This window comes from Hymenobacter lapidiphilus (assembly GCF_013377885.1).
Lineage (GTDB): Bacteria > Bacteroidota > Bacteroidia > Cytophagales > Hymenobacteraceae > Hymenobacter > Hymenobacter lapidiphilus.
The window spans coordinates 1-115,343 of the sequence record NZ_JABKAU010000003.1; the positions used below are offsets into that span (position 1 = coordinate 1).

The 115,343-nt window shown below is 60.5% G+C and carries 94 protein-coding genes and 1 other RNA gene (1 of these 95 running past the window's edge); 44 read left to right on the forward strand and 51 right to left on the reverse strand.

The features are described 5' to 3' along the window. Positions 1 to 108: 108 nt before the first annotated feature. Positions 109 to 303 carry a hypothetical protein gene (locus HW554_RS02140; protein ID WP_176906707.1) on the reverse strand — a complete coding sequence of 65 codons (195 nt, stop codon included), beginning with the start codon at positions 301 to 303 and terminating at the stop codon, positions 109 to 111. Positions 304 to 522: 219 nt separating this feature from the next. Here HW554_RS02140 and hutH point away from each other — a divergent pair, with 219 nt between their 5' ends. From hutH to HW554_RS02160, 4 genes are all read left to right on the forward strand, one after another. Next, positions 523 to 2,022, forward strand: a complete 1,500-nt coding sequence (gene hutH / locus HW554_RS02145) for a histidine ammonia-lyase (protein ID WP_176906708.1) — start codon at positions 523 to 525, stop codon at positions 2,020 to 2,022. A gap of 138 nt (positions 2,023 to 2,160) precedes the next feature. Next, positions 2,161 to 4,077 (forward strand): T9SS type B sorting domain-containing protein, encoded by a 1,917-nt coding sequence (locus tag HW554_RS02150; protein WP_176906709.1) that lies wholly within the window; start codon positions 2,161 to 2,163, stop codon positions 4,075 to 4,077. A 147-nt stretch (positions 4,078 to 4,224) separates the two neighbouring features. Beyond that, a complete protein-coding gene (locus HW554_RS02155; RefSeq protein ID WP_176906710.1) occupies positions 4,225 to 4,560 on the forward strand; it encodes a YbaB/EbfC family nucleoid-associated protein in 336 nt (111 codons plus the stop codon). A 41-nt stretch (positions 4,561 to 4,601) separates the two neighbouring features. Continuing rightward, on the forward strand, positions 4,602 to 5,735 hold the full coding sequence (locus tag HW554_RS02160) for a glycosyltransferase family 2 protein (protein ID WP_262889869.1): 1,134 nt from the start codon (positions 4,602 to 4,604) through the stop codon (positions 5,733 to 5,735). A gap of 144 nt (positions 5,736 to 5,879) precedes the next feature. Here the strand turns inward: HW554_RS02160 and HW554_RS02165 are convergent, their stop codons facing one another. Further along, the gene (locus HW554_RS02165) at positions 5,880 to 6,098 is read right to left on the reverse strand and encodes a PspC domain-containing protein (protein ID WP_176900624.1); all 219 of its coding nucleotides are present in this window, start codon (positions 6,096 to 6,098) and stop codon (positions 5,880 to 5,882) included. A 162-nt stretch (positions 6,099 to 6,260) separates the two neighbouring features. On the opposite strand from HW554_RS02165, the gene HW554_RS02170 reads away from it, so the two are divergent. The 3 genes from HW554_RS02170 (at position 6,261) to HW554_RS02180 (ending at position 10,011) form a co-directional block, all read left to right on the forward strand. After that, a complete protein-coding gene (locus tag HW554_RS02170) occupies positions 6,261 to 8,078 on the forward strand; it encodes a tetratricopeptide repeat protein (protein WP_176906711.1) in 1,818 nt (605 codons plus the stop codon). A 210-nt stretch (positions 8,079 to 8,288) separates the two neighbouring features. Further along, a complete protein-coding gene (locus HW554_RS02175; protein ID WP_176906712.1) occupies positions 8,289 to 9,272 on the forward strand; it encodes a pyruvate dehydrogenase complex E1 component subunit beta in 984 nt (327 codons plus the stop codon). Between the two features lie 184 nt (positions 9,273 to 9,456). After that, positions 9,457 to 10,011, forward strand: a complete 555-nt coding sequence (locus HW554_RS02180; RefSeq protein ID WP_176906713.1) for a DinB family protein — start codon at positions 9,457 to 9,459, stop codon at positions 10,009 to 10,011. 124 nt (positions 10,012 to 10,135) lie between these two features. Here HW554_RS02180 and HW554_RS02185 read toward each other — a convergent pair whose 3' ends face one another. Further along, complete coding sequence (locus HW554_RS02185) at positions 10,136 to 10,564, reverse strand: acyl-CoA thioesterase (protein WP_176906714.1); 429 nt, start codon at positions 10,562 to 10,564, stop codon at positions 10,136 to 10,138. A gap of 229 nt (positions 10,565 to 10,793) precedes the next feature. Then, complete coding sequence (locus HW554_RS02190; protein ID WP_246285064.1) at positions 10,794 to 11,510, reverse strand: class I SAM-dependent methyltransferase; 717 nt, start codon at positions 11,508 to 11,510, stop codon at positions 10,794 to 10,796. A gap of 151 nt (positions 11,511 to 11,661) precedes the next feature. On the opposite strand from HW554_RS02190, the gene HW554_RS02195 reads away from it, so the two are divergent. Together HW554_RS02195 and HW554_RS02200 are read left to right on the forward strand one after the other, a co-directional pair. Beyond that, entirely contained in the window at positions 11,662 to 11,832 is a 171-nt protein-coding gene (locus tag HW554_RS02195) for a DUF2256 domain-containing protein (RefSeq protein ID WP_176906716.1), read from the forward strand. A gap of 70 nt (positions 11,833 to 11,902) precedes the next feature. Beyond that, positions 11,903 to 12,280, forward strand: coding sequence for a hypothetical protein (locus HW554_RS02200; RefSeq protein WP_176906717.1), 378 nt, complete (start codon positions 11,903 to 11,905; stop codon positions 12,278 to 12,280). A 437-nt stretch (positions 12,281 to 12,717) separates the two neighbouring features. Here HW554_RS02200 and HW554_RS02205 read toward each other — a convergent pair whose 3' ends face one another. Beyond that, positions 12,718 to 14,604, reverse strand: coding sequence for a CHRD domain-containing protein (locus tag HW554_RS02205; protein ID WP_176906718.1), 1,887 nt, complete (start codon positions 14,602 to 14,604; stop codon positions 12,718 to 12,720). A gap of 217 nt (positions 14,605 to 14,821) precedes the next feature. Between HW554_RS02205 and HW554_RS02210 the strand changes: the two genes are divergently transcribed. Next, the gene (locus HW554_RS02210; RefSeq protein ID WP_176906719.1) at positions 14,822 to 15,298 is read left to right on the forward strand and encodes a nucleoside deaminase; all 477 of its coding nucleotides are present in this window, start codon (positions 14,822 to 14,824) and stop codon (positions 15,296 to 15,298) included. A gap of 62 nt (positions 15,299 to 15,360) precedes the next feature. After that, entirely contained in the window at positions 15,361 to 18,630 is a 3,270-nt protein-coding gene (locus tag HW554_RS02215) for an AsmA-like C-terminal region-containing protein (protein ID WP_176906720.1), read from the forward strand. A 160-nt stretch (positions 18,631 to 18,790) separates the two neighbouring features. On the opposite strand, the gene HW554_RS02220 is transcribed toward HW554_RS02215, so the two are convergent. From HW554_RS02220 to HW554_RS02255, 9 genes are all read right to left on the reverse strand, one after another. Next, on the reverse strand, positions 18,791 to 20,938 hold the full coding sequence (locus tag HW554_RS02220) for a tetratricopeptide repeat-containing sensor histidine kinase (protein WP_176906721.1): 2,148 nt from the start codon (positions 20,936 to 20,938) through the stop codon (positions 18,791 to 18,793). Positions 20,939 to 21,051: 113 nt separating this feature from the next. After that, entirely contained in the window at positions 21,052 to 21,834 is a 783-nt protein-coding gene (locus HW554_RS20515) for a hypothetical protein (protein WP_317170814.1), read from the reverse strand. Positions 21,835 to 21,849: 15 nt separating this feature from the next. Then, positions 21,850 to 22,482, reverse strand: a complete 633-nt coding sequence (dgt, locus tag HW554_RS20520; protein ID WP_246285065.1) for a dGTP triphosphohydrolase — start codon at positions 22,480 to 22,482, stop codon at positions 21,850 to 21,852. Between the two features lie 121 nt (positions 22,483 to 22,603). Next, positions 22,604 to 23,281 carry a DUF1361 domain-containing protein gene (locus tag HW554_RS02230; RefSeq protein ID WP_176906722.1) on the reverse strand — a complete coding sequence of 226 codons (678 nt, stop codon included), beginning with the start codon at positions 23,279 to 23,281 and terminating at the stop codon, positions 22,604 to 22,606. 176 nt (positions 23,282 to 23,457) lie between these two features. Then, the gene (locus tag HW554_RS02235; protein ID WP_176906723.1) at positions 23,458 to 24,942 is read right to left on the reverse strand and encodes a TolC family protein; all 1,485 of its coding nucleotides are present in this window, start codon (positions 24,940 to 24,942) and stop codon (positions 23,458 to 23,460) included. 101 nt (positions 24,943 to 25,043) lie between these two features. Then, positions 25,044 to 26,447 (reverse strand): HlyD family secretion protein, encoded by a 1,404-nt coding sequence (locus tag HW554_RS02240; protein ID WP_176906724.1) that lies wholly within the window; start codon positions 26,445 to 26,447, stop codon positions 25,044 to 25,046. Positions 26,448 to 26,686: 239 nt separating this feature from the next. Then, on the reverse strand, positions 26,687 to 28,375 hold the full coding sequence (locus HW554_RS02245; RefSeq protein WP_176906725.1) for a peptidase domain-containing ABC transporter: 1,689 nt from the start codon (positions 28,373 to 28,375) through the stop codon (positions 26,687 to 26,689). 91 nt (positions 28,376 to 28,466) lie between these two features. Beyond that, positions 28,467 to 29,141 carry a TetR/AcrR family transcriptional regulator gene (locus HW554_RS02250; protein ID WP_176906726.1) on the reverse strand — a complete coding sequence of 225 codons (675 nt, stop codon included), beginning with the start codon at positions 29,139 to 29,141 and terminating at the stop codon, positions 28,467 to 28,469. A 338-nt stretch (positions 29,142 to 29,479) separates the two neighbouring features. After that, positions 29,480 to 30,967, reverse strand: a complete 1,488-nt coding sequence (locus tag HW554_RS02255) for an NADP-dependent isocitrate dehydrogenase (protein WP_176906727.1) — start codon at positions 30,965 to 30,967, stop codon at positions 29,480 to 29,482. A 279-nt stretch (positions 30,968 to 31,246) separates the two neighbouring features. Between HW554_RS02255 and HW554_RS02260 the strand changes: the two genes are divergently transcribed. The 9 genes from HW554_RS02260 to HW554_RS02300 all read left to right on the forward strand — a co-directional run bounded on the left by HW554_RS02260 (position 31,247) and on the right by HW554_RS02300 (position 39,818). After that, positions 31,247 to 32,281 (forward strand): prohibitin family protein, encoded by a 1,035-nt coding sequence (locus tag HW554_RS02260; RefSeq protein WP_246285067.1) that lies wholly within the window; start codon positions 31,247 to 31,249, stop codon positions 32,279 to 32,281. Between the two features lie 79 nt (positions 32,282 to 32,360). Beyond that, on the forward strand, positions 32,361 to 32,867 hold the full coding sequence (locus HW554_RS02265; RefSeq protein ID WP_176906728.1) for a hypothetical protein: 507 nt from the start codon (positions 32,361 to 32,363) through the stop codon (positions 32,865 to 32,867). A gap of 158 nt (positions 32,868 to 33,025) precedes the next feature. Then, positions 33,026 to 33,592, forward strand: a complete 567-nt coding sequence (locus HW554_RS02270; RefSeq protein WP_176906729.1) for a hypothetical protein — start codon at positions 33,026 to 33,028, stop codon at positions 33,590 to 33,592. Positions 33,593 to 33,640: 48 nt separating this feature from the next. Next, positions 33,641 to 33,955 carry a hypothetical protein gene (locus HW554_RS02275; protein ID WP_176906730.1) on the forward strand — a complete coding sequence of 105 codons (315 nt, stop codon included), beginning with the start codon at positions 33,641 to 33,643 and terminating at the stop codon, positions 33,953 to 33,955. A gap of 685 nt (positions 33,956 to 34,640) precedes the next feature. Further along, positions 34,641 to 35,915: an ABC transporter substrate-binding protein gene (locus HW554_RS02280; RefSeq protein WP_394354308.1), complete on the forward strand. Its 1,275-nt coding sequence runs from the start codon at positions 34,641 to 34,643 to the stop codon at positions 35,913 to 35,915. Between the two features lie 102 nt (positions 35,916 to 36,017). Beyond that, the gene (gene hemL / locus HW554_RS02285) at positions 36,018 to 37,361 is read left to right on the forward strand and encodes a glutamate-1-semialdehyde 2,1-aminomutase (RefSeq protein ID WP_176906732.1); all 1,344 of its coding nucleotides are present in this window, start codon (positions 36,018 to 36,020) and stop codon (positions 37,359 to 37,361) included. Positions 37,362 to 37,544: 183 nt separating this feature from the next. Beyond that, positions 37,545 to 38,435 (forward strand): hypothetical protein, encoded by an 891-nt coding sequence (locus HW554_RS02290; RefSeq protein ID WP_176906733.1) that lies wholly within the window; start codon positions 37,545 to 37,547, stop codon positions 38,433 to 38,435. A 121-nt stretch (positions 38,436 to 38,556) separates the two neighbouring features. Next, positions 38,557 to 39,093, forward strand: a complete 537-nt coding sequence (gene dcd, locus HW554_RS02295; protein ID WP_176906734.1) for a dCTP deaminase — start codon at positions 38,557 to 38,559, stop codon at positions 39,091 to 39,093. Between the two features lie 218 nt (positions 39,094 to 39,311). Further along, on the forward strand, positions 39,312 to 39,818 hold the full coding sequence (locus HW554_RS02300; RefSeq protein WP_176906735.1) for a hypothetical protein: 507 nt from the start codon (positions 39,312 to 39,314) through the stop codon (positions 39,816 to 39,818). 105 nt (positions 39,819 to 39,923) lie between these two features. Here the strand turns inward: HW554_RS02300 and gldC are convergent, their stop codons facing one another. From gldC to HW554_RS02335, 7 genes are all read right to left on the reverse strand, one after another. Beyond that, complete coding sequence (gene gldC, locus HW554_RS02305; protein WP_176906736.1) at positions 39,924 to 40,262, reverse strand: gliding motility protein GldC; 339 nt, start codon at positions 40,260 to 40,262, stop codon at positions 39,924 to 39,926. 165 nt (positions 40,263 to 40,427) lie between these two features. After that, the gene (dnaN, locus tag HW554_RS02310; protein WP_176906737.1) at positions 40,428 to 41,552 is read right to left on the reverse strand and encodes a DNA polymerase III subunit beta; all 1,125 of its coding nucleotides are present in this window, start codon (positions 41,550 to 41,552) and stop codon (positions 40,428 to 40,430) included. A 147-nt stretch (positions 41,553 to 41,699) separates the two neighbouring features. After that, positions 41,700 to 41,987 (reverse strand): hypothetical protein, encoded by a 288-nt coding sequence (locus HW554_RS02315; RefSeq protein WP_176906738.1) that lies wholly within the window; start codon positions 41,985 to 41,987, stop codon positions 41,700 to 41,702. A gap of 171 nt (positions 41,988 to 42,158) precedes the next feature. Beyond that, positions 42,159 to 43,910, reverse strand: a complete 1,752-nt coding sequence (gldG, locus tag HW554_RS02320) for a gliding motility-associated ABC transporter substrate-binding protein GldG (RefSeq protein ID WP_317170815.1) — start codon at positions 43,908 to 43,910, stop codon at positions 42,159 to 42,161. Positions 43,911 to 44,017: 107 nt separating this feature from the next. Beyond that, positions 44,018 to 44,743 (reverse strand): gliding motility-associated ABC transporter permease subunit GldF, encoded by a 726-nt coding sequence (gene gldF / locus HW554_RS02325; RefSeq protein ID WP_176906739.1) that lies wholly within the window; start codon positions 44,741 to 44,743, stop codon positions 44,018 to 44,020. 125 nt (positions 44,744 to 44,868) lie between these two features. After that, entirely contained in the window at positions 44,869 to 45,798 is a 930-nt protein-coding gene (gene gldA, locus HW554_RS02330) for a gliding motility-associated ABC transporter ATP-binding subunit GldA (RefSeq protein WP_176906740.1), read from the reverse strand. Between the two features lie 180 nt (positions 45,799 to 45,978). Further along, positions 45,979 to 46,674 (reverse strand): SDR family oxidoreductase, encoded by a 696-nt coding sequence (locus HW554_RS02335; protein ID WP_176906741.1) that lies wholly within the window; start codon positions 46,672 to 46,674, stop codon positions 45,979 to 45,981. A gap of 37 nt (positions 46,675 to 46,711) precedes the next feature. Here HW554_RS02335 and HW554_RS02340 point away from each other — a divergent pair, with 37 nt between their 5' ends. Both HW554_RS02340 and HW554_RS02345 read left to right on the forward strand, forming a co-directional pair. Further along, positions 46,712 to 47,470: a GIN domain-containing protein gene (locus HW554_RS02340; protein WP_176906742.1), complete on the forward strand. Its 759-nt coding sequence runs from the start codon at positions 46,712 to 46,714 to the stop codon at positions 47,468 to 47,470. A gap of 16 nt (positions 47,471 to 47,486) precedes the next feature. Beyond that, positions 47,487 to 47,927 (forward strand): hypothetical protein, encoded by a 441-nt coding sequence (locus tag HW554_RS02345; protein ID WP_176906743.1) that lies wholly within the window; start codon positions 47,487 to 47,489, stop codon positions 47,925 to 47,927. Here HW554_RS02345 and HW554_RS02350 read toward each other — a convergent pair. Further along, positions 47,922 to 48,632 carry an SDR family oxidoreductase gene (locus tag HW554_RS02350; RefSeq protein ID WP_176906744.1) on the reverse strand — a complete coding sequence of 237 codons (711 nt, stop codon included), beginning with the start codon at positions 48,630 to 48,632 and terminating at the stop codon, positions 47,922 to 47,924. The genes HW554_RS02345 and HW554_RS02350 overlap by 6 nt on opposite strands. 117 nt (positions 48,633 to 48,749) lie before the next feature. Here HW554_RS02350 and HW554_RS02355 point away from each other — a divergent pair, with 117 nt between their 5' ends. Next, positions 48,750 to 49,481 carry an MlaE family ABC transporter permease gene (locus HW554_RS02355; RefSeq protein ID WP_176906745.1) on the forward strand — a complete coding sequence of 244 codons (732 nt, stop codon included), beginning with the start codon at positions 48,750 to 48,752 and terminating at the stop codon, positions 49,479 to 49,481. A 107-nt stretch (positions 49,482 to 49,588) separates the two neighbouring features. Continuing rightward, positions 49,589 to 50,374 (forward strand): ABC transporter ATP-binding protein, encoded by a 786-nt coding sequence (locus HW554_RS02360; RefSeq protein WP_176906746.1) that lies wholly within the window; start codon positions 49,589 to 49,591, stop codon positions 50,372 to 50,374. 177 nt (positions 50,375 to 50,551) lie between these two features. On the opposite strand, the gene HW554_RS02365 is transcribed toward HW554_RS02360, so the two are convergent. The 4 genes from HW554_RS02365 to HW554_RS02380 all read right to left on the reverse strand — a co-directional run bounded on the left by HW554_RS02365 (position 50,552) and on the right by HW554_RS02380 (position 53,793). Then, entirely contained in the window at positions 50,552 to 51,100 is a 549-nt protein-coding gene (locus tag HW554_RS02365) for a YfiT family bacillithiol transferase (protein ID WP_176906747.1), read from the reverse strand. 120 nt (positions 51,101 to 51,220) lie between these two features. Next, positions 51,221 to 51,850, reverse strand: coding sequence for a bifunctional nuclease family protein (locus HW554_RS02370; protein ID WP_176906748.1), 630 nt, complete (start codon positions 51,848 to 51,850; stop codon positions 51,221 to 51,223). Between the two features lie 113 nt (positions 51,851 to 51,963). Then, positions 51,964 to 52,941 carry an electron transfer flavoprotein subunit alpha/FixB family protein gene (locus HW554_RS02375; RefSeq protein ID WP_176906749.1) on the reverse strand — a complete coding sequence of 326 codons (978 nt, stop codon included), beginning with the start codon at positions 52,939 to 52,941 and terminating at the stop codon, positions 51,964 to 51,966. A gap of 111 nt (positions 52,942 to 53,052) precedes the next feature. Beyond that, positions 53,053 to 53,793, reverse strand: coding sequence for an electron transfer flavoprotein subunit beta/FixA family protein (locus HW554_RS02380; RefSeq protein WP_116940892.1), 741 nt, complete (start codon positions 53,791 to 53,793; stop codon positions 53,053 to 53,055). Between the two features lie 72 nt (positions 53,794 to 53,865). Between HW554_RS02380 and HW554_RS02385 the strand changes: the two genes are divergently transcribed. Continuing rightward, complete coding sequence (locus HW554_RS02385) at positions 53,866 to 54,207, forward strand: tetratricopeptide repeat protein (protein WP_116940893.1); 342 nt, start codon at positions 53,866 to 53,868, stop codon at positions 54,205 to 54,207. A gap of 59 nt (positions 54,208 to 54,266) precedes the next feature. On the opposite strand, the gene HW554_RS02390 is transcribed toward HW554_RS02385, so the two are convergent. Then, the gene (locus HW554_RS02390) at positions 54,267 to 55,139 is read right to left on the reverse strand and encodes an alpha/beta hydrolase (protein WP_176906750.1); all 873 of its coding nucleotides are present in this window, start codon (positions 55,137 to 55,139) and stop codon (positions 54,267 to 54,269) included. A 62-nt stretch (positions 55,140 to 55,201) separates the two neighbouring features. On the opposite strand from HW554_RS02390, the gene HW554_RS02395 reads away from it, so the two are divergent. The 3 genes from HW554_RS02395 (at position 55,202) to HW554_RS02405 (ending at position 59,773) form a co-directional block, all read left to right on the forward strand. Then, positions 55,202 to 56,107 (forward strand): DUF5996 family protein, encoded by a 906-nt coding sequence (locus HW554_RS02395; RefSeq protein ID WP_176906751.1) that lies wholly within the window; start codon positions 55,202 to 55,204, stop codon positions 56,105 to 56,107. Positions 56,108 to 56,244: 137 nt separating this feature from the next. Beyond that, on the forward strand, positions 56,245 to 58,716 hold the full coding sequence (locus HW554_RS02400) for a M1 family metallopeptidase (protein WP_176906752.1): 2,472 nt from the start codon (positions 56,245 to 56,247) through the stop codon (positions 58,714 to 58,716). Between the two features lie 193 nt (positions 58,717 to 58,909). Continuing rightward, the gene (locus HW554_RS02405) at positions 58,910 to 59,773 is read left to right on the forward strand and encodes a transporter (protein WP_176906753.1); all 864 of its coding nucleotides are present in this window, start codon (positions 58,910 to 58,912) and stop codon (positions 59,771 to 59,773) included. A gap of 28 nt (positions 59,774 to 59,801) precedes the next feature. On the opposite strand, the gene HW554_RS02410 is transcribed toward HW554_RS02405, so the two are convergent. The 4 genes from HW554_RS02410 to HW554_RS02425 form a co-directional block, all read right to left on the reverse strand. Next, positions 59,802 to 61,142, reverse strand: a complete 1,341-nt coding sequence (locus HW554_RS02410) for a M20/M25/M40 family metallo-hydrolase (protein WP_176906754.1) — start codon at positions 61,140 to 61,142, stop codon at positions 59,802 to 59,804. A 102-nt stretch (positions 61,143 to 61,244) separates the two neighbouring features. Further along, complete coding sequence (locus tag HW554_RS02415) at positions 61,245 to 61,949, reverse strand: hypothetical protein (protein ID WP_176906755.1); 705 nt, start codon at positions 61,947 to 61,949, stop codon at positions 61,245 to 61,247. Between the two features lie 83 nt (positions 61,950 to 62,032). Next, positions 62,033 to 65,482 (reverse strand): pyruvate carboxylase, encoded by a 3,450-nt coding sequence (locus HW554_RS02420; RefSeq protein WP_176906756.1) that lies wholly within the window; start codon positions 65,480 to 65,482, stop codon positions 62,033 to 62,035. Positions 65,483 to 65,653: 171 nt separating this feature from the next. Beyond that, positions 65,654 to 66,826 (reverse strand): OmpA family protein, encoded by a 1,173-nt coding sequence (locus HW554_RS02425; protein ID WP_176906757.1) that lies wholly within the window; start codon positions 66,824 to 66,826, stop codon positions 65,654 to 65,656. Between the two features lie 214 nt (positions 66,827 to 67,040). On the opposite strand from HW554_RS02425, the gene HW554_RS02430 reads away from it, so the two are divergent. From HW554_RS02430 to HW554_RS02450, 5 genes are all read left to right on the forward strand, one after another. Further along, entirely contained in the window at positions 67,041 to 67,754 is a 714-nt protein-coding gene (locus tag HW554_RS02430) for an SDR family NAD(P)-dependent oxidoreductase (protein WP_176906758.1), read from the forward strand. A gap of 35 nt (positions 67,755 to 67,789) precedes the next feature. After that, positions 67,790 to 69,109, forward strand: coding sequence for a cryptochrome/photolyase family protein (locus HW554_RS02435; protein WP_176906759.1), 1,320 nt, complete (start codon positions 67,790 to 67,792; stop codon positions 69,107 to 69,109). Positions 69,110 to 69,246: 137 nt separating this feature from the next. Then, positions 69,247 to 69,921 carry a TetR/AcrR family transcriptional regulator gene (locus HW554_RS02440; RefSeq protein WP_176906760.1) on the forward strand — a complete coding sequence of 225 codons (675 nt, stop codon included), beginning with the start codon at positions 69,247 to 69,249 and terminating at the stop codon, positions 69,919 to 69,921. 133 nt (positions 69,922 to 70,054) lie between these two features. Further along, on the forward strand, positions 70,055 to 71,371 hold the full coding sequence (locus HW554_RS02445) for an ABC1 kinase family protein (RefSeq protein WP_176906761.1): 1,317 nt from the start codon (positions 70,055 to 70,057) through the stop codon (positions 71,369 to 71,371). A 176-nt stretch (positions 71,372 to 71,547) separates the two neighbouring features. After that, positions 71,548 to 72,342 (forward strand): dienelactone hydrolase family protein, encoded by a 795-nt coding sequence (locus tag HW554_RS02450; protein WP_246285068.1) that lies wholly within the window; start codon positions 71,548 to 71,550, stop codon positions 72,340 to 72,342. A gap of 208 nt (positions 72,343 to 72,550) precedes the next feature. On the opposite strand, the gene phhA is transcribed toward HW554_RS02450, so the two are convergent. From phhA to HW554_RS02520, 14 genes are all read right to left on the reverse strand, one after another. Then, positions 72,551 to 73,300 carry a phenylalanine 4-monooxygenase gene (gene phhA, locus HW554_RS02455; RefSeq protein ID WP_176906762.1) on the reverse strand — a complete coding sequence of 250 codons (750 nt, stop codon included), beginning with the start codon at positions 73,298 to 73,300 and terminating at the stop codon, positions 72,551 to 72,553. Positions 73,301 to 73,559: 259 nt separating this feature from the next. Further along, positions 73,560 to 74,297, reverse strand: coding sequence for a phenylalanine 4-monooxygenase (locus HW554_RS02460; protein ID WP_246285069.1), 738 nt, complete (start codon positions 74,295 to 74,297; stop codon positions 73,560 to 73,562). A gap of 477 nt (positions 74,298 to 74,774) precedes the next feature. Continuing rightward, positions 74,775 to 75,164 (reverse strand): hypothetical protein, encoded by a 390-nt coding sequence (locus HW554_RS02465; RefSeq protein WP_176906764.1) that lies wholly within the window; start codon positions 75,162 to 75,164, stop codon positions 74,775 to 74,777. Between the two features lie 159 nt (positions 75,165 to 75,323). Beyond that, positions 75,324 to 76,664 carry a helix-turn-helix domain-containing protein gene (locus HW554_RS02470; protein WP_176906765.1) on the reverse strand — a complete coding sequence of 447 codons (1,341 nt, stop codon included), beginning with the start codon at positions 76,662 to 76,664 and terminating at the stop codon, positions 75,324 to 75,326. 124 nt (positions 76,665 to 76,788) lie between these two features. Further along, complete coding sequence (gene aroF / locus HW554_RS02475; RefSeq protein WP_176906766.1) at positions 76,789 to 77,802, reverse strand: 3-deoxy-7-phosphoheptulonate synthase; 1,014 nt, start codon at positions 77,800 to 77,802, stop codon at positions 76,789 to 76,791. Between the two features lie 153 nt (positions 77,803 to 77,955). Continuing rightward, positions 77,956 to 78,732, reverse strand: a complete 777-nt coding sequence (gene trpA, locus HW554_RS02480; protein WP_176906767.1) for a tryptophan synthase subunit alpha — start codon at positions 78,730 to 78,732, stop codon at positions 77,956 to 77,958. A 109-nt stretch (positions 78,733 to 78,841) separates the two neighbouring features. Then, positions 78,842 to 80,038, reverse strand: coding sequence for a tryptophan synthase subunit beta (gene trpB, locus HW554_RS02485; protein ID WP_176906768.1), 1,197 nt, complete (start codon positions 80,036 to 80,038; stop codon positions 78,842 to 78,844). 84 nt (positions 80,039 to 80,122) lie between these two features. Beyond that, a complete protein-coding gene (locus tag HW554_RS02490; protein WP_176906769.1) occupies positions 80,123 to 81,031 on the reverse strand; it encodes an ABC transporter substrate-binding protein in 909 nt (302 codons plus the stop codon). A 6-nt stretch (positions 81,032 to 81,037) separates the two neighbouring features. Further along, positions 81,038 to 81,745, reverse strand: coding sequence for a phosphoribosylanthranilate isomerase (locus tag HW554_RS02495; protein ID WP_246285070.1), 708 nt, complete (start codon positions 81,743 to 81,745; stop codon positions 81,038 to 81,040). Positions 81,746 to 81,815: 70 nt separating this feature from the next. Then, positions 81,816 to 82,601, reverse strand: coding sequence for an indole-3-glycerol phosphate synthase TrpC (gene trpC / locus HW554_RS02500; protein WP_176906770.1), 786 nt, complete (start codon positions 82,599 to 82,601; stop codon positions 81,816 to 81,818). Between the two features lie 104 nt (positions 82,602 to 82,705). After that, the gene (trpD, locus tag HW554_RS02505) at positions 82,706 to 83,695 is read right to left on the reverse strand and encodes an anthranilate phosphoribosyltransferase (protein WP_176906771.1); all 990 of its coding nucleotides are present in this window, start codon (positions 83,693 to 83,695) and stop codon (positions 82,706 to 82,708) included. A 207-nt stretch (positions 83,696 to 83,902) separates the two neighbouring features. Further along, the gene (locus HW554_RS02510) at positions 83,903 to 84,472 is read right to left on the reverse strand and encodes an anthranilate synthase component II (RefSeq protein WP_176906772.1); all 570 of its coding nucleotides are present in this window, start codon (positions 84,470 to 84,472) and stop codon (positions 83,903 to 83,905) included. A gap of 99 nt (positions 84,473 to 84,571) precedes the next feature. Further along, positions 84,572 to 85,987, reverse strand: coding sequence for an anthranilate synthase component I family protein (locus HW554_RS02515; RefSeq protein WP_176906773.1), 1,416 nt, complete (start codon positions 85,985 to 85,987; stop codon positions 84,572 to 84,574). A gap of 453 nt (positions 85,988 to 86,440) precedes the next feature. Beyond that, positions 86,441 to 87,844 (reverse strand): alpha/beta hydrolase-fold protein, encoded by a 1,404-nt coding sequence (locus tag HW554_RS02520; protein WP_176906774.1) that lies wholly within the window; start codon positions 87,842 to 87,844, stop codon positions 86,441 to 86,443. 987 nt (positions 87,845 to 88,831) lie between these two features. On the opposite strand from HW554_RS02520, the gene HW554_RS02525 reads away from it, so the two are divergent. The 3 genes from HW554_RS02525 (at position 88,832) to HW554_RS02535 (ending at position 94,439) form a co-directional block, all read left to right on the forward strand. Then, positions 88,832 to 91,852, forward strand: a complete 3,021-nt coding sequence (locus tag HW554_RS02525; RefSeq protein ID WP_176906775.1) for a SusC/RagA family TonB-linked outer membrane protein — start codon at positions 88,832 to 88,834, stop codon at positions 91,850 to 91,852. A 12-nt stretch (positions 91,853 to 91,864) separates the two neighbouring features. Then, positions 91,865 to 93,523 (forward strand): RagB/SusD family nutrient uptake outer membrane protein, encoded by a 1,659-nt coding sequence (locus tag HW554_RS02530; protein ID WP_176906776.1) that lies wholly within the window; start codon positions 91,865 to 91,867, stop codon positions 93,521 to 93,523. An 85-nt stretch (positions 93,524 to 93,608) separates the two neighbouring features. Continuing rightward, complete coding sequence (locus HW554_RS02535) at positions 93,609 to 94,439, forward strand: SusE domain-containing protein (RefSeq protein ID WP_176906777.1); 831 nt, start codon at positions 93,609 to 93,611, stop codon at positions 94,437 to 94,439. Between the two features lie 408 nt (positions 94,440 to 94,847). Here HW554_RS02535 and HW554_RS02540 read toward each other — a convergent pair whose 3' ends face one another. Beyond that, positions 94,848 to 96,080 carry a T9SS type A sorting domain-containing protein gene (locus HW554_RS02540; protein ID WP_176906778.1) on the reverse strand — a complete coding sequence of 411 codons (1,233 nt, stop codon included), beginning with the start codon at positions 96,078 to 96,080 and terminating at the stop codon, positions 94,848 to 94,850. A gap of 355 nt (positions 96,081 to 96,435) precedes the next feature. Here HW554_RS02540 and HW554_RS02545 point away from each other — a divergent pair, with 355 nt between their 5' ends. After that, on the forward strand, positions 96,436 to 97,287 hold the full coding sequence (locus HW554_RS02545; RefSeq protein WP_176906779.1) for an N-acetylglucosamine kinase: 852 nt from the start codon (positions 96,436 to 96,438) through the stop codon (positions 97,285 to 97,287). 206 nt (positions 97,288 to 97,493) lie between these two features. On the opposite strand, the gene HW554_RS02550 is transcribed toward HW554_RS02545, so the two are convergent. Then, positions 97,494 to 100,385: an alpha-amylase family glycosyl hydrolase gene (locus tag HW554_RS02550; RefSeq protein WP_246285071.1), complete on the reverse strand. Its 2,892-nt coding sequence runs from the start codon at positions 100,383 to 100,385 to the stop codon at positions 97,494 to 97,496. Between the two features lie 180 nt (positions 100,386 to 100,565). On the opposite strand from HW554_RS02550, the gene HW554_RS02555 reads away from it, so the two are divergent. The 3 genes from HW554_RS02555 (at position 100,566) to HW554_RS02565 (ending at position 104,909) form a co-directional block, all read left to right on the forward strand. After that, positions 100,566 to 101,552 (forward strand): YfiM family protein, encoded by a 987-nt coding sequence (locus tag HW554_RS02555; protein WP_246285072.1) that lies wholly within the window; start codon positions 100,566 to 100,568, stop codon positions 101,550 to 101,552. A 136-nt stretch (positions 101,553 to 101,688) separates the two neighbouring features. Then, entirely contained in the window at positions 101,689 to 102,876 is a 1,188-nt protein-coding gene (locus HW554_RS02560; RefSeq protein WP_176906780.1) for a Smr/MutS family protein, read from the forward strand. Positions 102,877 to 103,037: 161 nt separating this feature from the next. Beyond that, positions 103,038 to 104,909 carry a M1 family metallopeptidase gene (locus HW554_RS02565; RefSeq protein WP_176906781.1) on the forward strand — a complete coding sequence of 624 codons (1,872 nt, stop codon included), beginning with the start codon at positions 103,038 to 103,040 and terminating at the stop codon, positions 104,907 to 104,909. A 96-nt stretch (positions 104,910 to 105,005) separates the two neighbouring features. Here HW554_RS02565 and HW554_RS02570 read toward each other — a convergent pair whose 3' ends face one another. Next, on the reverse strand, positions 105,006 to 106,229 hold the full coding sequence (locus tag HW554_RS02570; RefSeq protein WP_246285073.1) for a S8 family serine peptidase: 1,224 nt from the start codon (positions 106,227 to 106,229) through the stop codon (positions 105,006 to 105,008). A gap of 425 nt (positions 106,230 to 106,654) precedes the next feature. On the opposite strand from HW554_RS02570, the gene rnpB reads away from it, so the two are divergent. Together rnpB and HW554_RS02580 are read left to right on the forward strand one after the other, a co-directional pair. Further along, an RNA gene (rnpB, locus tag HW554_RS02575) (RNase P RNA component class A) lies at positions 106,655 to 107,144 on the forward strand. 297 nt (positions 107,145 to 107,441) lie between these two features. Next, positions 107,442 to 108,620, forward strand: a complete 1,179-nt coding sequence (locus tag HW554_RS02580; protein WP_176906782.1) for a sigma-54-dependent transcriptional regulator — start codon at positions 107,442 to 107,444, stop codon at positions 108,618 to 108,620. A 157-nt stretch (positions 108,621 to 108,777) separates the two neighbouring features. On the opposite strand, the gene HW554_RS02585 is transcribed toward HW554_RS02580, so the two are convergent. Then, complete coding sequence (locus HW554_RS02585) at positions 108,778 to 110,397, reverse strand: hypothetical protein (RefSeq protein ID WP_176906783.1); 1,620 nt, start codon at positions 110,395 to 110,397, stop codon at positions 108,778 to 108,780. Between the two features lie 40 nt (positions 110,398 to 110,437). Next, positions 110,438 to 111,448, reverse strand: a complete 1,011-nt coding sequence (locus tag HW554_RS02590; protein WP_176906784.1) for an acyl-CoA synthetase family protein — start codon at positions 111,446 to 111,448, stop codon at positions 110,438 to 110,440. Between the two features lie 105 nt (positions 111,449 to 111,553). Between HW554_RS02590 and HW554_RS02595 the strand changes: the two genes are divergently transcribed. After that, positions 111,554 to 112,159 (forward strand): hypothetical protein, encoded by a 606-nt coding sequence (locus HW554_RS02595; protein ID WP_176906785.1) that lies wholly within the window; start codon positions 111,554 to 111,556, stop codon positions 112,157 to 112,159. Positions 112,160 to 112,246: 87 nt separating this feature from the next. Here the strand turns inward: HW554_RS02595 and HW554_RS02600 are convergent, their stop codons facing one another. Further along, positions 112,247 to 114,670 carry a thiamine pyrophosphate-dependent enzyme gene (locus HW554_RS02600; RefSeq protein WP_246285074.1) on the reverse strand — a complete coding sequence of 808 codons (2,424 nt, stop codon included), beginning with the start codon at positions 114,668 to 114,670 and terminating at the stop codon, positions 112,247 to 112,249. Positions 114,671 to 114,879: 209 nt separating this feature from the next. On the opposite strand from HW554_RS02600, the gene HW554_RS02605 reads away from it, so the two are divergent. Next, a protein-coding gene (locus tag HW554_RS02605; RefSeq protein ID WP_176906786.1) for a DUF1573 domain-containing protein crosses the window boundary here: on the forward strand, positions 114,880 to 115,343 show its 5' portion. Its footprint extends 310 nt past the window's final position; the window shows 464 of its 774 coding nt (coding positions 1–464); it begins with the start codon at positions 114,880 to 114,882; its stop codon lies beyond the right edge, outside the window.

The window sequence follows — 115,343 nt, forward strand, 5'->3', positions numbered from 1 at the left end:
GCTGGCCCCCGCCCGCCGTTGAACGGAATCGTTGAAACGGTGCGGACGGCGGGCGGGGACAAGCCCCGCCCCTACACCGACCTCCTATTGGTAGGCGACCACCGAAACCTACATCTGTACGTTGAGGGCCTGCCGGACTTCGGGCCAGCTTAGCTCGCCGTCTACGTAGCGACTGTAGAGCTGCTTGGCGTAGGGCGTGGCCTTGGTTCGTAGGCTGGGAATAGCATCCTGCAGGCGCATCAGCACGGTGCGGCGCTGGGAGGGCGTCTGAGCGCCGGGTCCAAACTTCGGGTTGTATTCCATGTCGTAATGAAATAAAAGTCAGGGCGATACCTCAAATATCAGAAAATTGCTTTTTTGAAGCAAGCGCGATAAATACGGATTTCACCTGAGCATGGACCCGTATTTACCCCCGCCGGGCAGTCCTCTACTCAGCATAGCTGGCGGCGCAAATAATGGATCAGAATGGGCCACGCGGGCACATTCAGTACTTTTAGCATTCCCGCCCTCCTTCCCCACCCCATGGCCGCCGACTACGAGCTTACCCCCTCCGCTTCCCTCGATTTATCGACCCTTGATGAGCTACTGCGCAGCCGGGCCCGGGTGGTGCTCAGTGCCGAAGCCCGCCAGCGCCTCGAAGCCGGCCACCGCTACCTGTACCAGCGCCTGGAGCGCGACCCCGATACGGCCGTGTACGGCATCAATACCGGCTTCGGGGCGCTGTGCGGGCAGGCCATTCCGGCCGAGCAGCGCCAGCAGCTGCAGAAGAATCTGCTGATGTCGCACGCCTGCGGCACGGGGGCCGAGGTGCCGGCCGAGCTGGTGCGGCTGATGCTGCTGCTGAAAGCCCAGAGCCTGTGCTACGGCCACAGCGGCGTGCAGATGGCCACCGTGCAGCGCCTACTCGATTTCTACAACCGCGGCATGCTGCCGGTGGTGTACGAGCAGGGCAGCCTGGGCGCCAGCGGCGACCTGGCCCCGCTGGCCCACCTCTGCCTGCCGTTGCTGGCCTTGGGCGAAGTCAACTACGAAGGCTACCGCCTGACCGCCGCCGATGCGCTGAGCCTGTTCAGCTGGGAGCCCATTGTGTTGGGCGCCAAAGAAGGGCTGGCCCTGCTCAACGGCACCCAATTTATGCTGGCCTACGCCGTACACGGGCTGCTGCGGGCCCGCCGGCTGGCCACCGCCGCCGACGTTATCGGGGCCCTCTCGCTGGAGGGGTTTGATGGGCTGTGCGAGCCATTTGATGAGCGCCTGCACCGCCTGCGCCCCCACCCCGGGCAGCTGCTGGTGGCTCAGCGGCTGCGGGCGCTGCTGGCCGGCAGCGAGCTGCAGCAGCAAACCAAAACCGCCGTTCAGGACCCTTATTCATTGCGCTGCATGCCGCAGGTACACGGTGCCTCCCGCGATGCGCTGGCGTACGTAACCCGCACCACCGAAATCGAGTGCAACGCTGTAACCGATAACCCAACCATCTTCCCCGAAGACGACGCTATTCTGAGCGGGGGCAATTTCCACGGCCAGCCGCTGGCTTTGGGGCTGGATATGCTGGCTATTGCTGTGGCTGAGCTGGGCAGCATCTCGCAGCAGCGCACCGCCCAGCTCATTAGTGGGCAGCGGGGGCTGCCGCCGTTTCTGGTGGCCGAGCCGGGCCTCAACTCGGGCCTGATGATTCCGCAGTACGCTGCTGCCGGCCTCGTCAGCCAGAACAAGCAGCTTTGCACGCCCGCTTCGGTGGATAGCCTGGTGAGCAGCAACGGCCAGGAAGACCATGTGAGCATGGGGGCCAACGCCGCCACCAAGGCCCTGCGCGTGGTTGTCAATGTCGAGCAGCTGCTGGGCATCGAGCTACTGAATGCGGCCCAGGCCCTGGAGTTCCGCCGCCCCAGCCGCAGCTCGGCGCCGCTGGAGGCGCTGGTAGCCGCATTCCGCGAAAAAGTACCCTTCGTATCCCACGACCGGATTCTGCACCCCGACCTGGCCGCCGCCGCCGACTTCGTGCGCACGTACGCCTGGGAGTAGGCCGCGACGGAACCCAATGGCTTGAGTGGCTGGAGCGGGGGCTGCGCTTCCGCTTACATTTCGCTTTCTTCGTGCATAGATTACGGCCCGCGTGGCGTTAGGCTTATCATGATGAAAACCGCACTCCTGCTTTGGGTTTTGCTCCTGGCCGACTTATTCGGCAGCACGGCGGCGCATGCTCAGGCGCCGTGCGTGTCGCAAACCGATGCCGGAGCCAAGTTCGATGCTTACGATGCCGCTACTGGCCAACTCATCACCAAGTTTCTATGCGTAGGCCGCCCGGTACGGTTACGTGACCGGAGCGGCAAAAACCTGGACCCGGCCCAAATCTACTACCGGACAGGTTCTACCATTATTTGCAGCAGCTTCACCGACACCACCACCACATTTATTCCCACAGAACCGGGGGCATTGGTCATCACCCAGAACACCCAAGGGGGGGCAGGCGGTAACACACAAGGCATCATTTTCGCCAAACCCTACGAAGTACTGGCAACGCCCCAGCCAGCTTTCGAGTTCAGCGTCTGCTCGCCGGGACTGGTGCAGGTAACGGTTACCGACACCAAGTACCCCGACTATTTCGTGCAGGTAGGTATGGGGCCGCGGGTTCCGGCTCTGCGCGGTGCGGCCGTAAGCTATCCGGTAGGCAGCACCAATACGGTTACGGTATCGGGCCGCAACCCTACAGCCGGGCTATGCGAGGGCACCAGCACCAAGCCCTTTACACCGCTTCCCGCCCCCAAAGCACCGGTACTACGCCGCCTTACGCTGCCCGCCCCCGGCACCGTGCAACTGGAGTTCGAGGTTTTGCAACCCGAGTACCGCTACCAGCTGCAGGTGGCCGATGCCACCGCGACGGGAGGCTACCGAAACCTGGCGGCCGTAACGGCCGCCAGCCCCTTTACGCTGCCCGCCGCCCCGCTGCCGGGTTGCTACCGGCTGCTGCTGCAGGACCAGTGCCAGCCACCGGTTTTCAGTTTGGCTTCCAACGAAATCTGCTCGGTGCAGCTAACCGGCGCGGCTACCAACGGCCGCAACCAACTCAGCTGGACCCGCAGCGGCACCTACACGCTCACCCGCACCGAAGGAAGCACCAGCGTGGTACTGCCGCTACCGCCCGGCGCCACCGGCTACGACGATGCGGCCGTGAGCTGCGGCACCACCTACCGCTACCAGCTTAGCCTGAGCAGCGGGCCGGCCATATCGGTTTCCAACGAAATCAGCCTCACCGCCCTTTCCACCACGCCACCGGCCCGGCCGCGCCTATGGGCCGGCTTCAACCTGCGCAACCAGGTAGAGTTGCGGGCCGAGGTGCCGGGCGTAGCCGCCGGCGGCCAGCTTAGTTACCAGCGCAACGGCGCGCCGCTGGCCACTACGCCCGCCCGCCGCCTGCTCGATTCGCTGGTTACGCCCGATCCGGTTGTGCCGCTGTGCTACGCCGTCGAGTTTCAGGATGCGTGCGGCAACCGCGCCCCTACTGGTTCCAGCGTATGCGTAGTGCAGCTGAAGGCCGAAGTCGCCAGCCCCAACAGCCCCGAAATCCGCCTGACCTGGTCGGCCCTGACGGCCACGGGGCCAGACCCGGCCGCGCCGGTGAGCTACCAGGTGCTGGGGCTGGCATCCGACAACTCGTTGGTTTCCAGCGTAGCGGTAGGCAACAGCCTTACGTACTTCGATTTACAGCCCGACCCCAACCGGCAAACCGTGCGCTACCGCATCGAGGCCCGTGGCGCCGGACTGACGGAGCCCTCCTACTCCAACGTGGCCGAAGTAGCGCGCCCGGTGAAGCTGGTGCTGCCCACCGCCTTCACGCCCAACGGCGACGGCCTCAACGACGTGCTGGAGCTCAAGGGCCGCTTCCTCGACAACTTCCGCTTCACCATCATTGACCGCAACGGCCAGACTGTGTTCCAGACCACCGACCGCACCCGCAACTGGGACGGTCGCATAAAGGGGGCCGCGCCGGTGCCCGGGGCCTACGTCTGGCAGTTCGAAGCCCTCGACCAGCAGGGCCGGGCCGTGAAGCAGTACGGCACCGTCACGATTCTGCGCTGATGCAGCGCGAACCGTCCGCTTTGCGTATCGGTGAACGGAACCATGGCACAGTCGGCAACCAGCCTGTTCAACGACTCGCGAAGCGGGAGCTTCACGCTACGACGTATCTTTGCGCTACTATTTTTCACCTTTTGAGACGACGCGACTATGTTTGATATGGCCGGAATGATGGGCAAGATGAAGGACCTGCAGGAGAAGATGAAGCAGGCCCAGGAGCAGCTGCAGTACCTAACGGCCACGGCCGAATCGGGTGGAGGTTTGGTGAAGGCCACGGCCAACGGCCAGCGCCGCCTGCTCAAGCTCGAAATTGATGACAGCCTGCTCCAGCCCCAGGACCGCGACATGCTGGCTGACCTGGTAGTGGCCGCCGTGAACAAAGTAATGGACGAGGCCGCCGCCAAAGCCCAGGAAGAGCTCAAAAAGACCACTGCCGGCCTCATTCCCAACATTCCCGGCATGGACCTGAGCGGTTTCGGAATGTAGGTTTTTAAGCTATTAGCAATTAGCTGATAGCTGTTGGCTTTTTGAAAAACAGCGTTCTGCAAATCTTACCTGACCCGCTTGCTGATTCAGCATCATCTGCTGAAAGCTCCACCACCGCTACTCCAGACACGTCGTGCGCCGATGTAGCGGTAGTCATTCTCAACTGGAACGGCCGCGACTTTCTGCGCCAGTTTCTGCCCGGGGTAATGGCGCACTCGGCCGGAGCCGCCGTATTCGTGGCCGACAATGCCTCCACCGACGACTCGGTGGCGTTGCTCAGGGCCCAGTTTCCAACGGTGCGGGTACTGGAAAACGGCGGTAATCTGGGGTTCTGCGAGGGCTACAACCACGCCCTGGCCCAACTCGGGCCCGCATTCCGGTACTACGTGCTGCTGAACTCCGATGTGGAGGTAACGCCCGGCTGGCTCGCGCCCCAACGCGAGCTGCTGGAGGCCAACCCGCGCATTGCCGCCTGCCAGCCCAAAATCAGGCAGTACAGCACCGATCCGGCCGCGCGCCAACTGTTCGAGTACGCTGGGGCCGGCGGGGGCTACCTCGATTCGCTGGGTTACCCCTTCTGCCGCGGCCGCCTCTTCGACACGCTCGAAACCGACATCGGCCAGTACGACGACGCCCGGCCAGTGGCCTGGGCCACGGGGGCCTGCCTGCTGGTGCGGGCCGAAGCCTGGCACGCGCTGGGTGGACTCGAACCGGCCTTTTTTGCCCACATGGAGGAAATCGACTTCTGCTGGCGGCTGCAGAATGCTGGCTGGCAGGTATGGTACCAGGGCGGCAGCACGGTGTTCCACGTCGGCGGCGGCACGCTGCACAAGTCCAACCCGCGCAAAACCTACCTCAACTTCCGCAACGGTCTGGCGCTGGTGTACCTCAACACCCATCCCGCCGAGTTGCCCGCCGTGCTCATCAGCCGCGTGGCCCTCGATTGGGTAGCGGCCCTGCGCCTGCTGCTGCAGGGCCAAACGGCCGACTTTTGGGCCGTGCTTCGGGCGCACGGGCACTTTGTGGGCCGCCTGGGCTACTGGAACATTCGGCGGCGGCAGTTTCCGCCCCGCCTGCGCCTGCACGAGCGCGCCGGCACCTACACCGGCAGCCTCGTATGGGCCTATTTCGCGCGGGGTAAGCGGGTGTTCGAGAAACTGGGAGTCAGGAGCTAGGAGTTAAAATTCTGCCTGTCATCCTAAGCAAAGCGAAAGACGTTATCAGGCGTAAACGGCCGCAAAAAGGGCCTGTTCTGGCGTAATAAGGTCCTTCGCTTTGCTCAGGATGACAGGCAGAATTCTACCTCCTAGATCATCAAGCTACAAATCCCAGACGGTGCTGCGCTGCTGGCGCATGGCGTGGCGCACGTTACGCCAGAAGGCCAGGGCGAAGTAGAGTACGATGGGCGAGCCGAACGTGAAGAACGAGGCGTACACGAACGAAAGCCGCACGCTGCTGCTGGAAAACCCAACCCGGTCGCCGATGGCCTTGCAAACGCCGAAGCTCTGCTTTTCGATGAAGTCGGTTATTCGATGCATAAGGGTAATTTTAGCGGCGCAGTAAGTATTGGCTGGAGTAATATACGATGATTCCGCCCCGGTGTCAAGCACTTACGCAAGAAGCCCGCGGCAAGATACGTCTATCGGCTACCTTTCGTCGTTTGAGTTTAAAATTTTCCTGACCCTACGGAGTCGTTGCCTATGCCCCATCTTCCGCGCCTTCTGTCTGGCGCCAGCGGCCTGCTGCTGGCCGCCGGCCTGCTACCTGCCTGCTCGCCCCTGCCCAAAGTGCTGAAAGCCGCCCAAACCGGCCAGTCGATTACCGTAGCGCCCGCCGTGCTGGAAAGCAACGGCCAGCAGGTGCGCTTCGAAGTAACGGCCAAGGTGCCCGCCGCCCACCTGCGTAAGGGCGCGGCCTATAATGTAGCCCTGAGCTACCGCTATCAGAACGGCCTGCGCGAAGACACCGTGGGCCGGCTCACGTTCCTGTCGGGCGAGTTTGTGTATGATGAGCAGCAGAAGAATATGCTCGTCATCCGGCGCGAGTTCACCTTCCCCTACGCTCCCCAAAAGAGCCCCGGCCAGCTGCTGGCCCGCCCCGATGCCCGCCTGACTAAACCCAACGGCGCGCGCCTGAAAGGCCCGGAAATAGTGCTGGCCCGCGGCATCCTCACCACCAGCCAGCTGGTAGTGCGCCAGGATTCGCTGCTGACGCTGCTGCCCGAGACTGTAAGTAACGACCGCAGCGGCACGCGGGTGCTGCCGTTTTACTTCGACGCCGGCAAGGCCGAAATACGCAACTTCCTGGGTACCAATGTAGCGGCTCTCGAAGATTTCATTGAGGCCAACCAGCGCACCGAAAAGGTGATGATTGTGGCCGGCCACTCGCCCGATTCGCTCGACCGCCACGACCCGCGCCTGCCCGACCGGCGCGTGCAGGCCCTGACCAATTACTACAAGAAGCGCGTCAATGAAGCCTCTTACCTTAATAAGGTGAGCAACATCGACTTCGAAACCGAAGCCTACCGCCGCCGTTGGGACCTGTTCCTGAGCAAAGTGCAGCAGTCGGCCCTCAAGCCGGCCCAGATCGACTCGGTGGTGCTGCTCATTAACGACTCGCCCGGCACTTTCGCCGAGAAGGAAAAGCGTCTGCACTCGCTCAGCTTCTTCGATTATCTGGAGCAGTACATCTACCCGGTGCTGCGTTTCGGCACGGTGTCGGTGCGCTACACGGCGCCCAAGCGCTACGACTCGGAGGTGTATCTGCTCTCGAAAAAGATTGTGGAGAAGCAGACCGAAGCCGACGCCCTCACGCCCGAAGAACTGCGCTACTCGGCTTCGCTCACCCCCCTGCTCGCCGAAAAGCAGCGCATTTTTGAAACCGCCGTAGCCAACACCGGCGCCTGGCAGGCCTACTACAACCTGGGTGCGGTGCTGCTCATGCGCTCCGAAAAAGAGACCAATCCTAAGGTAGTGCGGGCCTACCAGCGCCGGGCGGCGGTCAATTTCACGCTGGCCGCCCACCGCAACCCCACGGCCGAGCTGTTCTACCGCGTGGCTACCGCCTACCACCGCGCCAACGACCAGACCGAAGCCCGCCAGAGCTACGATTACGCCATCAAGCTGGGCGGCACGCCAGCTATGCTCAGCAAAGCATTCGCCGATAAAGCCGCCCTCGAAATCGAGATGGGCAAGCCCGACGAGGCACTACGCAGCCTGAGCTACAGCGACCCGCGCAGCTACCAGAACCTGATGAACCGCGCCCTCATTTATGTGCTGAAGGGCAATTACCCCGGCGCAGCTGCCATTTATGAGGAGGCCCTGGCCCTACGCCCCCAGGACCCGCTGGTGTACTACAGCCTGGCCATAACGGCCGCCCGCCAGCACAATGAGGCCGCCACGGCCCTGCACCTGCGCCGCGCCGTGGGCCTCGACCGCAGCTACGCCAACCGTGCCGTCGAAGACCTGGAGTTCCGCGAGTTCACAAAAGGCAAGCAGTTTCTGGAGGCGTTGCGGTAAAGACATCGAACGTGATTCAGAGCGCAGCGAAGAATCACGCGTGAAGTCGCTGAGCAACATTACAACGACTTCACGCGAGATTCTTCGCTGCGCTCTGAATCACGTTCGATGTCTTTACCCATTTGCCCAACCGCGCCGCTCGTTGTAGCTTTACGGGCCGGCTTTAAACTGGCTTTTTTCTGAACTGAACCTTTCGACTTTCGACCGATTATGCGGACCATCCAATTCCGGGAAGCCCTGCGTGAAGCCATGAACGAGGAAATGCGCCGCGACGACCGCGTGTTTCTCATGGGCGAAGAAGTGGCCGAGTACAACGGCGCCTACAAAGTAAGCCAGGGCATGCTCGACGAATTCGGGCCCGAGCGCATTATCGATACGCCCATTGCCGAACTGGGCTTTGCTGGCATCGGCGTGGGCGCGGCCATCAACGGCCTGCTGCCCATCATCGAGTTCATGACCTTCAACTTCTCGTTGGTAGCTATTGATCAGGTAATTAACTCGGCTGCTAAGATCTATTCGATGTCGGGCGGGCAGTACTCCTGCCCTATCGTGTTTCGGGGGCCAACCGGCAACGCCGGCATGCTTTCGAGCCAGCACTCGCAGAACTTCGAGAACTGGTTCGCCAACTGCCCCGGCCTGAAAGTGGTGATTCCTTCGACTCCCTACGACGCTAAAGGCCTGCTAAAAAGCGCCATCCGCGACCCCGATCCAGTAATTTTCATGGAATCGGAGTTGATGTACGGCGACAAGGGCGAGGTGCCCGAAGAGGAATACCTCATCCCGATTGGCAAAGCCAACGTAGTGCGCGAGGGCACCGATGTAACCATCGTCAGCTTTGGCAAGATGATGAAAATTGCCCTCGAAACTGCCGACCGGCTGGCCCAGGACGGCATCAGCGCCGAGGTAATCGACCTGCGCTCGGTGCGCCCCATCGACTACGACACGCTGGTAGAATCGGTGAAAAAAACCAACCGCATGGTGGTGGTGGAAGAAGCATGGCCGCTGGCCAGCATCAGCTCGGAGCTGGCCTACATGGTGCAGAACCGCGCCTTCGACTACCTCGACGCCCCCATCCGCCGCATTACCTGCATGGATGTGCCCCTACCCTACGCTCCTACCCTTATCGAGGCTTCGCTGCCCAACGTGGAGCGCACCCTGCAGGCCGTAAAGGACGTGCTGTACGTGAAGCGTTAGTCGAATTCCAGCTTTTCCGCTATGCGGTAAGCCCGCGGCTTCGCCGGAAACCCAAAGGCCCGCCTAGCGCGGGCCTTTTTGCGTGGTACCTTTTGGCAAGGGCGCACGACCAGACGGACGGGTTTTTGCGTACCTTTTCTCGCAGGCGCTCAGCCTTACGTTATACCTTCCTACTTTCTTCTACATGAACAACCGCCTGCATCTTCGCCTCGAACACCTAGAGCGCGCCACCAACCACCTGCTGGCCACCGTGGAGGCAATGGGCGAGCGGGCCACCGTTGCGCCGGGGCCCGAGCAGTGGTCGGCCGTGCAGGTGGTGCAGCACCTGCTGGTAGCCGAAACCGGCGTCGGGCAGTACATCGAAAAGAAGCTACGCGAGGCGGATAAGCTTCGCCCAACGGGCCTGGCGGGTTTCCTGAAGTCGCGGCTGCTGCGGCTGGCGCTACGGCTGCCGGGGCTGCGCTTCAAAGTGCCGCGCTACCTGGCCGAGCTTACCCCCGCCGAAGTTCCTGCACTGCCTGAGCTACGCACCCAATGGGAGGCCGTGCGCCGCCACCTGGAGCGCCTGCTCAACGAATATCCAGGCAAGCTGCTGAGCCGGGCCATCTTCAAGCACCCGCGCTCAGGCATGCTCACCATCCACCAAACCCTCGATTTCATGCTCGACCACGTGCTGCACCATCAAAAGCAGGTGGAGCGCATTGCGGCTTCTGTTGAGAAGCTAGAAGCTAGAAGCTAGAATATCGGCTGTCATCCTGAACGCAGCGAAGGACCTGCAGAGAAGCCAACCTCAAAAGAGAATAGCTTCTTTGCAGGTCCTTCGCTGCGCTCAGGATGACAGCCGTTGGTGCCTCTATCCTTATCTACAAATCCCGGTACGACTCGTGGCGGGGCAGTTCGGCCATGAGGGCGGCAATTTCGGGTGGCGGGGTGGTGAGCTTGCGCGTGCGCAAATCGAGCCAGGCCCCTTCGACGCTGACGGTGGCGGCGGGACGGCCGTCGGGCTTGTATAGCGTATGCACGATGTTCCAGCGGGAGCCATCGGCGTTCAGGCCTGATAGCTCGCCGCCCACGCGCAGCGCCTCGTTGATGTGCAACTCTTTCAGAAAGCGGGTGTCCTCGCGAAACAGAATGGGCCCGAGGCCGGCCTTGGCAAAATAAGGCAGCGTGAAGCCGCTGGCGGCCAGAAACTCGATGCGGTGCTGGGCGGCGTAATCGTTGTACGCCGAGTGGCGCATGTGGCCGTTGGGGTCCATATCGGCCCAGCGCACGGTATAAGTCTTCTCGAACATTGATTTTGCGCTTTTAGCTGACTGCTGTCAACTTTTCACTTATTGAATTGGGAACGTAGGCTATTGGCTAATGAGGCAGTTCAGAAAATCGGCAGCCGTAATAAGCCCGTCATGCTGAGCTTGCCGAAGCATCTCTACCGCTTCGTTGCAATGGTAATCCAACGAAGCGGTAGAGATGCTTCGGCAAGCTCAGCATGACATTCTTTTGACACCATCAACCGCTTGTAGCTTACCGCAAGACGAGGCGCACCAGGTACTGTTGGTGCTCGTCTTCCTCCAGAAACTCGACCTCGTAACCGGCAGCGGTGGCGCAATCCTGAAGCAGGCTGGGGTCGGCGAAAATCCAGCCGAACTCCGCCCCCTGCTCAGTGCCGTACTGCATCGAATAAGTCACCTCGCCGTAGTACGAACCGTTGAGGTCGAACACCAGCGCCCCGTCCTCGTCCTCGTACATGTAGCTGATATCGGAGGAAGTAGCCAGAATCTGGCCGCCGGGATTGAGCAGGCTTTTGGCGTGGTGCAGAAACTTCTCCAGCCCTTCCAAGGTGCCCGTCAGGCCCAAGCCGTTCATGAGCATGAGCAGCGTATCAAACTTTTCGCCCTGAGCCAGGGCCGGGTCGAACAGGTCGTGGCAGGCTACCTCGCGTACGCCGCGCTGCTCCATAACGGCCACCGCGCCGGGCGAAATGTCCACCGATTTCACCTCGAAACCGCGGGTTTGCAACTCCAGGGCGTGGCAACCGGCCCCGGCACCCAGGTCGAGCACACGGCCCTGGCACTGCTCCAGGGCAGTACGCTCCAACTCGGGCATTTCCCAGAGCGAGCGAAAAAAGTAGGCAGCCGGCAGCACTTCTTCGTCGGCAACGGAGCTGTGCACGGCCAGCGTGGCGCTTAGCTGGCCCTGCTGGTAGGCCTGCAGCGCGTGGCCGAGAGGGTCGGGGGCCATAGTTTCGGGAGTTGACATGGGGCAAAGATACGTGGCCTGGGAAGTAGGAGCAGAAAGCGAAACAGCAGGGGGCCGGTTATGTCAGTTGAGCTGACCATCACTCTGGCCCGGCCCGCGGCCGTATACCCACTTCACTTCTCCCCTTTTTGCCTTGACTTCTCACAGTAAGTCCCACCTGCCCACCAAACTCTGCCTCACCTGCGGCCGGCCCTTTGCTTACCGCAAGAAGTGGCGCAACTGCTGGGACGAGGTGAAGTATTGCGGCGAAAAATGCCAGCGCAACCGCCCCAAACCAACACCGGCCGGTTCTGCGCAGTTGTAGCCAACGTATCCTTGCGGCGGCGTTCTGCGTTCAGACAGGCTCTCTCTCCCATTTGTAACCCCTCTGCCGCATGGCCAGCAACCTCGACTACCTCGCTCCCGAACTAAAGCCCCTCGAAGAAAAACTGCAGGCGTACCTGGCCGCCGAAAAGGCCCTGACGCAGGCCGAAATTACCGCCACCAGCCTCACCCAAAGTCCCCCACCGGCCCCAAATGCAGAGCTTGGTCAGCGCCCGGCGCCCGGCAGCTTCCCGGAGCCTGCGGATGAGGCGGCTAGTGAACTGCAAAACCTGCGCGACGACTTAGCCGCCCAGCGCCAGGAAATCATCGACCTGCTGCCTGTGCGCGACGAGTGGGTGAAAGTAAATCTGGGCTACGGCCCGAGCCGCGTTGGGGCATTCGGCGTGCCGGCTCCCGGTACCGGCTACGAGCTGCGGGTAGTTATCTAGCACGGCAGCGGATCGGGCAAGCTTTATGCCTAGCCAAATGCAGCAACGCCGGCAACCCGGCGGCCTCGGTCGCAGTGGTTGCCGGCGTTGCTGCGTTTGGGCCGAACTGCGCGTTATGTGGCTCTGGCAGACGTATCTCGAAAGCCCAGGACTTATGGAAATAAAAAAGGCTTCGGTAGTACCGAAGCCCTTTTCCACAACCAAAACACCTAATAAACTATTCTTTCAAATCTGTTCTGTCAACTATCAGGCCAAAGCCTTTCTGACGACGGCTGATTCTGCCGAAACAGTTGTTAGGGTCTTCTGGCAGTAAGAGGCAATAAGCACGCCGAAAGGTTGCAGACGCGTTGCTTATTTTTTCTCACAACTGGTCCTCTCTCGTTCAGAGCAAGGTAAATCAGCCTCAGACGGACTAATTCATACTGCACATCAGCTACTTACTGCTTCGTGATGCGGCTGACGATGCGCGAGTCGTTTAATTCCATCAGCAGCAGGTAAACGCCTGCCGCACCGGGTACCTTCACATCGGTGCGGTTGGTGCCCGGGCGTACATTTACGGCCTGCGTGAGTACAGTACGGCCCAGCAGGTCGGTTACCCGCAGCGTACCGGTGCCGCTGCTACGTGCCTCAAAACGGAAGCTGAGCTCGTCGCGGAAGGGGTTGGGTGTGGCGGCAAAGCCTTCGGCGACCAGCGCGGATGGCTGAGCGGACAGCAACACGCCCAGCCGGCGGAAGTCGCGCAGTACCTGGCCCCGGATTTCACCGCTGGGGTTGAGGGCAGTATGCAGGTTCACATAAACACTATCGCGCCGGAACTGCAGTGCCCGACGGGAGGTGAAGGGGTTGGTGGCATTAGGTGCTTCATTGGTGGCGTTCCAGTAAGCATCGGCACCGCTGGTGGGCGTGGTGGTATTGAAAAACGGCATCAGGTTGAATACCACCGGACCCGATTGGGTGATGAGGCCGGTGTGCAGGTGGCCCATAGTGGCCGGGCCCGAGAGTCCGCCCCAGGTCATGTTCAAATGCACGTTCGACTGGTCGCGGTCCATCGACACGAAGCCTGCGCCGTAGCCGCCGGTAGCCACTGGGTTAGGCCGCTCCTGCTTCCCGCTGAGCACAAACGTGTAACCCTCGCGCGCCAGCCGGTATACCTGGCCCCGGATTTCGCCGTTGGGGTTGGCAGCCGTATTAAGCACCATATTTACCTCACCACGCAGGAAAAGATTGACGGTTGCGACATCCAGGCCGGTAAATGTGATGGCAAAGGCCGCCGGCACAGTGGCAGGCAGCGTTACGCGGGCCAAACGAGCAGCAACCGAATTGGGCTGGCCGACATTGGCCACATACAGATCGAAAGAGGTTGGGGCACCGCTCAGACCGGTGTGCGTCGCAAAAATGGTCAGGGTGTCGAGCGTAGAGTTCAGCCGGATAAACGATACGCCTTTAGCCGCAGAAGTGGTAACGGGCACCATTTGCGCGGCATCGAGCCGGGCATCGTGACTCAGGAAACGGGCCTCGCGGATGAGCTGGGCGCGGATTTCGCCGCCGGGGTTAGCGGCCGTGTGCACGTTGATGTAAATCTGCCCGGCGTTCAGGGCCGTGAGGAAGGCGGCCGTGGGCGTGATTTCACCCTCAATCACATTGCCCGTAAGAAAGGGCATCAAATCGACGATAACCGGGCCGGTAGCGCCGATAGCGCCGGTGTGGAAGTGCGTAACGGTAACCGGACCACTCAGGCCCGAGAACACCACCCGAAACTTCAGCTTATTCTGCTGCTGGGCCAGGTTGAAGCTGCCCAGGCCAATGGCGTTGGTCGTAACAGCCGGCACCTCCTCGTCGCCGCTCAGCACGCCTACAAACTGCTCATCCTTCTCCAGCTTTATCTGGCCTCGGATTTCGCCGCCGGGGTTGGCTGCCGTATGGATGTTGAGGTAGTACGCCCCGCGCAGGTAACGGTCGAGCCGGGCCGGGGTAATGTCGGAGCCGGTCAGAAACCCGTTCAGTTGGTTGCCCCTGATCATCGAGAACAGGTTCGTGACTACCGGGCCAGCCATGCCCTCGAAGCCGTTGTGCACGTGGGCCATCGTGATGGGGCCGCTGAGGCCGGTGAATGAGCCGCTGATAAAGAGTGTGTCTTTGCCGGCGTTGAGCGTGAAGCTGGCCGTACCGCGGGCCGTAGTGGCTACGGCGGGTACTTCCTGGGCTCCGCTGAGTTGGGCCCCGAACAGCAGATGGGCACGGAGATGGTCGGCTTGCACGGCGAAGGGCCGGAGCAGCAAGCTCAGCAACAGGCTGAGCGTAGCGTAAGTAAAGGTTCGCAGCATGATGAATAGGTTGAAGTAAAAAAAGAATTGATAGCAGGAAACAGCTTCGCTGAGCGAAGGTTCTGGCCGGCATAGCAACTGGGTGCTATAATGCGGGACTTTTGCGGCCAGCCAGCACTTCGCCCCAATGGTTAAAGTCGTATTTTGCGCTCTGACAGGGGTTTTTGCGTATACCGCAAGACCAAAATTTTACTACTTTTTACGCTGCTGCTACCTTATGGAAGCTCCCAACCCCGAATTTATGCGCGAAGCCATTCGCCTTTCTATTGAGAAAATGCAGGCCGGCCACGGCGGACCGTTTGGTGCCGTGGTGGTGCGCAACGGCGAAATCATTGCCCGCGGCTTCAACCAGGTAACCAGCACCCACGACCCCACCTGCCACGCCGAAATGGACGCCATCCGCAAGGCCTGCGCCGTGCTGGGCACCTTCCAGCTCACCGACTGCGACCTGTACACCAGCTGCGAACCTTGCCCCATGTGCCTGGGTGCCATTTATTGGGCCCGCCCGCGCCGCGTGTTTTATGGCAACACCAAAGAGGATGCTGCCGCCATCGGTTTCGACGACCAGTTCATTTACGAAGAACTGGAAAAGCCCCTTGGCCAGCGCCACCTGCCCATGCAACCGATGCTGCGCGACGAAGCACTGGCCGGTTTCAGCGCCTGGGAGCAGCACGAAGCCCGCTTGGATTATTAAGCTATTAGCTTTCGTTCGATAAAAAGCTAACAGCTAACAGCTGCCAGCTATTAGCTCAAGTTATGAGGTTCCTCTCCCTGCTGCTGCGCATTTTAGCCGTCCTCGCGCTGGGGCTGCTGCTGCTGGCGGGAGCGGGCCTGTGGGTGCTGCAGTCGGAGTGGGGGCACCAACGGGTAACCAAGCTGGTGCGCCAGCGCCTGGCCGCGCACTCCGACCTGGTGCTGGCGCCATTGGAGCTGGATTACTCACTGCTGCGCGATTTTCCTTACCTGACGGCCTCGCTGCACCATTTGTCGCTCACTGATACATCGGCACGGCGGGCGGTGGAGGTGCTGCGCGTGGGCCGGGCCGATATGCGCCTGGCGCTACGCCCGCTCTGGCACGGCCGCTTTGAGGTGCAGCGCCTGACGCTGCACAACGCCGAGTTCCGGCAGCTCACCGACTCGACGGGCCACGACTGGGGCCTGCGGGGCCGCGGGCCGCATCGCAGCCGCCCCCAACTGCCCCCCGATTTCGACCTCGATTCGCTGATTATCGTGAACCTCCGGGTTTCCGATCGTAACGAGCTGCACCATAGTGGTTTTGGAGCGCGGGTAACGCACGGGCGGCTAGCGGTGCGCACCCGCGGGGGCGTGGCCCGGGTACGGGGCCGGCTGGAGGGCCGGCTCAACTACCTGCGCAGCAGCCGCAGCCTCATTTTTTCGCAGGAAGACGTGGTGGCACAGGTGCGCTACGGCTACGATTTCAGTCGGCGCGAAGGCACATTCCGGCGCACCCGGGCCACACTCAGCGGCGACACGGTACACATCAGCGGGACGCACCGCGGGGCCGGGCCGGGCGAACCCCGCGGAGCCCGCCTGAACCTGCATTTCCGGGGCTACCAGCCGCTACTGAAAGTGCTGCGGGTGGCGCTGCCCAACAACCTAGAGCGCTACCTCGAAGGCACCACCAGCCCCAGCCGCGCCCGCATAGCCTACACCATCCGGGGCCTGACCGGGCCCACTGTGCGGCCGCGCACGGTGCTGCGTTTCGAGCTACGCGACGCTCAGGTGCAATGGCCCGACCCCGCCCGCCGCATCCGGCGCTGGGATGCCCGCGGGGTCTTCGATAACGGCCCGGATCACAATTCGCGCACCACCTACCTCACCTTCGAGCAGTGCCGCATCTACTCGACGGCCGGCCAGCTCGATGCCCAGCTGACGGTGCGCGACTTTACCCGGCCCCGGGTGCAGGGCAGGGTGCAAGGGCGTACCGAGCTGCAAACCCTGGCGGCCGTGGTAGTACCCGACCTGTGGCGGGCCCGTAGCGGCGAGGCGGCCCTCGACCTGGAGCTGGATGGCTGGCTGCCCAGCTTCCGACCCCGGCGGGCCGGGCCGGGACGGCGGCCGCTACCTTTGCCGGTGGCCGTAAAGGGCACCGTTAACCTAGAAAACGCTTTTTTTGATGTCCCTAACCGGCAGGCCCGGATGCGGGCGCTCAATGTACAGGTCCGGCTAAACGACAGCATCTGGAGGCTGGAGAACCTTTCCGGCCAGCTCAATGGCATGCAGCTGCAGGCCAACGCCACTACCACCAACCTGCTGGCCTACGTAAGCGGCCAGCACCCCACCACCCACATAAGCGGCTCGCTGAGCGTAGATGAGCTGCGCCTGCCCGAACTGCGGCGGCTGCTGGCTCCGCCGCGCCACCCCACCCGCAGGCCGGCCGCCACCATCGACGCCGACCCTGCCCAGGCAGCCGATATGCTGACCATTTTGCCCGTTGGCTTGCGCCTGGAAGGCGTGCGCCTGCGCTGCGCCCGGCTGGTGCTGGCAGGCGATACCCTCCGCGAGCTGGCCGCCACCATACACCACGATGGCAACCGGGTAGCCCTACGCGACCTGCAGGTGCGGGTATGGGATGGGAAGTTGGGCGGGCAGGCCAGCTGGTCTACCAGCCGGCCGGGCTCCGAGCCGGTGCAGGTTCGCCTGAAGGTAGAAGTGCCCAACCTGAGCTATGAGCGGCTGCTGGCCCGTATTTCGCGGCCACCCAGCCGCCCGCCAGGGCAGGGCAACAACGACCCTACGCTGCGCGAGATACTGCTGGCCACCAGCGGCCGCATCGATGTGGCTATCGGCCAACTGCAGCTGACGGATATCAGCAGCCTCCACCAGCTGCGCTTTCATGTGGACAAAACAGGGCCCGGTTTTCAGATTCCTGACCTTACGTTCCGTACCAATACCGGCGGGCAGGGCAGCATCCGGGCGCAGGCAACGCTGGCGGGCATTCGCCTGGACCGGGCGCGTGCCATAGTAGAGCTACACTACGATACGTTGAATGTACAGCACTTTCTGAAGCTACTTGCTGGCCTGGGAAACGTACCACCACCCGACGACAGTCAGCCACGGCAGTCGGGCAGAGAGGCGCGGGAAGGCCGGGCTGCCCGCCGGGCCGGCTTGCCGGGGCGCAGGGCCGCCCGCGGTCCACGCCCCAGCCGGCCCGCGTCGCCGTTTATGGATGGTACCATCACCGGGCAGGTACATGTAACGGCCAACCGCATGCACTACGGCGTACTGCGGGGCACCGATTTCGACTTGCTTACTACGCTCGAAGCCGGCCGGGCCCGCTTGGAAAGCTGCTCGGTGCAGGCGTTTGGGGGCGAGCTGACCCTACGCGGCGTTATGCGCACCGACTCCGGCGCCAGCCACCACCCTTTGCGGGCGCACATGCAGCTACGCAACGTAGAGCTGCCCCGGCTGTTTGCACTGGCCATCCCGCTAGGCCTCGATGTGCTGGGCCCCGACAATGTACGGGGCCGCATGCAGGCCGATGCCACTATCCGCACCGACCTCGACCAGACCTTTTTACCCCGCCTGGCCACTACCCGCGCGCTGGTGCAGGCCGATTTAATTGACCTGGAACTGCTGGAAGTAGATGCCCTAATGCAGGCGCTAAAGATGCTGAGCCCGCGCCGCACCAGCCACCTGTTCTTCGAACCGGTGCAGGCCGACTTCCTGCTCGACAAAGGGCAGCTGCTGATTCCGGGCCTCAACCTAAGCAGCAACCTGACCGATATGCTGGTGACCGGCGAGTATAGCCTTGATGGCCGCGCCGACCTGTATGTGGGGCTGAGTCCGCTACAAACCCTGTTCGGCAACAACCGCAAGCGCATTGAGCGAATCAGGAGCGGCGAGGCCACGGAACGCCGCAGCCGGGGCCTCATCTACCTGCACCTAGACCGGCAGCCCGGCAGCCGCTACAAGGTGAAACTCTTTAAAAAGCAGCAGCAGCGCCAGCAGCAGGCCGAAGTGCAGGAAAAGTATCAACGCCTGCTTCGCTTTTTTGCTGATTGAGTGAGGAGGTGATAGGGGGATAAGGAGATAAAAGAACGGTCATTCCGAGCGCAGCCGAAAAATCTCTACCGCCAAACTAAATCCCGAGGACAGGGCTACTTTGGCGGTAGAGATTCTTCGGCTGCGCTCAGAATGACTATTCCTTTACCCCTTCCCTGCTTTACCCCTGCTTCAGCGGAAGCGTGAGGGTGAATTCTGTGAAGTGGCCTTCCTCCGAGACCACACGCAGCGTGCCGCCGTGGCCTTTAGTAATGATGTCGTGGGCCAGCGAGAGGCCCAGGCCGGTTCCCTCGCCCACGGGCTTGGTGGTGAAGAAGGGCTGAAAGATGCGCTCTTGCACGGCGGGGCTCATGCCGGTACCATTGTCGCGCACCCGTACCTGCACCTGGCCGGCCAGCAGCACGGTGCTTACCAGCAGCTCAGGAACGTAGCCGGGTCCCGCCAGCACCGCCCGATCGGCAAGTGCGTAGAGGGCATTGGTAAACAGGTTCAGCAGCACGCGCTCCATTTCGGGCACCAGCACGGGTACCAGGGGCAGGTCGTCGCCCAGCATGGGGTGCAACACGCCAGCGGGCAGCAGCAGGACCGTATCGGGGCGGCCCTCGTAGGCCAGGCGCAGCTGCCGGGCTACCAGGGTGTTGAGGCTGGTCGGCTGTAGGGCAACGGCGCCGGTGCGGGCGTGGGCCAGCATACTGTTGATAATGGACGAGGCGCGCTGCCCATGCTGGCTGATTTCGTGCAGATTGCGCCGCAGCCCGCTCATAATTTCCTGACCCAGCTCGTCGGGGGCAGCCGTGGGCCCACCCGCTCCTACTGCCCCGGCCGTTTCCTGCTCCAGCAGCTCGTTGCTAACCACCGCCAGCCGGTTCATGAAGTTGAGTGGGTTCTGCAGCTCGTGGGCAATGCCGGCCGACAGCTCGCCCACGAAGGCCCATTTTTCGGCCGCTACCAGCTGGCGCTGGGTAGCTACCAGCTCGGACTGCTGGCGGCTCAGCAGCTCGTAGGCACGCTTTTTCTGGCGGTAGTTGCTCCCCAGCACCACACTCAGCCCCGTTACCAGCACCAGCCCAATCCCCGACACGCCCAGCAGCCACTGCTGCTGCTGGTTTTGCTGACGCACCATAGACGTGGTGCGCGTCAGCTCGCCTATTCGGGCCTGTTGCTGCCGCAGCTCGAAACCATATTGTAGCGCCGCCGTGCGCCGAATAAGGGCGCGGCTGCTGAGGCTGTCGTCGTAGGCGGCAAAGAGGCGGTGGTAGCGGTAGGCGTCGGCGAAGCGGCCCAGCCGGGCGCTGGCTTCGGCCAGCACCCGGCTGCCGTCGCGGATGTCTTCTTTTACGCCCCGCTCCTGGCTGGCCTGCAGACCGGGCCGGCCGTAATAAATGGCGCTATCGGGGCGGCGCAGACGCAGTTGGGCGCGGGCCAGCACCAAATCTACCAGCGGCAAATAGCCCACCACATCGAGGCGGCGCAACTCGGCACGGGCCTGGCGGGCGTAGCGTAAGGCCTCGGCCGAACGGCCTTGGCGCTCGGCCATGTCGGCTATGTACACTTCCAGCACAATGCGGCCGGGGTTGTCGCCGAGGCTACGAGCCAGCGCGGCGCCTTCGGTGTAGTAGCGGCGGGCCTGCGTCCACTGGCCCTGGGCTTGGTACAAGTCGCCGAGGCCGCGCAGGCTTTGGGCCACGCCCCCTTTGTCGTTGGTTTGGCGGGCCAGGATGCGGCTCTGCTCCAGATAAGCCAGGGCCTGCCCGTACTCGCCCAACTGGGTGCTAATAAAGCCTAGTTGAGCGTTGGTGAGCACCAGCCATTTGTTGTCGCGCAGCTTTTCGGCCTGCGTGAGGCCTTGCTGGGCGCTGGCCAGGGCGCGGGCGTAGTTTCCCTGTCCGAAGTAAATATAGCTCAGGTTGTAGCCCACCCCAATCAGGTTGAGCGCGTCGTGCTGCTGCCGAAAAACGCGGGCTGCCTGCTGGGTGAAGGCCAGCGCCGGAGCATACTCGTTGCGTTTACGGTAATAATAGCCCAGTCCCAGCCAGGCCTGCGCCTGGCCCGGCGCGTAGCCCAGGCGGGTGGCCAGCGCGGCCGCCTCCTCGAAACGGGTGCGCGACAGGCGCGGATTGGAGGACCGTAGCTCGAAGGCCAGCTGGTTGAGCTGCTGCACCCGAATGGTGTCGGCGGCGGCCGGAGCGTTGGGGATGGAGGCGCGTAGCGGAGCCAACGGCAGCAGCAGCCCCAGCAACGTAAGCGACAGTAGCAGCAGCGGCCGAAATAGCCCCGCTTTGCGCAGAATTAAAAACACACCAGCCATAGAGGCGGCTAAGATATTGCCTTATGAGGTAAACCGCCGGCCAAGGGCTCCGGTATCCGGGCAGACATAGGCTGGGTGTTCGTTTAGGCGCGTGCTGAGGTGGTTTTTGGCGACTAGAAACCTTTGGGCAGGTCGATGCCGCGGATGGTGCGAAACAGGCTCAGCGCGTTCTGGTCGGTGAGGCCGCCGATGTAGTCGGTGAGCAGAATAATTTGCTCGTAGGCGCCCGCGTCCTGCTGGGGGCCGGTGGCGCGGAACTGCTCGGGCAGCAGCTGGCGCAACTTGCGCGAGCGGGCACTGTCGTGGGGGTCGAAGGTGGCGGCCAGGAAGGCATCGAGCAGCCCGCCTAGCACCTCGAAGCCAGCGGCTTCAATCTCGAGCACCGGCCGGCTTTGGTAAAGATGCTCCACGGTGAGGCGGTGAACTTCTTGCAGCTGCTCCCAGCAGTCGAGCTGGCGCACCAGCGGCTCGTCGAGGTGGCCGCGTAGCAACTCGGGGGCGCGGTCGGCGAAGCGGCGGGCGGTTTGCTGCACGAGCTGGTTGATGAGGCGGGCGCGCAGGTAGCCCAGCTCCTCGCGCCAGTCGCGCCACTCCACCGAGCCGCGGCGGGTGGGGGCGTCGCCCAGCATGTCGCGCAGCAGCGCCAGCCCTTTTTCGCACGGAATCAGGCCCAGCTTGAGGCCATCTTCAAAGTCGATGATGCGGTAGCAGATGTCGTCGGCAGCTTCGACCAGGAAAGCCAGCGGGTGGCGGTGGTAGAAGCCGGCGGCCTCCGAACCGGCCGGTTTGGGCAGCAGACCCAGCTCGCGGGCCACCTCCTCAAAGCGGACGGCTTCGGTCTGGAAGTAGCCATATTTCTTCTCGCTGGTGCTCTGCGTGAGGGCCTGCTCGGGCACTACCGAGGGGCGCGGTTACTTGCTAAACGCGCCCAGCGTGGCATACGTGAGGCCAAGTCCGGCCGAGCCGTTGCTGTGGGCGGCGTAGGTATGGGTGAGCACCCGAAACCCGGCCGCATTACCCTCAAAATGCTGCAGATCGGTACGCTGGGCCTCGCTGAGCATCCGCACAAACGGCTCGGCGGCGCTGCTGCGGAAGTAGGCCGAAATAGCATCCTCGCCCGAGTGGCCGAAGGGCGGGTTGCCGATGTCGTGGGCCAGGCAGGCGGCGGCCACAATGTCGCCGAAGTCGGAATCGAGGTGGGGCAGCTCGTCGGCCAGCCCGTCGGTTTCTTCGAGCAACAGCCGGCCCCCGAGGCGGCCGAGCGAGCGGCCCACGCAGGCCGTTTCGAGCGAATGCGTGAGACGGGTGTGCACGAAATCGGTTTCGGGCAGCGGCATGACCTGGGTTTTGCGCTGCAGCCGCCGGAACGCCGAGCTGAACACCACCCGGTCGTAGTCGGCCACGAAGGCCCCGCGCACGGGAGCCGCCTCGCTCACCACATGCAGCTGCGGCTGCTCGGGGTAGCGGCGTCGGCTCAGTAGCCGGCCCCAGCGCATAGTGGGGGCATTTTCGTCGGGAGGCGTGAGGTGGAGCATGGTAGGCATTGATTGAACGATGTAGGGGCAGGGCTTGCCCCCGCCCACCGTTAAACGGTGTGCGTTGTACGGTTGTACCGGCTTTATTCAATGGCAACCGTTTAATGTCGGGCGGGGGCAAGCCCTGCCCCTACTCCGTTCTTATCCGGCCCAGTAACCGCACGGTGGCGTAACCGAGCAGCAGAAACAGGCCGTAGAGCAGCGTAACGCCCCAAGTACCGAGGTAGGCGCGCGGGTGTAGCAGGCGGGTGAGGATGTCGTAGAACAGGCTGACGGGGTTAGTGAGCACGTCCCAGCTATTGAAGCGCAGGTAGCGACCCAAGTAGATGCCGAAGCTGCTCAGCAGCAGCGCCAGCGCGGCAAACCCCCAGCCAGCCCACTGGCCCAGCCGCCGCGTTACGAGCTGCTGCATATCGGTGAGGGAGGCGTAGGCCAGCATCAGGCCGTTCCAGGCGCAGCTCAGCAGCAGGGCCAGGTCGTACCAGTAGGGCACGCCGGGGCGCGGGTGCAGGTGGAACAGGTCGGTGAGGATGTAGGGCGCGTTGGGGAAGAACAGCAGCCAGACCGCCCCCACCGGCAGCAGCACCCGGGCCCGCAGCCGCCCGGCACTCAGGCCCAGCATCGTACTCAGCCCGAACGGCACCAGGGCCAGAAACAGGTTCCAGAGCAGAAACATGAACGTAAGCTGGCGCGTGAGCAGCACCCGGCCGGTAATCAGGGCCACACTCAAAGCCAGCGAAAGGCCCAATACCAGCAGCAGGCTCAGGCGCTGCCGCAGCTGGGTTTGGGAGAATGTGCTAACCGACATCGACATGCCCGCAAATACGGAAATTTCGAGCGCAGGAGCGCGGGGCAGAACGACCGTAGTGTGAAGCTCCCGCTTCGCGTATCGTTGCTGACTGCTACCCGACGTCGTTCACCGGTACGCAAGGTGGAAGTTTCGCGCTACACTTGTTCAACGATGCGCGAAGTTGGAGCTTCGCACTACGGCTGTTCTTCTACAATACCGCCAGCAGCCCATCGTAGAGTGGCCTGAGTTTGGGCGTACTTGGCCTGCAGCTCGGCCAGCTTCTGGTTGGCTTCCAGTAGCTTGGCATCGCGCGAGTTGAGCAGAAACACCGAGCTTTCGCCGTTTTCGAAGCGGGTTTGCTCCCCGTCGCGCAGACGCTGGGCGTTGGCTACCACCTGCTGCTGCAGGGCCAGCTGCTCGCGTAGGGCAGCCCAGCTGTTGGCCGCCGTCAGCACGCCGGTTTCTATTTCGCGGGTGTCCTGCTGCAGGGCCAGCTCGGTGTCCTGCTGCTTGAGGCGGTTGAGCTGGAGCTTGGCCCGCTCCTGGCGCAGCAGCAAGGGGTAAGCGAAGCTCACGCCCAGCTTGTAATTGTTCTGCAGGTAGCTGCCATTCAGGCTGGCGGCCTTTTCGGGGGCAAACGGCTGGCCGGCCTGCAATAGGTTATAATCGAGGTTGAGCTTAGGCAGCAGCTTGTTGCGCAGCAGCCGGTTTTCCACGGAAAGCTGCAGCAGCTTGGCCCGGCTTTTCTGCAGCTCCGGATGAATTTCTTGGGCCAGGGCCGTGAGGGCGGCCACCGAATCGGGGGGCAGCGTGCGCCAGTCGGCGGAGCCGGGCAGCAGCTGGGGGCGGGCGGTAAGGGGCAGGTTCAGGGGCTGCTGCTGCTCGTTCCAGAGATAGTTACTCAGCAGCAGCGAGGCATTCTGGAACTCCATCTGGGCCTGGCTCAGCTCGGCCTGGCGCTTCTGCAGCTCGCCCAGCGCCTCCACCGAGTCGATGGCCGCCAAATCGCCAAAAATCACGCGCTGGCGCACGGCCCGGAAGCGCACGTCGCCCAGCACCAGGTTCTGGCGGTTCAGCTCCAGCTGCCGGTAGCGCAACGTCCAGTCCCAGTAGTCTTTGGCGGCCTGCAGCAGCAGCTTATTCAGGGCCCCGCGGCGCTCGGCCTCGGCTAAGCCCTGCAGCGCCTGGGCCTGGCGCACAGCGGCGCGGCGCTCATCTATCAGCAGGCCCTGGGCCAGCGGCACCGACAGGCCCAAATAGCTCAGGCCACCTGGGGAAGTGAAGTTTTCGGGGTTGATGTACTGGCCGGTGCCCCGCTCGTAGCCGGCCTTCACGTCGAAGCCATACCACACCGGCACCCGCAGTTGGGTGTCCCAGTCGTGGAAATACTCCTGGTCTTTAAAGGTTTTGCCGTAGTATTTGCTGGTGGCGGTGGGGTCGAAGAGGCCGCGGGCGTAGCGTACCTCCTGGCGGGCACGCTCGGGCAGCAGCCCGGCCTGCTGGGCCACCGGGTGGCGCAGCGTTACGTAGGCCAACAGGTCGGCCAGCCCAAACACGCGGCCGGTATCGGCCGGAACGGCTGGTATGCGCGTAGCCACCGGGGTAGGCTGCCGCACCTGAGCCACCACGTTGATTGGTGGTCCGAGCAGCAGCAACCCCAGCAGCAGCGTCGGGAGCATCAGCAAAGAGGGCAATAGTCTAAGCAGCATGAATGGTGGTTTGTGCAGATGGGCCCGCCGGCTTACCAGACAGAAGCCGGCAGGAGCCCGCCAGGCGGTGCTTATTTTGTCTCCTCTTCGTCGGAAAACGCAGCCTTATCCTCTTTTGCGGCTATTTTGTCCTTTCCACCTTTCCCTTCATTGGTGGGGACACCCTCGAAATTGGGCGGAAAACCGTTAAGCTGCCGCCACAGCTCAAACCAGATGGATACGTCATCAAGTAAAGCCCAGCCATACACGCCCGAGCCGATGCGCAGCTGCTGGGGCCAAGCTTCTTGTGTACGGTCGGGCGTAACCAGCACCCGGTACAGGCCTTGCGAATCAATGTTGTCGATGACTGCCACCCGGCCGCCGAAGGTACCGAAGCTGGAGCCAGGCCAGCCGCTGAACACCAGTGCCGGCCAGCCATCAAACTGCAGTCGCACCTCGCGGCCTACGCTTAGCAGCGGCACATCCATGGGCTTTACATATAGTTCGGCGGCCAACTCCGGCGCAATAGGCATTACCGTCACTACATCTTCGCCTTCTTTTACGATTTCGCCGATACCTTGCTTGAGCGCCCGCACCACGTAGCCGTCCTGCGGTGCCCGAATGGCGTAAAAGCCTGCCCGGATACGCAGATTGGCCAGCTCATTGCGCAATTTGGCAATCTGGCCCTCCGAGTCGAACTGATACGCCACGGCCGAGCGCCGCTCCGACTCCGACTTGGCCAGCTTGTCCTGGTAATCGGCCTGGAGTGAGGTAAGCTCTAACTGGGCATTGATGAGCTCCTGACGGGAAGCCCCGAGCTTGTTTTCTACGCCCTGCAGCTTAGCCGTGCTTTCCTGCAGCTTAAGGCGGCGCTGCTCCAGCTCGGTGAGGCTTTTGAGACCCTGGCGGTAAAGCTCTTCCTGGCGGCCCAACTGCTCGCGGGCAATGGCAAAATCATTCTCAGAAGCCCGCAAATCGGCCTCATCGGAATTAACCTTTAAACGCGTCTGCTTCACTTTGTTGCGGGCCTTATCGAGGCTCACGGCCAAGCCCGCCCGCAGGGCGTCCTGCTGGTCGCCGAGTGCTACCGTCTTACCCTCGTTCTGCTCCAGGGCCGCCACCTTGGCCTCCAGCTGCTCGCGGGTGCGCTCCACCAGTTGTGGATCGAAGTATTTTTCCTTTATTTCCGTGATTTCGACCAGCGTATCTCCTTTCTTCACCAGCTGACCCTCGCGCACCCGCCAGCCGGCAATGCGCCCGCCAATGGTAGTGGGCACGGTCTGGGGCCGGTCCTGGGGGCGCAATGTAGTCAGCTGGCCATAAGAGCGGATGTTCTGGGTCCAGGGCAGGAAGCCGGCCAGAACTACGACAATACCCAGCACGGCCAGCCAACGGGCCAGCACCCGGCCGGTACGTGGGGTCTGCACCCGCTGGTACGAGTGGAAGCCCCCCAATAGCGGGTCGGGTATTTCCTGAGGCTGTTTGGCAGAGGACATGTGAAGCAGTTTAGCAGGTAGCGGGGCCAAGGCGGCCCGCTTTCTTTCCTGCGGGGTACTTATCAGATTGAGAGATAACAAGTGGACGGAGGGAACACTTGACTAAAGACGCCACCGGCCTTAGAGCTTACAAGCGCCGGTTGGCAGCTGGCTGACAAACCGTAACGACGGTCTTTCCATTCAGCCGGAAAGCGCAAACCGTTGCCGTAACCCCGCCCGGGCGCCGGAACCGACGGGTATTACAGCACGCCCATAACTGTATCGTAGCTGCCTTCGGCCTCAATGCGGCCGTCGCGTAGTAATACCAGCCGGTCGCAGAGCCGAAGTGCATCGGGACTGTGGGTGGCAATGAGCACGGTCCAGGGCTGGTCGGGGGCCAGCAAGCGGCTCATAATGCGTAGCCGCTCGCCCCGCTCTACGCCCGACAGCGGGTTATCGAGTAGCAGCAGGCGAGGCCGGCTAACAAGGGCCCGCACCAGCAACAGCTTCTGGCGGGCACTGTCGGAGAGGGGCGTACCAACGCTGATGGGCGTATTCAGGCCTTGGGCGCGGGCATACAGCTCATCGCGCAGGCCCACCAGCTCCAGCGCCCAGGCCACATCATCGGGTTCGATGAAAGGCTGATCGATGGTGATATTTTGTAGCAGCGTCCCTTCGAATAAGCCCTGGTGCGACATATTATCAGCCAAGTCGCGGCTCAGACATATGGGGGCCAAATCGCGCAGGGGGCGGTTGTCGTAGGCCACCACGCCGGCGTAGCCTTCGAGCAGACCGGCCATTACATCGAGCAGTGTGCTTTTACCAGAGCCGTCGGAGCCCACTAGGCCTACTTTTTCGCCCGGCGCAAGCTTAAGCAGAATATCGGCCAGCGTGTCTTGCTCGGCCTGGGGGTAGCGGTAGCTGACCTCGAACAGCTCGACGTGCAGGCCCACCAGCGGCTGAACCCGGGGTAGCTCGTAGGTGCCGCTACTGAGTTTGTTGAGGGGCAAATCGAGCACATGCCCGATTTTATCGAGTGAGGTCAGCGCGTCGTATACCACATCAATCTTGAGCAGCACCTTTTCCATGGCTGTAATGATGAGGATAATCACGATTTCAGCCGCCACAAACTGGCCAATATTGAGCTGCTTGGTAATCAGCAGCCAGCAGCCGATGATGAGCAGAGCCGCCGTAATCAACCCCCGGAAAACCACGAAGCCCCAAAACTGGGTCACCAAGATCTTGAAGTGAGTCTGGCGGGCGGTCAGGTAACCATCTACGATCTGATCGGTGCGGCCAATGGCCAGCTGCTGGCGGGGTGCGTTGCGGAACGTGTTGACGGTGCGGGCCACGTCTTCGAGCCACGACACCACGCGGTACTTGTATTTAGATTCGATGAGGCTGCTTTGGAGGCCGCCAGGGCCGGTAATGCGGATCAGCAGGGCCAGCAACCCCAGCAGCAGCAAGCCAAACACAATGAAAACCGGGTGGTAGAAGGAAAGCAGAATCAGGCCGAACAGGATTTGCAGCGCGGCGGCCGAAAACTCAATCAGTAGCGTAGAAAGGCCTTTTTGCAAGGTGGGAGCGTCGAGCAGGCGGTTCATGAGCTCGGGCAGGTACTGCCCGTCCAGGGCTTCGGTACGCACCCGGGGCAGGCGCACAGCAAAATCGTAGCTGATGCGGGCAAACAGCCGCTCCTGCATATATTCGACCAGTTTCAGCTGCATTACCTGCAGGCCTCCCACCGCAATGGTGCCAAACACAATAAAGCCAATAAGCACAATTAGCGAGGTACTCACGTCGCCGCTCGTTACAAACCCGATAACCGATTGTACACCTAGTGGCAGTGTCAGGCTGATGAGGCCCGCCAGCGCGGCATAAACGTAGAGGTAGCCGATGTCGCGCCGTTCGCTGTTCAGCAACTGCCACAAACGCTGTATGGGGGGCATTGAGGATTCCGAAGAACTGGCCATGAACTATAGGCTGGAATAATTAATGAGAGGAGAGTGAGACGCCGAGGCTGCACTGAGCAGGGCCGGTTCAGCGCAGCGCCCCGAAGGCCAGGTTTTCAAGGAATCGGTACAGAACCGTCTCTTCGCTACCAGTGTTTTGCGCATCGGTAAGCCCGGGCAGGTGCCGGGCAAAAAAGTGCTGCTTACGGGCAGCCTCCACCAGAGTGCTCACCAGCGCCCGCGGAAACGGATAGGTGGGTGCCAGTTCCGTTACAACAGCGGCCACTTCGGCAACCAGCCGCTTGTATTCGCGAAACAGACCGGCCTCATTGTCCTGGTCCACTTCGTGGGTGAGGTAGGCCTTGGAGGCTTCATGGACCACAACACGGTAAAGGGCGGCCTCATCAAGCGGCGTCGTAGTGGGGTCGTCGTGGTGGGCACGCGTGAATACGCCCAGAATCAGGCGCAGGCGCTGGGCGGCATCGGGCACGTTATGGGTATGGAAACGGATCTGGTAGCGCATCCAGGCCCAGTACCACGACACCAGGTACACCAGCAGCCGGTGCTTGTTTTCGAAGTAGCGGTAGAGCGAGGCCTCGGTAGACCCCATGCGCTGGGCCAGCTTCTTGAACGTGAACTGCTCCAGCCCGATTTCATCAATCAGCTGCACGCTCTCGGCAATCAGCCGGCGGCCCAGCTCGGTGTCCTGCGGGTCGCGCAGGTACAGGCGTTCGTTCAACTCAATGCGCAGGATCGGATTCATAGTCAATATCGATGGAGTCAGCAAGGTAGCACTCTCCTTGCTGATAGCATTACTAGCGGGTTGAAACCCAAACAATGCCTCTCAGTCCATTGCCAGTGATTCTTCTCCTTCTCGAAACCTGCTGCAAAGGTACCTTCTCTGTCCAGGCACCGACTTAATATGGAATTAAATGGAGCTTAAATTCCAATTAAAAAGCCCTCCCTACCGTGGTTTATTCCTATGCATCGCGCCTCATCCCTGGCCCGTCTCCTGCCGAAGCAGGGCGGCCAGGGATAAGGCGCGGGGGCAAAGCCAATGCTGCCAGGGGCGACCCAACCCAACAGCAGGCGGGCAATGCGCTACTCTCCTTGCCCCAGCGAGAAAGCGCGCTGGCCGTCCATGAGGTAAAGATTTTCAGTTTTGATGACCATGATGCCGGCCTCGGTCAGGCGGCGCTGCAAATCGAGTACCTGCCCAAACTGCACGGGCGTGTAGCCCACCTGGGTAGCGGTGGCCTCGGTGGCGGTGGTGGCCACAAAGCGGCACCGCCAATGGTCGGTGCAGAACGTTTCGGCATGGCCATCGGGGTACACCTTCACGCCGCGGTTGGTAATGATTTTGAGTTTCAGGTCCGGCCCCGCCAGCCGGGCCAGCTGCTCGCCCAGCTCGTTAGGATTGAGGCCGTTCCAGCACACAAACACATCGGAGCCCACGAGCTGCTGCTCCACCACCGGCCGCCTGTACGGCGTTGCGGGCTTGGCAGCTGTTGCGGCCGGGGCCACCTCGCCCGCCCTGAAGGAAGCCAGCTGCTGCGGCTCACGACCCAGGCGTTCTATCACGGCATCGGCAAAGCCCTCAGTGCTCACTTTGGTAGTGCTCGTTTCGGCGCGGTAGATGTCGGCCGTGTGCTGGCCGTCTTCCAGAGCGCAGAGCCAAGCGTTGTGCACGCGGGCGGCCACCTCGTGCTGGCCCAGATGCACGAGCATCAGCACGGCGGCCTGCAACAGACCCGAGGGGTTGGCAACGCCCTGGCCGGCAATGTCGGGGGCCGAACCGTGGATGGCCTCGAACAGCGCCCCGTGGTCGCCGATATTGGAAGAGCCCGCCAAACCCACCGAACCCGCCAGCTGGGCCACTACATCCGAAATAATGTCGCCGTACAGGTTCAGTGTTACAATTACGTCGTAGCGTTCGGGCGTATCGGCCAGCCGGGCCGTCCCGATGTCGATAATCTGGTGGTCCTGCCCCAGGTCGGGGTACTGCTGCCCTATCTCCATAAACACCCGATGAAACAACCCGTCGGTGAGCTTCATGATGTTGTCCTTGGTCATGCACGTAACGTGCTTGCGGCCATGCCTGCGGGCGTATTCGAAGGCGTAGCGCACGATTTTCTCGCACCCCGGCCGGCTTACCAACTTCAGGCACTGCACTACCTCGGGCGTCTGCTGGTGCTCAATGCCGGCGTAAAGGTCCTCCTCGTTTTCGCGCACAATCACGATATCGAGGTCGGGGTGGCGGGTGAACACGGCCGGGTAGAGCGAGCGGGTAGGCCGCACGTTGGCGTACAGGCCCAGAGTTTTACGCAGCGTTACGTTCAGGCTCTTGTAGCCTCCGCCCAGCGGCGTGGTGATGGGCGCTTTCAGCAACACGCCGGTGCGCCGCAACGAGTCCCAGGCTTCCGGCCCGATACCCGAGGCGTGGCCCGCCAAATACATCTGTTCGCCTACCTCAATAAACTCCGGCTCGATGGCCGCGCCCGCCGCTTCCAAAATCCGTAGCGTCTGAGTCATGATTTCAGGACCGATACCGTCGCCGACGGCTACCGTGATAGGGGTTTTGCTTGCCATGTTGGGTAACTGAGTTGGGAAAGTGAATGCCGGCCAGGTTCTCACCGAGTCGCTCCGCAAATCTAACAACACTTTTTTCATTAATAGCTTTACTATTATAATTGGAAGTATATAACTATTTACTAATCGACTTATAGACAACACTATAAATATCAAAATCGGCGGATTTTTATCCTTCTATACTTTTTGTCGGCTACAAGCAAGCAACCATATCCCGGATTTATTGTATAATAGTAAAACTATCAATATTGGCAGCAACAATATTAAAATAGTCTTAAAATGGCACCCCTCCCCCGTTCCGGTCGCTACCTGTTGGTTGGTCAGCCGGCCCAGCTGCCGCCTACGCCGGTGGCCACTATCAAACGCCTGAGCCACACGCAACTGCGGGTTATGCTCGACACATTCTACTCTTATGCGCTGCACCGCCCGTTGCTGCTACGCCAACCCCTCATGGCGCTACTGCTGGCACTGAGCCTGACGTTGGGCAGCTGCACTACCGTGCGCCAGGGCGAAGTGGGCGTCAAGCGCAAGCTCGGCCTTCTCGATGAGCAAGTGGTACTGTCGGGGCCAAAGGGGTTCAATCCATTTATCGCCACCATTAGTAAGGTACCGATTACGACCCCGAACCTGGAAATCCGTTCCAGCTTGCCGTCTAAAGAAGACTTATCGGTGGGGTCCGGCATCTCGATTCTCTACCGTGTGAAGCCGGAGAAGGCCCCCACCATCCTGCGTGAAACGGGTAAGGACTACGAGAATGTGCTGATTTTACCCCTGTTTCGTTCGGCAGCGGCCGACGTATGCGCCCGCTACTTCGCCAAGGACATGCACAGCGCCGGGCGGTCGGTGATTGAAACCGCCATTCAGGAGCGCATGAATGAGGTGTTGCGTACCCGTGGCTTCGAGATTGAGCATGTGCTGATGAAGAACATCGTGCTGCCCGGCGGCTTGGCCAAGTCCATCGAAGACAAGCTTGAAGCCGAGCAGGATGCCCAGCGCATGGAGTTCCAGAAGCTGCGCGAAACCCGCGACGCAGAGCGGCGCGTGATTGAAGCGGAGGGCCAGAAGCGCATTGCCGTGGTGCGGGCCGAGGGCCAGCAGGAAGCTAACGTGCTTGAGGCCAGTGGTAAAGCGAAAGCTATGCGCATCGAAGCAGAAGCCATGCGCCTGACCAACCAGCTCATCAATCGCGACCTAACCCCAGCCGTGCTCAACTACAAATCAATTGAGGCCTTCCGGGAGCTATCGAAGTCGCCGAATGCCAAAACCATTATCTCCAACGGCACAACACCCCTGCTCAACACGCTTGCTCCCTGATGATAACGCGGCTGTTTTGGCCCGGCCCGCTGCTCCCAAGCGGGCCGGGCCTTCCCTCCTACCCTCTTTTCCCTCAATCATGCGCTACTTCCTGATCTTCTTACTGTTTATGACGGGCCTGGGCGCTCTGCTGCCGGTCCAGGCCCAGGAGCTGGAAACTATCCAGAGCCGCAAGCTCCAACTCAAGTTCCGGGTGCCGGCCGACTGGCGGGTGGAGCGCCTGCGCACCGACTCGCTCTACGTGATGCACTATAGCAGCCCCGACAAGCAGGTGCAGTTCTGGGTAGGGGAATTGCGCGGGCCCCACGCCACGCTGCCCCCGGCCGAAGCCCTGCAACGGCTGCTCAACCACCTCGGAGCCACTGAGCACGAAGAGCACCCGGCCACCTCGACCGGCGGCATCACCTTTCTGGAAAGCACCGGCACAGCCCGCCTGCAGGGCCGCCAGCAACGCTACGTGGCCCGCGTGGCCGACAACCAGGGCCACCTGCTGCTGGTGTACCTCTACGCTACGCCCAAAGACTTCGGGGCACAGGCTCCGCTGCTCGACCAGGTACTCAACAGCCTTGCGCCCTTGCCCCGCTAACTACCAGGCAAGCTCCCGGCCGGCCAGTCAGCTGCTTTTTCAGCTTGACTATACGACCGGGTGCTGGCCGGTTTTCGCGCTTGATTTGTCCGTTAAAGTGCGGTACCCGGTACTGCCGGCCCCCTTGGGGTATTTTTCCACTGCTTTCCCCTTTCCCAATGAATTCGTTTTCGCGTCCGTTGCTTCTGTTGCTAGTGCTGGTGGGCCTTGTGGTCCGGCCGCTGGCCGCCCAATCATCCGCGCCGCCGGTAATGGCCGCCTCGGCGGACGTATCGTTCGAGCGGGTGGTTCTGCCCAAATACGAGTTGGAATACCGCGTACCATCCACGTGGGAAACCACCCGTCAAAACCTTGATTCGGCTCTGATAACGGCCTACATCAGCCCCGATCAGAGCATGATGCTCTACATCGGTAAGCTGCGCGGCGGGGCCGGCACTCTCACGCCCGGACAGGCCCTGTACCAGCTCACCGAGCAGTTCGGGGTGCCCGTCAACAAGCAATACGCAACGTCCTATAATGGCCTGAGCTTCCTGGAAACCACCGGCACGGGCCAGATGGACGGCCGCGTGCTGCGCTACGACGCGCTGGCGGCCCACCACCGGGGCCACGTGGTACTCATCTACCTGATGGCCACGCCCGATGCCTTCCTTACCCACGAGCCGCTGATTCAGGAAATTCTGCACAGTATAGCTCCTTTTCCGGAGCAAAAGCGACGGCGGCGCTAGGCCGCACCACCCCGGCCTCGTTCTTTAGTTTCACCCGCCCACTCTGCCATGATTATCTTCAACCTGCTCACGCTCAACCCCGACCATGCCCGCCGGATTACCCAGCTGATGCTGACGCAGCAGATGGCCACCGACGTATTTGTGGATGAGGCCATAGCCAACCACTACCTCACGGCCCAGGGCACGGTGGCTGCCCAGCCACTGCACCGGGTCATCTTCATCACCAAGGCCCTGCTCTACCGCCGCATCGAAGAGCTGCTGGAGAAGCAATTCCCTGACAACGATTTCCGCATTTATGCCACGCCCGTTACGCAGGTGAATGCAGCCGAGGCCGAGCGCGTACGGCAGCTACACCAGACGTAAACCGCCACGCGCTTCCGCGGAGCCAGCGTTGACCCGATTTCAAGCCGGTCGCAACTACGTACCTTTGCCACGCGGGCCGCGCTGGTAGCGGCTTGCGTGGTTATTCTGCTTTTCCCTGGCTTTTCGGTCTATGAGGTTACCTGCCTTCCTGTCTATGGCGCTGCTCTGCGCCGGTCTGGCAGCTGCTCCGTCCTTACACGCCCAGTCGGCGCGGCCGGCGGCCAAACCGGCCGGCCCGGCAGCGGCTAAGCCGGCAGTTGCCAAGCCGGCAGTTAGCAAGCCCCCTGCGGCTAAGCCGGCCACCATGCCGCCGCCACCGGCCGGCCTGGGCTCGGCCGACCAGGATCTGCGCTACAAAAACGGGAAGATTTTAGTGGAGCAGGGCCGCTACGCGATGGCTATGCAGGAGCTGGAACCCCTGACGCTCGCAACCGCCAAATTCGGGCGTGCTCCCGAAGCAGCCTATCTGTATGCGGTGGCGGCCAGCCGGACCAAAAAATGGGCCGAGGCCGAGCAGATGCTCAACCTGCTGCGCAACCGCTACCCCAGCTGGAGTGGCTTGCCCGAGGCGCTGTTTCTGCAGGGCCAGATATCGTTCGAGCAGCAGGACTACCCCAATGCCCTTGCGGTGCTCAGTGAGCTACCAACCAACACCCTGACGAGTGAGCGGGCTACTATGGAAGCCATGTACCTGCCCCGCATCAGCGAGAAGGCTGTATTCCAGAACCTTGTGAAGAACTTTCCGCAGGATGCGGCGCTGGGCCGGGCCTACGCCGATAAGCTGGTGAGCGGCGGCTGGTACACGCCCGCCGACCAAGCCCAGCTCGACCAGCTCATCAGCCGCTTTAGCCTCGACCGCAACACCTACACGCCCCGGCCGGGCGGCACCAAAAAAAGCAGCTACAACATTGGGGTGCTCCTGCCCTTCGAGTTCGGCGACACCAGCTGGGAGAAGCGCCGTCGCAACCAGTTTATAACCGACCTGTACGCCGGCCTGCGCCTGGCCCAGGATTCGCTGCAACGGGCCGGGCGGCCGGTGCAGCTCTTCGCCTACGACACTGGCGCCGACACCGTACAGCTTAAGCAGGTGCTAACGCTGCCCGAACTGGCCGGCATGGACCTCATCATCGGCCCCATCTATAAGTCGGGCTCTAAAATACTGGCCCAGTACGCCCAGCAGCACCAGATTGCCGTCGTCAACCCGCTTTCGCAGGATGGCAGCTTGGTAACCGATAACGCCTGGCATTACCTGTTTGAGCCCGGCACGGCCACCCAGGCGCGGCAGGCGGCCCAATTTGCCTACACCCGCCTGGGGGGGCCACGCACGGCCGTGGTGCTCTACGAGGACACCAACGACGAAACAGCTTTCGGCCTGGCCTACAAGCAGGCCTACGAGGCACTGGGCGGCAAAGTGCTGCAGCTGCGCCGCATCAAATCCGACGATGAAACCTCGCTGGCCGCCGGCTTTGGCGGCATCGATCTGAAAACCGTTGGCCACCTTGTGGTAGCTTCGGACAACCCTAAATCCGGTGTATTCACGCTCTCGGCTATGCGGGTGCAGAGCGCCAGGCCGCCGCTCATCACGTATGCGTCCTGGCTCAACAACAACCGCCTCAGCCTCGATCAGCTCGACTCGCGCGACATTTACTTTATCCACCCCAAGTACCTCGACCGCAACAATGCCGGGGTGCGACGGGTGCGCCAGCTTTACATCCAGCAGCTTAACCTACCACCCTCGGTATTTGCCTACACTGGCTTCGAGCTGCTTTACTACTTCGGCAGCCAGCTGCACCAGCATGGCCCGTCCTTCCAGCAGCCGCTGGCCAACGGCGGACCAGTGTCCGGGGCCGTGTTCCAAGGCATCGGCTACCCCAACGGCGCCCACGACAACCAGTACGTGCCCATTACCAAGCTCGAACGGCTCGAAGTGGAAGTGCTAAACCCGGTGGGCTTCCGGTAGGTTATCTGGTAGTGAGTAACGGGTATTGAGTAATCAGGTATCCGCCTCTTTGGTTTCAGCCGGAACCGCCCGGCCTTTGTTCGTTTTCTTACTCTGTTTCTCATGTCTCAGGATTCCGTACTCAATACGACTACTGCTCCCTCGCTCAACCTCGCCACTTCCGATACCCTTTTCACCCGCGCCCAGCACCACATTCCGGGGGGCGTCAACTCGCCGGTCCGGGCCTTCCGGGCCGTGGGCGGGCACCCGGTCTTCATGCAGTCGGCCAAAGGTGCCTGGCTGACGGATGTAGACGGCAACAGATACCTCGATTTTATTAACTCTTGGGGCCCGATGATTCTGGGCCATGCTCCCGACCTCGTGGTAGACGCCGTGCGCGCCGCGGCCGGCGACTCGCTTTCGTTTGGCGCACCCACCCGCCGCGAGGTGGAAATGGCCGAGCTGATCAAGAAAATGGTACCCAGCATCGAGAAGGTGCGGCTGGTGAACTCGGGTACTGAAGCCACTATGTCGGCCATTCGGGTAGCGCGGGGCTACACGGGGCGCGACAAAATCATCAAGTTCGAAGGCTGCTACCACGGCCACGGCGACTCGTTTCTGATTGCCGCCGGCTCGGGCGCCCTCACGCTGGGCGCGCCCGATTCGCCCGGCGTAACGCAGGGTGTGGCCCTGGATACCCTCACGGCCCCCTACAACAACCTGGAAGCCACTGAACGGCTGATATTGGCTAATGAAGGTCAGGTTGCGGCTCTTATTCTGGAGCCGGTAGTAGGCAACATGGGCCTTGTGGCCCCGGCCGAGGGCTACCTGCAGGGCCTGCGCGACCTGTGTACCCGCCACGGCATTGTGCTCATTTTTGATGAGGTGATGACCGGCTTCCGCCTCGCCCGCGGCGGCGCCCAGGAGCTGTTCGACGTTACGCCCGACATGACCACGCTGGGCAAAATTATTGGCGGCGGTATGCCGGTAGGTGCTTACGGCGGCCGCCAGGACATTATGAATCAGGTGGCCCCTGCTGGCAAAGTGTATCAGGCGGGTACGCTTTCGGGCAATCCCATTGCCACCGCCGCCGGTATTGCCCAGCTTACCTACCTGCACGAGCACCCCGAGCTGTACACCGAGCTAGACCGCATCACGGCCCGCCTCGCCGACGGCACCCGCCAGATATGCGCCGATCTGGGCCTGAACTACACCGTCAACCGCGTCGGCTCGATGTTCAGCGTCTTCTTCACCGACCAGCCCGTTTCCAACCTCGAAGATGCCAAAACCTCCGATACCGAGGCGTTCGGCCGCTACTTCCGGGCTATGCTCAACCGCGGCATCTACCTGGCTCCTGCGCTCTACGAAGCCCTATTCGTGAGCATCTCCATGACCGACGAACTGGTAGACATGTACCTCACTGCCTGCCGCGAGTCGATGATAGAAGCGCACGGGCTTAAGGATTAGCTAGCCCAGGTTTAACTCACTCCGGTTACGCAGAACGGCGTAGGGTGCGGGGCTTGTCCCCGCCCGCCGTTGAACACTAATCGTTCAACGACGGGCGGGGATAAGCCCCGCACCCTACGCCGTTCTTTTAGCTAACAACTAATCACTAAAAACCCGACCTTTGCGCGAATCAACCGCGCTTACATGTTCCGAATTCGCCCGCTGCCACTGCTTTTATTGTTGCTGGGCCTTGTGCTGCCGTTGCTGCTGGTGGCCCAATCCACTACTGGTCCGGCCGCAGCCAACAAGCGTTTGTTCGACAGCACCGTCGATGAGCTGAACTTCCGGACGATGGAGACGGTGTACGATAAGTCGTTTGCCCGCGCTAAATATCCGGTAAGCCTGCGCGCCACCAAGGCCCGGGCCGAGTTCGACAACTACTTTGGCCGCGACGACCTCCAGAAGTTATTCCGCAACTACAACGGCGTGTCGGAGCGGTTTAAGAGCCGGTTTGGGAAAGGCCGCACCGATTTACTGGAGTTCGAAAAGCAGCTCAACAGCCTGCTGGTCGACCGCAACTTCGAGTTCTTCATTCGGGTGCTGCCCCGCGATGAGCGGGTGGCGCTGGTACGTACCCTGCAGCGGGTTATCAAGCAGAGCGCGGCCCAGTTCAATGCCTCCCAGGATCCTGCCCCCGACGAACTGGCCGCCGATGGCGCAGCCGTGCCCCCGGCCGCCGATGGTGCGGCTCCCGCCACGCTGCGCGGACCCGCCGCCGTAGCCGAAGACCCGAACCCCCAACCCGAAGCCGACCTAGCCTCGGCGCCCGCCTACGCCGGCCCCCGCCCCCTCGACGTGCCCGCCCGCCACGACTGGATGGACTACCTGAGCCTGATGCTGCTCATCGGCTCGTTTCTGCTGCTGCTTTACCTGGTGTTGAGCGTAGTGCCGGCCCTGCAGCAACGCCTCGATGCCCTGCTGCCTCCTGCCTACGCCGATTCCGACGACGAACCCGAGCCTGAACCCCGGCGGCCGCGCCGTACTGCGTCGAGGGCCCTCCCCGAAGACCGCTACGAAGAGGAAGAGGAGAGCTGAGCAAAAAATCGCAAGCAGCAACCCTCCTATCAGGCTCATCAGGCTCCTCGCATAAAGTGCGGCACATCACCCGAACCGGCTGTCGTTTTCCATTTTCAGCCCTTTACCTATACTTGACAAGATGATTCTTTCCGACCAGCAGATTCTCGCCGAAATTGAGCGGGGTACCATTGTAATAGCGCCTTACGATCGGAGCTGCCTGGGCACTAATTCTTACGACGTGCACCTGGGCCGCTACCTGGCTACCTACCGCGACGCGGTGCTCGACGCCCGCAAGCACAACAAAATCGATGTGTTCGAAATCCCGGATGAAGGCTTTGTGCTGGAGCCCGGCACCCTGTACCTGGGCGTAACCGAGGAGTACACCGAAACCCACGCCCACGTGCCGTTTTTGGAGGGTAAAAGCAGCGTTGGCCGCCTCGGCATCGACATTCATGCCACTGCCGGTAAAGGCGACATTGGTTTCTGCAATACCTGGACGCTGGAAATCAGCGTATCGATGCCCGTGCGTATCTACCACGGCATGCCGGTGGGCCAGCTCATCTACTTCACGGTAGAAGGGGAAGTGGAAAACCTCTACAACAGCAAGCCCAACGCCAAGTACAACCAGCGCACAGTAAAGCCTGTCGAGTCGATGATGTGGAAGAACGCCTTTTAGGGCCGATTCGCTGAACTCTGGGCTACTTACGCAGCCCGCGGGGCGGCCTCGGCCGTTCGGCGGGCTGCGTATTTTTTGAGGAATCTGAAGTGGCGGCGGCACTCTAAAGTAAACTACCTGGCATAATTTTTCGTTAGCATGGGGCAAGCCCCGGCCTACAAGCCGGCTGGCAAACAAGGTTCCGGCCTTGTTCAATCTCTTCACGCTATTCTTCCCCGATGAAAAAGATACTTGCCCTCGCCTCCGCTCTTTTCCTGACTTCGTTCGGCGTTTATGCCCAGCAGCGGGCTCCGCTGGTTACCAAGCAGGACGCAACCAAGCCCTCTTCCCGCCTAAACCCCGGCCAGCAGCGCGCCCAGGATCTGTCGTATCAGATGACGCGTGATTTACGCCTCAACGGTTACCAGAAATCCCGCGTCCAGGCTATCAACGAAGACAAGCAGGCCCGCATCATTGCTATCATCCAGCAGAATGCAGGCAACGATAAGCTCATCAAAGACCAGTGCGACGTTGTGTGCCGCGAGCGGGACAAGGAGCTGCAGACGGTGCTTAGTACCGACCAGTACAGCAACTACTATGGTTCGCGCCGCGAGTACAATGCGTTTAGCATGAACTACAACATGCAGACCACCAACGACGCTTTCGTGAAGTCGGTGAAGGATCCGGCTCCGGCCAGCAGCAAGGGCGCTACCATCGGTCCGGCCACGGCTACCAAAGCCAAGTAGCCTAATTGCGCACAGGACATAAAAAGCCCCGCCGGTATTGTGCCGGCGGGGCTTTTTATGTCCTGTGCGCAAACCCTATGTTCGGGTAGCGCGGGCAGTCAGCGGCTACTTTTGCTTTTGCTGCTCCTCCTCGATGTGGCCCATCAATTGGCGGCACAGCTCGCGCATTTTGGTGGCCATAAACGAATCGTTGGTGGCCGTGAGTACGCTCTCGGCCATGGCTCCGATGGTGTCCACGTAGAAGTGCTTCATCTCATCGACAGGCATATCCTTGGTCCAGAGGTCAATTTTCATCGTGCCGGCCTCGTCCCGGTCCCAGAGGGAGATATTGATGGCCTTGGCAAAGTGGATATCGGGCCCCGCATCAGTGGCCGACCAACTGATAGCCTCGGGCACTTTCTGGTCGTCGAGGGCAATGCTAAAACGGATTTCGGACTTCTTCATCACAGATGTTGCTGATGGTGCAGATTACGCAGATGCAGACGATTTCATACGCCTCTACGCTTTGCTCATCATTCTAATTCGAAACTGTACTCTGACTGGAAGGTGAAACAGCGGTGCAGCTGTCGTCTGCATCTGCGTAATCTGCACCATCTGCACCATCTGTAATTAGACGTAGTTGTTGAGCATCACCGGCATCACCAGCATCAGGATGCTTTCGTGGTCGTCGGGGGTGGTGGGCATGAGCAGGCCGGCGCGGTTGGGCGTGCTCAACTCCAGCGTAATTTCCTCCGAGTCGATGTTGGAGAGCATTTCCTGCAGGAACTTGGCGTTGAAGCCGATTTCCATGTCTTCGCCGTCGTACTGGCAGGCCAGCTTTTCGTTGGCTTCGTTGCTGAAATCCAGGTCTTCGGCCGAAACCGTCAGCTCGGAACCCGCGAGGCGCAGACGCACCTGGTGGGTGGTTTTGTTCGAGTAGATGCTGATGCGCTTTACCGAGTTCAGCAGCTCCTGGCGGCTGATAATGAGCTTGTTGGGGTTGCTTACCGGAATCACGTTTTCGTAATCGGGGTAGCGCTCATCAATCAGGCGGCACACGAGGCGCATCTGGTTGAAGCTGAAGTAAGCATTGGAGCCGTTGAACTCCATGCGCACCGGCGTAGCCTCGGAGGGCAGCGCGCCTTTCAGCAGGTTGAAAGCCTTGCGGGGAACAATGATGTTCGAGGTCTGGCCCGCGCCCACATCGGAGCGGCGGTAGCGCAGCAGGCGGTGGCCGTCGGTGGCCACGAAGGTTACCTGGTTGTCGGCCAGCTGCACCAGAATGCCGGTCATGGCCGGGCGCAGCTCATCGGTGCTGACGGCGAAGATGGTTTTGTTGATGGCGCGGCTCAGCGACGAGGAAGGCATTTCGACCGGGGCCGTGCCTTTTACCACCGGCACGCGAGGGAAGTCGGTGGCGTTTTCGCCGGCCAGCTTGTAGCGGCCGTTGCTGCTGGCAATTTCGATGCTATAGGTTTCCTCGTCCAGCGTGAAGGTAACGGGCTGGTCGGGCAGGTTTTTGAGCGTATCGAGCAGGATGCGGGCGGGGGCGGCAATGCGGCCGCTTTCACGGGCTTCTACGGGCAGCTCGGTTATCATGCTCGTCTCCAGGTCGGAGGCCGTAATCGTCAGCTTGCCATCCTCGATTTCAAAGAGAAAATTCTCCAGAATGGGCACCACGGGGTTGTTCGTAACCACGCCGTTGATGCTCTGGAGCTGCTTGAGCAGGGCGGAAGACGAGACGATGAACTTCATAGGAGGAGTTGGGTTGGAGGCGGTTTTTGCAATGGGCAAAGATAGGTAACGCGGCCGGGGTTTTCTAACGGGGCCGGACAATGCGGGCAGGGAATATGGCAGCCTCGGTATCAGCCCGGAAAAACGACTTCTGTACGGCCTCTGCCCCTATTGCTGTCCAATGGCGGCCCAGATGGCAGACCCAAGAAAGAACAGCCCCACCGCTGCCAATATCAGCAGTAGCACTACACCCAGCCCCTGCATCAGCCCCGTCAGCACCGCCGAGCCAGCCGTAGCATAGCGGCCGCCGTAGCGTTGTGCCAATTGCTCCCGCACCCGGTGCGGCCGCCAGTAACGCAGATATAGGTACACGAAGCCAATGGTGGCTTTTAGCGCATTCATAAGAGAGCGAAACAGGCCATCAACCAACGCATCACCAAGAATATCGTCGAACATCTCCCTTTTTCCTACACGTTACTGCCTAACGCAAGCTGCGGAGAACGACGTAGGGGCGGGGCTTGTCCCCGCCCCTACGTCCGCACCAATTCAACAATAATCGTTCAACGGCGGGCGGGGACAAGCCCCGCCCCTACATCGACCTCCGCAGCTTGCGTTAGTTATTCAATGTCAAAACCGGGCGTAGCGGCGCTTGCGGCGCCAAGCACGCAAGGCTCCGAACAGGCCCAGCAGTACCAGCGGGGCGGCCAGGTTCAGCAGCTGCCAGCGGCTACGCTCGGCCACTACGCGCAGCTTGTCGAGGGGGCGCAGCGTGATTTGCTTGCCACGCACGGCAATCAGACCCGACTGGTCGAGCATGTAATCGACGGCGTTGAGTACCAGCTCGCGGTTGGCGAATTCGGTGGGTGCGAGGCGGTCGAAGCCCAGGCGCATGGGGCGGCCGGTTTTGGGGTCGATGTCGTTGCGCACGAAGTCGCCGTCGGAGATGACGAGCACTTTGGCGGGGCGGTTTTCGGGGCTGGTGGCGGGCTGGAAGCGGTTGGTGCCGGGCGCGGCACGGTTGGCGAACAGCGAGCGGAACTGGCCTTCGAGCAGGTAGCCCACCGGCTTGTTGCGGGCCGTGTACAGCTTGGGGTCGGGCGGCATGCGGGCGTCATTCAGGTTGACGGGCACCGGCGAGGGCAGCACGCGGGTATAGCGCGAGGTGGAGAGCAGCGGCGTTTTGCGGATGCCCACGGCCTTCACCGTATCAATGCTGCTTACAAATTTGGTGTACACCGCGTCGAGGTTGCGGGTGATGGGGTGCGCACTGAACTGGTTGATGAGCGGGTAAAACTGCCAGGGCATGGGCTCGACTTTGGGCTTGTCGCCGTTCATGCCCGTAACGAGCGGAATAACGCCCGAATTGAGGTCGAGCAGTAAATCGGGGTTGATGCGTAGGCCATACTTGAACATCATATCATCTAGGTTCAGGCTGAGCGGGAAGGCGAGCATGCCGCCGCGGCTGGCACTGTCCAGGTTAACGCGCATGGCATCCACGAAAAACAGCGCGTTGCCGCCGTGGGTGATAAACTGGTCGAGCTTGAACTTTTCAGGCTCGGTGTAGGCCTGGGCCGGCTTGGCCACGATGAGGGCGCTGAGCGAGGCCAGGTCTTTGGGGCGCGACTTGTCCAGACTCACCCGAAACACGTCGTAGTCGCGGCTGAGCGAGCCAATCAGGTCGCCTGCCTCGATATTGGTCAGCTCGCCGTGGCCTTCCACTACGCCAATGCGCTGGCGCTGGCCGGGGCTGAGCCGGCGGATGGCACTGGCCAGCTCGTACTCCAGCCCCTCGATGCTCTGGTTGAGGCGCACTTCGGGCGATTCGGCCTGGTTGCCACGCAGCAGCAGCACCTTCTCCTCCTTGCCCCCGGCCGAAACTACAGCCCAGGGGAAGATGATTTTCTCGGTGCGCTGGCCGTTATCGTTGGCGCCGAGGTTGGTGGGGGTCAGTCCCTTTTTGAACAGGGTCTGGTAGAACTCGTTGCGGGCCTGCTCGGTGGCTGCTGCCGAGGGGTCGATGAACACGAAATGCAGGTTGGTGCCGCCGTACACGCGCATTTCGGTGAGGGTTTCGCGCACGCCCTGCTGCAGGCGCCGGAAGCCGGGCGGAAAGTCACCGTCGAGGTAAACCGTCACGGCCACGGGCTGCGGTAGCTTCTCCAGCAGCTCCTTGGTGGCCTCCGACATGGTGTAGCGCTTATCCTCCGTCAGGTCGAGCCGAAAAAAGAACAGGCTACCCAGAAAACTGAGCAGCAGCAGCGCACCCAGCAGAACCGCAAACCGGGTCAGGTCGCGCTTTTTGGTTTGAGCTGCTGTATTTTCTTGAGCTGTTAGCTGAGAGCTGTTAGCTGAGAGCTTAGGTTCTGGTTCAGTACGCACAAATGCACTCGAAAAAGTTGTTGAAATCAGTTCTCAAGCAACCACCCTGTTGCCACTAATCTGCCGTTCAAAAAAGCTATCAGCTGAAAACTAATAGCTACACAACCCTACCAGTTACGGCTCTGTAGCGCCAGCCGGGTGGCCAGCAGCATGACGGCGCTCAGAGTGAAGAAGTAAATCAGGTCGCGGGAATCGATGAGGCCTTTGCTCAGGTCGCGGTAGTGGGCCGCAATGCCGAGCTGGCCGATATAGTAGGCCGGCGCACCATCGAACACCGAGGCCAGCGAATCGAAGCCAGTATACACCAGGAAGCAGCCCACCACGGCCGCCAGAAAAGCCACAATCTGGTCGCGGGTGAGGGCCGAGGCAAACACGCCGATGGCCGCGAAAACGGCCGCCAGCAGCACCAAACCCAGGTAGGAGCCCACCGTAGCGGCCGAATCGATGTTGCCCACCGGGTCGCCGAGCTGATACACCGAGTAGTAATAGAGCAGCGTGGGCAGTAGCGCTAATAGGGCCAGCAGCAGGCAGGCCAGGTACTTGCCGCCGATAAGCTGGGTGTCGGTGAGCGGGCGCGTGAGCAGCAGCTCCATGGTGCCGGCCTTCTTCTCCTCGGCAAACGTGCGCATGGTGAGGGCCGGAATCAGGAACAGGAAAATCCAGGGTGCGATGTTGAACAACGTCTGCAAATCGGCAAACCCATAGTCAAGCACCGAGCTGTCGGGGAACACCCACACGAACAGCCCGGTAGCCACCAGAAACACGCCCAGCACCACGTAGGCCACGGGCGAGTTCAGGAAGCTATTGAATTCTTTGCGCAGGATGGCAAGCATGGATTGGGGGTCTGGGGGACTTAGGGACCTGGGGTCTGGGTTCTATTGCTGTCATCCTGAGCGCAGCGAAGGACCTTGTTACGCTTAAGCGGTTTATCCGAGCGCAACAAGATCCTTCGCTGCGCTCAGGATGACATTTTTTTTTCGCTTGCGGTCAAGCTTTTGAACACCTGCTCCAAGCTCTGTTCTTCCTGACGCAGCCCCAGCAGCACCCAGCCCTGGGCGGCGGCGAGGCGCGAAATGGCGCCGCGCTGGTCGGAGCCGGCGCGGGCCCGGATGCGGTAGGTGGTGCCGGTTTCCAGGTCGGCAGCCTGTATGCCGGGCAGGGCCAATAAGGGCGCCGTATCAATCAGTTGCTCGAACTCGGCGCGGATAACGGTTTCGCCGGCAGCCCATGCCCCCAGCTCGGCTACCGGCGAGTCGGCCACGAGGCGGCCGCGGCTTATTATGACGGCGCGGCTGCACAGGGCGGCCACTTCGGGCAGAATGTGCGTGCTGAAGATGACGGTTTTGTCCTGGCCCAGTTCGCGGATAAGCTGGCGGATTTCGCCGATCTGGTTGGGGTCGAGGCCGGTGGTGGGCTCGTCGAGGATGAGCACGCCGGGGTCGTGAATGAGCGCCTGGGCCAAGCCGACGCGCTGGCGGTAGCCCTTGCTGAGCGCCCCGATAAGCTTGTTCTGCTCCCGCCCCAGCCCTACCCTATCCACCAGCTGGCGCACCCGCTGGCGCAGGCTGCTGCCGCCCAACCCATGCACCGACCCGATGAATTCGAGGTACTCGTGCACATACATGTCGAGGTAAAGCGGGTTATGCTCGGGCAGGTAGCCCACCCGGCGGCGCACTTCCAGCGGGGCCGTGCGCACATCGAACCCCTCCACTACCACCGTACCGGCCGATGGCGGCAGGTAGCCCAGCGCCATCTTCATGGTTGTGGATTTGCCCGCCCCGTTCGGCCCCAAAAAGCCCAGGATTTCGCCCTTGCCCACCGAAAAGCTGATGTCGTCGACTGCCGCTTGCGAGCCGAAGGTTTTGGTCAGGTGCTGAACTTCTACCATGTATTGAGGGCTGGTTTATCTGATCCGAAGGAACGTGTCATGCTGAGTGCAGCGGAGCGGAGTCGAAGCACCTCTACCGCTTCATTGCAGTAGTATTCAATCGACAGAATTAACATTGCAGTAGAGATGCTTCGGCTCCGCTGCGCTGCACTCAGCATGACACGTTCCTTCAAATTTCACTTATTTCTTCGGCTGCAAAGGCCGCATTTCAATATCCACCAGATGGAAGTTGAACGGCGTTTCCAGGGCGTATATCATTGTATCGGCAATATCCTTGGGCTGCATCATGCCTTCGTTGGCTTCCACGCCGGGGATGTCGTCGAAGAAGTTGGTTTGGGTGGAGCCGGGGTAGATACAGGTGACCTTGATACCGTCTTTGCGCACCTCCTTGAATACCGACTGCGAGAAGCCGCGCACCGCAAACTTGCTGGCGCAGTAGCCGGCCATGTTTTCGATGCCGGTGGTGCCGGCAATGGAGCTGATGTTGAAGATGTGGCCCAGCTGCTGGTTTTTCATGGCGGGCAGCACGGCCTGCGTACAGTAGAAAGTGCCGTGCACGTTGGTATCGAACATCAGGCGCCAGTCATCGGCCGAAAAGCCGTCTACGGCTCCCGAAATACCTAAACCAGCATTGTTTACCAGTACGTGTACCTCCTCTCCCAGCTGCTTCTGGGTGGCTTTGAAGGCCTTCTGCACCGCTTTCTCATCGCGCACGTCGCACTCGATGAAATGGAAGCGCGGGTGCTGGAAGTCGGCGGGCGCAATGCGGCCCCAGCCGGCTACGTGCATACCTTTGGCCAGCAAGGCCTCGACGGTGGCCAGCCCTATACCTTTGCTGACACCTGTGATAATGGCTACCTTACCGCTCAAATCCATCGCGCGAAGTGCTAAAATGTGGGGTTTCTATTTGAAGATGCAAGGTAGCGCCCCCGGCCGGGTTTTGCGCACGGCCACCGTCCTGGCCCTCGCCACCATGCTGGGCAGCTGCCAAAAAGACAGCGAGGCAGGCTGCTTCACCAGCACCGGCAACATCGTTACCGAGCGCCGCAGCCTGCCCCCGTTCCAACAGCTTACCACCTACGACAACATTACGGTTATTCTGGTGCAGGATACGGCCAGCTTCGCCGAAGTGCGGACCGGCAAAAATCTGCAGGACGATATCCGCCTGGAGGTAGCCAACGGCATGCTGACAGTGCGCAACAGCAGCCGCTGCAACTGGGTGCGCCGCTACAATACGCCCCGCGAAGTAACGCTGCACCTGCCCCGGCTCACCGACCTGTTTCTGCGCGGCCAGGCCGACATTCGCACCGAAGGCCCGTTCCGACAAGACACCATCTTTCCCCACTTGGTAGGGGCCGGCGACCTGCGTCTGCACCTCATCAGCCGCTACGTAAACATGGACCAGTACGAGCTGGGCAACATTTACCTGACTGGCTCGACCGACGAGCTGCACCACACGCTGGGCGGTAGCGGCAGCCTCTACGCTCAGGAACTCGGGCTCCGCGACGCATACCTGCAGACTAACTCCAGCAGCGACGGCAACGCCCGCCTTCGTCCTTCGCGGCTGCTGGTGGGCACGCATGCTGGCACCGGCACCGTATTCTACGCTCCACCCGCTCCCACAACGCTCACCCTGGCTGTTACCGGCCGCGGCCAGCTTCGACCCGAGTAGTTCTACCTGCTTCACCATGGCCGCCTCCTACCCTTCCTGGCAGCTCCTGCTGACTATAGCCGCCTACGGCCTGCTGCTGTGGGTTGGCTGGAACGGGCAGCTGCGGCGTAGCCACTTTGCCTTTCCGGTGGCCGGCGCGGTGGTGGTGCTATTCGTTGGCCTGCTGTTTAAAGTGCAGCACTGGAGTGGCAGCATGGAGCTACTCGTTGGCAGCAGTGTGGCGTTGGTCGGGCTCTACGGCACCTGGTTCGCCCGCAAACCAGCCAAAAACCGCCTCGACTTACTTAAGCTGAGCTACGTCGTCAGCCTGGGTTTGTGGGCAGCAGTGCTGGGACTGGGCTGGCGGCCGCTGCTGCCCTGGCTAAGCCGTTTGCTGCTCATGAGCCTGTGGGCCGTACTGCTTGACTTTGTGTACGTGCGCTACATACGCCGGGCAACCCACGTCAACCCGCTATAAATCGCCTAGCTGGGGTCGAATCAGCAGCTCTTCTACCACGGCCTGGCCCGAGAGGCTGAAGACGCCAAAAATGGCATCAGCCACGTCTTCGGCCTTGATGAAACGCTCAGCCGGCAGGTCCACGCCCTCCCAACTGGCCGTAAGCGTGGGGCCGGGTAGCACGGCTGTTACCCGCAAGCCGCTCTCCTTAAGCTCTTCGCGCAGGTTTTTGCTGAAGCCCAGCAGCGCGTGCTTGGCAATGCCGTAGGAGCCGCCGTTGGGGTAGGCCGTAATGCTGGCCGTAGAGCAGATGTTGAAAATATGGCCTTCGCGTTGCGCCAGCATCCCGGGCAGCAGCGCCAGCGTTGTGTCGTAGGCGCTGAGCAGGTTCACGGCCAGCATCTGGCGTAGTTGCGAACCGTCGGCGGGTTCATCCTGCAACCTTCCGGGTATAAAAGCGCCCGTGTTGTTGATGAGGACAGCCACCGCCCCGCACTCCTGCACGAAGTCGGTAAAGCCCTGCGTCTGCTGCTGCTCGCTCAGGTCGGCGGCGTGGGTGTGCAGCACGGCGCCGGGTACCAGGGCAGCAGCGGCGGTTTTCAGCTCGGCCAGCCCCTCGGCCGAGCGGGCGCAGGTAACAACCGGGTAGCCGGCCCGCAGAAACCGAAACACCAGGGCCCGCCCAATTCCTTTGGTGCCGCCCGTTACGACGATATTTTTTTGCATTCCTTTGTTTAGCATAGCCGTTTTTACGTAGGGAAACCAGCACCGGCCGGCGGCCGGGCTTCCGCCCCGCCATATTCCGGCACAAGTATCCGATTTTACTTTCTGTTTCTCCCTTTTATGGTCAAATCTTTTGGTCAGTTTCTACTTTTCATCCAAAGCATGCTCGTGCGCAAAGAACGCTTTGCCGTGCTCTGGAAGCGCACTATTGATGAGTGTGTAACGATTGGGGTGAACTCTATTTTCATCGTAGCCATCGTATCGGCCTTTATCGGGGCCGTAACCTGCGTGCAGATTGCCTACAACCTCATCAACCCGCTCATCCCCAAAAGCACCATCGGCTACATGGTGCGCGAAATGACGATTCTGGAGCTGGCTCCCACTATTACCAGCATTGTGCTGGCCGGCAAAGTGGGCTCCAGCATTGCCGGCGGCCTGGGTACCATGCGCATCACCGAGCAGGTATCAGCCCTGGAAGTGATGGGGATCAACTCGGCTTCGTATCTGGTACTGCCGCGTATTCTGGGCGCTATTTTCATGTTCCCGCTGCTCGTGATTCTGGCCATGGCTCTATCCATTATCGGGGGCTACCTGGCCGGTTCGCTCACCGGCTCCATCTCGGGCCAGGAGTACATTGAAGGCATCCGAACCGACTTCATTCCCTATAACATCTTCTTTGCCCTCACCAAATCGGTGGTATTTGCCTTCCTGGTGTCGGCCATTTCGGCCTTCAAGGGGTACTACACCGAAGGTGGCGCGCTCGAAGTAGGAACGGCCAGCACTGCGGCCGTCAACAACTCCATCATTGCCATTCTCATTGCCGACTTCGTGCTGGCGGCTATTTTGTTGTAACTGATTTCGGGGTTCTGGGCTTTATAGGGCACCATGCGCAGACCAGCGCAGTACCGACAACGCCATTAGGAGCCCTCCTACTTTCAGTCCCCACGTTCCCGATTTGTATGATTGAGATTCATAATATTGAAAAGAGTTTCGACGGTAATCCGGTGCTTAAAGGCATCAGCTGTACCTTCGAGACCGGCAAGTGCAACCTGCTGCTCGGCGGCTCGGGCACCGGTAAATCGGTGCTGTTGCAGTGCGTGGTGGGCCTGATGCAGCCCGACCTGGGCAGCATCACCTTCGACGGCACTGTTTTCTCCAACAACAAGGTGCAGGTGCGGCAGGAAATCCGACGTAAAATCGGGATGCTGTTCCAGGGCTCGGCCCTGTTCGACTCGATGACGGTGGCCAAGAACGTGGAGTTTCCGCTGCAGATGCTGACACCCGAAATGAGCCGCGAAGAGCGCCGCGACCGGGTGGAGTTCTGTCTCAAGCGCGTGGGCCTCGAAAATGCGGGCGAGAAGATGCCCTCCGAAATTTCGGGTGGTATGAAAAAGCGTGTGGGCATTGCCCGCGCCATTGCCCCCAACTGCACTTACCTGTTCTGCGACGAGCCGAACTCGGGCCTCGACCCGCTGACGAGCCTCAAAATTGATGAGCTCATCCAGGAAATCACCTACGAATACAACATCACCACCGTCATCATCACCCACGACATGAACTCGGTGATTGAGATTGGCGACCATATCATCTTCCTCTATAAGGGCCTCAAGCTCTGGGACGGCAACAAGGACGAGATTCTCAATGCCCAAGTGCCCGAACTCAAGGAGTTCATCTTCAGCAGCAGCCTGGTGCGCGCCGCCAAGCGCATCGATGATGAAACGCACAGCGGCGTAGTGAACTCATAGAAACGCGGGGCCGACTGTAATATCATACATAAGCCCGACGCATAGAGTCTACACTCGCTAAGAGCCCCGGTAAACACAAAGCCCCTGACGTGCGCACGTCAGGGGCTTTGCGTTTACCGGGAAGTCCATGCTTTGCACAGGCGGTTTTCCTAGTCCTCAGCTCGCCGCCATATCAGTTTACTCAGTTACTGGCTCATTACCCCGCAAATGCGCCAAGTGGTGGCGGCCATGCCAGGAGTAAAGCACCAGCGCCTGGTCGAGCGTAAAAGTGCGGTCGGAATCGGGGTGGTAATACGTGCGCTGCCACTGCTCGTCGGTGAGGTTGCGGAGCAGGCGCACCCAGCGGATGTGCAGGGCCTCCAATAGCGCCAGCGACACGGCCGGGGGCGTGGCTGTGCTATCGGGCAGCTCGGCCCAGGCTGCCTCATCGTAGGACTTGATGGTGGGGTTATCTTCGGTGAGGGCCAGCTTGAAGCGCGTGTACGCCTGCATGTGCGAGTCGGGCAGGTGGTGCAGCAACTGGCGCATCGTCCAGCCACCGGGGCGGTAGGGCTGGTCGAGCTGGGCGGGCGTGCGGCCGGCTACGGTAGCCCGTACCAAGTCGGGCAACGTGGCCAGGTGGGCCATGTAGGCCGTGCGGGCACCCTGTTCCAGCGGGGCGTCGGGCAGCACGGGCTGGCCGATGGGGTAACGAAGGTCGGGGGAGCCAGAGGCAGGATGTTGCATGAGAGCCGGAAAAGAACGTCGGTTAAGGATAGGAAGGCAGGTAGCAAAGCAAAACCCCGTCCGAACACAGCAGCGTCAGAACGGGGTTTTCAAGCGCTTGCGCGGCGCAACAACCAAGTGTTAGTCGCCGCGCTTGTTCAACTCGTCGCGGATTTTGGCCGCTTTCTCGTAGTCCTCGCGCTCCAGGGCCTGGGCCAGCATCTTGGTCAGCTCGTCGAGCGACACCTGGCCGCTGGGCTCACGAGGCGGCGGTGTAGCCCGGGTCTCGTCGCTATTGGCGTCGGTGTCGGTATCGTCGTCGTCATCATCGTCCGAGTCGTCGGCATCGGTTTCGTCGAGGTCGGAGAGGATGATGCCGGCTTCACTGAGCACGCTTTCCACCGTGAAAATAGGCACTCCAAAGCGCAGGCCGATGGCAATGGCATCGGAGGGCCGCGAATCCAGCTCGAACGTGCTGGCCCCATCGGAGCACACGATTTTGGAGTAGAACACGCCTTCCTTGAGGTCAGAAATCACGACTTCCAGCACGGCCACATGCACCTGCTCGGCAAACGAGCGGAACAAGTCGTGGGTGAGGGGCCGGTTAGGGCTGATTTTCTCAATCTGGATAGCAATACTCTGCGCCTCGAACATGCCGATAATTATGGGCAGGCGGCGGTTGCCGGTCTTCTCGCCCAGAATAAGCGCGAACGAGCCCGACTGCGACTGGCTGGACGAGAGGCCCAGGATTTCGAGCGGTATTTTTTTCACTGGCGAAGTCTTCGTGTTGGTGCTGATGGACCAGACATAAACGTATGCTGATGGATGGGACGTAAGAGAGAAAGTGTAGTCTCTCCCATCCCATCCACCAGCATACGGTTACACTAGTTTAATTGCTTTACAGCCTCGGTGAGCTTGGGCAGCACGTCGAATACGTCGCCTACAATGCCGTAATCGGCCGCCTTGAAGAACGGCGCCTCAGGGTCCTTGTTGATGACGACGATAACCTTGCTTGAGTTGACGCCGGCTAAGTGCTGGATGGCACCCGAGATACCGCAGGCAATGTACAGATTCGGCGACACGGTGATGCCGGTCTGACCCACGTGCTCGTGGTGAGGGCGCCAGTCAACGTCCGATACGGGCTTGGAGCAGGCCGTAGCGGCACCAAGGGCTTTAGCCAGATCCTCAATGAGGTTCCAGTTTTCGGGGCCTTTCATGCCGCGACCACCCGATACTACGAGGTCGGCCTCGGGCAACAACACGCCGCCGGCCTGATCCTGCATGATAACCTCCTTGGGGGCATCAGCGAAGTCGGCGTCCGTCAGTTGGGCCGAGAACGACTCTACCGGAGCCGTTTTGCCGGCTTCGTGCAGGGCCTCAATCGAGTTCTTCTTGACAGCAATAATTTTCCGGTCACCAGCCAGCTCTACATCGGCGAAGGCTTTGCCCGAGAAGGCACCGCGCTTTACCACGAACTTGCCACCATCGGTTTTGGGCAGCTCTACTACGTTGGTAGCAATGCTGGCTTCGAGGCGGATGGAAAGGCGTGAGCCTACAGCGGCGCCGATGTTGGAGTTGGCCAGCACAATCACCTTGGCTTCCTCCTTCTGGGCAGCCGCGGCAATGAGCTTGGTATAGGCTCCGTTTACGAAATCTTTCAGACGGGGCTCGGCGTCGTACAACACCTTGCTGATGCCTTGCTCGCCGAGCAGGGCCAGGTTGGCCTCGGTAGCCTCACCCACGGCAATAGCCGTGGCGGTGGTGCCCAGCATCTGGGCCACCTGGCTGCCATAGGAAGCCACCTCCAGCGAGGACTTCTTTACCTCGCCGCCGTCACATTCAACAACTACTAATACAGACATTATTTTAGCGCTTAGATGTTAGTGCCTGGAGCTTAGATTTTTACGTTAAAAACTAGTTGCCTATTGCCATAATTGACTCAGCCCCAAGCTTTAACAGCTAAGCTCTACAAACTAGATTACTTTCGCCTCGTTACGAAGCAACCGGATCAGCTCGCCGGCATTTTCGGCCGGGATGAGCTTGACGCCCTGCTTGGCAGGGGGCAGCGCGAATGTCTCCACCTCAGTGCGGGCAGCATCGGCGGTGGCCTCTACTACCTTCAGCGGCTTGGTGCGGGCCGTCATGATGCCGCGCATATTGGGAATGCGGGGCTCGCACATGGGCTGCTGGCAGGAAGCCACGAAAGGCGCATTCACCTCCACGATTTCCTTGCCGCCTTCAATTTCGCGCTCCAGGGTGGCCGTGTTACCGCTCATATCGAGCTTCATGGCTGGGGCTACCGTCGGGATGCCGAGCAGCTCGCCCACCATGCCGTGTACCTGGAAACCATTGTAATCAATGCTTTCCTTGCCCATCAGGATGACGTCGTAGCCACCATCTTTGGCAACGGCAGCAATCTGCTTGGCCACGAAGAAAGCGTCCTTGGGGTGCGCATTCACGCGGATGGCGTCATCGGCACCGATGGCCAGGGCCTTTCGGATGTTAGGCTCGGTGTCGGCTTCGCCTACGTTGAGCACGGTAACAGTACCGGCACCTTGGGCTTCTTTCAGCTCAATGGCGCGGGTGAGGGCATACTCGTCCCAGGGGTTAATCACGAACTGCACCCCAGCCTTATTGAACTCCTTGTTATCGGGCGTGAAGGTGATTTTGGTGGTCGTGTCGGGTACGTTGCTGATGCAAACGAGAAACTTCATCTACGGCTGCTTATATGGAAGAAACTAAAGAAAGTGTCAAATTTGGGCGAAGATACTCAAAACTCCTGCCCTATGGAAACCGCGCCGAGCCGTTTGCAACAACTTTTGGCCTTCTACGAAGACGACCCCACCGACGCGTTTACCATCTATGCGCTGGCCACCGAATACCGCGAAACGGAACCCGAAACGGCCATGCGCTACTACCAGACGCTGCTTGACCAGCACCCCGATTATGTGGGTACGTACTACCACGCCGGCAAGATGCTCCAGCACCTGCAAAAGCCCGATGAAGCCGAAAAAGTTTACCAGAAGGGCCTGCGCGTAGCCCGCAAAGACGGTCAGATGCATGCCGCCAGCGAAATCCAGCAGGCCCTCAACCAACTGCTGGGCCTCGATTATGAGGATGAGGACTAATAGTATGTGCTCAGAGCATGTTGAGAGGGAACTACGCGGCGTTCTGACGGCGACGAAGGTTACTTCACCGCCACGCTACCCGCTTCCAGCACTTGCTGAAAGAACAGCACCTGATACGGTAGCGCGTTCTGCCAGTATGCCCAGGTGTGGGCCCCGGGCCGTTCGATGTAGTCGTGGGGCGTGTGGTTGTACACAAGGCGGCGGTGGACTTCGCGGTTGATATCGATAAGGAAGTCATCTACGCCGCAGTCGATGATGAGGGGCAGGCCGTTGGCGAGAAGCTTATCGGCCATGTTCACGACTGAATTGGCGCTGTAAATGCTGGGAGCAGGCGTTTCGGGGCCGAGAATGGGGTTGAACAGACTCTGGCGCTGCTGGGCTTCCTGGGGGTTTAGCTTGCGGTTGGTGATGCTCAGGTCGAGGGCACCGCTCATGCTGCCGGCCGCCGCAAACAGCTCCGGGTGCCGCGCTGAGAGGTACAGCGCCCCGTGGCCGCCCATCGAAAGACCCGTGATTACGCGGCCCTCCTTGCGGGCCACTGTACGGTAGGTCTGGTCGATTTTGCCAATTACATCCCGGGTAATATAGGTTTCGAACTGGCTGGCCGGATTCACCGGCGAGTCGAGGTAGAAGCTAAACGTTTCGCCCTCGGGCGTTACAATGAGCAGGTTGTACTGGTCGGCGAGGCGGTGGAGCAGGGTTTTGTCGGGCGTTTTGCTCGTCCAGTCGGCAAAGTGGCCGTAGGCGCCGTGCAGCAGGTAAAGCACCGGGTAGCGGGCCTTTTTATTTTTGGCATAGGAAGCCGGCACTACCACGGCAGCCCGGTAGCTGCGCGGCATGGCCGCGCTGGCAATATCGAGGGTATCGACGCGGGCCGCGCGGGCCGATAAGGAGGCCAGCAGCAGGCACGCCAGCAGACGAAGAGTTTTCATACTTTCAGGAATTGATTGGCTTTTGCCGGAAAATACGAATTCCTAAATCCCTCCTCCTGCCCATGCCCGCAACTACCCCTACCCATGCTGCCTGGCCCGCTTTGCCCATTGCCAGCTGGGCCGACACCCTCACAACCCTGCACATGTGGACGCAGGTAGTGGGCAAAATCCGGCTGGCCCAGACGCCCCTCATCAACCAGTTCTGGAACGTGCCGCTCTACGTTTCGGCCCGGGGCCTGACCACCTCAGCTGTACCCTATGGGCAGCGCAGCTTCGAAATTGAGTTCGATTTTATTGCCCACCAGCTCCACATCCGGTGCTCCGACGGGGCCGCCCGGCAGCTGGCACTGGAGCCGCGCTCGGTGGCCGATTTTTATCACGAAGTGCTATGGCTGCTGCATGAGCTGGACTTGGAAGTGACCATCTGGCCCATGCCGGTGGAAGTGGCAAACCCTATCCGGTTTCCCGACGACACCCACCACGCCAGCTACGATCCTGAAGCCGCTCACCGCTTCTGGCAGGCTCTTACGCTGATGACGCCCATCCTGACGGAATTCCGAAGCGGCTTTACTGGCAAGTGCAGCCCGGTACACTTTTTCTGGGGCTCGTTTGATCTGGCCGTGAGCCGCTTTTCAGGCCGCCCTGCGCCGGTGAAGCCCGATGCCGACCCCATCACCCGAGAAGCTTACTCGCAGGAAGTTATCAGCCACGGATTCTGGCCGGGTGGCAACGGGCAGGAGGCGGCTTTCTATGCCTACTGCGTACCGGCACCCGAGGGGTTTGCCAAGGCCCCGGTGCAACCCGAGGCCGCCTACTACAGCACCGAGCTGGGCGAGTTTCTGCTGCCTTATGAAGCCGTACGCACCGCCACCGACCCAGCCGCCGCGCTGCACGCGTTCCTGCAGAGCACTTACGCTGCCGCCGCCGACCTAGCCGGCTGGGACCGGGCCGCGCTGGAACGCGCCTGACCTGAAACGACGCTACCTGCCACGTTGGGGCAACCTTTCGGCCGCTTTCTGCCTCTATGGAAACTCCAGAGCCGGCTGCGCATCTGTGCCGAAAAGTTTGCAACTAGCACCAACTTTCCTCTTCCTTCTTACTTACCATGAATAAACCCTTCCTGCTGGCTCTTGGGCTGCTGTTTGCTACGCCAGCCCTGGCCCAGCAAGGCCCCACCCGCCCCGATTCGGTGGCTTTGGCGGCCTACCGCGCTTCGCGCACCAAAATCAACAGCCTCGTGCACACCAAGCTCGATGTGCGTTTCGACTACGCCAAGCGCCAGCTTATTGGCAAAGAGTGGCTTACCCTGCAGCCGCACGCCTACCCCACCGACTCGCTACGCCTCGATGCCAAGGGGATGGACATCGGGTCGGTGACACTCGTGGGACAGGGTAATGCCAAGGCGCTTACCTTCAAAAACACCGGCGAGCAGCTCAACATCCAGCTCGATAAAACTTACCCGCCCGGCCAGCAATACACCGTGTACATCGAGTACGTAGCCAAACCCGACGAGCTGAAAACCAAAGGCAGCGCCGCCATCACCGACGCTAAAGGCCTGTACTTCATCAACCCCGACAGCAGCGTGGCCGGCAAGCCGGTGCAAATCTGGACCCAGGGCGAGACGGAGGCTTCGTCGGTATGGTTTCCGACCATTGATGCCACCAACCAGAAAACGACCCAGGAAATTGCCATGACCGTACCCGCCAAGTACGTGACGCTGAGCAATGGGGCGCTGGCCAGCCAGAAAACCAACGCCGACGGCACCCGCACCGACACCTGGAAGATGGACCTGCCGCACGCGCCCTACCTGTTTATGATGGCCGTGGGCGACTTCAAAATAACCAAGGACACTTGGCGGGGCAAGGAGGTGAACTACTACCTCGAACCCAAGTACGCACCCTTCGCCAAGCAAATTTTCGGCAACACCCCCGAAATGCTGGAGTTTTTCTCCAAGAAGCTCGGTGTTTATTACCCCTGGAACAAGTACTCGCAGATTGTGGTGCGCGACTACGTGAGCGGGGCCATGGAAAACACCACCGCCACGCTGCACGGCGACTTTCTGCACAAAGACGCCCGCGAGGCGCTGGACGCCGAGTACGACCGGGGCGAATCGGTTATTGCCCACGAGCTGTTTCACCAGTGGTTTGGCGACCTGGTAACGGCCGAAAGCTGGAGCAATCTGACAGTAAACGAGTCGTTTGCCGACTTCTCGGAGGCGCTGTGGGCTGAGCACAAATACGGCCAGGAGGCCGGCGACGCGCACGCCTACCAGAACATGCGCAACTATTTACGCAGCCCCCGCGACGCCCAGAAAAACCTGGTCCGCTTCCACTACGCCGACAAGGAGGACATGTTTGACTTGGTGAGCTACCAGAAGGGCGGCCAGATTCTCAACATGCTGCGCAGCTACCTCGGCGAGGAAGTATTTTTCAAAAGCCTGCAGAAGTATCTTACCGACAACAAGTTTGGCACCGCCGAAGCCCATCAGCTGCGGCTGGCTTTTGAGGCCGTGTCGGGCCAGGATCTGAACTGGTTCTTCAACCAGTGGTACTTCGGGGCAGGTCACCCGGTGGCAACCATCGATTACAGCTACGACCAACTCAACAAAGAGCAGGTCATCACGATAAAGCAGACCCAGCCCGGCCAAGTGTTTGAGCTGCCGCTGGCTATTGATGTGTACCAGAATGGCAAGCCCACCCGCCACAACGTGGTGCTGCGCAAGGCCACCGAGGTGCTGCGCCTGCCCGCCGCCACCCAGCCCGAGCTGGTGAACGTGGATGCCGACAAAGTAACGCTGTGGCAGAAGCAGGACAACAAGCCCTTCGGCCAGTTCGCCTACCAGTACCGCAACGCCCCGCGTTACGTCGACCGGCGCGAGGCCGTGGCCGCTGCTGCCGCCCTGCCCCCCACCGATGCCGCCGCCCGCCAGTTGCTGTTTGCGGCCTTGAGCGACAAAAGCGAATTTATCCGTCGCGCTGCGCTGGGCTCACTCAAGCTGGATGAGAAAACAGTAGCCAAAGCTGCTGCGCCGCTCATTCGGAAGCAGTTGGCGCAGGAGAAAAACACCAACAACCAGGCGGGCATGTTGCAGGCCCTGGCAGCTATTGGCGACAAGAAGGACGAGAAGCTGTTCACCAAGTCGCTCGCCAGCCAGTCGTATGTCGTGCAGGGTGCCGCCCTGGAAGGCCTGGCCACCGTGCAACCCAAACAGGCCCTCGCCCGCGCCAAGGCCCTGGAGGCCGGCGCCAAAGGCGACGTAGCCGCCGCTATTGCTAACGTGTATGCCGAAGCCGGCGACGCCAGTACCTGGCCCTACGTACGCAACCAGTTCGACGCCGCCGGCCCCCAAACGCAGTTTCAGATGCTGGAGAGCCTTATGGGTTTCATGGCCCGCCTCTCCGACCCGACTATCCTACGCGAAGGTGTGGACCGGCTTCAGAAAATGGCCATTCAGTACAAGCAGTACGGAGTAGCCGAGCCCATCCTAGCCATGCTTGAAAAGGTGAAGCAGAGCAAGCCAGCGGACCAGCAGGCCGTTGTGCAGGCCGCTGAAGATGCCATCAAAGCCGCCCAATAGCTTAGAGCTTAGAGCTTAGAGCTTAGAGCTGTATGCGAAGGTCCCTACTGCGGTTGTGGTGGGGACCTTCTTTTTTGGGGCTGATCCAGGGGATTATCAGCTGAGCACAAACCACTATAAAATTAACACAAAGTACTAATAACTAAGCACTAACAGGAGGAACCATTTACGCTCGGCGGGCGTCTTGGCTGCCATGCATAAAACCACTTTGCTGACTACCGGAATGGTGCTTTTATTGGCGGCCCCGGTTCGCACTCTGGCTCAGTCGGCCACCGCTGATGCCGAGTTCAACTCTAACATGGAGTCGCCCTTTGTGCGCCTCATTCGTCCCGACCGGCCCGGGCAAACCATCACCACCAACATGCTGTACCCCGGGCAGTTTCAGCTCGAAACCAGCCTGACGCGCTACGCTGATGGCAGCAGTGTGGGCTACGCCGGCCGCCAGGTATGGGGCAATACGCTTCGGGTGGGCTTTTTCAACCACATCGAGCTGCGCGCCACCCAAAACTACCTACCCGATCCGGTTACCAACCGCTTGCTGGGTGACGTGCCAACTACCCCACTTACCGGGCCGGCCGGATTTGCGCCCCTCAATGTGGGCGCTAAATTTCTGGCTTCCAGCACGCAGAATGCCCGTTCGCAGGTGGTAGTACTACTTGATATGAACCTGCGCAACGGCAACGCCAGCTTTTCGGGCAAGCAACTGGAGCCCGGGGGCCGGCTGCTAGTTTCGCAGCAGCTGGGGCAGCGGTTTGGCCTAGAGGGCAACTTTGGGTTTCGGCAACGGGGCTTTAAGGCCGAGGGCACCAAGCAAGGCCAATACCTGACAACACTGGCACTTAACGGCCCGCTTGGGGCAAGTACCCATTTCGGTTTTCTGGCCGAAACCTACGCCACCTGGCAGCGCCAGCAGGGGTGGCTGCCGGGCCTCAGTTCGGGCCTTTACTACCGGCCCCTACCCGGCCTGCGCCTCGATGTAACCGCCGGCCATGGCCTCACACCGGCGGCCGGTGGCTTCAACATTGGTGCTGGCCTGAGCGCGCGACTGGGCAAGTAAGAATCCCGGAAGTTGGACTCCCGCTCCGTTATTTTTTCGCTTCCTCGCCCACAATACGGGTTGGCGTTTGCTGGCCATTGACGATGGGTGCTGCGGCACGAGCAATGGCCGTAATAACGGCCGTCATGTTGGGCAGGTCAAGGCTTTCTACCTCGTCGTTGACGGAATGGTAAAGCTTGTCGGTCGGAATCTGGTCGGTGCTGATGGTGTGAGCCGGTACACCCAGGCGGGCCAGGGTAGCGTTGTCGGAGCGGTAGAACAGATTTTGCTCGGGGTACGGATCAGCTTCGAACCGGAAAATGCTTCCCTTGGCATTCTGCTGAAGCAACGGCCCGAAATCAGACTTATCGAAGCCCGTGACAAAGGCGGAGTTAGGACCGAATTTGGCCTGCTTGCCAATCATTTCGATGTTGAACATGGCCACTACCTGTGCGGGATCAAGCTGGCGGGCAAAATGGCCGGCTCCAAAGCCTCCAATTTCCTCGGCCACAAAGGCCACGAACAGCAGCGGGCGGGCATTGCTGCGCTGCTGTTTGAAGTACTCCGCCAAGGCTACTACGGCCGTTGTGCCGCTGGCGTCATCGTCGGCCCCGTTGGCAATAGAGTCGCCGGCTACGGCAGGCAAAGTGCCGATGTGGTCGTAGTGGGCGCTGAATATAACCTTCTCGTTTTCCCGGTCTTTATTCAGGCCCGGAAGTACACCCACCACATTGCGCAACTGTACCGTGCGGATATCGGTGGTGGCCGTTATCAAAAACTTAAGCGGGCCGGCCGGAGCCGTGCCCAGCACGAGTAGCGTAGAAAAAGGTGCGGGCTTATCGGGCCGAAGGCCGCCGCGTCCCATAAAGCCAGCTACTCGCTTAAACGCGTCTTTCTGCGTGGTATCAACAAATACAATGGTATTGGCTTGGGGGTTAAGCAGCGGCCGGATTTCCTTCATCAGGTTATCCTTGGGTCCGATTGTGATGATGCGGGGCGAGGGCTCGTCGTAGTGCATCCAGTTGAGTTTGGGCTGGCCTGATACCAACACAAACCGGCCGGCTGGCACCACGGCTCCACCCACCGTAACCAGCATGGGCTTGGTACGGGCCTCATACACCGGAAACGACTGCGAGAAGCCCGGCAGACCCGGCAGCGGCTCCAGCCCGATACGCTGGAACTCGGCTACCAGAAAATCGGCCGCCTTCTCGGCACCGGGCTTCCCGGATGCACGGCCCTTCATATCATCGGCGGCTAGTGCCCTGACCACCCGCTCTACAGTAGCGGCAGCAACACCGGGTGCGGCAGGAAGTTTAAGGGGCTTCTTCTGAGCGAGTACGGGGCGGCCGGCAAGCCCCAGCAGCATAATGAGAGCAATAGCTTTATACATGACGCAAAATAGGGAGCTCGCGCCAGATTTAATGCAATCTGGTGCGGGCTCCCTGGTTACTTTTCTTCTTCTTCGGACTTGGCAGCCACTACTGCCCAGTCGCTACTCTTTTTCGGCGGCGGCTAGCACTGCGGCCCATTCGGCATCGGTGCTGGCCTTGCTTGCACCAGACACCGTTTTCAGGGCCAATTCTGGGGCGGCAGCCTGCAGCATTTTTAGCGTTAGCTTCAGAGGCACAAGCGTTTTATCGGGTCGGAGCAGGAAGTACTGGTTTTCGTTTCGTATCTGGTCGAGGCGTGGGCCGTAACTGTATGCCTGAGGTTCTTTCGCTGGTACAAATTTCTTTGCATACCGCTTAAGTAGCGTGTGGCGACCTTCATGCAGTACTTCTACATACTCGCTCTGCTGCTCCCGATCAGCGGCCTCACTAAAGCGCCGGAAATACCGGGTACGTGCCGGGATACTGGCAGTGGCTGGCGCATCCAACTCGAAGCCGACGACCGACCGGTCGTCCAGTTGAAGAGAATCAGTGCGGGCTGCGTCCGGACGCATTAGCAGGCGCTGGGCCAGCACATCATACTTGATGGCTACCGGGGCCAACTGATTGTTGCGGCTGGTGCGCAGGCGGGCCATCAACCAACGCGGTTCGAGATAGGGAGAGCCTTGTAGCCCTTCGGATTTATTGTAAGGCAGAACCGCAGGAATGCCTGTAGCCAACGCATTCAGGTTCATTTGAGCCGCTTGCCCGGCTTGCTCAGCAGTCTGCTGAGCGGCGGCACCCAAAGGTGCCAGGCAAATCAGCAGCATAAGGCATCGATGATTCATAACCGGAAGGCATAAATGGTGAGACAGCTAAATCTACAGCTTTTTCAAGTCATACCGTAACGATATTACCCCAGCGTCAGCACCAGATCGTCGGCGTTTACCAGCGTGCCCTCGGCCAAGTTTATCGCCCCGACGGTGGTGTCGTCGGGGGCCGTAATGGTGGTTTCCATCTTCATGGCTTCGATGATGAACAGGGGCGTGTTTTTACGCACCTGCTCGCCGCTTTTCACCAGTACCCGGCTTAGCAGGCCCTGCAGGGGCGCGCCCAGCTGGCGGGGGTTGGCCTTGTCGGCCTTGGTGTTCATGATGCGCTTTACCTCCACCGAATTGTCGCGGATTTTGAGGTTTCGCGTTTGGCCGTTGAGGGTGAAGAACAGCGTGCGGTTGCCGTCCTCGTCCACCGGGCCAATGCTCTGCAGGCCCACAATGATGCTCTTGCCGCGGGCAATTTCGATGAGCGTTTCATCGCCCGACTGCAGGCCGTAGTAAAACACTGGCGTAGGCACCACCGACACGTCGCCGTACTGCTGGCGGAAGTCCCAGTACTGCTCGAAAACCTTAGGGTACAGCAACCACGACAGCACGTCGGTGAACTTTCCTTCAGCCTCGAACTTTTCCTTGAAATTGGCCTGCTCCTGTTCGAAGTCAATCGGGGCCAGGTGCTCGTTGGGCCGGTCGGTGAAGGGCTCCTCCCCTTTCAGCACCACGGCTTGCACATCAGCGGGCCAGCCGCCCTCGGGCTGGCCGATGTCGCCCCTAAACAGCTGGCGCACCGACTCAGGGAAGTTGAGCGTTTCGCCCTTTTCCAGCACGTCGGCGGTGGTCAGGTCGTTGGAAACCAGGAACAGCGCCATGTCGCCCACCACTTTCGATGAGGGCGTCACCTTCACGATGTCGCCGAACAATTGGTTAACGTCGGCGAAGGTCGTTTTCACGGTTTCGAACTTGTCGAGCAGACCTAAGGCCGCCGCCTGGGGCCGCAGGTTGGAGTATTGCCCGCCCGGAATTTCGTGCTGAAATACTTCCGACGTGCCTGCCTTCAGGCCCGACTCGAAGGGGTAGTAGTACTCGCGTACCGTTTCCCAGTAGGTCGAGAATTCGTTGAGCGACTTCTGGTTGAACTCGCGGTGCCGGGGCTGGCCGCGCAGCATTTCCACTACCGAGTTGAAGTTGGGCTGCGACGTGAGGCCCGAGAGCGAACCCAGCGCCACATCAATCACGTTCACGCCGGCCTCTACTGCCTTCAGGTAGGTGGCGGGCTGCAGGCTGCTGGTGTCGTGGGTGTGCAGGTGGATGGGCAGGCTGATGGTGTCGCGCAGGGCCGTAATGAGCTCCTGGGCGGCGTAGGGCTTGAGCAGGCCGGCCATGTCCTTGATGCATAGGATATGCGCGCCGGCATCCTCAATCTGGCGGGCAAGGCGCAGGTAGTAATCGAGGTTGTATTTCTGGTGGCGGCTCACGTCAAGCAGGTCGCCGGTGTAGCAGATGCTGGCCTCGGCGAGCCGGTCGGTTTTGGTGCGCACGAAGTTGATGCAGGCTTCCATGCCCGGCATCCAGTTCAGCGAATCGAAAATGCGGAATACGTCGATACCGGTTTCGGCGGCCTGCTGCACGAACCGCTCGGTCAGGTTATCCGGATAGGCCTTGTAACCTACGCCGTTGGCCCCGCGAATGAGCATTTGGAGCAGGATATTGGGCACGGCAGCGCGCAGCTTGGCAAGCCGTTCCCACGGGTCTTCGTGTAGGAAGCGCAGCGCCACATCGAACGTAGCCCCGCCCCAGCACTCTAACGAGAAGGTTTGCGGGTGCTCGTGAGCGAAGCGGCCGGCCACTTTCAGCATATCAAACGTGCGCATGCGGGTGGCCAGCAGGCTCTGGTGGGCGTCGCGCAACGTGGTGTCGGTGTAATGAATCTGCGGGTCGGCGCGCAGCCATTTCGAGAAACCCTCGGGGCCCAGCTCGGTGAGCAGCTGCTTGGTGCCGGCCGGCGGCGGGCCCGTGAGGTCCGACTCGGGCAGACGGGGCTTGCGCAGCTCCTTTTTGGGGTCGAGGTTGCCGGCTACATCGGGGTGGCCATTCACAATCACATCACCCAGGAAGCGCAGCATGCGCGTGGCCCGGTCGCGGCGCTGCTCGAAGCGGAACAGCTCGGGGTGGTCCTTGATAAAGTCCACCGTCGCCTCGCCGGCCATGAATACCGGGTGGGCTATGATGTTCTGCAGAAACTGGATGTTGGTGCTCACCCCGCGCACCCGGAACTCGTCGAGGGTGCGGGCCATTTTCTGGGCCGCATCGGCCAGCGTGGGGGCCTGGGTCGACACCTTCACGAGCAGCGAGTCGAAAAACGGCGACACCCGCACGCCGCTGTACACCGAGCCCTGGTCGAGGCGGATGCCGAAGCCGCCCGCCGAGCGGTAGGCCGTGATGGTGCCGTAATCGGGCTTGAAATCCTGCTCAGGGTTTTCGGTGGTGATGCGGCACTGGATGGCGTAGCCGTTCTTCATCGGCACTACATCGGGCCCGAGGTTGATTTCGGGGTCGGTGAGCCGGTAGCCGGCCGCCACGTGGAGCTGGGTTTTGATGAGGTCGACGCCCGTAATCATCTCCGTGACGGTGTGCTCGACCTGGATGCGCGGATTCACCTCGATGAAGTAGATGCGGTTGAGCTCGGGGTTCACCAGAAACTCGACGGTGCCCACGTTATTGTAGCCCACGGCACGACCCAGGCGCAGGGCGTACTCGTAGAGCTGCTCGCGCATTTCGGGCGTCAGGTGCAGCGAGGGGGCCACTTCCACCACCTTCTGGTAGCGGCGCTGCACCGAGCAGTCGCGCTCGTAGAGGTGCGTGAGGCCGCCGTAGTTGTCGGCCACCAGCTGCACCTCAATGTGCTTGGGATTCTCTACGAACCGCTCCAAGAACACCGTGTCGTCGCCGAAAGCCTTCAATGCCTCGTTGCGGGCCTCGAAGAAGCCGCGTTCCAGCTCCTCATCGTCGCGGATGACGCGCATGCCGCGGCCGCCGCCGCCGCTGGCCGCCTTCAGCATCACGGGGTAGCCGATGCGGTGGGCTTCCACCAGCGCCACTTCCAGGTCGGTCAGGTCGGCTTCGCTGCTTTCGATGATGGGCACGCCGCACTCCACGGCCACGCGCTTGGCGGCCACCTTGTCGCCGAGCGCCTCCATCACCTCCGGCCGGGGCCCGACGAAAATAATGCCTTCCTCGCGGCAACGGCGGGCCAACGTGGCATTTTCGCTCAGGAAGCCGTAGCCGGGATGGATGGCATCGACCTGGTTTTCCTTGGCCGTACGGATGATACCTTCAATGTCGAGGTAGGGCTTGAGCGGGTCGTCGTCGCGGCCCACCTGGTAGGCTTCATCGGCCTTGTAGCGGTGCAGCGAGTAACGGTCTTCGTAGGTATAGATGGCCACGGTGCGGATGCCCAGCTCGGTGGCGGCGCGGAGCACGCGAATGGCAATTTCGCCGCGGTTGGCGACCAGTAAACGACGGATATTCATGCGACAAGTAAAGAGAAGGATACACGAAGGAAGATGCCGCAAGCTACGGAAGGACACGCAAAACGTTAGCGAATTTTTGCTAATAGCGAAATTCTATAGCGCCCTTTAGAGTGGCCTTACTGAAGATCCACCTCCTTATACTCTGATTATCAATGCTTCTTAACCGGAGTTCTATTTTGCTAACACCCGCAAACTCAGCCGCCGGTTCATGGAACGGCCGGCGGGCGTGCAGTTAGAGGCCATCGGGTAGTTGGGGCCGTAGCCGCGGGCTTCGAGGCGCGACGGGCTGATACCCATTTCCACCAGGGTGGTCCAGGCGGTGCGGGCGCGAGCCTCGCTTAGCTGGCGGTTCATCTGGTAGGTGCCCACGCTGTCGGTATAGCCGCCTATTTTAAGGCGGGCCTGCGGATAGCTTTGCAGTAGCAGGGCAACGTTTTTCAGCTGGTTCCTCGACTCGGGTGTGAGCGTGGCCTGGCCGGTTGTAAAGAACACCCGGTCGAAACTAATCCAGCCGCGGGTACGGTCCACCGTATCAATCTGTTGGCTAGGATTATGAAGAAATTGATGGAGCTGACTTTCGGTGGATTGACTGCCCACGCCGCGTAGCTGCTGGCCGTTGGGCAGGCGCAACGTGGTGGGCGCGCCCGTGTGGTAGATATAGTAGCCCGATTTAAGGTCGTAGTGCCCGTCTACCGGGGGTGGCGCAATACTGCCCGCCCGCCGGCTACCCGGCTGGTAAGGCGTCCGGGGCCGAGCCGTAGCCATATCACGACTGGCTGCGGCCGGTGGCGTAACGGCCGGCCGCGGAGGCACAGTAGCCGCCACCGGAGTAGCCACCGGCCGAGCCGCGGCCGGCGGACGGCTCACGGCTGTTGAGCGGGTTGTTGAGGCGGCCGGCGCGGTTGGTGGCAGCGCCGCGGTAACCGCCTCGCCCGGCGGGATGATGCGGCACTGCTGAATGTAGGTTAAATAGTCGCGGTTGGGAGTTTGGTTCGGCCCTTTTTCCTCGGGGAAAAGCACGAACGTACCGTTGGCCGTTTTGCCTGCCAACAGGAAGATGTTCTCGATTTTCTGGGGCTGAAAACCGGTCTGGCTTACCTGCACCGAATAAGGTCCACCTACCACCAGCCCTTTGAAGGCAAAGTTGCCGGCTTCGTCGGTAGTGGCGGTAGTACGGGTTTGGGTGGGCCCGTATACAACCAGCACCGCCGCTTTATCGAGGGCCTGGTTGTTGGGCGCCATCACGTTGCCGACGATGCCTACCAGCTCCTGGGCCATGCCGGGCACCGCCAGGCCGAGCAAAACTGCCAGTAACAGCAGTATGGAAGCGTTAAAACGTTTCATAAGCACGGTTTAAGTTGTGTGACAGGCAAACCAATCTTTTAATTTAAGTACTATTTCACTTACGCTACATCAAAATGCAAAATTATTTCTCATTTTAATTATATAACATAGCGTGCTTATAATATTCATCGGACCGGGTGGCACAAGTCGCGGCTAAAAACCTTCCCCCCGCCGCCTAGTTCTCTGGCCAGAAACCTCACCTAACCTCCCACGCATGGAATTCGCGGACAAGAATATTCTCATCATCGGCGCCTCCTCGGGCATTGGTCTGGCTACGGCCCAGTTGCTGAGACGGCTCAACGCCAACCTCTATACCGCCTCGCGTACCCACTCGCCCGAGCTGGCCGAGCTGCAGACCACTTTTATAGAGCTCGACGTAACGCAACCACTGGGCACAGCCCTCGACGGGTTGCCCGAGGTGCTGCATGGCGTGGTGTATTGCCCCGGCTCTATTAAGCTGCGGCCTTTCGAGCGGATTCCGCTGGCCGATTTCCAGGCCGATTTCCAGCTCAATGTGCTTGGGGCAGTACAGGTACTACAGGCTTGCATGAAGCGCCTGAAAAAGGCCGACGGAGCCTCAGTGGTGCTGTTCAGCACGGTGGCGGCCGATACGGGCATGTCGTTTCATGCCAGCATTGCCACGGCCAAAGCGGCCGTAGAGGGCCTGACCCGTGCCCTGGCTGCCGAGTACGCCGCCAGCAACGTCCGCGTGAACTGCGTGGCACCCTCGCTCACCGATACGCCACTGGCCGCCGCCTTGCTCAACACACCCGAAAAGCAGGAAGCCAGCGCCAAACGCCACCCGTTGCAACGCATCGGCCAGCCCCAGGATCTGGCCTATATGGCGTCGTTCCTACTCTCCGACCACGGCTCGTTTATTACCGGCCAGGTGCTGCCCGTTGATGGTGGCATGAGTAAGCTGAAGTAGCGCACTGTCTGGTTGAATTCCATTTTGAGCTCCCTATGAAAGTCGTTCTTTTCTGGCACCGGCGCGACCTGCGGATACACGACAACGCAGGCCTTGCAGCAGCCCTGCAAAGCGGCTACCCGGTGGTGCCGCTGTTTATTTACGACCGCGAAATCCTGGATCTGCTGCCCTCCCGCCAAGATGCGCGCGTTACCTTCATCTACGACCAGGTGGAGCGCCTGGGCCGCGAAACCGAGGCGGCCGGGGGCTCTTTCCTGGCCTTCTACGGCCGGCCGCTGGAAGTGCTGGCGCAGTTGCTGGGCCAGCACGAGGTAGCCGCCATCTACACCAACGAAGACTACGAACCCTACGCCGCCGAGCGCGACGGGGCCGTGGCGGCGCTGGCCCGGCAGCATGGCGCGGAGTTTCACGCTCTCAAAGACCAGGTAATTTTCGCCAAAAACGAGCTGTTGGGCAAGTCGGGCAAGCCGGCCCGCACCTTCGGCTCCTACCGCAAAGCCTGGCTGGAGAAGGTGCAGGATGCCGATTTGCAGGCCCAGCCGTCGGCCGAACTATTCACGGCCGCCAACCTGGTTTCCTTGCCCGACGCCCCGGCCCGACCCACACTGGCCGAGATGGGCTTTGAGCGGTGCGAACAGTTTGTACTGGCCAACGAGCTGCCCGCCGAAAGCCTGGTGCGCAACTACCACAACACCCGCGACCGGCCGGGGCTCGTCAACAGCTCCACCCGACGCTCGGTACACCTTCGCTTCGGTACGCTAAGCGTGCGCGAGCTGATGCGCCAGGCCCGGGAGCTCAACCCCAAGCTGCTGGCCGAGCTGGTGTGGCGCGACTACTTCATGATGCTGCTTTGGCACTATCCCGGCACGGCCACCGAGAGCTTCGACCCGCGCCTGCGCCAAGTGCCCTACCGCAACAACGAGGACGAATTCGCGGCCTGGTGCGCGGGTCGCACCGGCTACCCGCTCGTGGACGCTGGCATGCGCGAGCTGAATGCTACCGGCTACATGCCGAACCGCGCCCGCATTACGGCTGCCGGCTTTCTGGTGAAGCACCTGCTGATTGACTGGCGCTGGGGCGACCGGTACTTCGCCGACCACCTGCTCGACTACGATATGAGCCAAAACGTGGGCAACTGGCAGTGGATGGCCGGCACCGGCGTAGTGGCCGCGCCCTGGTTCCGGGTGTACAGCCCCCAAAGTCAACTCGAAACCTACGACCCCGACCTAGCCTACGTGAAGCAGTGGATACCTGAATACGGCACCGCCGCCTACCCCGCCCCTATCGTCGAGCACAAGTTTGCCCGTCAGCGCGCCGTCGACACGTTGCGAGCGGCCTACCGGGCGACGGAGTAGGCTTGGGTTTGCCGTTATTGATCGGTCATGCTGAGCGGAGCCGAAGCATGACGTTCTCATGTTATTCCGACAAGCACAACTCTCACATTCCTGCCACCGCGAAACCCTACTGTAGGGCTCCTTGTTATACTCCCGATATGAAACAGCCTACTACTGCCGCGCCCGAAGCGGCCACGCCAAAGGCCCGCATCAAGCAGGCATACTTCGATTACGTCCTCAAAAAGGGATACCCGCCGCAGTCGGTGTACAAGCTCACCCAGAAGCTGGGCCTGCCCGAGCAGGAATTCTACCGGGTGTATGCCAATTTCGACGCCATCGACCGCGAAATATGGGCCGACTTTGGCCGCGAAGCCCGCGCAACGGCAGCCCTCGAGCCGGTTTGGGAGCAGTATGGAGCCCGCGAAAAGATGCTGGGGTTCTACTATACCCTTATTGAAATTCTTAAGCGCAACCGCAGCTATGCGCTGCAAAGCCTGCGCCGCTCGCTGCACCGCATGCCCGGCCTCACCCCCCGCGTCCTCGACGATTTCCGCCAGGATTTCGAGGAATTCGTGGCCGAAACCCTGCGCGCAGGTCGCCGCACCGAGGAAGTAGCCAGCCGCAAGCTCATCCAGGACGGCTACCCGCGCTTCTTCTGGCAGCAGTTGCTGTTTGTACTCGGCTTTTTCGCCAAAGATGACACTGTTGACTTCGAGCGCACCGATGCCGCCATCGAAAAGGCCGTGACCCTGAGCTTCGACCTTGTGGGCCGCAACACCCTCGATTCGGCCGTTGATTTCGTGCGCTTCCTGCTGCACAGCCGGCGCCGGTAAGGTATCTGTTGCGTAGGGGCGGGGCTTGTGCCCGCCCGCCATTGAACGGTTCGGCTGATATCGTTCGACGGCGGGCGGGCACAAGTCCCGCCCCTACATCTTTCTACGAGTCTCCTCCATCCTCCCCCGCTCCATGTCCGATACTCCTGTTAAAACCCTCACGTCGCTGCCGACCACCAAAGTGGCGCGGGCGGCGCGGTTTGCCAAAACCGGCCTCAACGTGGGGGCCAACTACGTGAAGCACTACGCCAAGCGGGCGGTGGGAGCCGATAGTACGATGGCCGATTTGCACGCCGCCAACGCGGCCGAGCTATATGGCACGCTCAGCGAAATGAAGGGCTCGGTGCTAAAGGTGGCCCAGATGCTGGCCATGGAGAAAAATCTGCTGCCCACTGCCTACGCCGACCAGTTTGCGCAGGCCCAGTACCAAACTCCGCCTCTCTCGGGCCCGCTGGTAGTTAAAGCCTTCCGCGACGCCTTTGGCAAGTCGCCTTTCGAGGTGTTTGAGGAGTTCGACCGGGAGGCCCGGCAGGCCGCCAGCATCGGGCAGGTGCATTTTGCCCGTAAAGATGGTTTGGAGCTAGCCGTGAAGGTGCAGTACCCCGGGGTGGCCGACAGCATCCGCTCCGATATCCGGCTGGTGAAGCCGGTAGCCCTGCGCGTGCTGGGGCTCGATGAGGCCACCGTGCGGCCCTACATGCAGGAGGTGGAAGCCCGCCTGATTGAGGAAACCGACTATGCGCTGGAACTGCGCCGGGGCCAGGAAATTGCCACCGCCTGCGCCGGACTGGCTCACCTGCAGTTCCCGCGCTACTACCCCCATCTGTCGTCGGCCCGTATTTTAACCATGGATTGGCTGCCCGGCCAGCACCTGCGCGAGTTCCTGCTGACGGAGCCCAGCCAGGCCATCCGCAACCAGCTGGGGCAGGCGCTCTGGGACTTCTACATGTTCCAGCTCAATGAGTTGCGTCGCGTACATGCCGATCCGCACCCTGGCAACTTCCTGCTCCGGGCCGATGAGGGCGGCACCGTAGGCGTGCTCGATTTCGGCTGCGTGAAGGAAATCCCCGAGGATGTGCATCGGCTCTTCATCTCCCTGCTTGCCCCCGAAACCTTGGCCGACCCTGCCAAGCTGGCCGCGTTACTCGAAGAAGGTGGCGTACTGCAAGCATCGGACGCACCTGCTCAGCGGAGTTTTTACGTGGAAACCATGCGGGCTTCGCTGGAGCTGGTGGGCCGCCCCTTCCGCCAGGCCACCTTCGATTTCGGCGACCCTAGCTATATGCAGGCCCTCTACGCCCTCGGCGACGACCTGATGCAACAGCCCGAGCTACGCCAGCAGCGCGAGCCCCGCGGTTCCGAGCACTTCATCTACCTCAACCGCACCTACGTGGGCCTATATGCCCTGCTCACCGAGCTAAAAGCCAGCATCCGGACCGGGGCTGAATAGCGGTTGGCTGAAACTAATCTTCCTGCTTTCGGTTAAAGCAACCCCGGCCTTTCGTGTAGCTACACGAAAAGGTGCGGGGTGTTTTTCTTCCCTTCTTATTTCTCCCCATGAAAAAGTTCTGGACTCTGTGCGCCGCGCTCTTGAGCGTAGTATCCGTGGCTTCAGCCCAAACAACCATGAGCTGCTGCACCAAGCCGGCTACCAGCTCCAACGCCACCGAAACCTTCGCCATGCTGGCTTCCAACGAAGATTTTTCGGGTGGCCACGATGCCCCCCTGCCCTTCCGCTACGCCGGTGGCGGCGAGATGATTGAGTTCAAGACCACCGATGGCGGCACAAGCAAAGCCTTCGAAATCAAAAGCAATATCCGCTCGGATAAGTACCTGTTCGTCATCCATGAGTGGTGGGGCCTCAACGATTACATCAAGCAGGAAGCCGCCCGCCTGGCCAGGGAGCTGCCCGGCACCAACGTCATTGCCCTCGACCTGTACGACGGCCAGGTTGCCGCCTCGGCTGATGAAGCCGGCAAGCTTATGCAGGCCGTGAAAACTGCCCGGGCCGAGGCCATCATCAAAGGGGCACTGTTGCACGCCGGCCCTAAGGCACAAGTGGCCAGCATTGGCTGGTGCTTCGGTGGCGGCTGGAGCCTGCAAACGGCCCTGCTGGCTGGCAAGCAGGCCGCAGGCGCGGTGATGTACTACGGCATGCCTGAAAAGGATGTGGCCAAGCTCAAAACCCTGAATACCCATGTGCTGATGATTTTCGCCAAGCAGGACAAGTGGATCAACCAGGAAGTGGTGACCGAGTTCGAAAAGAACATGAAGGCGGCCAAGAAAGGCCTCACCGTGAAAGCCTACGACGCCGACCACGCCTTCGCCAACCCCTCCAATCCCAAGTACAGCAAGGCCATGGCCGAAGATGCTCACGCTGCCTCAGTGGCCTACCTGAAGAAGAATCTCAAGCTCAAATAGACTACTGATTAGCACATATTTTTTCAGATTTCACGGATTTTGTAGGCGGGTAAGGGCATAATTGTTCCCTACCCATGACCCGAAATCCAGCGAAACAAACAAGAAAGGCTGCCTCTATGAGGCAGCCTTTCTTGTTTGTTTCAGATAAGAGGATGAGAGGATGAGAGGAAGTTGGCACATAAATGCACAACGGCCACGCTCCAATCCATTATTTCGTCTCGATAATTTCACCCAGCGCGGTCAGACTCTCCGGTAGTTGCTCCATGCTATTGAGCACGAAGTAAAGATCCTGGAATTTATCCTTCTCGAAGGGCGTATCCAGCACGCCCTGCAGGCTGAAGGGCAGGCGCGTAGGCTTCTCGCCCAGGCTGAACTTCACTTCGCCGTGCGACGACAGCAGGCCTGCCCCATAGATGCGCAGGCCCTCGGGCTGCTGAATCAGGCCAAACTCGGCGGTGAACCAGTACAGGCGCGTGAACATTTCGAGCGCGCCGGGGTGCTGGCTGTGCTGCACGGCTGCCGCGCCCAGGTTCTGCAGGAAGGCCGCGAAACCGGGATTCGTCAGCAACGGCACATGGCCGAATACGTCGTGGAACATGTCGGGCTCCTCCAGGTAATCGAGTTGGGCGAGCGTGCGCAGCCAGGTAGTAGCCGGAAACTTGCGCTCGGCCAGCAAACCGAAGAATATAGCGTCGTCTACAATACCGGGCACTACCACCAGCTCCCAGCCCGTCAGCTCCAACAGGCGGGGGTTCACCTCCCGAAAATCAGGAATGGCGTCACGGGTAAAGCCCACGCGGCGCACGCCCTCCAGAAACGCATCGGAGGCGCGGCCGGGCAGCAACGCCATCTGCCTGTCAAAAAGCAGCTGCCACACATGCTGGTCGGCGGCGGTGTAGCGGGCGTATTCCTGGCGCAACAGGGGCTGAAGGGCAGTGGAATCGAGGAGCGTATTCATCAGTTGGAAAAAGAAAAAGGGGAAAAGAAAAGGCCTGCCCCCGCACGAAGCGGAAGCAGGCCTGACAAGACGTTGGAAGAGGATTTGCTACTCCTGGTTCCGGCACGCCGCCGCCGCTCCGCTCCCTTGCGGGGCGTAATAGGCATAAGCATAATAGCGGGAAGGGTAGCGGGTCATCGGATGCAAATGTAGCTCGCCGAAATTAAACAGCCCAGGATCAGGCCGAAAAGCCGGAATTTTATATCGAACTGGCAGCCCATTATCTGGCCACTAGCGCTGGCTGGGGCGCATCGGCCAGCACGGCGGCCAGGTCGGCTACGCTTTCGGTGAGCTGCTCCCAGCCGCTGAGCTCGAAGTAGCCATCCTGCAGGTGCGCCTCGCTGTAAGGCGTTTCGAGCACGGCAGCCAGCTCGAAGGGATGGCGCGGGGCCACCTCGGACAGGTAGTGGTGGATTTCGCCCGACGATGAGAGCAGGCCAGCCCCAAACAGGCGGGTTTCGCCGCCCTCGCGCACCAGCCCGAACTGCACCGCGAAGCCGTACAGCCGCTCCAGCCGCGCCAAGGCAGCCGCATCGTGCAGGTGCAGCATAGCTACGTGACCCAGGAATTGCAGAAAATCGGCGAAGGCCGCATCCATCAGCAGCGGCACATGGCCGAACACGCCGTGGAACAAGTCGGGCTCCTCGATGAAATCGAACTGTTCCATGCTCCGGATCCAGACCGTGGCCGGGAACTGGCGCCGGGCCAACATACCGTAGAAATCGGCATCGTTGAGCATCCCGGCAACCGGTATCAGCTGCCAGCCGGTAGCATGCTGCAGGCGCTGGCTTACCTGCGCGAAATCGGGCAGGGCATTGCGGTGCAGGCCAGCGGCGCGCAGGCCCTGCCAGAACGCGTCGCAGGCCCGCTTGTGCAGCAGGGCCGTCTGGCGGTCAAACAATACTTTCCATACCAGATGGTCTTGGGCCGAGTACTGGTCGTAGTGTTGCTGTAACATGGCAGTAGGCATAAAAAAAGGCCCGTTTCCTTATCGGAAGCGGGCCTTACTGAGGTTCAGAGGAGGAGGATGTTCAATTTCCCTACCTGTTGCACCGGCCACGCCGCCCACTACCATACTGCAGATTGCAGACGGTAATCGACATAAAGCGCGTTGCGGTCGGGTTGAACATGGTATTGCAAATATAGAACTATATTTTTCTGATGCTAATTTTTTCTCTACTCCAACTCTTGGCGTAGCGCACACACACGGCGCAGGTTGCGGATCAGGCGCGCCGACTAGTCGAAGTTGAGCGTCTGGGCCCCGTCGGAGGCGGCTTTTTCGGGCGTTTCGTGGAACTGGCGGGCTTGCCCCAGCCAACCCCAATGGCAATGGATATGCCCAGGTGCAGGCGAAATAATAGCAGGGCCGCATCGGCTGGGCTTCGGCACCAAACAACCGCTTTTTCATAACGACCGGCTATGTTGTTTCGGGAAATTACAATTTGCCGTTTACCTCGTAGCGCATACTGAGCTTGGTGTCGCCGGTGATTTTGAGGTCCACTTTGGCTTGCTGGTCTGAGGGATTAAGGAGCAACGCTGTGGAGCCGGCCATAAATCGTAACGTGCCCCGGGCCCCGGGCGCCAGCGTGGTTTTACCGAAAATGCCACCGTCGCGGGGACGCTCCTTGAAGTCGACGGGTACATTGCCCACATTATGGGCTTCCACTTTGAAACTACCCAGCTGCCCGCCACCCAGCGCAAATTGTTTGCCTGGCTCAATGAGCAAATTAGAGGTGATACCTGCCCAGCAAGCCGTAACGAGCAGCAACAGGATGAAGAAAGCGGCAGCGGTAGCAGCCAGACGAGGAGGCAGGGAAATACGCATAACAGATGGGGTTGAAGTGAAACGATGTCCCAAAGCAACTACCCCACAATCTCGTAAACGCCCCAATTTACGTCCTGAGACGCTTCAATTTATAGTTTGACACCTATAGGCAGATGGATGGTATGGAAACACGAATACACAGGGCCACACCCGCCCCCATTACCCCTGCCGGGCTGCTTCGCTGGGAGTGAGGCCACGGAGCTTTTTAAAGACGCGGTTGAAAGTGGACTTGGAATTGAAGCCGGCTTCCAGGGCCACAGCCAGCAGGGTATAATGGCGAAACTGCGGGTCGCGGAGGAGGCGCTCGGCTTCGCGCACCCGGTACTCGTTGATGAAGTCGTTGAAGTTCTGGCCGCAGCCGGTGTTGATGACTTTCGAGAGCCAAGAGGTATTGGTACGCAGCTGGGTGGCCAGCTCGCCCAGCGTCAGCTCAGGCTCCAGGTAGGGCCGGTCCGCCTGCATATGGGCCAGCAGGCGGCTGGTCCAGCGGATCAGTTCGGCATCGGGCTCCAACCCGGGCGCATCAGGCGCCTTCACAGCTAGGGCGGTCTTTTCGGGGGGCAATATACGGCCCGCCAACACCTCCGATGGCGGGCCGTATTCCGGGAAGGCAGCGGCTGCCATTGCTGGGGCAGTTGGTGTTTCCTCGGGATCCAGCACCGAAACCGGGTGGGCTGCTGCCTCGGTTGTTGCAGCGGCCGGCTGGAAACGTAGCGCCCCCAGCCGGTAGCCAGTCAGCAACCCCGAGATGCTGAGGTAGTAAATCAGCAGGCCCGTAAACAGGTAGTCGTACCAGCTTTGCACATAGTTTAGGGGGCTGATGAAGACATTGATCAGGCCGAATACCAGCGTTACGCCGGTGCCCAACACCACAGCTACCAGCACGTTGCGCAGCCACCGGAACCGCACCTGCTCGGTATCGGAAAAGTTGTCGTTGAGGTAGCGGGCGTACACGCGGTAAGCGCGCAGGGTGCGCACCGCGTAAGCCAGCACCGACAGGTAGCCCAGCGTATCGGCCACCAGCCCGATGGGCTGGGAGTCGGCCCAGGCGGCCAGTGGGCCCTTGGTACCAAAGTGCGCCGGCAGCGGCTGGCCCTGCAACCCGTGCCACCAGCCAATATCATAGCCAAACACCATCAACCGCCACGCCAGCACGACCAGCGCGGGCGCAAAATGCCCCCAGTGCCGCCGTTCCAGCCGGAATTCCTGGTTGGTGAGGCTGCGGAAATAGAAATACAGCGTTGGTCCCACCGCCAGCCAGTTACTGAACGACCAGTAAAACATGAACGTGCTACGGGCATCGTGCGCGTCGTACCAGCCGGCAAAGCCCAGCATCCACTGCGCCAGCCGTCCCGCAAACAGCAGCAGCAGCAAAGCCAGCCAGCCGTCAGCCGCCGTATCCTCGCGCCGCCGCCGTGCCCACAGTACCGCCGCCACAATTACCCCTTGCAGAAAAAACGGCAGCAACAAGCCGCTGTATTGGTTGAAGCCGAAGAACATACCGGCAAGGTAGCAGCAGATTGGATTTCCGCTATATAAAAACCGCCCCGGCTCGGGTGAGTCGGGGCGATTTACGAAATACGGCACGCGCCATTCCTCGCGCTACTAAGAACGACGCGCAGCCCTACTCCAGCTCCTGGCGTAGCGCGTACACGCGGCGCAGGTTGCGGATCAGGCGCGCCGACTCGTCGAAGTTAAGCGTCTGGGCCCCATCGGAGGCGGCTTTTTCGGGCGTTTCGTGGGCTTCGTAGATGATGCCATCGGCACCGGCCATAACGCCGGCCAGGGCCATGGCAGCCACGTGCTCGCGCAGCCCGATGCCATGCGAGGGGTCGACGATGACGGGCAGGTGCGTCTTCTCCTTGAGAATGGGCACCGCGTTCAGATCCAGCGTATTGCGCGAGGCCGTTTCGAAGGTCCGGATACCCCGCTCGCACAGAATCAGCTTCTCATTGCCGCCCGAAAACACATACTCGGCCGACGACAGCAGCTCTTCCAGCGTACCCGAGATGCCACGCTTGATCATCACCGGCTTATCGACGCCGCCCAGCGCATCGAGCAGGTTGAAATTCTGGGTGTTGCGGGCGCCCACCTGAAACACGTCCACGTAATCGTGCATTTCCTCCACCTGCGACACCTGCATTACCTCGGTAATGATTTTGATGCCGCGGGCGCGGGCCATCTGGTGGAACAGCTTCAGCCCATCCATACCCAGGCCCCGAAACGAGTAGGGCGAGGAGCGCGGCTTGTACACGCCGCCGCGCATAATGCGCACGTCGTTGTCTACGAGGTGCTGCATAATGCTCTCCATCTGCGCCTCACTCTCGATGCTGCACGGGCCGGCCGCCAGCGTAAGCGTGCCCTCCCCGATACGCACGCCGTCGCCGAGGTCGAGTACAGTGGGACGCACGCGCCACTTGCGGCTTACCAGCTTGTAGTCGTCGGACACGCGGTGGATGTCCTGCACACCGGGCAGCTGGCCCAGGCTGCGCAGGTCGATTTCGGCCTTGCCGATAGCCACGAGGTAGCGGGCGCGCTGGGTATTTACGGCGGTGGCCTTGTAGTTGAGCGCCTTTATTCTGGCTTCAATTTCCTGCTGATTTTGCTCGGAAATGTGGGGGTCGAGTTGGAGAATCATTGGGTGATGAGGAAAGGTTTTCGCAGCACGACGTAGGGGCGGGGTTTGTCCCCGCCCGCCGTTCGCGCCGCTACAACGGGAATTGTTCAACGGGAATCGTTCAACGGCGGGCGGGGACAAGCCCCGCCCCTACATCGTTCTTCGCAACCTGGGTTACTTGATAATGGAAGAAACGAAAGCGGCGGCGGCGGCCGGGGCATCATCGGTACCCTCCAACGCCTTGATCAGGGCTGAGCCGATGATGGCACCCTCGGCGTGCTGGCAGGCTGCATCGAACGACTGCTTATCGGAAATGCCGAAGCCGACGAGACGCGGATTGCGCAGGTTCATATCGGAAATCCGCTGAAAGTAGGCTTCCTGGACGCCTTCGGCCTGGGTGTTGGCCCCGCCCGTAGTGCCGGGGCCCGACACGAGGTAGAGAAACGATTCGGTCAATTCGTCAATGCGGCGGATGCGCTCGGGGGCAGTTTGGGGCGTGATAAGGAACACCGGCCGCAGGTTGTGGCGGCGGAAGATGTCCTGGTATTCGGCCACGTAATCGTCGAGCGGCAGGTCGGGCAGAATCACGCCATCGACGCCGGCGGCGGCGGCTTCGCGGCAGAAGTTTTCCACTCCGAACTGCATCACCGGGTTAAGGTAGCCCATGAGCAGAATCGGCGTGTTGGGCACCTGCTCACGTACGTCTTTCAACTGCCCGAAAAGCACGCGCATGTTCATGCCGTTCTGCAACGCTACGCTGCTGCTGGCCTGAATTACGGGTCCGTCGGCCAAAGGGTCGGAGAACGGCACCCCGATTTCGATGACGTCGGCCCCGGCATCAGCGAGGGCCCGCAGGATGGGAACGGTACTTTCAAGCTGCGGATAGCCGGCCGTGAAGTAGATGTTGAGCAGCTTTTTGTCCTGCTGGAAGGCGTTCTGGATTCGGTTCATGGTTGTATATGAGCTGTCATCCTGAGCGGTGCGAAGGACCTGGTGAGAAGGTGTCGGTTGTTGATCAGCTTCTTTCCAGGCCCTTCGCTCTGCTCAGGATGACAGGATATTACATCAGGTCCTGCTGGATGTAGGTTTCCAGGTCTTTGTCGCCGCGGCCCGAGAGGTTGATGACTACTACATCATCGGGGCCGGCGCCGATTCGGTCGAGCACAGCCAGCGCGTGGGCCGTTTCGAGGGCCGGAATGATGCCTTCGAGCCGGCTGCATTCCACCACAGCTTTTAGCGCGTCGTCGTCGGTAACGCTGATGAACTGCGCCCGGCCGGCATCGGCCAGAAAGGCGTGCAGCGGGCCAATACCAGGGTAGTCGAGGCCCGCCGAGAGCGAGTAGGGTTCGGTAATCTGGCCGTCCTCATCCTGCATAAGCAGCGTGCGCGCGCCGTGGATAATGCCCGGCTTGCCCAGCACCGACGTAGCCGCCGAGTGGCCCGAATGCACGCCGTGCCCGGCCGCTTCCACGGCCACCAGCTTCACCTCCGGATCTTCCAGGAAGTGATAGAACGCCCCGGCCGCATTCGAGCCGCCGCCCACGCAGGCCACCACGTACTGCGGCAGCTCGGAGCCCGTTTTCTCCAGCAGCTGCTTGCGCATCTCCTCACTGATAACGGCCTGCAGGCGCGCCACCAGATCGGGGTACGGGTGCGGGCCCACTACCGAGCCGATGATGTAGTGGGTATCGACGGGGTTGGAAATCCAGTCGCGGATGGCCTCGTTGGTAGCGTCTTTGAGCGTTTTGCTGCCGCTGCTGGCGGGCCGCACTTCGGCACCCAGCAGGCGCATGCGGTACACATTGGGCTTCTGCCGCTCCATGTCTACCTCGCCCATGTACACGATGCATTCCATGCCCATCAGGGCGCACACCGTAGCCGTGGCCACGCCGTGCTGGCCGGCGCCGGTTTCGGCAATGATGCGGGTCTTGCCCAAGCGCCGGGCCAGCAGAATCTGGCCCACCGTGTTGTTGACCTTGTGGGCGCCGGTATGGCACAGATCTTCGCGCTTAAGAAATACGCGGGTGTTGTACTTAGCCGACAGCCGCTTGGCCTCGAACAGCGGCGTGGGCCGGCCCACGTAGTCGCGCAGCAGCTGCTGGTACTCCTGCTGAAACGCCGGTTCGGCCATGATAGACAGGTATTGCTGGCGCAGCTCTTCCACGTTGGGGTAGAGCATTTCGGGGATGAAGGCGCCGCCGAACTGGCCGTAGTAGCCGCGCTCGGTAGGTTGCTGGTAAGTTGGAGTAATAGTCATGGGGGAAGCAATGATGCGGTGAAGGACGCGGACCAGAATCAGCCGGCGCCCGGTTGGGCGGGTGGCGTAATGGCAGTCCGGTAATTATAACAACTCGTTGGACACGATTTCGGCCGGAGAAAACTGCTGCCTCTCCAGCTGCTGCTCGTAGAGCCAGTTCAGGTAAGCCTGCACCTTCTCGGGCTCCATTCTGCCCCAGGTAGCCTCGGTGCCGTAGTAGGGGCCGGTATGGCGCTGGCTTTGCAAGAGCAACTCGGGCCGGCGGTCGGCCGGTGGCACCCATTTTTCCAGCAGCACTGCTGTTTCGGCGGGCCGGGCCTGGGCATGCAGGAAGCCCTGTTTGGTGGCCTGCACAAACTTCCGGTAAGCAGCGGTGCGCGCCCGCAGCTGCCTTTCTGAAGCCATGATAACCGGCGAGTATCCGTAGGGAATCCCGTAGTCAGCCAAGCGGAAGCTGGTCAGGGGCACGCCGCGCAGCTCCGCTTCCACACCTTCCCAATTATCAAAAATCCAGGTGGCATCGGCCTGGCCCGTCAGCAGCGTGTTCCAGATGCTGAGCTTTTGCGGGTAGGTGATAACCAGCTCGCCCCGGCCGCCGTCGTTGCGCACCATCTGCCGCACAATTTGATCTTCGTAGCGGGCCTGGTACGAGGCGTATGTCCGGCCCACCAGGTCCTGGGGCGAACGGATATCGTCGCGGCGCAGCGTTACGATGCTGCTCAGGTCCTCGGTTAGCAGGGCGGCAACGGCCAACGCATCGAAGGGCTGGGCTTTGGTGCGGTAGCTGATGATGCTTTCCAGCGGGCAAAGCGCAAAATCGGCCTGCCCCAGCTCCACCTTTTTGGCCGGAGTGAGGGCGTAGTTGTCCACGTCGGGCGTACCGATTGTAACGGCCAGCCCGGCCGCCTTATACAAGCCCTGCTCCTGGGCCACAATAAAGCCCGAGTGGTTGGGGTTGACGGTCCAGTCGAGGGCAATGGTCAGCTTATCCATGCGTTTTTAGTTGGCGGCAGAAGGGGTTGACGCGCGGACCGCATCAGTAGCGGGTGCGGGCAGAACAACTGAATCGGGCCGCAGCTTGGCGAAAAACCGCCGTAGAACGGCCGCGTCCTTGAGGGCCGGAGCCGTCTCGAAGCCGCTGTTTACATCGAACCCATACAGGCCCGGCAGGCGCAGGTGGGCCAGCTCGGCCACCATGCTTGGATCGATGCCGCCGGCCAGCAGGTAGGGCACGGGCAACGCATACTGGCGCAGCAGCTCCCAGTTGAAGCGGGTGCCGTTGCCGCCCGGCTGGGGCCCGGCCGCATCGAACAGGAAGTAGTCGCATACCGCCGCATAAGGCTCCAGCGCCGCAAAATCAACCGCTTCGCCCACCGCAAACGCCTTGATGACGCCCACGCCGCCCGCCCGCAACTCGGCGCACTGGGCGGGGCTTTCGGCACCGTGCAGCTGCACCAGATCGAGACCGAAACGCCTCACCTGCTGCATGATTTCAGCCGTGCTTTGGTCAACAAAAACGCCGACTTTGCGCACACTGGCCGGCAAACTCTTCAGCAGCTCCTCACTCAGCTCCTCGCCCACAAAGCGCTTGGATTTAGGAGAAAAGATGAAGCCAAGAAAGTCGGGTTCGAGGCCTGCCACCTCCAGAATATTGCCGGCCTGCCGCAGGCCGCAGACTTTCAAACGCAGGGGAGCAACAGTTGCCATAAGCAGTGATTTTGAAGAGCCAACCGGGACAGTGGCAGTGAAGTTCAGGGACAAGTGCGGCGGCAGCGCCTTACAGCTGCTGTACCAGTGCGGCGCAGGCCTGCTCGGGGCGGGCGTGGCGCATGAAGGCCTCCCCCATCAGAAAGCCCCGGTAGCCGACCTCGCGTAGCGCCTTGATGTCGGCGGCCGAGTTAAGGCCGCTTTCGGTCACCTTCACATACTCATCCGGAATCTGGCGGGCCAACTCGCCCGAGGTGTCGAGGCTCACGGCGAAATCGTGCAGGTTGCGGTTGTTTACGCCCACCAGGCTCACGGCATCGGGGTGCAGCGTGTCGGTCAGCTCCTGCTCGTTATGGATTTCGAGCAGCACCTCCATGCCCAGGCTACGGGCCAGCCGGCCCAGACGCAGCACTTCCTCGCCGCTCAGCACGGCCGCAATCAGCAGCACGGCATCAGCCCCAAGGCTTTTGGCTTCGATAACCTGGTACTCGCCCACCACAAAATCCTTGCGCAGAATGGGGCAGAAATTAAAGCGCCGGGCCGTGGTCAGGTCCTCGTTTTTACCGCCGAAAAACTCGGTATCTGTCAATACCGACAGCGCCGAGGCACCGGCCTGCATGTAGCCCAGCGTAGTGCGCTCGACCGGCGCGTGTGCGTTGATGATGCCCTTGCTCGGTGACTTACGCTTGAATTCGGCAATGATGCCGCTCAAATCGTCGCGCAGCAGGTAGTGGCGCAAACTCAGCGGCTTGGCTTCCATGTACAGGCTCTGCTCCAGCAATTTCAGCGGCACCAGGCTTTCACGGTCGGCTACTTCGCGGCGCTTATGGGCAATGATGTTATCAAGAATGGTCATCTGTTTTAGCTAGTAGCTGACAGCTGTTAGCTGTTAGCTTGGTGTTCGTTTTGTTGGAACGAACGTGTATGTATTGAATCGAAATCAGAAAAATCAAGAGACTGTCAACTCTCAGCTAGAAGCTTAAGTGCCTTTCTCGCCCTTCCTGAGTCCAGCGACTCCTGAGCGGCGGCCAGGGCCTCGGCGAAGCTGAGACCTGGCTCGCGGCAGGAAATGGCTAAGGCAGCGTTGGCCGTTACCACGTCGCGCTGGGCACGGGTGGCGCGGCCTTCGAGCACGTCCACAAACAACCGGGCCGACTCGATAGGGTTCTGGCCGCCGGCCAGCTCCTCGGGGCGGGTGGCGCTCAGGCCCAGGTCGGCGGCGGTGGCTACCCGCTCGCCGGCGGGCGTGGCCAGCTTGGCGGCGCCGGTCAGCGAGAGTTCGTCGTAGCCATCGAGGGCATGTATTACGGTGTAGCGGGCGTCGGTTTGCTGCATTAGGTAATGGTAGATGCGCAGCAGCTCCAGGCTGAACGTGCCGGCCACCTGAAAGCGGGGCCGCACCGGGTTCACGAGCGGGCCCAGAATGTTGAAGAACGTGCGCACGCCCAGCTCGCGGCGCACCGGCCCGGCGTGGCGCATGGCCGGGTGGAAGGCCGGCGCATGCAGCACGCAGATATTCGCCCGCTCCAGCTGCCGCTTCAGCTCGTCGTTGTCGGCGGCCAGGTTCACGCCCAACTCGCGCAGCACATCCGATGAGCCGCACACTGACGACACGCCGATGTTGCCGTGCTTGGTGACCAGGTAGCCGGCCCCGGCCACCACAAAACAGGCCAGCGTACTGATGTTGAGCGTGTCCTTACCGTCGCCGCCGGTACCCACAATATCAATGGTGTCGCGGGTGCCCAGATCCGGGTCGCGACTCAAACTCAGCAGCGCGTCGCGGAAGCCGGCCAGTTCGGGTACCGAAATTGGGCGCATGCGGTACACGCTCATAAAAGCGGCCATTTCGGCCGCGTTGGCTTCGCCCTGCCCGATGCGCAGCATGGCCTCGTGGGCCTCGGCGTGCGTGAGGAGTTGCTGGTCGAAAAGTTGGGCAAGAATATGTTTCACAGAATCACAGATGTTGCAGATGTTGCAGATGATTGGATTTCGCAGATGAAAGAACGGTGTCATGCTGAGCGAAGGCGTAGCCGTAGTCGAAGCATCTCTACCGCAATACTAACCAGACGCCCGAGCTACCAATGCAATAGAGATGCTTCGACTACGGCTACGCCTTCGCTCAGCATGACACCGTTCTTTTTGGTTGTGCTGGAATCATCACTTCAGCCAGTTGGCCAGCATCTGGTGGCCGTGTTCGGTGAGGATGGATTCGGGATGAAACTGCACGCCGCGCACGTCGTACTCGCGGTGGCGGAAGGCCAGCACCTGGCCGTTCTCGTCTAGGGCCGTTACCTCCAGCTCGGCCGGCATGGTTTCGGGCCGCACGCTCCAGGAATGGTAGCGGCCTACTTTAAAGGTTTCGGGCAGCTCATCAAACAGGCGGTCGGGCGTACCAGTCAGGCGGGCTTCGGTAGCCAGGCCATGCAGTACCTGGGGCAGGTTGTACAACTCGCCGCCGAAGCTTTCGGCCAGGCCCTGGTGGCCCAGGCACACGCCCAGTATGCGTTTAGTGGGCGCGTACCGGCGGATAACGGCCGGCATCAGACCCGCATCGGCGGGCAGGCCCGGCCCCGGCGAGAGCAGCACCGCATCGTATGCCTCCACCTCGTCGAGCGTTAGCTGGTCGTTGCGACGGACGGTCACGTTGTCGCGGTGGCCCAACTCGCGCAGCACCTGCACCAGGTTGTAAGTAAAGGAGTCGTAGTTATCGAGAACGAGGATGTTCATTGGGTATTCATTGTCAGTTATTAGTTGTCAGTTGTCAGATTATCGGCAGTAGTAAGGCAATGTCGCCTGGCCACTGATAACCAACAACTGACAACCCATTTATACCTGTTCGGCCTCGGCCAGCGCCTTGCGCAGGGCGGCCAGCTTGTGATGGACCTCCTGGAGCTCAGAATTGGTGTCGGAGGCGGCTACCACGCCAGCGCCGGCCTGGAAGTAAAGCTTGCCGCCAGTGCTCAGAAACGAGCGAATCATGATGGCGTGGTTGAAGTCGCCGTTGAAACCCAGATGGCCGATGGCGCCACCGTAATAGCCGCGGGCGGTAGGTTCGAGCTGGTCAATCAGCTGCATGGCGCGGTGCTTGGGTGCGCCCGAAAGCGTGCCGGCCGGAAAGGTGTCGGCCACCACCTGCAGCGAGTTGGTGCCATCGGCAAGCCGGGCCCGCACTTCGCTCACCAAGTGGATAACGTGCGAGTAGAACTGGATTTCGCGGAAGGTTTTCACTTCCACCGCGTCGCCGTGGCGGGCCAGGTCGTTGCGGGCCAGGTCCACCAGCATCACATGCTCGGCGTTTTCCTTGGGGTCGTCGGCCAACTGCCGGGCCAGGGCAGCATCCTGGGCGTCGTTGCCGGTGCGCCGGAAAGTGCCGGCAATCGGGAACAGGCTGGCCTCGCGGCCCTGGATGCGCACCTGGGCCTCGGGCGAAGAGCCGAAAATCTTGAACGCCCCGTAGTCGAAGTAGAACAGGTAGGGCGAGGGATTGATGGAGCGTAGCGCCCGGTACACGTTGAACTCGTCGCCCGAAAACCCCTGCTCGAAGCGCCGCGACAGCACAATCTGAAACACGTCGCCCAGGTTGCAGTGCTTCTGGCCCTGCTCCAGCACCGCCAGAAATTGCTCATCGGTCTGGTTGCTCTGCTCCTCCCCTTCGGTTTTAAACTTGAAATCGGGCAGCGAAGGGTTGCGGATCAGGTTGATAAGCCGCGTAAGGCCGTCCTCGTCCACCGCCTCGCCCGCCAGCGTGTGCTCGAACACGTACAGCTCGTTGCGGAAGTGGTTGATGGCAATAACATGGCGGTAGGTGCCGTAGAGCATATCCGGCATTGGGCCCGCGGGTTGCTTGTTAGGGTCGAGCGTGAGGTCCTCGAAGGCCTGCACCGCCTCGTAGCCCAGGTAGCCGAACAGCCCGCCGGTGATGAAATCGTGGCCCGTATCCTCGGTCTGGAAAGCGCTGGCAAAGGCTTGGAGCCGCCCCAGCGCCTCACGTGGCGAGGCCAGTGTTTCGGTTTCCACCACGTCGCCCGGCAGGCGCAACGTCAGCTCACGGCCCCGCAGCTCGAAGCGGGCCAGCGGGTCGAAAGCGAGGTAGCTGAAGGCATTCTGCTGGCCGTGGTAATCGGAGCTTTCGAGTAGCAGGCAGTTGTCGTACCGGTCGCGCAGCCGCAGGTAAAGGCCAACCGGCGTTACGGTATCGGCCAGAATGCGGCGGAAACGGGTAGTGAGGGAGTAGGATTGCATGCGCGGGCTGGTAGTGGTGAGCAGGAAAGAGAGCCAGCGCCGGGCACAAAAAAACCCGGCGGGCGGCCGGGTTACATCTGGAGCAGTTGCGAAGAACAGGATTCGTTTCTAACGCACGCACAGGTTGTCCCGTCCGGAAATTCCGTAGGGCCACCACCAGGCTTGCATCATCATCGAAGTACTCATTGCCAAAACAGGATTTGGGGCGTTGAACGTTGCAAAGCTACCAACGGTTGGCGTCGGCGCAAGAAAAAGCCCGAATTTTTTCAGTTGCCGGTGTCCAGTTGTTCGTTGTGAGTTGCCCATAAGCTCGTCATGCTGAGCGCAGCGTAGCGGAGTCGAAGCATCTCTACCGCAATAGTAAACCCAATGGTAAGGTTACTACTGCGGTAGAGATGCTTCGACTCCGCTACGCTGCGCTCAGCATGACGAGCTTATGGGCAACAAAAACCGCTACTCCTTCACCAGCGCCTGCCGGCCCTGCAGTGTGCCGGCCGTTACGCGCAGTTGGTACACCCCCGACGGCAGGTCGCTTACATCAAGCACGGCCCCCGACTTAAGCTTTTCGCGCCGCACGGTGCGGCCACGGGCATCTACAATTTCCAGCCGGGCACTGCCCCGCACCTCGGCGGGCAACAGCAGCGTGAACCGGTTGCGGGTGGGATTGGGATAGGCGCTGAAGGCCATGCCGGCTACCGGCCGGCCGGTAGCTGTTACCACGGCCGGCCGGCTCAGCCATTGGTAAGCTACGGAAAACTCCCGCTTCCAGAACCACTCGGCGTGCTGGCCATCGGGTACCGCCTGGTAGCTGAGGTTGGCAGCTGGCACACCAGCCTTGGCCAGCGAGTCGTGCACGGCCCGCATCAGCGGGGCCATGGTGGCACTTTCGGTCGCCCCGGCCACGAAGTAAAACCGGGTATCGGGCCGCGGCGGGTGTTGGCTGATGTAAGTAAACAACGGCTGCTGGGCAAACCAGAAAGCCGGCGAGAAAACCCCCACCCGACCATATACCAAAGGATATTTCAGGGCGGCGTACGTTGAAATCAACCCACCCATGCTGCTGCCGGCCACACCCGTAAACTCGCGGCCCGTAAGGGTGCGGTAGTTGGCATCAACGTAGGGCTTAAGCGTTTGCACCATAAAATCCACATACTGGTCGCCCTGGCCGCCGCCGTATTGCGGGTTACGCCACGGCGAAAGCTCGTTCAGCCGCTCGGCCCCGCCATTATCCACAGCCACCACAATGCTGCCCGTGGCATCGAGCCCCTGGGCCTGGAGCTGGCTCAGCGTCTCATCTATGCCCCACTCGCCCGAAAAGCTGGTGCAGGCATCAAATACATTCTGGCCGTCGTGCACGTACAGCACTGGGTAGCGCTTGTTCGGGGCCGAGGCGTAATCGTTGGGCAGATACACCCAGATACGGCGAGTGCGCCCCAGTTGCGGCATGGCAAACGATTCGCTGATGACGCGCACGTTGGGCTGCAGGGCAGTGCTTTGGCAGGGCGGTGGAGCTGTACCGTTCAGGTCTTTCCAGCCGCCTACGGTCAGGCTTAGCGTAGCCGGAGCGCCGCTTAGCGTGTGGCGGCGGTTGGCTACGTCCTGGCCCGACGCATCGGTTTCGACGGTGGCCCAGGAGCCACGGGTGAATTTGAACTCTACCGGTCCGGTGAGGGTGGCTGGCAGGATAAGCTCATACGAGCCATCAGCTTGCCGCACCAAGGCGTGGGCAGGGCTGGCGGGCGTCCAGCCATTTAACGTGCCGGCCAGAAACAAACTGGCGTCGGCAGGCGTGGCAGCCGGTACGGCAGTGACGCGCACAGTAGTTTGGGCACCGGCGTAGAAAGCAGGCAGCAGCATTGCTATAGAAAGTAGCAGACGAAGCACAGGCAGAGTGATTAATTGGCAACTAGATGAATAGGCCGCAAGCTACACCTGAATCGGTGGGTAGCAAAAGAGGCGAACAGTACGGAAGTGAACTAGCTGATTATAGTGTTTTGGGGCGTTTCGGCGTCCTGCATTTTTCCGGGAAAATGCATCTGTCAGGGCCGGCCGGAAGCGCGTAGCAAGGGTGAGTAAGTTCTCACCTTTGCCGGCTGGCCATATCGGCTACATCTGTTCACCTGGGCCCAGACAGCTATAATAGGCACCATCCGCAAAATCCTAGGTTATGTACAAATGAAGTAGGTTAAACACCTTCTTTTTCGAAGCATCCAGCCACCTCTGTATTGACTTAAACTTTTCCTCTGTTTGCTATATCCCATCGAACTCTGAAGGTTCTTGAACGGCTTCGGGTGTTTTAATGATGTCGCATCCATCAATACAGCATTAATGTCATTAGCAAATCACGCCTAATTATACATATGCTTGCTGTTTTTGGCGAAATACGATACCTGTTTGCTACCTGGAAGCTATTATCTGGCAAATACAAGCAACACAGCACCTACTTCTATCCTTCTTAGTACCCGATCTACTCCGGACTATAGCCTTGTGAACAGGTTGATTTCAGGTACGTTCGCGCACCAAACCAGTGTTGCAACCCTAGGTTAGCAAGGGTCTGCCGGTGGCTCAGGCTCCCCCCCGCTCGACCCCTAAACAGGCAGATACCTTAAAATGCAATTATAACTAAACCGTTTTGGCCCCTGCATAGCACAGATTTATGATGCGGAGAAGTTTATCTTGCGGTGTTTCTGTGTGTTCTGGTAGCCGTATGTGCCACCTTCAGCAACCTTGTTGTGCACATGAAGCTGTTACGCCGGCTAACTATTTATAGCCGGGGTCGTCATCCAAAAATTCCCATTCCGTCCGAGAGCGGACAACCTCATCTCAACCTCTAATAATTTTCACATGAAAAACCCTTATCTGGCGAAAGTGGTACTGCCACTGCTGTGCGCAGGCGCAGGCATCAGCAGTGCCTATGCGCAGGGAATTGGTACGGTCAGCGGCCGGGTGCTCGACGAGAAAGGCGAAGGCCTGCCGGGCGTAACGGTGCTGATTGAAGGCACCTCCCTGGGTGGCTCGACCAATGGCGATGGTACGTTCCTGATTCAGAACGCCCCCACTGGTCCGCAGACGCTTGTTATTTCGTTCGTAGGTTTCTCTACTCAGCGCAAAGCCATCAGCGTAACGGCCGGCCAGAATACGGCCGTACCCGCCCTGACCATATCGGAAAACACGACGCTACTCAACGAGGCAGTAGTAGTGGGCTATGGCACCCAGCGCAAGCAGGATGTAACTGGCTCGGTAGCAACCGTGTCGGAGAAGGAGTTTGTGAAGGGGCAGGTAACCAACCCCGAGCAGTTGGTGCAGGGCAAGATTGCCGGTGTCAGCATCACGACCGGCGGCGGCGCTCCAGGCGCGGCCTCCACGGTGCGTATCCGTGGCAACTCCTCGCTCAATGCCAACAACGACCCGTTGTACGTGATTGATGGCGTGCCCGTGGACAAAGGCGGCATTTCGGGTGCCAGCAACCCGCTCTCGCTCATCAACCCCAACGACATCGAGTCGGTGACGGTGCTCAAAGATGCCTCGGCCACGGCCATTTATGGCAACCGGGCGTCCAACGGCGTTATTCTGGTAACCACGAAAACTGGCCTGCCGGGCGAAAAGCTAACGGTTAACCTGTCGTCGCAGACGTCGGTTTCGCGACGCTTCCAAGAGTACGATGTATTGAATGCCGATGAGCTGCGGCAGATCGTTCAGGAGAATGGCTCGGCCTCGCAGGCCGCCACGCTGGGCACGGCTAATACCAACTGGCAGAGCGAGATTTTCCGCACCGCCGCCACCTACGACAACAACATCAGCCTGACCGGCTCGGTGGGCAAGCTGCCCTTCCGCGTTTCCTACGGCAACCTCAACCAGGACGGCATCGTCATCACCAATAACCTGAAGCGGAACACGGGCTCTATCAGCCTCTCGCCGGTATTGCTGAACGACCGGCTAAAGGTGAACGTGAACGCCAAGGGTACGCGAGTAGACAACCGCTTTATTGATGACGGCCAGGTGGGTGCGGCTGTGCTCTTCGACCCCACTCAGCCCGTGTTTGGAACCGGCGAGCAGTACGGCCTGTACGGCGGCTACTTCCAGTACCTGCAGCCCTCTGGTACGCCGCTGGGCCTGGCCCCCGGCAACCCGGTAGCCTCGCTACGCAACACCAGTAACATCAGCACCGTCGACCGCCTGATTGGCAACGTGCAGCTCGATTATAAGCTGCCGTTCGTGGAAGGTCTGCGGGCCAACCTCAACCTGGGCACCGATGTGTCGAAGGGCGAGGGCTCGACCACCAACCAGCCCACCGATTTCGGCAATTTCAACCCCGAAGCCATTGGCAACGCCGACCTGAACGGCCGTTACACCCAGTTCAACCAGCGCAAAATTATGCAGTTGCTGGAAACGTACCTGGCCTACGGCCGCAACTTTGGCGACACCCGTTTCGATGTGCAGGGCGGTTACTCGTACCAGAAATTCGTAAACAAAGGCGACAACTTCCTGGCCCGGCGCTTCGACCGGACCACTCTGGTTAACCCTCTCGACAAGAATACCGTGCCGGGCTACTATTCCAAGTTGGTGCTCCTCTCCTACTTCGGCCGTACTACGCTGAATGTAAAGGACCGCTACCTGCTTACGGCTACCGTACGGAACGATAACACCTCGCGCTTTCTGGGTGACAAGCGCAGCGGCTGGTTTCCGGCCCTGGGCCTGGGCTGGCGCCTGAAGGGCGAGAACTTCTTGGCCGACAACACCACCATTTCGGAGCTGAAGCTGCGCGCCGGCTATGGCCGCACCGGCCAGCAGGATATCGGGGGCGTGTACGACTATTTGCCCCGCTACGTATTCGGCAATGCCGCCGCTCAGTACCAGTTTGGTGGGCAACCCGTTGTTACCGCCCGCCCATCGGGTTACAACAACCAGCTGCGCTGGGAAACCACCACAACCTGGAACCTGGGCCTCGACTACGGCTTGTTCGATGACCGCATCACGGGTGCCATTGATGTATACGAGCGTGAATCCACCGACCTGCTGGCCAACGTAATTGTACCTGCCGGCGGTAACCTCACCAACCGGCTCGACGCCAACATTGGCTCGCTGCGCAACCGCGGTATCGAGTTCATCATCAATGGCTCGGCCGTGCGCTCGCAGGACTGGAACGTGGATCTGAACTTCAACCTGGCTTACAACGAAAACAAAATTACCGATCTGGGTCGGCAGCAATCTGGTTTCAATGGCTACGAAACGGGCGGCATTCCGGGTCGTACGGGTGCCAACATCCAGATTAATACTGTTGGCTTCCCTATCAACTCGTTCTATGCGCAGCAGCAGGTATACGACGCTAACGGCCGGCCACTGCAGGGCGTGTTCGTCGACCGCGACGGCAACGGCACGGTAACACCTGATGTAACTGATTTCTACCGCTACAAGCAGCCCGCTCCGCGCCTGACGCTAGGCTTCACGCCTTCGGTAGGCTACCGCAAGCTGAACCTGAGCATGCTGTTGCGCGCCAACGTCGGCAATTATGTATACAATGGTGTGGCGGCCAACCTAGCTAACTTCGCCAATGCCAACAGCTCGACCGGCTTCGTAACCAACATGCCGCGTGATATTTACAATACCGGCTTTACTACGCAGCAGGCGTTTTCCGACTACTATCTGCAGAATGCTTCCTTCCTGCGGGCCGAAAACATTACGCTCGGCTACAATGTAGGTAAGTTGTTCAACGACAAGGCGAACCTTCGGTTGAGCGCAGCAGTTCAGAATGCATTCCTGATTACGAAGTACGACGGAATCGACCCCGAAATCTCGGGCGGCATCGACAACAACTTCTACCCCCGGGCCCGCACGTTCACGTTTGGTCTCAACCTCGGCATCTAAATTCCCCCACCCATGCAAAAATCTATCATTCGCGGGCTGCTGATTGCCTCGGCCGGTTTGGCCCTGGCTGCCGGAAGCACCTCCTGCACCAAAGACCTCGACCAGGAGCCCCGCTTCGAGTTGACGCCCGACAAAGTATTTGCCGATCTGCAGGGCTACCGCCAGGTGCTGGCCAAGCTGTACGCCGGTTTTGCCGTAACTGGCCAAGTAGGCCCTGCTGGTGACAACACCGGTGACATCGGGGGTATCGACGAAGGCACCTCCGACTACATTCGCCAGTACTGGAGCGCCCAGGAGCTGCCCACCGACGAGGCCGTAGTAGCCTGGAACGACCCGGGCGTGCAGGACTGGCACAACATGAACTGGAACGCCTCCAACATCCTCATCCGGGGCCTGTACAGCCGTATTTTCTACGAAATCTCGATCTGCAACGAGTTCCTGCGCGAGTCGGCCGACGATAAGCTCTCGGCCCGCCTGAGCGCCGACGATGCGGCTACCGTGCGCAAGTACCGCGCTGAGGCCCGTTTCCTGCGCGCGGTGGCCTACATGCACGCCATGGACCTGTTCGGCAACGGCCCGTTCGTTACCGAGAACGATCCGGTAGGTTTCTTCCAGCCTCCTTACTACACCCGTAGCGAGTACTTCACGTTCGTGGAGAAGGAGCTGACGGAGCTGGCCGCCGACGCCAACTTTGCCGACGCCCGTACCAACGAGTACGGCCGCGTAGACAAGGCCGCTGCCTGGGGTATGCTGGCCCGCCTCTACCTCAATGCTCAGGTATACACCGGCACGGCCCGCTACAACGATGCAGTGATCCAGGCTAAACGCGTTATTGATGCCGGCTACAAGCTGACCGAAGCTCCGGCCGGCCAGGTTGCCTCGGCCTATGGCCGCGTGTTTCTGGGCGATAACGACGCCACCGTTGCCCGTACTGAGATTATCTGGCCAGTCGTGTTCGACGTGAACACCACTCAGAGCTTCGGCGGCACCACGTTCCTGGTAAATGGCTCGACGGGTGCAGCAGCCGACTGGCAGCGCAAGGTGGGCCAGACCACCGGCTGGCAGGGTCTGCGCACCACCAGTGCCTTATTCAACATGTTCCCCGACACGGCCCTCGACCGTCGGGGTCGGTTCTGGACTCAGGGCCAGACGCTGCAGATCAACGACCTAAGGCAGTTTTCGCAGGGTTTCGGCGTGCTTAAGTTCCGCAACGTCAGCTCGAGTGGTCAGGCGCTGGGTGGCTCGCAGAACTTCTCGAGTGTCGACTTCCCCATGATCCGGGTGGCCGAGATGATGCTTATCTACGCCGAGGCCGTAGGCCGCGGTGGCTCGGGCGACGCAAACTTAGCCCTTGGCTATGTCAACCAGATCCGACGCCGCGCCTTTGGCCTGCCGACCACCACGCCTAGCCCGGTGGCCGATGTTACGAGCCAGGTGCTGGCCCCCAACTCTACGTTCCTGCTCGACGAGCGGGCGCGCGAGCTGCACTGGGAAGGTCACCGTCGTACCGACCTTATCCGCTATGACCGCTTCGTAACAGCGACTTACGTATGGCCCTGGAAGGGCGGCGTAGCAGCAGGTCGGGCTGTAGAGAGCTTCCGCAAGCTCTACCCGATTCCAGCCGCCGACCTCTCGGTTAACCAGAACCTGAAACAGAACGAAGGCTACTAGCCACCGAACTTTTTTGGGGCCGGCGCTTTTATGACAGTGTCGGCCCCATGAGGGTTATTTTCCCACCGCTTTCTTCTTTTAACCCATGAGCACTTTTCTTACCCGCTTTTCTTTAGGGTGGCTGGCCGTGGCTGGTTTGGCCCTGACAACTTCCTGCGAAAAGGACGAAACCAAGGTTACCCTCGACCAGGGAGCCGCGCCCCAGCTGACCACTTCCAGTAACACTGTGGTACTGACGCAGGTAAACGCGACCCAGCAGGCGGTTACCTTCAACTGGACGCCCAGCACTTCGCCAGCCTGGCAGAACACCAGCACTCAGTACAGCCCGCCGGTTACTTATACCATTCAGCTGGACAAGGCTGGTAACAACTTTGCGGCTCCTGCCAACCTGGAGGCCGGTGCTGGCCCGAACACAACGGTTACCGTTGAGCGGCTGAACGCAGCCCTCAACGGATTGGGCCTAGAGTTCGGTAAGCCTGCGCAGTTGGAAGTACGCCTGAAGTCGGAGCTGGCCGCGAATGCGCCTCTTTTCTCTACGGCTCAGCCCTTCACTGCCACCTCTTACAAGGTATGTTTGCCCCCCAACGCCAACACTTGGGGTATTGTAGGTCCGGCGGCTAACGGCTGGCCCAGCGACGACAATGCTACCGACGACAACCTCACGTACGACTGCGACACGAAGTCGTACGTGATTACGCGCGCCCTCAAGGTCGGCGATTTTAAGTTCCGTCGTAATAAAGCTTGGGCAGTTAACCTAGGCGGTGCAACGGGCGACTACTCTCAAGGTATTCCGCTGACGCTCGGCGGGGGTGATTTGAAAATTGCTGCCGACGGTATTTACAAAATCAGCCTGCAGGTAACGACTGACGCTGCGGGCGCTGCTACCGGCGGCCGCCTGACCATTGTCAAGCAATAGTTTACTCGGTACACGCCAGCCGCGGTTATTCCAACGCAGGTGGCGCCTGATTCCTACAAACAAAAAGCCGCTGAAATTCAGCGGCTTTTTGTTTGTACCCGGTACTGTTCTCAGTAAAGCTGGTGCCAAATGAACAGCTTTATGCACGGTGAAGCCGAATCATCTCTACCGCTACGTTGAACAAGTGTGACGAAGCAGTAGAGATACTTCGGCAAGCTCAGTATGACAGACGGTTGACTTCATCACTCGCGCAAATCCCAGGTTCTCCATAACAGCTCATTCTTCTGGTTTCAAGACAGACTATCAAAGCAAAAAAGCCTTCCGCTGGTAGCGGAAGGCTTTTTTGCTTTGGAGCAACGCACCTAAGTTAACCGTGTTATCCGGATACTGTCGGCGTAGCGGAGCTATTTACTGCACAATCAGCTTCTGGCTGGTGCTCTGGTCACCTACCTGCAGCTTCACGAAGTACGCGCCCGAAGCCAGACCGCTGATGCCAAACTTCTGAGCACCGGTCTGACGACCAGCGGCAACCGAGCGCACCCGCTGACCAAGGGAGTTAAACACATTAACGCTGACTTCCTGCTGGCCAGGAACTGCGTAAACAATCGTAGCCTCACCCACGGTAGGATTTGGATATACACCGAACTTGAGGGCACTGGCAATGGCCGAGCGGCTAGCAAGCGTAACCCCAGTGGCTCCAAGATTGAAGCCAGCGCTTTGGGTTCCGGCAATAGTAGCAAAGTCTACATCGTTACCACCCATACCAGCACCTGCACCACCCAAATTAGTCCCCTGCAAGCCAGTAGTAGGCAACGGGGCAGTAGGCTGCGGAATGAATTCGCCGGAAGCAAAACCGCCGTCACCGTTGTTTTGGATAGCGAAAATTCGGAAAGTTGGAGTTCCCGTAGCAGCGCCTAGTGCGGCACGGTCCAACTCAATCTCCCAACCAAACGAACCAACGCCACCGTAAGTAGCCCCCGTCTGGGGCGATGTATTGCCCGGATTGTCTTTTATTTCGCCACTAGACGTGTTGCGGTATGCCGTGCGGGCACCAGCCAGACTAGCATAGGAACCAGTTGTTGCGGTAGCCGGAATGATAGCGGCGGTACCATTACCTATTACGCCAGCATTTTCAACAGTCAATTGCTTGCTCTGTACAGCGGTGGCGGAAGTGAATACGGCAGCCTCAATCTTGTAGTTCTGGACGCCAGCAACTGCGGCTCCATCACTCCGTAGAGCCAATGCTAGGTCAGCAGCCTGCTCAAGTTTAATTCGATTGATTTTTTCGAACGAGGTGCCAGCAGTACCCGCGGGTAGAAAAGTAGCGGTGGGTACGCCGGTTACACCGGGCATATCCAAATAAATTTGGAACGCATTGCCACCAGCTTCCACTGTGCCACCCAGGAACATGTAGACCTTTGTAGGGGTGCTGGCTACGTATAAGCTCAACAGACCAGCCTTACCGAACGGACGACCATCGTTTTGGTTGCCGGTGAAGTAAGTGCTCTTACCGAGTAGCACGTAATTGCCGGCTGTTAGTTCAGGTGCCGTAAGTTGGCCGTCGACTGTGACCTGAGCCTGGGCCGAGAAAGCACCAGCCGTGAGCAGCCCAAGAGCTGCGAGAGTAAAATGTTTCTTCATGAGTAAATAAGTAAAGAAGGTGGGTGAAAATTGCGCTAATCGATCATCAGCTAGCAGCCGAACACCGGGTTTTGCGTTATAAAAATACTACTTTATCGCGCAAAAGAAGTATTTATAAAGAAAAAATATCAATATTTTACCTACTGCTAATCAGCAACTTAACACATAAACAGCCCATTGTATAAACATTGGTGTCTGACGGACACGCCTAAAGCAGGCTGCGCAACAGGAACAAATCGAACAGGCGGCATTTTTTTCTACCGAAAAGTTTTCCGTGTTTCGTTCTTCGCTCCTGTTCCGGCAGCTTCACAAATTGGCTGCCACAGGATTTTCCCGTCATCTTTCACCCCCTGATATGATTCTTATTGCCGATGGTGGCTCGACCAAGAGCAGCTGGTGCCAACTCGATGAGGCCGGCAACCGTGTGTACTTCAACACCGAGGGCTACAATCCCGACTTCATGAAAACGGCCGCCGTGGCCCAGTCGCTCGACCATAACCTGCCCGACAACCTGCCCCGGGCCGACGTTACGCAGGTACACTACTACGGCGCCGGCGTGTCGTCGGCGGCGAAGGCGGAAGTGCTGGCCGCCGCCATGCGCCAGACGTTTCCGAACGCTACGGTTACCGTAGACCACGATTTGCTGGCCGCCGCCCGGGCTTTGTTAGGTCGCAAGCCGGGTTTCGGTGCTATTCTGGGCACCGGCACCAACTCCTGCCTTTACGATGGACAGAAGATCATTCACAACGTCGACTCGTTAGGCTACTTTCTGGGCGACGAAGGCTCGGGCTCGTTCATTGGCAAGCGGCTGCTGCGCGACTATTTACGTGGGCTGCTGCCCGAAGGACTGCAGGAAATTTTCCTGGAAGAGTTCAATCTCACCCGCGACGATATTCTGGACCGGCTGTATAACCAGCCGCTGCCCAACCGCTTTCTGGCCAGCTTCGCCAAGTTCACCTACGACCACAACAACATCAGCTACTGCCGCGAAATCGTGCTGCAGGGCTTCGAGACGTTCTTCGAAAACATCGTTCGCCACTATCCCAACTACCAGGACTACACGTTCAACTGCATCGGCTCGGTAGGCTACAACTTCCGCGACGCGCTGGCCCAGGTAGCCAAGGACCATGGCATGGAAGTCGGCAAAATCATCCGCTCCCCTATCGACGACCTGGTAGCTTTCCACGAAGCAGAACTAGGTGCGTAATCTGCTTTAAAAACCGTCGGAACGGTACTGTCGAAACGATGTAGGGGCGGGGCTTGCCCCCGCCCGCCGTTGAACGGGTCCAGCCGGATTTCGTCCAACGGCGGGCGGGGACAAGCCCCGCCCCTACATCGTTCTTTAAAAAGCAGGCCCCGTACTCAACTGAGTACGGGGCCTGCTTTTTAAAGAAAACAATCGGCTCAAAAAACCTAGTGGTTCACAATCAGGCGGATGGACTGCTGCTGGGCGCCGGCTTGCAGCCGAACTAGGTACACGCCGTTGGCCAGGTTCTGCAGGGGCAGCTCCAGGCTCCGCGAGCCAGCTGGCTGGCGGGTAGCGGGCAGGGTTTGTACTGTGGCTCCGAGCAGGTTGGTTACCGTAACCTGAACAGTGGCAGCCTGGGGCAGCTCGTAGCGAAGCTGGGCCGTAGCGCCGGCCGGGTTGGGCTGGGCCGTGAGCTGGAGTACCGCAGCGGCACTGGCGCGACGGTTGCTGAGCACCGTGCCGGCGGGCACCGTGATTTTGCGCGAGGTATACACCGCGAACTGACCGGGGGCCAGCGGGATGGAAGCCGAGGGGTCGGTTACGACCAGGGTTTCGCCGGTCAGGTAGTTGTACCAGGTGCCGGCGCTCTGGAAGTTGGGCACCACGGTGGCCGTCGTTACATCGAAGTTACCGACGATGGTCACGTTGAGGCGCGGGTCGGAGAGCTGCAGGGTTTTCACCGCCCCGTTCAGGTTCTGGGTGAAGCTGGCGGGATTTTCGAAGGCAGGCTCCTGCACTTTCAGGGCAATCAGGCTGCGGTACACGTCGTAGAGGTGGCGACGGTCGGCCTCCTGGTAGTAGTTCCAGAGGGCGGGCTTATTGGCCAGCTTGCACTGGTCGTTGGTTTGGTAAGGTACCGGAATGGTGCCATCGGGGCAGCTGAAGATAGACTTATCGTAGCCGACTTCACCAAACTGCCAGATCATTTTCGGGCCGGGCACGGTAAAGAAGAAGGCAGCAGCCAGCTCCTGGCGCTTGAGAGCCGTCGACAGGTTTTTCACTGAGTACGAGCCCGAAGCGTTGCCGAAGGTCAGGTTCTTGTACATCAGGCGCTCCTCGTCGTGGCTTTCCATGTAGGTAATCAGGTTGGGCTGGTTCCAGCCGCGCTGCTTGTAGTAGCCGCCGCTGAAGTTAGATTTGCCGCCTTCGTTGTAGCCCATCGTGGCCTCGTTGTAGGCATCCGTCATCTTGCCCCACAGCATGAGACCCATATCCGACAGCACTTTTTCTTCGTCGTTGTTGCCCAGGTGCTCCAGAATGGCATACGAGGTCGGCGATACGCTCACCTGAAAATCGTGGTAGTCCTTCCAGATATCCACCCGCGTCTGGTCGTACTGGTTCCAGGCACCTACGTCGTTCGATACTTTCTGGGTGAAGCCTTTGCTCAGGTCGAAGCGGTAGCCGTCGATGTTGTACTGCTTCAGCCAGAACTCGATAACCTGCTTGCTGAAGTAGCGGGTGAAAGGGCTTTCGTGGTTGAAATCGTAGCCCACGTTGAAGGGGTGGGTAGCGGTGCGGTTGAACCAGGGGTTGTTGGTGGCCGGGTTGCCGTCCTGGAAATACATCTGCACCATGGGGCTCTGGCCGAACGACTGGTTGAGCACCATATCGAGCACCACGGCAATACCGCGCTTGTGGCACTCATCGATAAACCGTTTCAGGTCGTCTTTGGGGCCGTAGTACTTGTCGGGCGCGAAGTAGTACGATGAGTTGTAGCCCCAGCTTTCGTTGCCTTCGAATTCGTTGGCCGGCATCAGCTCAATCACGTTCACGCCCAAGCGCTGCAGGTAGGCCAGCGTGTCGGTGAGAGTCTTGTAGTCGTGCGCAGCCAGGAAGTCGCGCACCAGTAACTCATATACTACCATATCCTCCTTCTTGGGGCGCTGGAAGTTCGTGTTCTGGAACGCGTAGGGCGTTACGTTGCTTTGCAGCACCGACACAATGCCGCTCTGGCCGACCGGGTAAGCCTTCAGGCCCGGGTACGTAGCGGCCGAAATAAACCGGTCGTTCTGGGGGTCGAGCACTTTTTCGGTAAAGGGGTCGGCTACTTTCAACTGACCATCCACGAGGTACTGGTAGGCGTACTCCTGGCCGGCGGTCAGGCCATCTACCTGCACCCACCAGCGGCCGTTCACCGAGTTGTCGGGCTGGCCGGCAGCATCGGGCGTGCGCTTCATGTAGCCGGCGGCCGTGGCGGTCCAGTTGTTGAACTCGCCGATAACGTGCACGAAGCTCTTGTTGGGAGCCGTGAGGCTGAAGATGGCCGAAGCTCCGTTGTTGATATAGGTTATGCCGTTGCGGTTGGCACCGGCGGGCAGCGCAGCTACTGTTACGGCTTCGCGGGTCTGCAGCGTCAGCTCGGTGGCAGCCGAAGCGGTGGCGGTGGTGGCGGTGAGGCGCAGCGTGTTGGCGCCGGCCTGCGTGAGCGTTACGGTGGCCTCAATGGCCGTGGCGTTGGTGGCCGTGGCAATCTGGGTGCCATTGAGCAGCAGGGCCAGGTTGGCAGGCACCACCGAGGTGCCTTTCACGAGCGTGGGCGAATTCAACGGGAATACGAACGGGCCGGGGCCGCTGGGCTGGGTGAAGCGCAGGTCGAAATCGTTCTGGGCCACGTCCACGAAAATGTCGCCGCCGGGGCCACGGCCCACAATCGAGCCATCGGCGTTGCGGAACACCATGGCCAGGCGCAGAATCTGCTCGGCGGCCGGCACATTGTACCAGGCCCGCACGCTGGGCGTGATGGCAATGGTGTAGATGTTGGGGTTGGTGGCGCTGCGCGTGAGCTTCACCGACGGATCGGGAGCGTTGAAGTTGGTGAACTTCACATACTTCCAGTCGGAGGGGCTAGTGCTCAGGTTGGTGATGACACCGGTGTGCACGTACACGTCGCCGCTGAGGTTGGCTAGTGCTGCATTGCCCTGCGTGGCATCAAAGGTGAGCGTAACAGCCTGCGCAGCCGTGAACGAGGCGGGCTGGGCAGTGACGACCTGAGCCCAAGAATCGGGCCTGGCAGCTCCGAAAGCCAGTAATACCAGAAAAAGTCGAAGTATTCGCATAAGAGAATGGGTTGAAAACTTTAAAAATCAGGAGCGGAGAACAATGCTGTATTATCTACAATCAGGATTGATTTACCGCCTTACACTACAAAGGGGCATTAAATATACAATAGCACAAGCGGGTTCACCAAGTCAATAGCCGCATTTAATGTAGATTTAACCAGATTTTTTCCACTGCCCTTGTCCTCACCCCTCCCTGCTCTTCGCTCCTGCCTGTTCGTGGGCTTGCTGAGTGCGCTGCTTGCCGGAACGGTACAGGCCCAGGTACCGCGGGCAACCACCGAGACAGCCGTAACGGAGCCAGCAGGCTCCCCTGGTTTTCCGGCCCCGGCCGATAGCCTGCAATCGGCCATGCCGGGGCGGCTTAACCAGCGGCTGCCGCTGCTGGCCGGCGGGCTGGTGGTGTCGTACTCGGCGCTTATGCTGGTGCTGAGTAAGAGCTGGTACACGGGCGAAAAAAGCCGGTTCCACTGGTTCAACGACCTACCCCAATGGAAGCAGCTCGATAAGGCCGGGCACATTTGGGGAGCCTTCCACGAAAGCCGCGGGGCAGTGGATATGCTGCGCTGGGCGGGTGTGCCCGACCGCCGCTCTATCTGGTACGGCGGTTTCGTGGGCTTCGTGCTGCAGGCTCCCATCGAGCTGTTCGACGGCCGCGACCCGGCTTATGGGGCCTCGGCCTCCGACCTGGCAGCTAACTTCCTCGGCTCGGCCGGCCTGATAAGCCAGCAGCTGGCCTGGAACGAGGTGCGCATTATGCCCAAGCTCTCATTCCGGACCACCCGCTACGCCGATCTGCGCCCCAACGTGCTGGGCCGCGGTCTGGGCGAGCAGTTTCTCAAAGACTACAACGGCCAGACCTACTGGCTTGCTACCGATGTAGGCGCGTTTCTGCCCGCCGGCAACCGCTGGCCCCGCTGGCTGCAGCCGGCGGTGGGCTACGGGGCCCAGCAGATGGTGTTCAACGACCCGCAGGCCAACGCCGCGCTGGGCCTGCGCTCCTACCGCCAGTTCTACCTCAGCCTCGACGTGGACCTGCGCCGCATCCCGACCCGCAACAAGGTGCTTAAAAAGGTTTTCTACGCCCTCAGCATCTTCCACCTCCCTGCCCCGGCCCTGGAGTGGAACCCGCGCCACGGCTTCCGGGCCCATGGGCTGTACTGGTAATAATTCGGAGCGAAAACGCCGGTCGGCCATCATTCCAACGCAGTTTGCGTAAGCAAATGGCGACCTTTACACCTCCCCCATGAGAGATGCCAGAACGAATCTGCGGCATCTGCACCATCTGCAACATCTGTGCTATATGAATATTGGAGACCGAGTACGCCTGCTGACCGGGCGCGAAGAAGGCATCATTACCCGGCTGCTCAGCGACGAGCTGGTGGAAGTAGCCATCGATAATGACTTCACCATTCCGGTACTGCGCCGCGAGATTGTGGTAGTAGCGGCCGAGGAAACCAAGGCGTTCGGCAAAAGCGCCGCCGCCGTGGAGTCGGAGAAGAAAGCCGCTAGCAGCGGGGCCGCCATGGCCGCTAAAGCCGCCAAAAAGGCCGGCATGGCCACCGAAAACCCGGCCGCTAAACCAGCAGCTTCCGGCGAAAGCCCTGCCCCCCTGAAAGCCGATAAAGCCCAGCCCGCGCCGGTGCAGAAGGGCATCTACCTGGCCCTCATCCACCAGTCGCCCGAACTGTTGGCGCTGCATCTGGTCAACCACACCGACCGCACCGTGCTCTTTACGCTGGGCGAGGAGAAGCGGGAGAAATACCGGGCCCTGAAGGCCGAGAAGCTGGAAGCCAAGTCGGCTAGCGAGGCGCTGGGGCATTGGCACCTCAAGGATTTCGACCAGTGGCCGGCGCTGCTGGTGCAGCTGCTGCCGTTCCAGTTCAACAGCCCCGATGCGTTCGAGCTGCTAAATAAGCGGCTGCAGTTCAAGGCGGCAAGCTTCTATACCAGTCGCCAGCCCAACGTGCCGGTGCTCCAGCGGGAAGCTTACCTGTTCCAGCTCGACGAGAAGCCCGCCGCCCCGGTAGCCCTGCCCGCCGTCGAAACCGAGCAGCCAACCAACGCGCCCACCGCCAAGCCGCAACCCGTCACCGACAAGCAGCAGCTGGCCGACAAGCTGAAGGCCCAGCTAACCGGCAACGCCCCCGCTAAGCCTGCCGCCGTGGCCCCTGCACCTGAGCCCGCCAAAGCCTTGGTAGCCCCATCGCACGAAATCGACCTGCACCTAGAGGCCCTACAGCCCGAGGGCGGCACCGAAGGCTTGAGCAACTCGGCTATCCTCAAGCTCCAGCTTGAAGCCTTCGAGGACACGCTGAGCCGCGCACTGGCCACCAACATGCACGAAATCATCTACATCCACGGCTCGGGCAACGGCACGCTGCGCAAGGAGCTGCACAAGCTGCTAAGCCGCAACCGCGACATCAAGTTCTTCGAGGATTCGATGAAGGAAAAGTTTGGCTACGGCGCCACGCTGGTACGACTGAAGTAACAGTTCAGGCTACTGAACGCTGTAGGGGCGGGGCTTGTCCCCGCCCGCCGTTGAACGGTTACCGTTATGGTGGCGCGAATGGCGGGCGGGGGCAAGCCCCGCCCCTACAGCGTTCTGCCGGTTTCGTATTTATCTGATTTTTAAGATTGCTAAAGTCCAGCATGAAACTCCCCGCGCTTCTCGCCGCTTCCCTCCTACTGCTGCCCCTCACGCTACCGGCCCAGCAGCTGCCGGTGTCGCGCACCATCCGGGCCACTTATGACAAGGGCACCCGGGCCGAGAGCGGGCTGCCGGGCCCCAAATACTGGCAGAATTCGGCCGACTATAAAATCAAGGTTCGTTTCGACCCAGTTACGCGGCAAGTGCGCGGCACGGCCGATATTGCCTACCGCAACGCCAGCCCCGATTCGCTGCGGCAGGTATGGTTTAAGCTTTACCCCAACCTATACCAAAAGGGCGCACCCCGGGCCAGCGGCATGAGCCCCGAAGATGTGGGTGAAGGCATGCAGCTCACCAACTTCACGCTCAACGGCCAAGCCATTCCGGCCACCGACCTGCGGCCCAACTTCACCAACCTCGTGGTGCCGGCCCGCAAGGCCATTGCCCCCGGCCAAACGGCCCGCATGACGGTGGAGTTTGCCTACACGCTGAACGCCGGCTCGCACATGCGCACCGGCCAGGTCGAGCCCAACGCCGATTTCGTAGCCTACTTCTTCCCCCGCGTGGCCGTGTATGACGATATAGACGGCTGGAACCGCAACCCCTACATCGGCTCCCAGGAGTTCTACAACGACTTTGCCAACTTCTCGGTAGACGTTACCGTGCCCAAGGACTTCGTAGTGTGGGCTACCGGCGACCTGACCAACGCCAACCAGGTGCTGGCTCCCAAATTTGCCCAGCGCCTGCTACAAGCCGAAACCCAGGACCGCATCACCAGCATCATCACCGAAGCTGACCTGAAAAAAGGCGGCATCACGACCACCAGAAACCCCGAGAACACCTGGCATTTCGAAGCCCAAAACGTGACCGACTTCGTGTTTGCCACCACCGACCATTATGTGTGGCAGTCGAGCAGCCTGGTAGTCGACCCGGCCACCAAGCGCCGCACGCGGGTGGATGCCGTGTACAACCCCAAGCACAAGGACTACGCCGAGGTAGTAGACTTTGCCCGCCAGACGGTGCAGGCCATGAGCTACACCTTCCCCAAGTGGCCCTTCCCCTACTCCCACGAAACCGTTTTCGACGGCCTCGACCAGATGGAGTACCCGATGATGGTGAACGACAACCCCACCGAAACCCGCGAAGACGGCATCACGCTCACGGTCCACGAAATCTTCCACACCATGTTCCCCTTCTACCTGGGAACCAACGAAACCAAGTACGGCTGGATGGATGAGGGCTGGGCCACCATGGGCGAGTGGATTATCTCGGGCATGATTGACCCCAAGCTCGACGACAACTACGGCATTGCGCCCTACGCCGCCGGGGCTGATACCGAGGCCGACGTGCCCATCATGACGCTGAGTACCCAGCAGTCGGGCACGGCGTTCTTCCTCAACTCCTACCCCAAACCCGGCCTGGGCTACCTCTACGTGCAGGATTTGCTCGGCGACGAGCTGTTTACGAAGGCCCTGCACACCTACATCCGCAACTGGCAGGGCAAGCACCCCATGCCCCACGATTTCTTCAACGCCATGAACGCCGGGGCGGGCCGCAACCTCAACTGGTTCTGGCAACGCTGGTTCTTCGACGGCGGTTACCCCGACCTGGCCATCCAGCAGGTGACCAAAACCGCCACCGGCTACGACGTGGTAGTGGAGTCCAAAGGCTCCAAGCCCGTGCCGGTCGACCTCACCGTTACCTTCGCCGATAACTCAACCCAGAAAATTCACCGCACCATCGGCGTCTGGGAGTCGGGCACGAAAACCGTTACCGTACCCGTGCCCACCACTAAAGCCGCGCAGCAGATGGAGCTCGGCGCCACGCTGGTGCCCGACAGCTACCCCAAGGATAACGTGTGGCTGGCGAAGTAACCGGATGGTATAAAACGTCCCGATCGGCATCTCTCAGCGCCCATAAAAAAGGCCCGCCGATTGGCGGGCCTTTCTGTTGAACGGTGGTCCTTTAGCTTACAGATGAGCAATCAGGTCAGCATTACCGTCGGGGTCGTTTTTCACGGTGCCGCTGGTGGTGAAGTTTTTGCCGCGCATGAGCAACACGCCCGCCATGTGCGGAGCCGCCATCGAGGTGCCGCTGATGCTGTTGTAGCCGCCGCTGAGCCAGGTAGAGTTGATGCCAACGCCGGGCATGCAGTAATCAATTGGCGGGTTGCCGAAGTTCGAGAACGAAGCCCAGGAGTCAGTGCTGTTCATGGCCGAAATCGTGAAGATGTTCGGGCCATTCACGCGGGCCGGGGAGTGGTTGTTGGCGTCGTCGGTTTCGTTGCCGGCAGCCAGTGCGAAGAGGACGCCGCCGGCGGAAGCGCGGAGCACAGCATCATCGAGGGCCTGCGATACGCCGCCGCCCAGGCTCATATTGGCCACGTCGCCGGCCTTACCGTTGGCACCTACATAATCGACGCCGGCAATTACACCGGAGTTGGAGCCGCTACCCCGCGCATCGAGAACCTGCACGGCTACTACCGTAGCGTTGGCGGCCACACCCACTACCCCAATGGAGTTGTTGATGGCCCCAATGGTACCGGCCACGTGCGTACCGTGCCCGTTCCCGTCGTTCGCACTACGGGCTCTGGGGATGAACGTAACACTACGGGCTACGTCCACATTTAGGTCGGGGTGGTCGAGGTCGATGCCCGTATCAATAACCCAAGCCGTGCGGCCCGTACCATCGGCGGTACCCACGCGGGTAATACCATAAGGAGTAGTCTGGGCCGGGCCGGTGGTTCCACCGCCACTAACGGGCTTACCAAGCGCAATAATCTGATCCTGCTCTACGTAGGCAACACGGGCATCGGCGCGCAGCTGCTTGGCTTCCTGGGCCGTCAGCGTGGCCGAGAAGCCCTTGAGGGCATGGCCATAGGCGTAGCCCATAGCCTCGGGCCGGGCACCGCGTGCCCGCAACACACCCTGGCCCACGGCCTTCACCTTCTTCACTTTCTCAGTGTATGAATCACCGCTGCTCGTGCTAACGGCGTCATCTTTGAGCACCACAATATACTGGCCGGGAATCAGGTTGGCTCCCTGCCGCACGTCGCTGCTGCTGCTGCTTTTCGCTACACCGGCTATTTCCGGTTCTACGCCATCTTTACTACAGGAAGTGAAGGCGGCGCTGGCAACAAGCGCAGACGCGCTCAACAACATAGCAAGGCGGGCATTATAGGATTTATTCTGCATTCTACTGGGTAAAAGGTGGAAAAACAAGGTAAGAAAAGACTATTGTTTTATGTACTAAGGCTTATTTAATCAGGAGCCTGAATAAGCAACTTATTCATTCGCAATGTATATGATTTAATTTTATAAATTTCTCCTCACTTATAAATTCTTCAATAATACTGACTAAAATCAGTCGTATCTTCAACCATTTACATCCAATAAAGCATTTTAAGCCATGTTTTTCAGAATACTCTATAAACAGCTAAAACAGAAAACACAGCCTTAAAGACGATAGAACAATGCATAAATATTGATCAACTATACTTAATAAGCTTTATACACAATATTAAAAATATCTATTATTTTCAATATTTGGTTTTGGCACTTTCCCGTCCTAGGGATCCACTGAATGCATCGACCCCTCATGGTTTGTTATCTTTGCCCCTGTGATGGGTCGCCCCACCGCGGTACCGGACGCAAGAATGGTGACGAGGAAAGTCCGGGCAACGCAGAGCACCCTGCTTCCTAACGGGAAGGACGGCGTAGCGTAAAGCCGCGTCGGACAGCCAGTGCCACAGAAAATAACCGCCTCTTTTTAAGCTTTTAGCTGAGAGCTATTAGCTGTTAGCCTTCGTTGAACGAAAAGCTAACAGCTCTCAGCTAACAGCTAACAGCTAAAAAAAAGGTAAGGGTGAAAAGGTGCGGTAAGAGCGCACCAGCGGCTGGGTGACCAAGTCGGCTGGGTAAACCTCAGGGGTTGAAAGACCAAATAAGCCAGCACGTCGGCCCCGCTTCCAGGGGAAGGCACCGGGCGGCTCGTCCGGCGCTGGCGGGTAGGTTGATGGAGCCTTTCGGCAACGACTGGCCTAGATAAATGGTGGGGCCGCCTGCCCTCGGGTAGGCGGACAAAACCCGGCTTACAGACTCATCACACCACCTGAAAGGGCCGCCGCAACACCAGTTGCGGCGGCTTTTTGGCGTTTGCACTTAGCTGTTAGCTTATAGCTATTAGCTGACAGCTTCCGTATTAAGGCCTTACCTTGCATTTAACGAAAGCTAACGAAGCTGTTTAGGAAGTACCCGGAATCAATTAGAACGTCATGCTGAGCTTGCCGAAGCATCTCTACCGCTTCGCTGAATGACTGTAACGAAACGGTAGAGATGCTTCGGCAAGCTCAGCATGACGTCCTTTTGACTTTCTAAACAGCTTCAACAGCTCCATACCCCCCTGCTATGCCCCGCCTGCTGATAATCGACGACGAAAAAGCCATCCGGCACACGCTCAAGGAAATTCTCGAATACGAAAGCTACAAAGTAGATGAAGCCGCCGACGGCCCCACGGGTCTCGATATGCTCATCCAGGAAAAGTACGACGTGGTACTCTGCGACGTGAAAATGCCCAAGATGGACGGCCTCGAAGTGCTGGAGCGCGCCCGCGTGCTGGCCCCCCACTCCACTTTCATCATGGTTTCGGCCCACGGCAACGTAGAAATGGCCGTGGAAGCTACCAAAAAAGGGGCGTACGACTTCATCCAGAAGCCACCAGACCTCAACCGCTTGCTCGTAACGGTGCGCAACGCCCTCGACCATGTGCAGTTGGCCACCGAAACCACCAAGCTGTCTTCCGAGAACAAAACGCTCAAGAAGAAGCTGGCCAAAAGCTCGGAAATGATTGGTGACTCGGCCGGCCTGCAGGCCGTGCGCAAGGCCATCGAGAAGGTGGCCCCCACCGATGCGCGGGTGCTGATAACCGGCCCTAATGGCGCGGGCAAGGAGATGGTGGCCCGCCAGCTACACGAGCTAAGCCAGCGCAGCGGCGGCCCCATGGTAGAGGTAAACTGCGCCGCCATTCCGTCGGAGTTGATTGAGTCGGAGCTGTTCGGCCACGAAAAGGGCTCGTTTACGTCGGCCATCAAGCAGCGCATCGGCAAGTTCGAGCAGGCCGACGGCGGCACGCTGTTTCTGGACGAAATCGGCGACATGAGCCTTTCGGCCCAGGCCAAAGTGCTGCGGGCCCTGCAGGAGAACAAGATTACCCGCGTGGGCGGCGAGAAGGAAATTTCGGTGAACGTGCGCGTACTGGCGGCCACCAACAAGGACTTGCTCCAGGAAATTGCCGAACGCAGCTTCCGCGAAGACCTCTACCACCGCCTCTCGGTCATCCTCATTCCGGTGCCCTCACTCAATGAGCGCCGCGACGACGTGCCCCTGCTCATCGACAAGTTTCTCAAAGACATTGCCCAAGACTACGGCAACAAACCCAAGAAAATCGACGACGCGGCCCTCACCTACCTGCAGGGCCTCGACTGGCGCGGCAACATCCGCGAACTGCGCAACGTGGTCGAGCGCCTCGTTATCATGAGCGACGCCACAATTACCGAAGCCGATGCGAAGGCATTCGCGGGCAAGTAGGTTGATTTACAGTTGATAAGAACTGTCATTCTGAGCGGAGCGAAGAATCTCGCGTGCCAAAGTATTCCTGCTATCGGGAGTTGCCTTGGCACGAGAGATTCTTCGCTCCGCTCAGAATGACAGTTTTACCGGTAACTACCCGCCGCCCCCGCTAACGTCAACGCTTGGACACGCCCAGCACTGGCAGCCCGTTTACTCGCAGCCCGTACACCTGGTGGCCGAGCGTATCGGATGGCAGCAGGCCGGGGCCATATTGGTAGCGGGCGTAATTGGTGAACAGGTAGGTGCCAGCCGGGTAAGGCGGACGGACGAACACAAGTCGGCCCCGTTGAGCGGCGGGCAGAATGAGCGAGTTATTGTAGAGCAGATCGGGCCGGGCCGCTCCCACTCGTATGCGGGCCGCCGAATCGGAAGCCAGTACCCATTCCAGCCCATCCCGATAAGCCAGGCCCCAATAGTCGCGGTCGAACTGCTTTGCTACTGTTTGGTTAGGTAGCAGGCTGAAATACACCTGTTGCTGCGGGTGCTCGCGTACCATGCGGTAAGCTGTGTGCGCTATTCCGGCTAGTAGCACTACACCCACTCCGGCTCCTACCCATCGGCCCGCCCGGTAGCGGCCGGCCAGCTCCTGGCCAGCCTGACCGCCGCGCACGGCCAGCAGCAGCAGCGCCGGATACACGAAATACAGGTGTCGCCACCCGTTGTACACCGCCGAGTTCAGCCCGATTACCAGCAACACTGGCCCAAGCAACCAACCCAGCACCAGCCAATCAAACTGCCCGGTACGCGTTCGGAAATAGCCTCTACACCGGAGGCTGGTAGCTGCAACGGCACCCAGTCCACCCGCTGCCAACAGTAGGTAGGGCCAGGGCGTGGTGATGGCCACCCAGACCGGCACATAGTGCCAGGGCGTAGCTGAACCGGGCAACAGCTCCCCCAGATACAAGTTGCGGCCCTGCCACGGAAACTGCCCCATTCGGCGCAATGCTTCCAGCAGCCGGCTCACCGGATCGGCCCACAGATAGGGCCAGCCGGCCACCGCAGCGGCGGCGGCAACAAGCACATAGACACCGGCACTACGAACCCAGGTGGCACGACGAATGGCCGGGCTGCTGAAGACCTGCCAGCCAACGGCGAGCAGCGTGAAAACCACCAGCAGCCCGCCACCTACGCGCACGTCGATGGCCGCCGCGCAGGCCAGCCCGTGCACAGCAGCCCGGCCGGCCCCGGGGCGCGCAACCAGCCGCACAAGCGTGAGCATAGCCACCGCGAACAGGGCCATAAAAACGATATCCTGAGCATTGTAAAAAGCTTCTGCAAACAGCCGTGGCGAAAGCACCAGGGCAGCGGCCGCGCCCAAACCCCAGCGCCAGTCGCGGGTGTAGCGGGCAGCCAGCCGGTACAGTGCCCAAACGCCTACCATGAACACCAGGAAAATCAGCAAGTGCCGCTGGCGGTAGTAGGTGGCCGAGTCGCCCTGCGCCAACAAGCCCAGCAGGCTATCGGGTATCTCGAACACCACGCCATGGTCGCGGTCGGGGTGGGTGGCCAGGGCCGGGATACGCGCGTATTGAGCCTGCCGCCGCGCCAGCTCTGGTACCACCAGCTCGGCCACATATTTCACATTCACCAGGCCGTTGAGGTGATGGGCCGGCTCGTCGGTTGATACGCCGTAGTCGGCGTGTACCAGCAAGCCCAGCACCAGCAGCAGCCCGAAAAACACCCGCTCGGCCCGGCGCCGCCAAACCGTGGAGAAAGACGAAGCAGGCAACGCCATGCGGTGGGATTGGGAGTACAGAAAGACGCCAGCGGTGAGGCTACACCAGCTGATTACAGCCCCGAATATCCGAATTATCCAGCCGGCCCAGCACCTCAAACGAGCCGTCGGGGTGCAGCCGGGCCAGGTCTTTGGTTTCGACGAAGGCGCAGCTGTCGATGTTGGACAGGTCGATGACATTGAGCGCGCCGCTGGCCCGGGTGGCCGACGCTGAGAACGGGTCGGAAGGGTCGCGGAGCAGAATTTGCAGCTGCGGCGGGGCCCAGAAGCGGCCGTCGCCGAAGCTGTAGGCCTGGCCCAGCAGCTCGGTCATGCCGTACTCGGAGTGGATACCGGCCGGGCCGAAACCGCGCTGCAATTCGGCGTGCAATTCCTCCCGAATCATCTCGCGGCGACGGCCCTTCATGCCGCCGGTTTCCAGCACCGTCAGGCCATGTAGCTCGGGCCGGCCGGCGTAGGCGTCCACGAAATCGAGCAGCGCGTAGCTGACACCAATCAGCAGCACTTTGCGGCCGGGTTGCTGCTTGGCTTCGGCTAGAGCGGAAAGTAGCGCCGTGTGGTCGTGCAGGAAAAAGGCCGGCTGCGACTGGCCCGAAGCCTGCGCAAAGTGCTCGACCATCGCCACCAACGACGAGCCGCCCTGCTCCAGGTACGAGGGCAACAATGCCAGCACGGTCCAGCCGGTAAGGGCTCCGTAGTAGTGCTCAAAGATGCGCTGGGCGTGCTGGCGGTACAGCGTGGGCTCGCGCACATGGTGCTGGCTGCGCTGCTGCAACGTAGTACCACTGCTGAGAAAGGTTTCGGCCGGTTGCCAATCGGCGGCGGGGCCGGGCACGGTGCGCACATCATGGGTCTTGAAGAATTCGATGGGCAGAAAGGGTATCTGCGCCAGCGTTTGCACGGCGGCCGGGTCGCGGCCCAAGGCGGCTAGGTAGGCGGCGTAGGGCGCGCAGTGGCGGGCCTGGTGGCGAAACAGCGCCAAGGCTGCGGCCGGAGCGGTGGCGGCCGTCAGGCGAGGTAGGGCGTGCAAATGTTCTTCGCGGAAACTCATTTTTGTAGCCGGCAGTTAGCCAGAAGTTGAACAATGCGGACGGCAGCTCGTTCGTTTAGATGCGGTATCTTTAAACTACCTTTCCATCGTTGTCGACCGGCTGCCTTGGCCTTTCTCTTTACGCTCATTTCTATGCACTCGTCTCGTACACCGCTTTTCCGGACCCTGGGTTTTGCAGTGCTGCTGGCTCTGCTGGGCCTGTCGGTGCCAGCCTGCATCAGTCCGCCCGATTATCCCGACACGCCGGAGATTGAGTTCCGCAGCATCACAATACAGCCAATAGTAAACAGATTTGGTCCCTTCGACAGTGTTTTTGTAACACTGGGCTACCGTGATGGCGACGGGAATCTGGGGCTGGACCAGGACAACGTAGATCCACCCTTCAATCCCACGCTGCCCGATGGTGTAACCATCAATCCTACCTACAATAACTATTTCTGTCAGACGCAGATTCGCCAGACAGATGGGTCATTCGTTGACTTCACGCCGAACGGAGTAGGATACAATTTTAACGGCCGCTATCCGAATCTGACGCCTGAGAGTCAAGGTGATCGAAACGCTCCGTTGCGCGGCGAGATTTATTATGGTTTTACTATTCCTCCCAATTCTGCGCTGCCTCCCGGCACGGCTATCCGGTTTAAAATCAATATTCTGGACCGGGCCCTGAACCGCAGCAATGAGGTATTCACTGAAACCGTAACCATTCCTTAGTAGCCAGACCAGTTACCCCAGAGGCCATTCGTAGCGCGCCCGCCCCGGAAGTTACCGGGGCGGGCGCTTTGCTTTATAGGCCGCTTCTTAGTAGATGGCCGGGAAGCGCTTAGGGTCGGCTTCCTGCATGATTTCGTACACGGCATCGAACACGTCTTCTACGCTCGGCTTGCTGAAATAGTCGCCATCGGAGCCGTAAGGCGGGCGGTGAGCCTGGGCCGATAGGCAGCGCGGCTGCGAGTCGAGGAAGCGGTAGGCGTGCTGCTCGTCGAGCACCTGCTGCATCATGTAGGCGGTAGCGCCGCCGGGCACGTCCTCGTCGGCAAACAGTACGCGGTTGGTGCGCTGGATGCTGTCCACAATCAGGTGGTCGGTGTCGAAGGGCAGCAGGGTCTGCACGTCCATCACCTCCACCGAAATACCCACCTCGGCCAGCTGCTGGGCCGCTTCCATCACGATGCGGCACATCGAGCCGTAGGTGACGATGGTGAGGTCGGCGCCGCGGAGCAGGGTTTCGGGGCGGCCCAGCGGCAGGGTGAAGTCGCCGGGGTTCTGGGGCATTTTCTCCTTCAGGCGGTAACCGTTGAGGCACTCAATCACGATGGCCGGCTCGTCGCTCCGCAACAGCGTGTTGTAGAATCCAGCGGCCTGGGTCATGTCGCGCGGCACGCACAGATGAATACCGCGGATAGCGCCCAGAATCATCTGGATGGGCGAGCCCGAATGCCAGATGCCTTCGAGGCGGTGGCCACGGGTACGCACGATGAGCGGGGCCTTTTGGCCGCCCTTAGTGCGGTACTGCAGGCAGGCCACATCGTCGGAGAGCGTCTGGATGCCGTAGAGCAGGTAGTCGAGGTACTGGATTTCGGTGATGGGTTTCAGCCCGCGCATGGCGGCCCCGATGCCCTGCCCGATAATGGTGCACTCGCGGATGCCGGTGTCGGTTACGCGCAGCTCGCCGAACTTTTCCTGCAAGCCTGCAAATGCCTGGTTCACGTCGCCGATACGGCCTACGTCTTCGCCAATGGCGAAAATGCGGGCATCGCGCTCGAAGTTAGCCGTGAAGCAGGCCTGCAGCACCTCGCGGCCATCCACGGAGGCCGCGTCGTCGGCATACGCTACTGCTACTTCCTCGATGTTGCCCACGGCTTCTTCGCTCTGGCTGAACAGGTAGGAGTTGTAGCGGTCGGCGTTGTCGGCCAGGGCTTGCTCCAGCCAGTTCTGTAGCTCGCGGCGGCTGGCGCTGCGCTGCTCGCGCACCTGGCGCAGGGCGCGGCGCACGGTGCGCACGAGGTCGGCGCGGATGGGCGTAGTGTTGTGTTTGAGGGCTTCCACCATTTCGTGGAGCTGGTTTTCGGTGCCGGTTTCGGCCACCAGCTTATTCAGCAGCTCTACCACCTCGTCGCGCTCCTGCTTGATGGGGTTAAAGAACTCCTGCCAGGCAGCGGTGCGGGCTTCTTTTACGAGTTGCTGGGCTTCTTTCTCGATGGCATCCAGCTCCTCGGCCGAGGCGTGGCCGTCGGCCAGCAGCCACTCGCGCATTTTCAGCAGGCAGTCGTGCTCCTGCTCCCAGCTCAGGCGGTCGGTGCTTTTGTAGCGCTCATGCGAGCCCGAAGTGCTGTGGCCCTGGGGCTGGGTGAGTTCGCGCACGTGTACCAGCGCCGGCACGTGCTGGCTGCGGCAGGCCTCAGCAGCCTGCTCGTAGGTTTCAAGCAAAGCCAGGTAGTCCCAGCCGTTTACGCGGTAAATCTCGAAGCCATCCTGGCCTTCGCCTTCGCGCTGGAAACCCTTCAGGATTTCCGAAATATTCTGCTTGGTGGTCTGGTATTCGGCGGGCACTGAAATGCCGTAGTGGTCATCCCAGACGCTGATGAGCATCGGAATCTGGAGCACGCCGGCCGCGTTGATGGCCTCGAAGAACATGCCCTCCGAGGTGCTGGCGTTGCCAATGGTACCGAAGGCCACTTCGTTGCCGTTCACCGAAAAATCGGAGAACTGGTGCAACTCGGGGTTCTGGCGGTAGAGCTTGGAGGCATAGGCCAGGCCCACGAGCCGCGGCATCTGGCCGCCGGTGGGCGAGATGTCGGCCGAGGAGTTTTTCATCTCCGCCGAGGCGCGGAAATTGCCGTCCTCATCCAGAAAACGGGTGCCGAAGTGGCCGTTCATGGCGCGGCCGGCGGTGGCGGGTTCGGCTTCCACATCGGGGTGGGCATACAACTGAGCGAAGTACTGCTGCAGCGTCAGCTCGCCGATAGCCAGCATAAAGGTCTGGTCGCGGTAGTAGCCGGCGCGCCAGTCGCCGGCCCGAAAGGCGCGGGCCATGGCCAGCTGGGGCAGCTCCTTGCCGTCGCCGAAGATGCCGAATTTGGCCTTGCCCATAAACACCTCCTTGCGGCCGGCCAGCGAGGCGTGGCGGCTTTCCCAGCCCAGGCGGTAATCGTGCAGAAAATCGGTTTTGGTAAGCGAGGCAACGGACGCGGGCATAGCGGGGGCGGTGTCGGTAGTGGGCATAGACGGGGCGGCGGGTGGGATGGAAAACCGGGGGCTGACAAGGGGATGGGCACCTGCTTCCCGGAAAACAGGCCTACAAAAGTACGGATTTGCGGCCGATGCCGCGGCGGGTGTATTTCGTTGAGTATCTTTGATTGCGTAAGGTCGGCGAACTGATCGGCTAACAACAACGTCAGGTAAGTGCTTTCGACTTCCAAAAATCTTCTCCTATGAAACACCTGCTTTTCCTGCTCCTCAGCTTTGCTACGCTCACGGCGGCCCACGCCCAGGGCGTGCTCACCTTCCAGGGCGAGCAGCACGATTTCGGCTCCATTCCGGAGGGCGTAATGGCCTCCCATGAATTCCGGTTCAAGAACACCGGCAACCAGCCCATCATCATCGCCAACGTGCAGGCCAGCTGTGGCTGCACCACGCCCGACTGGACCAAAACGCCCATTCTGCCCGGCAAAAGCGGTATGGTGAAAGCCGTGTACAGCAGCGCCGGCCGGCCCGGCGTGTTCAACAAAACCGTAACAGTGGTCAGCAATGCCACTACGCCCAGTGCCGTGCTCACCATTAAAGGCAATGTGCTGAACAAGGAGCAGATGCGCTCCAAGCTCACGCCCGCCCAGCTGGCCCAGTCGCCGCGCCTGACGCTGGACCGCGCCCGCCACGATTTCGGCAAGGCCGAAGC

Bases quoted from the DNA above. Each gene is read 5' to 3' on its own strand.
- aroF (WP_176906766.1), bottom strand. From the start codon at position 77,802: ATGATTCTCCAACTCGACCCCCACATTTCCGAGCAAAATCAGCAGGAA.
- gldC (WP_176906736.1), bottom strand. From the start codon at position 40,262: ATGAAGAAGTCCGAAATCCGTTTTAGCATTGCCCTCGACGACCAGAAA.
- HW554_RS02535 (WP_176906777.1), top strand. From the start codon at position 93,609: ATGAGCACTTTTCTTACCCGCTTTTCTTTAGGGTGGCTGGCCGTGGCT.
- HW554_RS02405 (WP_176906753.1), top strand. From the start codon at position 58,910: ATGCATAAAACCACTTTGCTGACTACCGGAATGGTGCTTTTATTGGCG.
- HW554_RS02255 (WP_176906727.1), bottom strand. From the start codon at position 30,967: ATGGCAAGCAAAACCCCTATCACGGTAGCCGTCGGCGACGGTATCGGT.
- HW554_RS02235 (WP_176906723.1), bottom strand. From the start codon at position 24,942: ATGCTCCCGACGCTGCTGCTGGGGTTGCTGCTGCTCGGACCACCAATC.
- HW554_RS02220 (WP_176906721.1), bottom strand. From the start codon at position 20,938: ATGGCTGGTGTGTTTTTAATTCTGCGCAAAGCGGGGCTATTTCGGCCG.
- HW554_RS02430 (WP_176906758.1), top strand. From the start codon at position 67,041: ATGGAATTCGCGGACAAGAATATTCTCATCATCGGCGCCTCCTCGGGC.
- phhA (WP_176906762.1), bottom strand. From the start codon at position 73,300: ATGAATACGCTCCTCGATTCCACTGCCCTTCAGCCCCTGTTGCGCCAG.
- HW554_RS02215 (WP_176906720.1), top strand. From the start codon at position 15,361: ATGAGGTTCCTCTCCCTGCTGCTGCGCATTTTAGCCGTCCTCGCGCTG.
- HW554_RS02200 (WP_176906717.1), top strand. From the start codon at position 11,903: ATGGCCAGCAACCTCGACTACCTCGCTCCCGAACTAAAGCCCCTCGAA.
- HW554_RS02585 (WP_176906783.1), bottom strand. From the start codon at position 110,397: ATGGCGTTGCCTGCTTCGTCTTTCTCCACGGTTTGGCGGCGCCGGGCC.
- HW554_RS02275 (WP_176906730.1), top strand. From the start codon at position 33,641: ATGATTATCTTCAACCTGCTCACGCTCAACCCCGACCATGCCCGCCGG.
- trpA (WP_176906767.1), bottom strand. From the start codon at position 78,732: ATGAACCGAATCCAGAACGCCTTCCAGCAGGACAAAAAGCTGCTCAAC.
- HW554_RS02335 (WP_176906741.1), bottom strand. From the start codon at position 46,674: ATGGATTTGAGCGGTAAGGTAGCCATTATCACAGGTGTCAGCAAAGGT.
- HW554_RS02155 (WP_176906710.1), top strand. From the start codon at position 4,225: ATGTTTGATATGGCCGGAATGATGGGCAAGATGAAGGACCTGCAGGAG.
- HW554_RS02560 (WP_176906780.1), top strand. From the start codon at position 101,689: ATGAATATTGGAGACCGAGTACGCCTGCTGACCGGGCGCGAAGAAGGC.
- gldF (WP_176906739.1), bottom strand. From the start codon at position 44,743: ATGCTTGCCATCCTGCGCAAAGAATTCAATAGCTTCCTGAACTCGCCC.
- HW554_RS02360 (WP_176906746.1), top strand. From the start codon at position 49,589: ATGATTGAGATTCATAATATTGAAAAGAGTTTCGACGGTAATCCGGTG.
- HW554_RS02345 (WP_176906743.1), top strand. From the start codon at position 47,487: ATGGCCGCCTCCTACCCTTCCTGGCAGCTCCTGCTGACTATAGCCGCC.
- HW554_RS02495 (WP_246285070.1), bottom strand. From the start codon at position 81,745: ATGGCAACTGTTGCTCCCCTGCGTTTGAAAGTCTGCGGCCTGCGGCAG.
- HW554_RS02365 (WP_176906747.1), bottom strand. From the start codon at position 51,100: ATGCAACATCCTGCCTCTGGCTCCCCCGACCTTCGTTACCCCATCGGC.
- dgt (WP_246285065.1), bottom strand. From the start codon at position 22,482: ATGCCTACCATGCTCCACCTCACGCCTCCCGACGAAAATGCCCCCACT.
- HW554_RS02520 (WP_176906774.1), bottom strand. From the start codon at position 87,844: ATGCTGCTGCCTGCTTTCTACGCCGGTGCCCAAACTACTGTGCGCGTC.
- HW554_RS02470 (WP_176906765.1), bottom strand. From the start codon at position 76,664: ATGTTCTTCGGCTTCAACCAATACAGCGGCTTGTTGCTGCCGTTTTTT.
- HW554_RS02340 (WP_176906742.1), top strand. From the start codon at position 46,712: ATGCAAGGTAGCGCCCCCGGCCGGGTTTTGCGCACGGCCACCGTCCTG.
- HW554_RS02395 (WP_176906751.1), top strand. From the start codon at position 55,202: ATGCCCGCAACTACCCCTACCCATGCTGCCTGGCCCGCTTTGCCCATT.
- HW554_RS02240 (WP_176906724.1), bottom strand. From the start codon at position 26,447: ATGTCCTCTGCCAAACAGCCTCAGGAAATACCCGACCCGCTATTGGGG.
- HW554_RS02510 (WP_176906772.1), bottom strand. From the start codon at position 84,472: ATGAACATCCTCGTTCTCGATAACTACGACTCCTTTACTTACAACCTG.
- HW554_RS02185 (WP_176906714.1), bottom strand. From the start codon at position 10,564: ATGTTCGAGAAGACTTATACCGTGCGCTGGGCCGATATGGACCCCAAC.
- HW554_RS02460 (WP_246285069.1), bottom strand. From the start codon at position 74,297: ATGTTACAGCAACACTACGACCAGTACTCGGCCCAAGACCATCTGGTA.
- HW554_RS02375 (WP_176906749.1), bottom strand. From the start codon at position 52,941: ATGTCTGTATTAGTAGTTGTTGAATGTGACGGCGGCGAGGTAAAGAAG.
- HW554_RS02545 (WP_176906779.1), top strand. From the start codon at position 96,436: ATGATTCTTATTGCCGATGGTGGCTCGACCAAGAGCAGCTGGTGCCAA.
- HW554_RS02440 (WP_176906760.1), top strand. From the start codon at position 69,247: ATGAAACAGCCTACTACTGCCGCGCCCGAAGCGGCCACGCCAAAGGCC.
- HW554_RS02270 (WP_176906729.1), top strand. From the start codon at position 33,026: ATGAATTCGTTTTCGCGTCCGTTGCTTCTGTTGCTAGTGCTGGTGGGC.
- HW554_RS02280 (WP_394354308.1), top strand. From the start codon at position 34,641: ATGTACCTGCCCCGCATCAGCGAGAAGGCTGTATTCCAGAACCTTGTG.
- HW554_RS02570 (WP_246285073.1), bottom strand. From the start codon at position 106,229: ATGCAGAATAAATCCTATAATGCCCGCCTTGCTATGTTGTTGAGCGCG.
- HW554_RS02250 (WP_176906726.1), bottom strand. From the start codon at position 29,141: ATGAATCCGATCCTGCGCATTGAGTTGAACGAACGCCTGTACCTGCGC.
- HW554_RS02175 (WP_176906712.1), top strand. From the start codon at position 8,289: ATGCGGACCATCCAATTCCGGGAAGCCCTGCGTGAAGCCATGAACGAG.
- HW554_RS02435 (WP_176906759.1), top strand. From the start codon at position 67,790: ATGAAAGTCGTTCTTTTCTGGCACCGGCGCGACCTGCGGATACACGAC.
- HW554_RS02590 (WP_176906784.1), bottom strand. From the start codon at position 111,448: ATGAGTTTCCGCGAAGAACATTTGCACGCCCTACCTCGCCTGACGGCC.
- HW554_RS02350 (WP_176906744.1), bottom strand. From the start codon at position 48,632: ATGCAAAAAAATATCGTCGTAACGGGCGGCACCAAAGGAATTGGGCGG.
- HW554_RS02290 (WP_176906733.1), top strand. From the start codon at position 37,545: ATGTTCCGAATTCGCCCGCTGCCACTGCTTTTATTGTTGCTGGGCCTT.
- HW554_RS02425 (WP_176906757.1), bottom strand. From the start codon at position 66,826: ATGAAACGTTTTAACGCTTCCATACTGCTGTTACTGGCAGTTTTGCTC.
- HW554_RS02355 (WP_176906745.1), top strand. From the start codon at position 48,750: ATGGTCAAATCTTTTGGTCAGTTTCTACTTTTCATCCAAAGCATGCTC.
- HW554_RS02390 (WP_176906750.1), bottom strand. From the start codon at position 55,139: ATGAAAACTCTTCGTCTGCTGGCGTGCCTGCTGCTGGCCTCCTTATCG.
- HW554_RS02580 (WP_176906782.1), top strand. From the start codon at position 107,442: ATGCCCCGCCTGCTGATAATCGACGACGAAAAAGCCATCCGGCACACG.
- HW554_RS02565 (WP_176906781.1), top strand. From the start codon at position 103,038: ATGAAACTCCCCGCGCTTCTCGCCGCTTCCCTCCTACTGCTGCCCCTC.
- hemL (WP_176906732.1), top strand. From the start codon at position 36,018: ATGTCTCAGGATTCCGTACTCAATACGACTACTGCTCCCTCGCTCAAC.
- HW554_RS02525 (WP_176906775.1), top strand. From the start codon at position 88,832: ATGAAAAACCCTTATCTGGCGAAAGTGGTACTGCCACTGCTGTGCGCA.
- HW554_RS02380 (WP_116940892.1), bottom strand. From the start codon at position 53,793: ATGAAGTTTCTCGTTTGCATCAGCAACGTACCCGACACGACCACCAAA.
- HW554_RS02550 (WP_246285071.1), bottom strand. From the start codon at position 100,385: ATGCGAATACTTCGACTTTTTCTGGTATTACTGGCTTTCGGAGCTGCC.
- HW554_RS02540 (WP_176906778.1), bottom strand. From the start codon at position 96,080: ATGAAGAAACATTTTACTCTCGCAGCTCTTGGGCTGCTCACGGCTGGT.
- HW554_RS02530 (WP_176906776.1), top strand. From the start codon at position 91,865: ATGCAAAAATCTATCATTCGCGGGCTGCTGATTGCCTCGGCCGGTTTG.
- HW554_RS02140 (WP_176906707.1), bottom strand. From the start codon at position 303: ATGGAATACAACCCGAAGTTTGGACCCGGCGCTCAGACGCCCTCCCAG.
- HW554_RS02165 (WP_176900624.1), bottom strand. From the start codon at position 6,098: ATGCATCGAATAACCGACTTCATCGAAAAGCAGAGCTTCGGCGTTTGC.
- dcd (WP_176906734.1), top strand. From the start codon at position 38,557: ATGATTCTTTCCGACCAGCAGATTCTCGCCGAAATTGAGCGGGGTACC.
- gldA (WP_176906740.1), bottom strand. From the start codon at position 45,798: ATGGTAGAAGTTCAGCACCTGACCAAAACCTTCGGCTCGCAAGCGGCA.
- HW554_RS02300 (WP_176906735.1), top strand. From the start codon at position 39,312: ATGAAAAAGATACTTGCCCTCGCCTCCGCTCTTTTCCTGACTTCGTTC.
- trpB (WP_176906768.1), bottom strand. From the start codon at position 80,038: ATGACTATTACTCCAACTTACCAGCAACCTACCGAGCGCGGCTACTAC.
- dnaN (WP_176906737.1), bottom strand. From the start codon at position 41,552: ATGAAGTTCATCGTCTCGTCTTCCGCCCTGCTCAAGCAGCTCCAGAGC.
- HW554_RS02420 (WP_176906756.1), bottom strand. From the start codon at position 65,482: ATGAATATCCGTCGTTTACTGGTCGCCAACCGCGGCGAAATTGCCATT.
- HW554_RS02230 (WP_176906722.1), bottom strand. From the start codon at position 23,281: ATGTCGGTTAGCACATTCTCCCAAACCCAGCTGCGGCAGCGCCTGAGC.
- HW554_RS02450 (WP_246285068.1), top strand. From the start codon at position 71,548: ATGAGCTGCTGCACCAAGCCGGCTACCAGCTCCAACGCCACCGAAACC.
- HW554_RS02385 (WP_116940893.1), top strand. From the start codon at position 53,866: ATGGAAACCGCGCCGAGCCGTTTGCAACAACTTTTGGCCTTCTACGAA.
- HW554_RS02410 (WP_176906754.1), bottom strand. From the start codon at position 61,142: ATGTATAAAGCTATTGCTCTCATTATGCTGCTGGGGCTTGCCGGCCGC.
- HW554_RS02415 (WP_176906755.1), bottom strand. From the start codon at position 61,949: ATGCTGCTGATTTGCCTGGCACCTTTGGGTGCCGCCGCTCAGCAGACT.
- HW554_RS02180 (WP_176906713.1), top strand. From the start codon at position 9,457: ATGAACAACCGCCTGCATCTTCGCCTCGAACACCTAGAGCGCGCCACC.
- HW554_RS02315 (WP_176906738.1), bottom strand. From the start codon at position 41,987: ATGTTCGACGATATTCTTGGTGATGCGTTGGTTGATGGCCTGTTTCGC.
- HW554_RS02170 (WP_176906711.1), top strand. From the start codon at position 6,261: ATGCCCCATCTTCCGCGCCTTCTGTCTGGCGCCAGCGGCCTGCTGCTG.
- trpC (WP_176906770.1), bottom strand. From the start codon at position 82,601: ATGACCATTCTTGATAACATCATTGCCCATAAGCGCCGCGAAGTAGCC.
- HW554_RS02245 (WP_176906725.1), bottom strand. From the start codon at position 28,375: ATGCCCCCCATACAGCGTTTGTGGCAGTTGCTGAACAGCGAACGGCGC.
- HW554_RS02265 (WP_176906728.1), top strand. From the start codon at position 32,361: ATGCGCTACTTCCTGATCTTCTTACTGTTTATGACGGGCCTGGGCGCT.
- HW554_RS02600 (WP_246285074.1), bottom strand. From the start codon at position 114,670: ATGCCCACTACCGACACCGCCCCCGCTATGCCCGCGTCCGTTGCCTCG.
- HW554_RS02465 (WP_176906764.1), bottom strand. From the start codon at position 75,164: ATGCGTATTTCCCTGCCTCCTCGTCTGGCTGCTACCGCTGCCGCTTTC.
- HW554_RS02190 (WP_246285064.1), bottom strand. From the start codon at position 11,510: ATGGCCCCCGACCCTCTCGGCCACGCGCTGCAGGCCTACCAGCAGGGC.
- HW554_RS02445 (WP_176906761.1), top strand. From the start codon at position 70,055: ATGTCCGATACTCCTGTTAAAACCCTCACGTCGCTGCCGACCACCAAA.
- HW554_RS02210 (WP_176906719.1), top strand. From the start codon at position 14,822: ATGGAAGCTCCCAACCCCGAATTTATGCGCGAAGCCATTCGCCTTTCT.
- HW554_RS02400 (WP_176906752.1), top strand. From the start codon at position 56,245: ATGAATAAACCCTTCCTGCTGGCTCTTGGGCTGCTGTTTGCTACGCCA.
- HW554_RS02205 (WP_176906718.1), bottom strand. From the start codon at position 14,604: ATGCTGCGAACCTTTACTTACGCTACGCTCAGCCTGTTGCTGAGCTTG.
- HW554_RS02515 (WP_176906773.1), bottom strand. From the start codon at position 85,987: ATGCAATCCTACTCCCTCACTACCCGTTTCCGCCGCATTCTGGCCGAT.
- HW554_RS02490 (WP_176906769.1), bottom strand. From the start codon at position 81,031: ATGGATAAGCTGACCATTGCCCTCGACTGGACCGTCAACCCCAACCAC.
- HW554_RS02260 (WP_246285067.1), top strand. From the start codon at position 31,247: ATGGCACCCCTCCCCCGTTCCGGTCGCTACCTGTTGGTTGGTCAGCCG.
- hutH (WP_176906708.1), top strand. From the start codon at position 523: ATGGCCGCCGACTACGAGCTTACCCCCTCCGCTTCCCTCGATTTATCG.